The 114,791-nt window shown below is 47.2% G+C and carries 116 protein-coding genes and 3 pseudogenes (1 of these 119 only partly in view); 60 read left to right on the forward strand and 59 right to left on the reverse strand.

Annotated features, from left to right (window positions below):
- Both ACJJI3_RS05010 and ACJJI3_RS05015 read right to left on the reverse strand, forming a co-directional pair.
- On the reverse strand, positions 1-346 hold the 5' portion of the coding sequence (locus ACJJI3_RS05010; protein WP_444941702.1) for a hypothetical protein. The gene continues 83 nt to the left of window position 1, outside the view; 346 of the gene's 429 nt are visible here — the first part of the coding sequence; its start codon is at positions 344-346; the stop codon falls past the left edge of the window.
- Between the two features lie 206 nt (positions 347-552).
- A complete protein-coding gene (locus tag ACJJI3_RS05015; RefSeq protein ID WP_444941703.1) occupies positions 553-1,962 on the reverse strand; it encodes a S41 family peptidase in 1,410 nt (469 codons plus the stop codon).
- Positions 1,963-2,253: 291 nt separating this feature from the next.
- Between ACJJI3_RS05015 and ACJJI3_RS05020 the strand changes: the two genes are divergently transcribed.
- Positions 2,254-3,147 (forward strand): enoyl-CoA hydratase/isomerase family protein, encoded by an 894-nt coding sequence (locus ACJJI3_RS05020; RefSeq protein WP_444941704.1) that lies wholly within the window; start codon positions 2,254-2,256, stop codon positions 3,145-3,147.
- Between the two features lie 237 nt (positions 3,148-3,384).
- Here the strand turns inward: ACJJI3_RS05020 and ACJJI3_RS05025 are convergent, their stop codons facing one another.
- Together ACJJI3_RS05025 and ACJJI3_RS05030 are read right to left on the reverse strand one after the other, a co-directional pair.
- Positions 3,385-3,951 carry a carboxymuconolactone decarboxylase family protein gene (locus ACJJI3_RS05025; protein WP_444913812.1) on the reverse strand — a complete coding sequence of 189 codons (567 nt, stop codon included), beginning with the start codon at positions 3,949-3,951 and terminating at the stop codon, positions 3,385-3,387.
- Between the two features lie 108 nt (positions 3,952-4,059).
- Positions 4,060-4,722, reverse strand: a complete 663-nt coding sequence (locus ACJJI3_RS05030) for a peroxiredoxin-like family protein (protein WP_282932839.1) — start codon at positions 4,720-4,722, stop codon at positions 4,060-4,062.
- A gap of 192 nt (positions 4,723-4,914) precedes the next feature.
- Between ACJJI3_RS05030 and ACJJI3_RS05035 the strand changes: the two genes are divergently transcribed.
- Positions 4,915-5,808 (forward strand): LysR family transcriptional regulator, encoded by an 894-nt coding sequence (locus ACJJI3_RS05035; protein WP_444941705.1) that lies wholly within the window; start codon positions 4,915-4,917, stop codon positions 5,806-5,808.
- 147 nt (positions 5,809-5,955) lie between these two features.
- Here ACJJI3_RS05035 and ACJJI3_RS05040 read toward each other — a convergent pair whose 3' ends face one another.
- The 3 genes from ACJJI3_RS05040 to ACJJI3_RS05050 all read right to left on the reverse strand — a co-directional run bounded on the left by ACJJI3_RS05040 (position 5,956) and on the right by ACJJI3_RS05050 (position 9,101).
- Positions 5,956-6,705, reverse strand: a complete 750-nt coding sequence (locus tag ACJJI3_RS05040; protein ID WP_444941706.1) for an alpha/beta hydrolase family protein — start codon at positions 6,703-6,705, stop codon at positions 5,956-5,958.
- Between the two features lie 302 nt (positions 6,706-7,007).
- Positions 7,008-7,904, reverse strand: a complete 897-nt coding sequence (locus tag ACJJI3_RS05045) for a peroxiredoxin family protein (RefSeq protein WP_444941707.1) — start codon at positions 7,902-7,904, stop codon at positions 7,008-7,010.
- Positions 7,905-8,285: 381 nt separating this feature from the next.
- The gene (locus ACJJI3_RS05050; protein WP_444941708.1) at positions 8,286-9,101 is read right to left on the reverse strand and encodes a hypothetical protein; all 816 of its coding nucleotides are present in this window, start codon (positions 9,099-9,101) and stop codon (positions 8,286-8,288) included.
- Between the two features lie 717 nt (positions 9,102-9,818).
- Between ACJJI3_RS05050 and ACJJI3_RS05055 the strand changes: the two genes are divergently transcribed.
- The 3 genes from ACJJI3_RS05055 (at position 9,819) to ACJJI3_RS05065 (ending at position 13,774) form a co-directional block, all read left to right on the forward strand.
- Complete coding sequence (locus tag ACJJI3_RS05055; RefSeq protein ID WP_444941709.1) at positions 9,819-11,243, forward strand: serine hydrolase domain-containing protein; 1,425 nt, start codon at positions 9,819-9,821, stop codon at positions 11,241-11,243.
- A 610-nt stretch (positions 11,244-11,853) separates the two neighbouring features.
- Positions 11,854-12,843 (forward strand): hypothetical protein, encoded by a 990-nt coding sequence (locus ACJJI3_RS05060; protein WP_444941710.1) that lies wholly within the window; start codon positions 11,854-11,856, stop codon positions 12,841-12,843.
- A 523-nt stretch (positions 12,844-13,366) separates the two neighbouring features.
- Positions 13,367-13,774, forward strand: coding sequence for a DUF427 domain-containing protein (locus ACJJI3_RS05065; protein WP_444941711.1), 408 nt, complete (start codon positions 13,367-13,369; stop codon positions 13,772-13,774).
- Positions 13,775-13,850: 76 nt separating this feature from the next.
- Here the strand turns inward: ACJJI3_RS05065 and ACJJI3_RS05070 are convergent, their stop codons facing one another.
- The 7 genes from ACJJI3_RS05070 to ACJJI3_RS05100 all read right to left on the reverse strand — a co-directional run bounded on the left by ACJJI3_RS05070 (position 13,851) and on the right by ACJJI3_RS05100 (position 17,927).
- Positions 13,851-14,402: a dihydrofolate reductase family protein gene (locus ACJJI3_RS05070; protein ID WP_444941712.1), complete on the reverse strand. Its 552-nt coding sequence runs from the start codon at positions 14,400-14,402 to the stop codon at positions 13,851-13,853.
- Positions 14,403-14,572: 170 nt separating this feature from the next.
- Positions 14,573-15,049 carry a VOC family protein gene (locus tag ACJJI3_RS05075; protein ID WP_444941713.1) on the reverse strand — a complete coding sequence of 159 codons (477 nt, stop codon included), beginning with the start codon at positions 15,047-15,049 and terminating at the stop codon, positions 14,573-14,575.
- A gap of 66 nt (positions 15,050-15,115) precedes the next feature.
- Positions 15,116-15,370 carry a cupin domain-containing protein gene (locus tag ACJJI3_RS05080; RefSeq protein ID WP_444941714.1) on the reverse strand — a complete coding sequence of 85 codons (255 nt, stop codon included), beginning with the start codon at positions 15,368-15,370 and terminating at the stop codon, positions 15,116-15,118.
- A gap of 48 nt (positions 15,371-15,418) precedes the next feature.
- Complete coding sequence (locus tag ACJJI3_RS05085; RefSeq protein ID WP_444941715.1) at positions 15,419-16,045, reverse strand: YdeI/OmpD-associated family protein; 627 nt, start codon at positions 16,043-16,045, stop codon at positions 15,419-15,421.
- An 80-nt stretch (positions 16,046-16,125) separates the two neighbouring features.
- On the reverse strand, positions 16,126-16,782 hold the full coding sequence (locus ACJJI3_RS05090; RefSeq protein ID WP_444941716.1) for a dihydrofolate reductase family protein: 657 nt from the start codon (positions 16,780-16,782) through the stop codon (positions 16,126-16,128).
- A gap of 105 nt (positions 16,783-16,887) precedes the next feature.
- Positions 16,888-17,361 carry an SRPBCC domain-containing protein gene (locus ACJJI3_RS05095; protein ID WP_444941717.1) on the reverse strand — a complete coding sequence of 158 codons (474 nt, stop codon included), beginning with the start codon at positions 17,359-17,361 and terminating at the stop codon, positions 16,888-16,890.
- 206 nt (positions 17,362-17,567) lie between these two features.
- Positions 17,568-17,927, reverse strand: coding sequence for an ArsR/SmtB family transcription factor (locus ACJJI3_RS05100; protein WP_444941718.1), 360 nt, complete (start codon positions 17,925-17,927; stop codon positions 17,568-17,570).
- A 288-nt stretch (positions 17,928-18,215) separates the two neighbouring features.
- Here ACJJI3_RS05100 and ACJJI3_RS05105 point away from each other — a divergent pair, with 288 nt between their 5' ends.
- Positions 18,216-18,701: an SRPBCC family protein gene (locus tag ACJJI3_RS05105; protein WP_444941719.1), complete on the forward strand. Its 486-nt coding sequence runs from the start codon at positions 18,216-18,218 to the stop codon at positions 18,699-18,701.
- A 21-nt stretch (positions 18,702-18,722) separates the two neighbouring features.
- Here ACJJI3_RS05105 and ACJJI3_RS05110 read toward each other — a convergent pair whose 3' ends face one another.
- Positions 18,723-19,580 (reverse strand): urea transporter, encoded by an 858-nt coding sequence (locus tag ACJJI3_RS05110; protein WP_444941720.1) that lies wholly within the window; start codon positions 19,578-19,580, stop codon positions 18,723-18,725.
- A 455-nt stretch (positions 19,581-20,035) separates the two neighbouring features.
- On the opposite strand from ACJJI3_RS05110, the gene ACJJI3_RS05115 reads away from it, so the two are divergent.
- From ACJJI3_RS05115 to ACJJI3_RS05140, 6 genes are all read left to right on the forward strand, one after another.
- The gene (locus tag ACJJI3_RS05115; protein WP_108733199.1) at positions 20,036-20,404 is read left to right on the forward strand and encodes a putative quinol monooxygenase; all 369 of its coding nucleotides are present in this window, start codon (positions 20,036-20,038) and stop codon (positions 20,402-20,404) included.
- A 367-nt stretch (positions 20,405-20,771) separates the two neighbouring features.
- The gene (locus ACJJI3_RS05120; protein ID WP_444941721.1) at positions 20,772-21,260 is read left to right on the forward strand and encodes a hypothetical protein; all 489 of its coding nucleotides are present in this window, start codon (positions 20,772-20,774) and stop codon (positions 21,258-21,260) included.
- Between the two features lie 275 nt (positions 21,261-21,535).
- Positions 21,536-21,946 (forward strand): thioredoxin family protein, encoded by a 411-nt coding sequence (locus tag ACJJI3_RS05125; RefSeq protein ID WP_444927835.1) that lies wholly within the window; start codon positions 21,536-21,538, stop codon positions 21,944-21,946.
- Positions 21,939-22,640: a cytochrome c biogenesis CcdA family protein gene (locus tag ACJJI3_RS05130; protein WP_444941722.1), complete on the forward strand. Its 702-nt coding sequence runs from the start codon at positions 21,939-21,941 to the stop codon at positions 22,638-22,640. Before ACJJI3_RS05125 ends, ACJJI3_RS05130 begins: the two co-directional genes overlap by 8 nt.
- Before the next feature lie 159 nt (positions 22,641-22,799).
- Positions 22,800-23,714 carry an SMP-30/gluconolactonase/LRE family protein gene (locus tag ACJJI3_RS05135; protein WP_444941723.1) on the forward strand — a complete coding sequence of 305 codons (915 nt, stop codon included), beginning with the start codon at positions 22,800-22,802 and terminating at the stop codon, positions 23,712-23,714.
- Between the two features lie 67 nt (positions 23,715-23,781).
- Positions 23,782-24,396 (forward strand): carboxymuconolactone decarboxylase family protein, encoded by a 615-nt coding sequence (locus tag ACJJI3_RS05140; RefSeq protein WP_444941724.1) that lies wholly within the window; start codon positions 23,782-23,784, stop codon positions 24,394-24,396.
- Between the two features lie 252 nt (positions 24,397-24,648).
- On the opposite strand, the gene ACJJI3_RS05145 is transcribed toward ACJJI3_RS05140, so the two are convergent.
- Genes ACJJI3_RS05145 through ACJJI3_RS05155 form a run of 3 tightly spaced genes read right to left on the reverse strand, consistent with a single transcriptional unit; the run spans position 24,649 to position 26,848 of the window.
- Entirely contained in the window at positions 24,649-26,232 is a 1,584-nt protein-coding gene (locus tag ACJJI3_RS05145) for a PepSY-associated TM helix domain-containing protein (RefSeq protein WP_444941725.1), read from the reverse strand.
- Between the two features lie 21 nt (positions 26,233-26,253).
- Positions 26,254-26,526, reverse strand: a complete 273-nt coding sequence (locus tag ACJJI3_RS05150) for a hypothetical protein (protein ID WP_108733205.1) — start codon at positions 26,524-26,526, stop codon at positions 26,254-26,256.
- Between the two features lie 4 nt (positions 26,527-26,530).
- A complete protein-coding gene (locus ACJJI3_RS05155) occupies positions 26,531-26,848 on the reverse strand; it encodes a hypothetical protein (protein ID WP_413661967.1) in 318 nt (105 codons plus the stop codon).
- Between the two features lie 397 nt (positions 26,849-27,245).
- On the opposite strand from ACJJI3_RS05155, the gene ACJJI3_RS05160 reads away from it, so the two are divergent.
- Both ACJJI3_RS05160 and ACJJI3_RS05165 read left to right on the forward strand, forming a co-directional pair.
- Positions 27,246-27,620, forward strand: coding sequence for a hypothetical protein (locus ACJJI3_RS05160; RefSeq protein WP_444941726.1), 375 nt, complete (start codon positions 27,246-27,248; stop codon positions 27,618-27,620).
- A 180-nt stretch (positions 27,621-27,800) separates the two neighbouring features.
- Positions 27,801-27,986: a hypothetical protein gene (locus ACJJI3_RS05165; protein WP_444941727.1), complete on the forward strand. Its 186-nt coding sequence runs from the start codon at positions 27,801-27,803 to the stop codon at positions 27,984-27,986.
- Positions 27,987-27,989: 3 nt separating this feature from the next.
- Here the strand turns inward: ACJJI3_RS05165 and ACJJI3_RS05170 are convergent, their stop codons facing one another.
- The 13 genes from ACJJI3_RS05170 to ACJJI3_RS05230 form a co-directional block, all read right to left on the reverse strand.
- Positions 27,990-28,616 (reverse strand): LysE family translocator, encoded by a 627-nt coding sequence (locus ACJJI3_RS05170; RefSeq protein WP_444941728.1) that lies wholly within the window; start codon positions 28,614-28,616, stop codon positions 27,990-27,992.
- An 86-nt stretch (positions 28,617-28,702) separates the two neighbouring features.
- Positions 28,703-29,740 carry a hydrogenase expression/formation protein HypE gene (gene hypE / locus ACJJI3_RS05175; protein ID WP_444941729.1) on the reverse strand — a complete coding sequence of 346 codons (1,038 nt, stop codon included), beginning with the start codon at positions 29,738-29,740 and terminating at the stop codon, positions 28,703-28,705.
- Positions 29,706-30,833, reverse strand: coding sequence for a hydrogenase formation protein HypD (gene hypD / locus ACJJI3_RS05180; RefSeq protein ID WP_444893907.1), 1,128 nt, complete (start codon positions 30,831-30,833; stop codon positions 29,706-29,708). The genes hypE and hypD overlap by 35 nt, the downstream gene beginning before the upstream one ends.
- An 11-nt stretch (positions 30,834-30,844) precedes the next feature.
- The gene (locus ACJJI3_RS05185) at positions 30,845-31,069 is read right to left on the reverse strand and encodes a HypC/HybG/HupF family hydrogenase formation chaperone (RefSeq protein ID WP_444893906.1); all 225 of its coding nucleotides are present in this window, start codon (positions 31,067-31,069) and stop codon (positions 30,845-30,847) included.
- Positions 31,069-33,384, reverse strand: coding sequence for a carbamoyltransferase HypF (gene hypF / locus ACJJI3_RS05190; protein WP_444941730.1), 2,316 nt, complete (start codon positions 33,382-33,384; stop codon positions 31,069-31,071). The genes ACJJI3_RS05185 and hypF overlap by 1 nt, the downstream gene beginning before the upstream one ends.
- Entirely contained in the window at positions 33,374-33,646 is a 273-nt protein-coding gene (locus tag ACJJI3_RS05195) for a hydrogenase/urease maturation nickel metallochaperone HypA (protein WP_282932830.1), read from the reverse strand. The genes hypF and ACJJI3_RS05195 overlap by 11 nt, the downstream gene beginning before the upstream one ends.
- A complete protein-coding gene (locus tag ACJJI3_RS05200; RefSeq protein WP_444941731.1) occupies positions 33,609-34,130 on the reverse strand; it encodes a hydrogenase maturation protease in 522 nt (173 codons plus the stop codon). Before ACJJI3_RS05200 ends, ACJJI3_RS05195 begins: the two co-directional genes overlap by 38 nt.
- Positions 34,066-35,430, reverse strand: coding sequence for a Ni/Fe hydrogenase subunit alpha (locus ACJJI3_RS05205; RefSeq protein WP_444941732.1), 1,365 nt, complete (start codon positions 35,428-35,430; stop codon positions 34,066-34,068). The genes ACJJI3_RS05200 and ACJJI3_RS05205 overlap by 65 nt, the downstream gene beginning before the upstream one ends.
- Positions 35,431-35,475: 45 nt before the next feature.
- Positions 35,476-36,294, reverse strand: coding sequence for an NADH-quinone oxidoreductase subunit B family protein (locus ACJJI3_RS05210; protein ID WP_444941733.1), 819 nt, complete (start codon positions 36,292-36,294; stop codon positions 35,476-35,478).
- A complete protein-coding gene (locus tag ACJJI3_RS05215; protein WP_444941734.1) occupies positions 36,270-37,079 on the reverse strand; it encodes an FAD/NAD(P)-binding protein in 810 nt (269 codons plus the stop codon). Before ACJJI3_RS05215 ends, ACJJI3_RS05210 begins: the two co-directional genes overlap by 25 nt.
- Positions 37,069-37,557, reverse strand: a complete 489-nt coding sequence (locus ACJJI3_RS05220) for a cyclic nucleotide-binding domain-containing protein (protein ID WP_444941735.1) — start codon at positions 37,555-37,557, stop codon at positions 37,069-37,071. The genes ACJJI3_RS05215 and ACJJI3_RS05220 overlap by 11 nt, the downstream gene beginning before the upstream one ends.
- A complete protein-coding gene (locus ACJJI3_RS05225) occupies positions 37,554-38,675 on the reverse strand; it encodes a 4Fe-4S dicluster domain-containing protein (protein ID WP_444941736.1) in 1,122 nt (373 codons plus the stop codon). Before ACJJI3_RS05225 ends, ACJJI3_RS05220 begins: the two co-directional genes overlap by 4 nt.
- A 160-nt stretch (positions 38,676-38,835) precedes the next feature.
- Entirely contained in the window at positions 38,836-39,312 is a 477-nt protein-coding gene (locus tag ACJJI3_RS05230; RefSeq protein WP_444941737.1) for a hypothetical protein, read from the reverse strand.
- A 381-nt stretch (positions 39,313-39,693) separates the two neighbouring features.
- On the opposite strand from ACJJI3_RS05230, the gene ACJJI3_RS05235 reads away from it, so the two are divergent.
- On the forward strand, positions 39,694-40,125 hold the full coding sequence (locus ACJJI3_RS05235) for a hypothetical protein (RefSeq protein WP_444941738.1): 432 nt from the start codon (positions 39,694-39,696) through the stop codon (positions 40,123-40,125).
- A gap of 36 nt (positions 40,126-40,161) precedes the next feature.
- On the opposite strand, the gene ACJJI3_RS05240 is transcribed toward ACJJI3_RS05235, so the two are convergent.
- Positions 40,162-41,307 carry a hypothetical protein gene (locus tag ACJJI3_RS05240; RefSeq protein WP_444941739.1) on the reverse strand — a complete coding sequence of 382 codons (1,146 nt, stop codon included), beginning with the start codon at positions 41,305-41,307 and terminating at the stop codon, positions 40,162-40,164.
- 283 nt (positions 41,308-41,590) lie between these two features.
- Here ACJJI3_RS05240 and ACJJI3_RS05245 point away from each other — a divergent pair, with 283 nt between their 5' ends.
- Both ACJJI3_RS05245 and ACJJI3_RS05250 read left to right on the forward strand, forming a co-directional pair.
- The gene (locus tag ACJJI3_RS05245; RefSeq protein ID WP_444941740.1) at positions 41,591-43,252 is read left to right on the forward strand and encodes a VRR-NUC domain-containing protein; all 1,662 of its coding nucleotides are present in this window, start codon (positions 41,591-41,593) and stop codon (positions 43,250-43,252) included.
- Positions 43,253-43,254: 2 nt separating this feature from the next.
- A complete protein-coding gene (locus ACJJI3_RS05250) occupies positions 43,255-45,687 on the forward strand; it encodes an ATP-dependent DNA helicase (protein ID WP_444941741.1) in 2,433 nt (810 codons plus the stop codon).
- Between the two features lie 7 nt (positions 45,688-45,694).
- Here ACJJI3_RS05250 and ACJJI3_RS05255 read toward each other — a convergent pair whose 3' ends face one another.
- From ACJJI3_RS05255 to ACJJI3_RS05270, 4 genes are all read right to left on the reverse strand, one after another.
- Positions 45,695-46,066 (reverse strand): VanZ family protein, encoded by a 372-nt coding sequence (locus ACJJI3_RS05255; RefSeq protein ID WP_413665805.1) that lies wholly within the window; start codon positions 46,064-46,066, stop codon positions 45,695-45,697.
- Positions 46,067-46,098: 32 nt separating this feature from the next.
- Entirely contained in the window at positions 46,099-46,887 is a 789-nt protein-coding gene (locus tag ACJJI3_RS05260; protein WP_444941742.1) for a YwqG family protein, read from the reverse strand.
- Between the two features lie 8 nt (positions 46,888-46,895).
- Positions 46,896-47,495, reverse strand: a complete 600-nt coding sequence (locus ACJJI3_RS05265) for an HD domain-containing protein (protein ID WP_444941743.1) — start codon at positions 47,493-47,495, stop codon at positions 46,896-46,898.
- A gap of 564 nt (positions 47,496-48,059) precedes the next feature.
- Positions 48,060-48,752, reverse strand: coding sequence for an FMN-dependent NADH-azoreductase (locus tag ACJJI3_RS05270; protein WP_444941744.1), 693 nt, complete (start codon positions 48,750-48,752; stop codon positions 48,060-48,062).
- Between the two features lie 122 nt (positions 48,753-48,874).
- On the opposite strand from ACJJI3_RS05270, the gene ACJJI3_RS05275 reads away from it, so the two are divergent.
- The 4 genes and pseudogenes from ACJJI3_RS05275 (at position 48,875) to ACJJI3_RS05290 (ending at position 55,717) form a co-directional block, all read left to right on the forward strand.
- Positions 48,875-49,765 carry a LysR substrate-binding domain-containing protein gene (locus ACJJI3_RS05275; RefSeq protein ID WP_444941745.1) on the forward strand — a complete coding sequence of 297 codons (891 nt, stop codon included), beginning with the start codon at positions 48,875-48,877 and terminating at the stop codon, positions 49,763-49,765.
- Positions 49,766-49,953: 188 nt separating this feature from the next.
- A pseudogene (locus ACJJI3_RS05280) lies at positions 49,954-52,227 on the forward strand (ribonucleoside triphosphate reductase).
- Entirely contained in the window at positions 52,220-52,849 is a 630-nt protein-coding gene (locus ACJJI3_RS05285) for an anaerobic ribonucleoside-triphosphate reductase activating protein (protein WP_444941746.1), read from the forward strand. The pseudogene ACJJI3_RS05280 and the gene ACJJI3_RS05285 overlap by 8 nt, the downstream one beginning before the upstream one ends.
- A 414-nt stretch (positions 52,850-53,263) precedes the next feature.
- Positions 53,264-55,717, forward strand: coding sequence for a radical SAM protein (locus ACJJI3_RS05290; RefSeq protein WP_444941747.1), 2,454 nt, complete (start codon positions 53,264-53,266; stop codon positions 55,715-55,717).
- A gap of 396 nt (positions 55,718-56,113) precedes the next feature.
- Here the strand turns inward: ACJJI3_RS05290 and ACJJI3_RS05295 are convergent, their stop codons facing one another.
- Together ACJJI3_RS05295 and ACJJI3_RS05300 are read right to left on the reverse strand one after the other, a co-directional pair.
- A complete protein-coding gene (locus tag ACJJI3_RS05295; RefSeq protein WP_444941748.1) occupies positions 56,114-56,749 on the reverse strand; it encodes an SDR family oxidoreductase in 636 nt (211 codons plus the stop codon).
- Between the two features lie 28 nt (positions 56,750-56,777).
- On the reverse strand, positions 56,778-58,148 hold the full coding sequence (locus ACJJI3_RS05300) for an NAD-dependent succinate-semialdehyde dehydrogenase (RefSeq protein WP_444941749.1): 1,371 nt from the start codon (positions 58,146-58,148) through the stop codon (positions 56,778-56,780).
- Between the two features lie 517 nt (positions 58,149-58,665).
- Here ACJJI3_RS05300 and ACJJI3_RS05305 point away from each other — a divergent pair.
- From ACJJI3_RS05305 to ACJJI3_RS05315, 3 genes are all read left to right on the forward strand, one after another.
- Entirely contained in the window at positions 58,666-59,979 is a 1,314-nt protein-coding gene (locus ACJJI3_RS05305) for an acetyl-CoA hydrolase/transferase family protein (protein ID WP_444941750.1), read from the forward strand.
- Positions 59,976-60,836: an HpcH/HpaI aldolase/citrate lyase family protein gene (locus ACJJI3_RS05310; protein WP_444941751.1), complete on the forward strand. Its 861-nt coding sequence runs from the start codon at positions 59,976-59,978 to the stop codon at positions 60,834-60,836. The genes ACJJI3_RS05305 and ACJJI3_RS05310 overlap by 4 nt, the downstream gene beginning before the upstream one ends.
- 81 nt (positions 60,837-60,917) lie before the next feature.
- A complete protein-coding gene (locus tag ACJJI3_RS05315) occupies positions 60,918-61,439 on the forward strand; it encodes a MaoC/PaaZ C-terminal domain-containing protein (RefSeq protein ID WP_444941752.1) in 522 nt (173 codons plus the stop codon).
- 406 nt (positions 61,440-61,845) lie between these two features.
- Here ACJJI3_RS05315 and ACJJI3_RS05320 read toward each other — a convergent pair whose 3' ends face one another.
- From ACJJI3_RS05320 to ACJJI3_RS05330, 3 genes are read right to left on the reverse strand one after another with little or no spacing between them, the layout of a single operon-like run.
- The gene (locus ACJJI3_RS05320) at positions 61,846-62,145 is read right to left on the reverse strand and encodes a putative quinol monooxygenase (RefSeq protein WP_444941753.1); all 300 of its coding nucleotides are present in this window, start codon (positions 62,143-62,145) and stop codon (positions 61,846-61,848) included.
- Positions 62,146-62,177: 32 nt separating this feature from the next.
- Positions 62,178-62,630 carry a DMT family transporter gene (locus tag ACJJI3_RS05325; protein ID WP_444941754.1) on the reverse strand — a complete coding sequence of 151 codons (453 nt, stop codon included), beginning with the start codon at positions 62,628-62,630 and terminating at the stop codon, positions 62,178-62,180.
- 58 nt (positions 62,631-62,688) lie between these two features.
- A complete protein-coding gene (locus tag ACJJI3_RS05330) occupies positions 62,689-63,363 on the reverse strand; it encodes a type 1 glutamine amidotransferase domain-containing protein (RefSeq protein WP_444941755.1) in 675 nt (224 codons plus the stop codon).
- Between the two features lie 122 nt (positions 63,364-63,485).
- Here ACJJI3_RS05330 and ACJJI3_RS05335 point away from each other — a divergent pair, with 122 nt between their 5' ends.
- From ACJJI3_RS05335 to ACJJI3_RS05365, 7 genes are all read left to right on the forward strand, one after another.
- Positions 63,486-64,367, forward strand: coding sequence for a LysR family transcriptional regulator (locus tag ACJJI3_RS05335; protein WP_444941756.1), 882 nt, complete (start codon positions 63,486-63,488; stop codon positions 64,365-64,367).
- 105 nt (positions 64,368-64,472) lie between these two features.
- A complete protein-coding gene (locus tag ACJJI3_RS05340) occupies positions 64,473-65,276 on the forward strand; it encodes a CLCA_X family protein (RefSeq protein WP_444941757.1) in 804 nt (267 codons plus the stop codon).
- Positions 65,260-65,682, forward strand: a complete 423-nt coding sequence (locus tag ACJJI3_RS05345; RefSeq protein WP_444941758.1) for a hypothetical protein — start codon at positions 65,260-65,262, stop codon at positions 65,680-65,682. The genes ACJJI3_RS05340 and ACJJI3_RS05345 overlap by 17 nt, the downstream gene beginning before the upstream one ends.
- Positions 65,683-65,772: 90 nt before the next feature.
- The gene (locus ACJJI3_RS05350) at positions 65,773-66,471 is read left to right on the forward strand and encodes a response regulator transcription factor (RefSeq protein WP_444908307.1); all 699 of its coding nucleotides are present in this window, start codon (positions 65,773-65,775) and stop codon (positions 66,469-66,471) included.
- Positions 66,468-67,826, forward strand: coding sequence for a sensor histidine kinase (locus tag ACJJI3_RS05355; protein ID WP_444941759.1), 1,359 nt, complete (start codon positions 66,468-66,470; stop codon positions 67,824-67,826). Before ACJJI3_RS05350 ends, ACJJI3_RS05355 begins: the two co-directional genes overlap by 4 nt.
- Before the next feature lie 118 nt (positions 67,827-67,944).
- On the forward strand, positions 67,945-69,960 hold the full coding sequence (locus ACJJI3_RS05360; protein WP_444941760.1) for a TonB-dependent receptor: 2,016 nt from the start codon (positions 67,945-67,947) through the stop codon (positions 69,958-69,960).
- A gap of 63 nt (positions 69,961-70,023) precedes the next feature.
- Complete coding sequence (locus ACJJI3_RS05365) at positions 70,024-70,581, forward strand: PepSY-associated transmembrane domain-containing protein (protein WP_444941761.1); 558 nt, start codon at positions 70,024-70,026, stop codon at positions 70,579-70,581.
- A 130-nt stretch (positions 70,582-70,711) separates the two neighbouring features.
- Here ACJJI3_RS05365 and ACJJI3_RS05370 read toward each other — a convergent pair whose 3' ends face one another.
- Positions 70,712-71,353, reverse strand: coding sequence for a CatA-like O-acetyltransferase (locus ACJJI3_RS05370; protein WP_444941762.1), 642 nt, complete (start codon positions 71,351-71,353; stop codon positions 70,712-70,714).
- A 381-nt stretch (positions 71,354-71,734) separates the two neighbouring features.
- On the opposite strand from ACJJI3_RS05370, the gene ACJJI3_RS05375 reads away from it, so the two are divergent.
- The 4 genes from ACJJI3_RS05375 to ACJJI3_RS05390 are packed head-to-tail and all read left to right on the forward strand — an operon-like array spanning position 71,735 to position 72,615.
- Positions 71,735-72,043: a carboxymuconolactone decarboxylase family protein gene (locus tag ACJJI3_RS05375; protein WP_444933178.1), complete on the forward strand. Its 309-nt coding sequence runs from the start codon at positions 71,735-71,737 to the stop codon at positions 72,041-72,043.
- On the forward strand, positions 72,043-72,327 hold the full coding sequence (locus ACJJI3_RS05380; protein ID WP_444941763.1) for a VOC family protein: 285 nt from the start codon (positions 72,043-72,045) through the stop codon (positions 72,325-72,327). Before ACJJI3_RS05375 ends, ACJJI3_RS05380 begins: the two co-directional genes overlap by 1 nt.
- A 4-nt stretch (positions 72,328-72,331) precedes the next feature.
- Positions 72,332-72,469: a hypothetical protein gene (locus tag ACJJI3_RS05385; RefSeq protein ID WP_444942546.1), complete on the forward strand. Its 138-nt coding sequence runs from the start codon at positions 72,332-72,334 to the stop codon at positions 72,467-72,469.
- Entirely contained in the window at positions 72,466-72,615 is a 150-nt protein-coding gene (locus ACJJI3_RS05390; protein WP_444913760.1) for a hypothetical protein, read from the forward strand. Before ACJJI3_RS05385 ends, ACJJI3_RS05390 begins: the two co-directional genes overlap by 4 nt.
- 160 nt (positions 72,616-72,775) lie before the next feature.
- On the opposite strand, the gene ACJJI3_RS05395 is transcribed toward ACJJI3_RS05390, so the two are convergent.
- The 6 genes from ACJJI3_RS05395 to ACJJI3_RS05420 form a co-directional block, all read right to left on the reverse strand.
- Positions 72,776-73,585, reverse strand: a complete 810-nt coding sequence (locus tag ACJJI3_RS05395; RefSeq protein ID WP_444941764.1) for a MipA/OmpV family protein — start codon at positions 73,583-73,585, stop codon at positions 72,776-72,778.
- An 86-nt stretch (positions 73,586-73,671) separates the two neighbouring features.
- Complete coding sequence (locus tag ACJJI3_RS05400) at positions 73,672-74,925, reverse strand: sensor histidine kinase (RefSeq protein ID WP_444941765.1); 1,254 nt, start codon at positions 74,923-74,925, stop codon at positions 73,672-73,674.
- A complete protein-coding gene (locus ACJJI3_RS05405) occupies positions 74,912-75,625 on the reverse strand; it encodes a response regulator transcription factor (RefSeq protein WP_444913052.1) in 714 nt (237 codons plus the stop codon). The genes ACJJI3_RS05400 and ACJJI3_RS05405 overlap by 14 nt, the downstream gene beginning before the upstream one ends.
- A gap of 452 nt (positions 75,626-76,077) precedes the next feature.
- A complete protein-coding gene (locus ACJJI3_RS05410; RefSeq protein WP_108733254.1) occupies positions 76,078-76,287 on the reverse strand; it encodes a cold-shock protein in 210 nt (69 codons plus the stop codon).
- Between the two features lie 210 nt (positions 76,288-76,497).
- The gene (locus tag ACJJI3_RS05415) at positions 76,498-77,562 is read right to left on the reverse strand and encodes an FAD-dependent oxidoreductase (protein WP_444941766.1); all 1,065 of its coding nucleotides are present in this window, start codon (positions 77,560-77,562) and stop codon (positions 76,498-76,500) included.
- Positions 77,563-77,720: 158 nt separating this feature from the next.
- Positions 77,721-78,281, reverse strand: a complete 561-nt coding sequence (locus tag ACJJI3_RS05420; protein ID WP_444941767.1) for a MarR family winged helix-turn-helix transcriptional regulator — start codon at positions 78,279-78,281, stop codon at positions 77,721-77,723.
- 449 nt (positions 78,282-78,730) lie between these two features.
- Between ACJJI3_RS05420 and ectA the strand changes: the two genes are divergently transcribed.
- The 11 genes from ectA (at position 78,731) to ACJJI3_RS05475 (ending at position 91,684) form a co-directional block, all read left to right on the forward strand.
- Positions 78,731-79,240 carry a diaminobutyrate acetyltransferase gene (ectA, locus tag ACJJI3_RS05425; RefSeq protein ID WP_444941768.1) on the forward strand — a complete coding sequence of 170 codons (510 nt, stop codon included), beginning with the start codon at positions 78,731-78,733 and terminating at the stop codon, positions 79,238-79,240.
- An 11-nt stretch (positions 79,241-79,251) separates the two neighbouring features.
- Positions 79,252-80,547, forward strand: a complete 1,296-nt coding sequence (gene ectB / locus ACJJI3_RS05430; protein ID WP_444941769.1) for a diaminobutyrate--2-oxoglutarate transaminase — start codon at positions 79,252-79,254, stop codon at positions 80,545-80,547.
- Positions 80,548-80,657: 110 nt separating this feature from the next.
- Positions 80,658-81,062 (forward strand): ectoine synthase, encoded by a 405-nt coding sequence (locus ACJJI3_RS05435; RefSeq protein ID WP_444941770.1) that lies wholly within the window; start codon positions 80,658-80,660, stop codon positions 81,060-81,062.
- A 24-nt stretch (positions 81,063-81,086) separates the two neighbouring features.
- On the forward strand, positions 81,087-82,004 hold the full coding sequence (gene thpD, locus ACJJI3_RS05440; protein ID WP_444941771.1) for an ectoine hydroxylase: 918 nt from the start codon (positions 81,087-81,089) through the stop codon (positions 82,002-82,004).
- 62 nt (positions 82,005-82,066) lie between these two features.
- The gene (locus ACJJI3_RS05445; protein WP_444941772.1) at positions 82,067-83,497 is read left to right on the forward strand and encodes an aspartate kinase; all 1,431 of its coding nucleotides are present in this window, start codon (positions 82,067-82,069) and stop codon (positions 83,495-83,497) included.
- The gene (locus ACJJI3_RS05450; RefSeq protein ID WP_444941773.1) at positions 83,482-84,399 is read left to right on the forward strand and encodes a TPR end-of-group domain-containing protein; all 918 of its coding nucleotides are present in this window, start codon (positions 83,482-83,484) and stop codon (positions 84,397-84,399) included. Before ACJJI3_RS05445 ends, ACJJI3_RS05450 begins: the two co-directional genes overlap by 16 nt.
- A 67-nt stretch (positions 84,400-84,466) precedes the next feature.
- Positions 84,467-85,885 carry a sodium/proline symporter gene (locus ACJJI3_RS05455; protein ID WP_444941774.1) on the forward strand — a complete coding sequence of 473 codons (1,419 nt, stop codon included), beginning with the start codon at positions 84,467-84,469 and terminating at the stop codon, positions 85,883-85,885.
- Positions 85,886-86,416: 531 nt separating this feature from the next.
- Positions 86,417-87,880, forward strand: coding sequence for a betaine-aldehyde dehydrogenase (gene betB, locus ACJJI3_RS05460; RefSeq protein ID WP_444941775.1), 1,464 nt, complete (start codon positions 86,417-86,419; stop codon positions 87,878-87,880).
- A gap of 12 nt (positions 87,881-87,892) precedes the next feature.
- A complete protein-coding gene (gene betA / locus ACJJI3_RS05465) occupies positions 87,893-89,566 on the forward strand; it encodes a choline dehydrogenase (RefSeq protein WP_444941776.1) in 1,674 nt (557 codons plus the stop codon).
- A 123-nt stretch (positions 89,567-89,689) separates the two neighbouring features.
- Positions 89,690-90,907 (forward strand): BCCT family transporter, encoded by a 1,218-nt coding sequence (locus ACJJI3_RS05470; RefSeq protein WP_444941777.1) that lies wholly within the window; start codon positions 89,690-89,692, stop codon positions 90,905-90,907.
- A gap of 63 nt (positions 90,908-90,970) precedes the next feature.
- The gene (locus ACJJI3_RS05475; RefSeq protein WP_444908330.1) at positions 90,971-91,684 is read left to right on the forward strand and encodes a TorF family putative porin; all 714 of its coding nucleotides are present in this window, start codon (positions 90,971-90,973) and stop codon (positions 91,682-91,684) included.
- 55 nt (positions 91,685-91,739) lie between these two features.
- On the opposite strand, the gene ACJJI3_RS05480 is transcribed toward ACJJI3_RS05475, so the two are convergent.
- Positions 91,740-93,407, reverse strand: coding sequence for a BCCT family transporter (locus tag ACJJI3_RS05480; RefSeq protein ID WP_444941778.1), 1,668 nt, complete (start codon positions 93,405-93,407; stop codon positions 91,740-91,742).
- 227 nt (positions 93,408-93,634) lie between these two features.
- Here ACJJI3_RS05480 and ACJJI3_RS05485 point away from each other — a divergent pair, with 227 nt between their 5' ends.
- Positions 93,635-94,606, forward strand: coding sequence for a M15 family metallopeptidase (locus tag ACJJI3_RS05485; protein ID WP_413665765.1), 972 nt, complete (start codon positions 93,635-93,637; stop codon positions 94,604-94,606).
- A gap of 27 nt (positions 94,607-94,633) precedes the next feature.
- Here the strand turns inward: ACJJI3_RS05485 and ACJJI3_RS05490 are convergent, their stop codons facing one another.
- Both ACJJI3_RS05490 and ACJJI3_RS05495 read right to left on the reverse strand, forming a co-directional pair.
- On the reverse strand, positions 94,634-96,328 hold the full coding sequence (locus ACJJI3_RS05490) for a BCCT family transporter (protein ID WP_444941779.1): 1,695 nt from the start codon (positions 96,326-96,328) through the stop codon (positions 94,634-94,636).
- Positions 96,329-96,592: 264 nt separating this feature from the next.
- Positions 96,593-97,651 (reverse strand): DNA-binding protein, encoded by a 1,059-nt coding sequence (locus ACJJI3_RS05495; protein WP_444941780.1) that lies wholly within the window; start codon positions 97,649-97,651, stop codon positions 96,593-96,595.
- 207 nt (positions 97,652-97,858) lie between these two features.
- On the opposite strand from ACJJI3_RS05495, the gene ACJJI3_RS05500 reads away from it, so the two are divergent.
- Positions 97,859-98,854, forward strand: a complete 996-nt coding sequence (locus tag ACJJI3_RS05500; protein WP_444941781.1) for a tyrosine-type recombinase/integrase — start codon at positions 97,859-97,861, stop codon at positions 98,852-98,854.
- A 382-nt stretch (positions 98,855-99,236) separates the two neighbouring features.
- The gene (locus tag ACJJI3_RS05505; protein WP_444941782.1) at positions 99,237-99,971 is read left to right on the forward strand and encodes a hypothetical protein; all 735 of its coding nucleotides are present in this window, start codon (positions 99,237-99,239) and stop codon (positions 99,969-99,971) included.
- 237 nt (positions 99,972-100,208) lie between these two features.
- Here ACJJI3_RS05505 and ACJJI3_RS05510 read toward each other — a convergent pair whose 3' ends face one another.
- Positions 100,209-100,799 (reverse strand): hypothetical protein, encoded by a 591-nt coding sequence (locus ACJJI3_RS05510; protein WP_444941783.1) that lies wholly within the window; start codon positions 100,797-100,799, stop codon positions 100,209-100,211.
- A 208-nt stretch (positions 100,800-101,007) separates the two neighbouring features.
- Here ACJJI3_RS05510 and ACJJI3_RS05515 point away from each other — a divergent pair, with 208 nt between their 5' ends.
- Both ACJJI3_RS05515 and ACJJI3_RS05520 read left to right on the forward strand, forming a co-directional pair.
- Positions 101,008-101,757, forward strand: coding sequence for a flavodoxin family protein (locus ACJJI3_RS05515; RefSeq protein WP_444941784.1), 750 nt, complete (start codon positions 101,008-101,010; stop codon positions 101,755-101,757).
- A gap of 240 nt (positions 101,758-101,997) precedes the next feature.
- Positions 101,998-102,843, forward strand: a complete 846-nt coding sequence (locus ACJJI3_RS05520) for a mechanosensitive ion channel family protein (protein ID WP_444917114.1) — start codon at positions 101,998-102,000, stop codon at positions 102,841-102,843.
- A 79-nt stretch (positions 102,844-102,922) separates the two neighbouring features.
- Here ACJJI3_RS05520 and ACJJI3_RS05525 read toward each other — a convergent pair whose 3' ends face one another.
- Together ACJJI3_RS05525 and ACJJI3_RS05530 are read right to left on the reverse strand one after the other, a co-directional pair.
- A complete protein-coding gene (locus ACJJI3_RS05525; RefSeq protein WP_444913031.1) occupies positions 102,923-104,119 on the reverse strand; it encodes a M12 family metallo-peptidase in 1,197 nt (398 codons plus the stop codon).
- Positions 104,120-104,390: 271 nt separating this feature from the next.
- Complete coding sequence (locus tag ACJJI3_RS05530) at positions 104,391-105,281, reverse strand: LysR family transcriptional regulator (RefSeq protein WP_444913030.1); 891 nt, start codon at positions 105,279-105,281, stop codon at positions 104,391-104,393.
- A 58-nt stretch (positions 105,282-105,339) separates the two neighbouring features.
- On the opposite strand from ACJJI3_RS05530, the gene ACJJI3_RS05535 reads away from it, so the two are divergent.
- Entirely contained in the window at positions 105,340-106,149 is an 810-nt protein-coding gene (locus ACJJI3_RS05535) for an SDR family oxidoreductase (protein WP_444913029.1), read from the forward strand.
- A 77-nt stretch (positions 106,150-106,226) separates the two neighbouring features.
- Positions 106,227-106,724: a DUF1097 domain-containing protein gene (locus ACJJI3_RS05540; RefSeq protein WP_444913028.1), complete on the forward strand. Its 498-nt coding sequence runs from the start codon at positions 106,227-106,229 to the stop codon at positions 106,722-106,724.
- 129 nt (positions 106,725-106,853) lie between these two features.
- Here the strand turns inward: ACJJI3_RS05540 and ACJJI3_RS05545 are convergent, their stop codons facing one another.
- Positions 106,854-107,681, reverse strand: coding sequence for an alpha/beta hydrolase (locus ACJJI3_RS05545; protein ID WP_444913027.1), 828 nt, complete (start codon positions 107,679-107,681; stop codon positions 106,854-106,856).
- 369 nt (positions 107,682-108,050) lie between these two features.
- On the opposite strand from ACJJI3_RS05545, the gene ACJJI3_RS05550 reads away from it, so the two are divergent.
- Entirely contained in the window at positions 108,051-108,932 is an 882-nt protein-coding gene (locus ACJJI3_RS05550; RefSeq protein ID WP_444941785.1) for a putative selenate ABC transporter substrate-binding protein, read from the forward strand.
- Between the two features lie 37 nt (positions 108,933-108,969).
- Here ACJJI3_RS05550 and ACJJI3_RS05555 read toward each other — a convergent pair whose 3' ends face one another.
- Positions 108,970-109,902: a LysR family transcriptional regulator gene (locus ACJJI3_RS05555; RefSeq protein WP_444941786.1), complete on the reverse strand. Its 933-nt coding sequence runs from the start codon at positions 109,900-109,902 to the stop codon at positions 108,970-108,972.
- A 101-nt stretch (positions 109,903-110,003) separates the two neighbouring features.
- Here ACJJI3_RS05555 and ACJJI3_RS05560 point away from each other — a divergent pair, with 101 nt between their 5' ends.
- The gene (locus ACJJI3_RS05560; protein ID WP_413665747.1) at positions 110,004-110,597 is read left to right on the forward strand and encodes an FMN-dependent NADH-azoreductase; all 594 of its coding nucleotides are present in this window, start codon (positions 110,004-110,006) and stop codon (positions 110,595-110,597) included.
- Between the two features lie 396 nt (positions 110,598-110,993).
- Positions 110,994-111,182, forward strand: coding sequence for a hypothetical protein (locus ACJJI3_RS05565; protein WP_444941787.1), 189 nt, complete (start codon positions 110,994-110,996; stop codon positions 111,180-111,182).
- Positions 111,183-111,341: 159 nt separating this feature from the next.
- On the opposite strand, the gene ACJJI3_RS05570 is transcribed toward ACJJI3_RS05565, so the two are convergent.
- Both ACJJI3_RS05570 and ACJJI3_RS05575 read right to left on the reverse strand, forming a co-directional pair.
- Entirely contained in the window at positions 111,342-111,539 is a 198-nt protein-coding gene (locus ACJJI3_RS05570) for a transposase family protein (RefSeq protein ID WP_444941788.1), read from the reverse strand.
- Between the two features lie 38 nt (positions 111,540-111,577).
- Positions 111,578-112,138 (reverse strand): putative adhesin, encoded by a 561-nt coding sequence (locus tag ACJJI3_RS05575; protein ID WP_444941789.1) that lies wholly within the window; start codon positions 112,136-112,138, stop codon positions 111,578-111,580.
- A 961-nt stretch (positions 112,139-113,099) separates the two neighbouring features.
- Here ACJJI3_RS05575 and ACJJI3_RS05580 point away from each other — a divergent pair.
- The 4 genes and pseudogenes from ACJJI3_RS05580 to ACJJI3_RS05595 all read left to right on the forward strand — a co-directional run.
- Positions 113,100-113,417, forward strand: coding sequence for a hypothetical protein (locus ACJJI3_RS05580; protein WP_444941790.1), 318 nt, complete (start codon positions 113,100-113,102; stop codon positions 113,415-113,417).
- Positions 113,410-113,724 (forward strand): hypothetical protein, encoded by a 315-nt coding sequence (locus ACJJI3_RS05585; RefSeq protein ID WP_444941791.1) that lies wholly within the window; start codon positions 113,410-113,412, stop codon positions 113,722-113,724. Before ACJJI3_RS05580 ends, ACJJI3_RS05585 begins: the two co-directional genes overlap by 8 nt.
- A 51-nt stretch (positions 113,725-113,775) precedes the next feature.
- Positions 113,776-114,012 (forward strand): annotated as a pseudogene (locus ACJJI3_RS05590) (IS256 family transposase); the annotation flags it as partial.
- A 9-nt stretch (positions 114,013-114,021) separates the two neighbouring features.
- Positions 114,022-114,156 (forward strand): annotated as a pseudogene (locus tag ACJJI3_RS05595) (IS256 family transposase); the annotation flags it as partial.
- Positions 114,157-114,224: 68 nt separating this feature from the next.
- Here ACJJI3_RS05595 and ACJJI3_RS05600 read toward each other — a convergent pair.
- Entirely contained in the window at positions 114,225-114,593 is a 369-nt protein-coding gene (locus ACJJI3_RS05600) for a hypothetical protein (protein ID WP_444941792.1), read from the reverse strand.
- Positions 114,594-114,791: the final 198 nt, after the last annotated feature.

Raw genomic sequence — 114,791 nt, forward strand, 5'->3', positions numbered from 1 at the left:
CGAGCTTTCCCAGCGAGGATTTGGACATCGAATCTAAGTCCTTCAGTACAAAGCCTACCTTCACAGCCCCCTCGATATTAGCTTGGTACTTAGTCAGCACTGCATTCCAGAGGAAGGAAATAGGACGAGCCCATTCTCGCAAATTGCCGCTATAAGATAAAGGTACAAACTTCCCGCTAGACTCAAGTATCCAACCATCTTTTGCTTTTGATCGCCGATTCTCCAGAGTGACAAATGTCTGCTCGTCCAAAAAACGAGCCCCTAATGCTTTGAAGCTACTCTTTGTGTGCACTGTAATTTTTCCATTTAAAAAGCACACTACAGGAAATGTAATAACCGAATCCATTTATTATTCTCGATTACTCGCCCTTTCTAACTTCAAGGCTTGCCCCAACTGGTAACGCATACACCATCAAATTTTCGCTCCTCTCGGTAGATAAGTGGCCCTCTGCAATGCACACTTAAATTCAAATGAGCCACTTTGACCTTGAGTCACATGTGTTTGGGTGGATTGTGCCCACCCTATTTCGTTATGAATTATCTGACACGGGGTTACAGTCGATTGTCCTCTAGGTACTTTAGCGCAACACTTAATGCTTCATCAGGATCTGTATTGATATCGGGTTGAATTTTATATATTAGCTCGCCGCGTATCGAGGTTGTCTGCCCTATTGGCAGTGCAATTGTCGTACCGTTTGCAAATTCAAATGTATGATTCGAAGACATCAATCCGGCTGTCTCTGATCCTATTAGAATACTGTTTTCTCGATCTGAAAAAGCTTGGGCGAGCATCTCTGGCGCACTACCAGTATCATCACTTATCAGCAAAATTACTCTAGCTTTTGAGACAGGATGATGAATAGTAGAATTATCTTTCCGTGCTAGAGATCTTTCCATTGACGCCCTATTACCGGCCTCAACACTACCGTCTTTTAACCAGAAAAATTCTTCCGATCCGTCAACTAGTTGGGTTGAATAGAGCTGCTGATCTGAGAAAAACTGTCTGGTAAGATTAAATAGCGGGACCAGATTGCCTCCTGGTTGATCACGCAAATCAATAATCCAATTCTGTACTCCGTTTTCACTATATTTCTCGATTAGTGCGTCTGTGCGGGCGAATTCCGCCTGCCGAGCTGCTTCAGAACCAAACTTCTTGGGGAGGGAAATTAAGGCAGTTTTATTGCCAACTAAACTTAACACACTCTTCTGCTGTCTTGTCTCTTCATGTGCAGAGGTCTTAGCACGATTAAGAATTATTAGATGTCTATGATTGAGTTTTGAAAATAATGCGGTGAGAGCCGCATCTGCTTGATCATCGTTTTGAACTCCCATAAAAACGTCGTCTGCATATTGTTCGAACTCTGTAATATCGATCGTGTCGCGCAAAATGTAGTGATCTTTGATTAGTGAAAGCGCATATTCTTTGAGTTTGTCGTAAGACTTATTCGATTCAGCCTCAGTTATATCTTGTAATAATTGAACATCTCCCAGCCACACTTCTCCAGATGAAAACATAAGATAACCGACTATTGCATTTGTCGCTTTACTAAGGCGTGGGACGCTCACGGAAACTGTGCGCCAATCGTGAGTTCCACTAACTGGATCATTTCTCATCTCGTACAGATAAAGGGGTGATCCATTGCCTTCAACCTTAACGATAAAGTGACCAGTTTTAGTTACTTCGTTCGCCTTGATTTTGAATTTTAATTCTGTTGGCCCCTTATGGAAAATTGATGGGTCAATATCAAGAGTCATAAATAGTTGGCTGTCAGCTTGAGCTACTATATGCGCCAAAGCCCCTTCTGATGTTGAAATAATATTGCGAGTAGCATTGTTAGTCTGAAATTTCCATTCCTCAGAAATTTGTAAGGTCTTCGAGTCTGATACAGGTGCTGAAAGAGCACTTTGTGATAGAGCCAAAAAAGTCAAAAGTGCAGTATTAATTATTGTTCTAAAGTGCATGGTCGCCGCCTTTCCTGTCGTATCCTCAAGCAAAGTTAAATTGATGCTAAAGTTTTAAGAAATGGATATTAGAATAGGTGTGTAGCCATCTAATCATTGCAGGATGAAAAGTACAAGATTTTATTGCGGTAGCAAATAAAGTTTTATTACCTGAAAAAGGTTCATTCGTACTAACTTATTGCGGTATATATTGATCCATTCTTAATCGGCACCTGGATTAAATTCTCATTTGATGTATCAAGGGTAGGTTTTAAATATTACTTCGACGCCACATGATAAAGGTCTTATGACATGGAATATCATCATATTAAATACGAGCAAATTGGCACTGTAGCCATCGTTACTTTTAACCGCCCAGAGGTTAAGAACTGTATTGGTACTCGCGCTCACCGTGAGCTGGTGGATGCATTCGATCGCTTTCGTACCGATGACGGAGCAAAAGTTGCGGTAATCACCGGTGCTGGCGATTCTGCATTTTGTGCAGGGGGTGATTTGAAAAGCAATCTTGCTGCAACCGAACCCACTAATCACCCCGATCCTGACGTGGCTGTTTTATGTCCTGTAGAGCCCGCTGATATTGCCCGGCATAACCGAGGAGAAGCTCCAGGTATTATAGGTCCATCCCGCTGGACCGATATTTATAAGCCTATCATTGCGGCTGTGAACGGAATTGCTTATGCGGGTGGCTTTGAGTGGGCATGTTTTGCCGACATGCGGATTGTAGAAGAACACGCATCCTTTGGAATGACTTGTCGTCGTTGGAATATCGGCCTAGCCGATGGTGGTACTCAGCGTTTGCCGCGTATTGTTGGTATGGGGCGAGCGCTGGAGTTAATCATCACGGGAAAAGTTATCAATGCTGAAGAAGCTTATCGCATTGGGTTGGCCAACGAAGTGGTGCCAAAGGGAACCGCATTAGACCGTGCCATTGAGTTAGCACAGTATATCTCTACCCTTCCCCAGCCAGCGATTCACTCTGATAAAGAAGCCGCCACCCGTGGTTATGGAAAGGATCTTGATGAAGGTCTACGAATTGAGGCTGAGTGCTTTAACCGATTATTCAGCGACTCTGAATCCAAAGAAGAGCTGTCCGAAGGCTTGAGGCGTTTTAACGAGCGCGATCATCCTGACCGATTGCGAGGACAAGCCAAAACTCCCGGCATTATTCGTAGCGAAATGGAGTAATTGTGATAAGCCAAAAGAAGGCTGTATTCAAGAGGATGTATTGTTTAGGGGCTTAGATACCACGAATATCTCGGACAATATCGTAGAGGCCCATAGTGGCTATATGGGCCTCATTACTTTGGTGAATCAGTGGCGTTCTTATCGTCACTTTTATGATCTGGACAGGCGCCCTCTTCCCAAGGCCCAGTCTTTATTAGACGCATGAATCGGATACATGTTGTTTATTTGCTGTTACGCTCAACCATTCGAATCCATATCCTTACTCCAGGCCATTGGCAAAAACGCATCATCGAGACTGACATTCAGATTGTGGGTAGAGTAATTCGAGAGTACTTTTAGACTGGTTCCAACTATCACCTCTAGAACTGTCTCTTTCGTATAACCTGCTGCAAGAAACGCCTCAACCTCCTCTTCTGTAGCCCATCCACGTTTCTCATTGATAATGACACTGAATGCTCGGAGCGCTTCGAGTTTAGGATCATCGAGTTTTTTGCCACTACGCAGCGCCTTGATGACATTTTCATCTACACCGGCCATTTTGCAAACTGCGGTATGCGCAGCCATGCAGTAGGTGCAACCGTTTAGGCGGCTGTTTGTCATCAGGATTATCTCTCGCTCTGTTTCGCTCAAGCGAGATTTATCGAATAATCCCATAAGTGTTAGGTAGCTCTCCACCATTACAGGTGATTCGGCCATGGTTGCCATTAGATTGGGTACAAATCCCATTTTCTTTTTAGCGGCTTCTAGAGTGGGCTTAGAGGCTTCTGGCGCTGTTTCAATTGTGTAACGTGTAAAATTGACCATGAGTCTTACCATATAAGTTGGGTTTTACGGTGCTCGATATCGATTTACATTGAGTGCTTCCACCTCTTTGGCGCTAGTCAGCGCTAAAGAGGTGGAGGTGTTTACATACTATGCAGTTGTAGACTGACTCAGCTTTTCAAGTACGGGAAATAAGTCGCTGGGTTCGGGGCGACGTGTATAGTCAGGATTCACCTCCGCATATGCGATTGTTCCATCGGTATCTATGACATATCTTGCAGGCATAGGTAAGTTCCACGCGCCGTCACGATGGATGGTCGGGAGTTCGACTTTGAACATCTTGTGGAACTCAATTACATAAGGTTGTAATGTCCAGCGGATACCAAACTCTTCAGCAAGCTTTCCACTTTGATCAGTCAGAATTGGGAAGCTTAGCTTGTTATCCCTCTGAGATTTGCGGCTTTCAGCGGGCCCCTGCATGGAAATAGCAACCAGGGTTGCGCCACGCGCTTTGATCTCTGCAGCAACTTCTTCTAACGCTTGCAGCTCAATATTGCAGTAAGGGCACCACACGCCTCGATAGAACGTTAGAATAACGGGCCCTTTGGCTAGGAGTTCTTCCAGGACAAGGTCGTTACCTTCTGAATCTGGCAATGTAAAGTATGGGACTTTCTCCCCTACTTTAATCGAACGTTCAACTTGGCCACTAGCAGCCAACTCCTTGGATGATCTGGCAAAGGCTTCAAATGCTCCTTCCGGGGCCTGTTGCTTAAATACTTCTTTGAAAGCATCTAGTTTGTCTTGAAGAGACATAACCTATTCCTCTAATGGTTTAAAGTTTGGAAGCGCGAGCTTTGGGTAAGCCTTCGATGTGACCTGGCTAATTCTCCAATTGGTCTCTATGCAGGTACTTACGCCAAACCACTATTGGGAAGATTAGTTGCTTTGATTTGCGCTATAAACATGCTATTTTGATACTCATTGTATCCATTAGGGACACAATCTGTGTTTCAACAAGCCCATTTGAACGAAATAGTTGTATTTATTGCCGTTGCCGAACATGGAAGCTTTACAAAAGCGGCGGCATCATTGAACTCAACCAAATCAGGCGCTGGTAAGGCAGTGAAGAAGCTTGAGGAGGAATTGGGTCTTAAGCTATTCAACAGAACCACACGAAGTATCAGGCTGACAGAAGAAGGCAAAATATTTCTAGATGCCGCAAAACATGCGTTAGAAACAATCAATGAGGCCAGGCTTTTGCTGCATGCCAGGAAGGATGAGCCTGCTGGACGATTGCGTATCAATTTGCCAATAGGCATAGGCCGAAATATTGTCAGTGCGTTAAAGGGGTTCACGCAGTTGCATCCCAAGGTTACGGTCGAGGTCTCCCTTTCAGATAGCCTGGAGGACGCTATTAGAGGTGAATGGGATGTCGTCGTGAGGATTGGTGAACTGGAAGATAGTTCTTTTATCGCAAAAAAAATATGTGAAACCAGACGTATCCTGTGCGCTTCACCTGAATATCTTTCACAAAAGGGTATGCCAAAGACTTTGGAAGGTTTAAAGGAGCATGATTCTCTTGTTTTCCGTGCACCTACAGGAAAATTGAGAGGCTGGTTGTTCCAAGAAGATGGAGGCCCAATTACTGAATTTTCCCCCTCACCGCTAGCAATATTCAGAGATGGACGAACTCTGATTGACGCAGTGGTAGCCGGTATGGGAATAGCTCAGGTTTATGATAAAGCGCTTGGCTTTTCTGTTCAAAATAGTGAAGTTGTTGAGTTATTCCCAGAGAAAGCAGTTCCAGGACCGCCTGTTAGCGCACTGATTCCCAGTGGTCGAGCGATGCCGGCAAAGACCAGAGTCTTTATCGAGTTTCTAAAAAAGGAACTGAGTTAAGCCCCGGATTATTAGGTGGACTAGGAGCAACCTAAATTCCATCTAGTGCTGTTTCTATTGTTCTTTACAGCCCAGCTCTCGATAGTTGACGGTTCTTTACTGTTGCAAGGCTTTAAAGTTCGATATTACTCTCTGTAACATCCGATATTAATTAATGTATCTTTGAACCCAGGCTCCAATAACATTACCGACATATTCAGCATCTGATTTTTTCATAAGCAAATGATCGGCTTTGTCTAAAGAAATAAAACTTTTAGGATGGTTCGCAGCAGCGAATATTTTCGCCGCATGCTCAATTGAAACAGTGCTGTCTAGTGGTGAATGCATTACTAGCAGCGCTTTCCTTAATTCCTTAAGGTTAACCAAGACGTCTGCTTCATTTATATCATCAATGAACTGCTTCTTTAGCGTAAACTCTCGCCCAGCCAGAACCACTCTTGCCTGACCTGTTTTATTGATGCTATCGAGTTCCTCTTTAAACATATGCTGGATGTGTTTAACATCACTTGGAGCAGCTATAGTAACAACAGCTTTAGCTGTCTTTATCATACCAGCGGCTTTCAAAACGGCAGCACCTCCAAAACTATGCCCAATTAACAATTTTGGTGCCTCGAAGCGGTTTTCGATTTCATTGTAAGCACTAAGTAAATCCTCAACATTGGATGAAAAATTAGTATTGGAAAAATCTCCATCACTATTACCCAATCCAGTGAAGTCAAACCTTAATACTGATATCCCTTTACTGGTTAATGACTTACAAATATTGCTTGCTGCAATAATATCTTTTGAGCAGGTAAAACAATGTGCAAAAATTGCATAAGCCTTTGGGGTTCCAACAGATTCCTCTAACTTGCCCTTTAATTCTACGCCATCATGATTTGGGAAGTTAAACTCCATGACGTTCTCCAATTTCAATTACTTATAGAATACTCTAATCTCAACAAGGAAAAACCCCTGTCTATCATAGAAAGGGGTATGTGAATATGTGATAGTCTTTTATATGTCAACTGATATAAGGTAGACCTGTATTTGCTTAGGCATCGATAGAATCTTCAGGCTTTATATAATCCATACTGGTTGTTCTAAGGCATTTAATTAATCCAGGTTCAGGCCTGCGACAATATTGCTAGCTAGACAGTTATCTTTCATTCTTTATGGGCCTATCGATAAGCTCTATGAGAGATTGATATTTTACCTCGCTAGGCGGTACCTTTGAGAATTGTGTTAGCATCTAAAGTCTGCGGCTTTGAGCCTTCAAAAACATGCAGAAACGTTGTCGGGTCTGGGCGTCTCCGATAATTGTCGGTCTCATCACCGAATATAACCGTACCATCTTCATTCAGTGCTATCACTGTGGCCATAACGGTATCCTTAGGGTAACCAGGCATTCCTGCAGGGGAACCGCCAATATCTTCAATGCCTAGGGCTTTAGCACCCATTAAGTTGTCATCTTGAAGAATTTCAAAATGACCAGGTAGGTCAAGCTTGTCGGCTAACTTCCTTGAGTTGTCGTAGCCTTGGTTAGAGATAAACTTTACCTTCACATCATATTGCTTAAGTGTCTCAGCATACTTCTTCACTTCTTTTAACTGGTTCATACAAAATGGGCACCAGTTGGCTCTAAAGAACACTAATAGTGTTTTAGATTCGTCAAAAGAAGTGGAAGACACAGCCGATTTATCTAATCGATTAAAATTCATTTCAGGCAGTTTTTGGCCTTTTGATATGGCCTTGCTCTTTCTGCGGTTGTAAACGGAGAATGACCAGATATACCAGTGAAGGGATACGAAGCCCAGGGCAGCAGCTGCAATAGGAACGTACTGAGACAAGGACATTGGAGCCTGGTTCGAATAAGTTGAATAAGCAACCAGTGCAACTCCTAAAAAGTTAACGGCTTGAATAACTGGCAGCCTTTCTGATGTTCTTGAAATGCTGAACACATTTGTCAGAACCATCAAGAAAAATGGTAAAGGCAAGGTCGCTAAAAGTGCGCCGACCCAAACCGGATCGCCGCCAGACATATAGATCATGATGCCGGACCCTACTCCGCCAAGCATGTTTAATAGAATCATTGGTAAAATAAGTTTTGCTTTCATTTCAAGCTCCTGAAGCGTTGGGTTAATGTCCAAAACTTGCGATCTATCCTAGTACATCACATTGACTCAATAATTAGTTCAAATAGAGAAACAATGTTGCGAAAACGGATACAATCGGATTTATTTTATCGATCTATTAGTAGTGGCTGGCATGAGTAACTTACACTCAGTTCTAGCAGGAATTTAGTATTTCTTAACAAATAAAGGAGCTAGTAAGCTGGAAGAAGGTGTAAAGATGTAGACAAGATCAGACCACGATCTGACAGATCGTCTTGAATAAGAAGGGTTTACCGGTTTTGATGAAAGTGCCTAAACCTAAAAGCAAAACCAAGGATAAACCCCATGATCCATACTAATGATCGCATCATCAAACATTAACTGCTAGGTGATTTCGATTGCAATACCACTCCAAACGTAACTATGCCTTCCAGCGTTTTGATGACGCAACGTTCGCCATCCAATATCAGCCCTCCAAACTGGTTGATCTTCATTCGGGTTATAATATTTGATTGTCGACCCATCCTTGGCAACCAGGATATTATGGAAACCCATTTCATGAGCAGACCCAGGGGAAGGGCCTCGAAACATCATAAAAGCGCAATTGTAATAGGTGTCGGTAAGCAAGTTCCTCGGCATTCCCCCATTACTAGCTGGCTGTATGAGATTTGTAAACAACGCATTATAATCAACTCTATTGCCCGGCTGCGCGAATTGAAGGCACATGTCTTTCTGGGTCGCGTCATATAAAATCCGACCGGTACGCCCAGGGCACTGGGTATTCACATAGTTTCGCACACGCATCGGCGAACTATTGTTGGCCGCCACTAAGGGATGGTCGGCACCGTTTGGCATCAGAGGTAGGTCCCCATTCTGCCATTTGATAGCGCGCCACAGAGTGTCTTCCACAAAACTCTGTGGCCTTGGCGCACGGAGATCAAATCCTGACACTGCGATCTCGGTGCAGTGAGCGGCGCAAGAATTACCGTTCTGACTCGGTAAAGTTTTAAGATTCAACATCAAAATTTCCTTTTTCGTTGTGCTTGACAGTGAGAGTAGTGAGTCCAATGTACCAATTTGATAGGCAGTAATATATAAAATGGAGTGAAAAATAAGATTACGAGTTATTACGTGACCAGCAGTAAAACCGCGTACTTCCCTTTCCTGATTTAAGGGCCATTTTTTCAATGCCACTTTCAAAGGACTTCGAGACTGAAGCAGCTCTGTCTGAGTAACAACACAGAGATATAAATTCTTAAATCAATCGCTATAGCAGTTCTACGGTCGTTAGTAACCATAGAAATTTTTTTAATAAAAAAGGATAATGTCTTTAGTCAGCGTTTTATCCTCCACATCCTTGGCATAATCGTATAAATTTAATAATGCCGTTAGGAAGGGCTATAGATGTTTGATGTGGCCCCATACACTCCAAACTATTTTTTTATTTATAGATAACGCAGAAGACGGGCCCTTAACTTTTCGGGCCATCCTAATCTTCCATCTATGACAGTTACCAGCTGGAGAATAGCCTCATAAGGACGAGGTTTTCAGGAGTGTAAACTCGCTTTCCGTCAGTGCCTTCACTCTACCAATAACCTAATATTTTCTATCAAACTCATTTCAGAGTTTTTATAAACGTGCTTTACTAGTGCAAAAAGCTCGGTTATCCCCTGAGCCTCTTTATTCAGCATCACAGGTTATTGGCAATAGTCCTTTTTGAGAATCTAACTGTTCTAACTTTACTGGTTGCTCCACCAGCTCCATAGTTCTGCTTATCCTCCATTAGGCTCCGTTTGCCCAAAATGCGTTTATCTCTGTTAGTGATCAGCGTATCTATCACAAGAACTTTTATGCCTTTCTGATAGTCAAAGTTTACCAACTAAACTCTGGAAAGTTTTTGAATAGGTGTTGATTGCCATGGAACGACGTGATTTCGCAAAATTATTTCTTGGAGCTACCTCTGTATTTGCTGTCCCTCGACCACTCATCGCTTTAGATGCTTTATCAAGTCATCCAGTGAATGATGATGACGAGTTTCAACGTCTCATTCGCCATCGTATTCTTAAGCAGCACGCGGCACATGCAGCAGTTGCAGGTACCCTAAATTCTTCTGGTCGTCGAATCATTACTGTTCGAGAGCCTGAAGCCAAGGATACTTATCAACTAGGGGACGATACGATTTTTGAAATTGCGTCGTTAACTAAGATATTTACGGCCTTGCTCTTGGCTGTTGAAGTTGTACATAAGAGAGTGAAACTCGATGATCCTCTCCAGGATTACGTACCAGCCGGTGTAAAAGCTCCAACTTTTGAAGGGCAACAAATCACTCTCGCCGACCTGGCTACCCATGCTGCTTCTCTTCCTCTAAGACCAAATAATCTTGCTGCATCGGCGCCCGATGCGCCCAATAAGTACGCTGGTTACTCCTTTGAGCAGCTCTATGGTGGCTTGCCAAGCTATCATCTGAAAGCTAGCCCGGGTACTCAATTCAGCTATTCAAACCTGGCTTTTGGGCTCTTAGGTCAAGGACTTGTTTTGAAGGAAGGCCGCTCTTTTGCAACGATACTGCGAGAGCGTGTGACGGGACCTTTAGGGCTAAATGATACCACTTTAGAGGATGATCCCAAGAAGTCTACTCGGCGAGCTCAAGGCCATGACTTCTATCTCAGCCCGATCGGCCCAACAAGCGATGGGGTGCTCTCGCCGGCTGGCGGTTTACGATCTACAGCCAGAGATCTCCTCACACTTCTCGACTTGTTTATCAACGGTCGAGGCCCTAAGGATTTGATTGCAGCATCGCGGCTAATGCTGTCAATTGATAGGCCGGGAGGCAGTGATATCACTCGTATGGCCCTGGGTTGGCGCAGGACAACCACTAATGGAGAGACTTACTATTGGTCCAATGGTAGCAGTGATGGATCGCGTACATTTATGGGTTTTAACCCAGCGCGGAGAGCGGGTGTTGTTGCCTTGGCAGATACTGCCAGCGGCGAAGGTCTGGATGATATTGGCCATCACTTCTTGAACCCCGAGCAGACGGTATCTACTAAGGTTGTCCCTGTCCCAGATTTCATCACTTTACCAGAGGAGGTGCTTTTGAGAGGTGTCGGGCGCTATGGGCACGGAACAGATGATATTGTCGAAATCAGCCGCGGCTATACAGGTCTTATAGTTTCAGCGGAATATGGAGAATTCGTAATTCGACCGCAATCGTCCACAATCTATGCATCGAAGATGGTTCCAGGGTTGACTATAGAGTTTGAGGAGAGCGATACGAGCCCTGCCCGCTCGTTTACTCTTCGTCAAGGTGGAAAAGCTTATTCCTATAAACGACTGCCCTAGTTTGAATAGTCGGTTAATTATTACTGGGGTTGAAGAAAATAATACACCGCACTCGAGACACGCTGTTAATACATCCTTGTAAGCTCCTAATCGGCACCCATGCTTCATAGGGTCCGAAGCGCGGTGTATTTTTCCTTCTCCCATTTTAGTAATTACAACCTAGGGGAATATTGGGCGAAACAGTTTTAACTTATTGATAAATTGAGATTTTTTATATCAGTCATGTCACTGCTGCAAATTGATTCATCAATACCACATCTTAATTGTGGCTGGATTAGGCAGGGTTTGGTAGTGGCAGGCGCTCAGTAATTACTAGCCCAGTCCAAAATCAGCAAAAATCAGTTAAAGTGACTCGAAATACTGCGAACTGCCTCAATCCCTCCGCAATATTAATCTATGAGTAATTTCCAGAAGAATTATTGCAAGACACATTAGGGAATTTTAATCCGAGGTGGATTGTTAAGAAGTGCTATTCCTGAATGATTTTAAGAATATTAATGTACAGTCGTGCTAAGTAATATTATATATTCTATTTTGCTCTGGTTTGGCATCAGAGCAAAAACAGTGGATTCCATCGCTGAAAGTAGCAGGAAAAGGCAGGAGAATAATTATGACAAAAATAGTGAGCCGCAGTATCAACCGGGAAGTGAGTTTTACCGTGTTGGTAGAGGATAATTCGCCGATACTTTTTCAAACGAAGGTCAAAAAATCACTCGAAAACTGGCTGGATGAAGCACAGACTATCTTAAAACGAGCGATAGATATGTGCACTGTAGCGATTACATACCCTGATAAGGTTCCTGATAAATTTAAAAATTTAGTCTCCTACTACTTCGGCCTTCCTATGGATTGCCCGCCACAAAGATATTCAAATTGCGTAAATGCGATACTTCAAAAACTCAGTAAAACCCAGATAGGCTTGAGTGGTGATGTGGAGTGTGCGGATGTAAAAATGATGCCCACCTTGTGTAAGGTTCAATGCTCTACCATATCGACGATAGGATATCCATTTGGTATTGAGGACCCTTCGAAAAATGCGGCCGGGTTTGTGTTTGTGCCCCTTACGGAAAGTTGGGGCAGATCAATTTCAAACTTCTGTAAGTTGTCATGGGCTGGTGGAGGGCAACTTAAGGGGGGGAGCTTTATGAAGCCCAATCAAAACCCTATCTGCTTGAGTTTTAGTAAAATTTGGGAGAAAGGTGAGGTATTCTGCATTGTTACTCTGATCCATGAAGGAACACATAAATATGCGCAAACCGTGGATCATAAATATTTCAATGATGAAGGCATCGCGGATAAATTGGATAAAGCTATTAGTGAAGGTGGCGCTATATGGATGAAGTTCCATCAGGACAATGGTAAAACCCATGAACAAGCATTCAAGCTTGTTGTACAGCAGGCATTCAATCAGTTACGCGGACAAGATGCAGCGGCAACTCTTATGGCAGAGCTCACTGAGGTGAAAGCGGTGGAAAATGCGGACTCAGTGGCATGGTTTGCGTATGACGTAGCACAATTACCCTCTGAGCAGGAAGTTGGGAGAGTTATAACAGGAATGGTAGGTAAACGAAAAGTACACCCAAGCCTACTTAATCATTAAAGGAAAACCCAGGGGGCCGTCGAATTAATAGAGACGATTACGTTTCATGCAATTTGGGGTCCTATCCCGAAATCAGAGAACTGTCCCCAGGGCCCAAGGATTTCTATATTTGGGGTGTAGATGCTCGGGCCAATGCGTGAGTGGTGAAGGATTGGTTGATACTGGTCACCACTTCCCGTACGCCGAGTACACGGTAACAATTTACACTGTTACTACCTAGGATTTTATCGCTGGAATTGGAGAGGTACTTTAGGGAGTTGGCTAACGCGTGCGATGCAGTTGTTACCATCAAAATCAGTTGTGACCATGCCAACCCTATTGTTTCAACGGGATCTGGAAAGTTCGTAATTCGGCGGCAATCGTCCACAATTTATGCATCGAAGGTCGTATCAGCGCTAACTATTGAGTCCAAGTGAGGGGACATGAAGGCTCGCTGTTCGCTTAGTCTTATAAGTGTGTATCTCTATATGGATAAATGCGGCCCGCTTATAGCTTCAGGCTAATACCTTGAAAGGAAAGATCAATGCCCTATCCAGAAGTTACGATGTCTAGTGACACAATCCACAACCCGAAAGAACCCCGACACCTTATGCGCGCCAAGATTGTGCCTAGGACAGTGCGTGTGCGTCGTGGTGGCAAAGTGATTGCCGAGAGTAGTAATGCTTTGAGAGTTACAGAACTCGCAAAAGATATGTTCGACCCCGTATTCTATTTCCCAAGAGAAGATGTTCTTGCTCCCCTCTTCCTTATAGAGGGAAAGACAAGCTATTGCCCACTGAAAGGCGATGCCAGCTACTTCTCAATCGATGATAGCGGAGAAGCTATTGCATGGGCCTATGAAGCTGCTTTTGACTTTGCCGGGGTGATCAACGGGCGTATTGCCTTCTATCCAGATCAAGTGGCAATCGAAGAGGTTGGAACTTCATCATGACCCTCTTCCCATAGACTCTTTTAGGTTAATGATACAAACCATGCCTAGAAGCTGGCTGCAATAACGCTCCGCCCTTTTATAGACACTTGTAGCGAAGGACTACTCCGCCCGTTTCAAGGGTATCTGCCCGCATCAGCTCAAGATTTTTCTGGATACCGTCAGGTTTGAAGAGAGGTGAGCCAGCTCCTAGTACGATAGGTGCTAGGCATATCCGGTACTCGTCTACTAGACCTTCTCTGAGCAGAGTAGCTACAAGATTCGAACTACCAAATACGAAGATATCCCTCTTCCCGGTCTCTTTTTTCAGCGCGCGAACATGTTCGGCCGCCTCGCCTTTCAGTAGACGAGTATTTGACCAACTGGCGGTTTCCAGCGTGCGAGAGATGACGGCTTTTTCAAGCGAGTTCATCATGTCCGCAATCGCCCCTGTTTCGTTTTGCCAATAATCGGCCATCCCTTTATAGGTGCGACATCCGAATAGCAAGGTGCCGATTTCATCGCCCTGTTGAAGAGAGAAGGCCTCTAACTCGTCGCCCCACACGGTTGCATGATGGTCCAATGACCACGGAGCGGTACCTTCGAAGCAACCATCCAATGACATCAAATTCCATACCACTAAGCGTCTCACAATCTGATCCTCATATATTTGTTTATTACATTGCCCCTTGAAACTGAGCTTTACGAGACCAATGTCGCGCAGCTTGTTGGGGGGTTGAGTCAGTGACTCGGAATTTACGAAGCAGTATGGTCATACCCGGTTTAAGTACCCTTTCGTGATATCTTTTAGCTATTCCTATCCTAATTTGTAGCTGCCTGAATAGTTGCAATATCGATCTTTCTCATGGTCATCATCGCGGTGAAGGCACGTTTCGCCTTGTCACGGTCGGAATTCGTTGTGAGATCTAGCAACAGTTTTGGTGTAATTTGCCATGAGTGACGCCAGCGATCCTTACACCAGCCGCAGGCGCTCTCTTGCCCACCGTTATCAACAATCGCATTCCAGTAGCGGTCAGTTTCCTCCTGGTTTTCGGTAATAACCATAAAACTGACCGATTCATTCGGAGTAAAATTTGGGCCACCGTTCAGACCTATAAACTTGCGCCCGAGGACAGTCAACTCAACGGTTAGCTCACTACCCTCATGACCGCCGGGGTAGTCAGCGGCAGCCGCATTAACACGGTCGACATGACTGTTGGGAAATGTTGCTGCGTAGAATTCCGCCGCTTTCTTTGCTTCGCCATGGTCGAACCACAGACAGGTAACGAGTTCGGTCATATTGATTCTCCTATTGCTTTGGGTTGTTTGATTACTGGCTTTGAAGAAAGTCTCTGGTGTTTTTAGTCAGATAGCGTCCTCCGGCGGGTGCTCAGTGAACCATTCCATGATTTTGGGCATATTTGCCTCAAACGGCCCACCAATGTAAACGTTGAGAACACCGGCGCGCTGATCACTGCGGTTTTCAAAGTCATGGCGCACGCCAGGCGGGATGAAAATGAAAGCGCCTTTTTGGGTATCGAGCCACCGATCACTCACCAGAAACGTTACGGTGCCTTCCAGCACGTAAAACAGTTCTATCTCAATTGCCCTCTTCGGCATTATGAACGTACGCTTCGCATCTTATTGCTGCGTTGCTATGTTCCCCTTCTATCGCTCCATAGCGCCTTTACCGGCGATTATCTTGTCGCGGAATTTCTTTATTCTTGAAACTCGTGTAGACGATTTCTTTGCTGAATTTAGGTTGAAGGCATAGCTACGCTGCCGCCCCGGTGTTAGGGCATGAAACGCTTCTGCAAGCTGAGGGTCGGCATCCATGGCTTCCACCAGTTCATGGGGGATCTCGATATCACGTTTTACTATTGGTGGCTTAATGCCCGCCTCGGCATAACTCTTCGCTTCTTCGATATAGGCTCGTATGACCGCTTCGAGCTTTTTCACCTGTTCATCCGCCTTCAGGAGGATCTCATGAGCGTGCTGCGTATTGGCGCCGCGCTTTTGAAGGAGGCCTTCGGGATCTTTCAAGAGTGCTGCATTCATGAAGCTGATGACGAATGCTTCTCGAAACGCCCCTAAAATAACGATGTTTCGTCCGGCGAATGTGTAACAGGGGTGGCCCCATTTCACCACTTCTTCCAGATCCATACTTATACATATACGGCGTAATTCGATCAGGCCGGACTCCCATTTTTGGACAGAGCACAGGGGTGTTGCGAAACGTTCGCAGCGCCCGCAACCTTTCGCGAAAAAGTCCTCGATATTTGAAATCATGGCCATTCAGGTTTGACTCTAGGGCTGTTAAAAACAGCGTGATTGGCGACGACTGCCTGGTTGAAGCTTCCAGTGGAGTCCAGTGCTTACGAGATATCTCGTTGAAGGGAGAAATCTCCAGTCGTGATACTTCCGCCTCGAATATAGGTCACACAAATTACACCACTATCTGTCGTCATGGCTTGCTGTACATGGAATGCTGTAGGGATCACACCTGAACCGAAAAGACGTTTCCCGTTACCCAGGACCAAAGGAAAAATCAGTAATTTAAACTGATCAATTAAGTCCGCTTTGAGTAGAGTTTGAATAAAGTCAGCACTGCCTGGAACCAACAAGTCAGGGCCATTGCTAGCCTTGATTGCACGAAGCCTCGAGATTGGGTCATCCCCCAGCCACTCGCTGCCTTCCCAGGTAAACTCAGGTTTCGTGCGAGAAGCCACGTATCGTGTTGTACCGTCGATTTTTTTGGCCAGCTGGATTTCACTTTCATCAACACCCTCAGGCGGAGGGTCAGCAGCAACTTTTGGCCAATGCGCAGCGAAAATATTGTGAGTCCGATGGCCAAGTAGTAACTCAAATGGCGCTGCAAACACATTGCCCATGAATTCACCAATACCTTCATCAAAATAGGAAGCTACCCATCCACCAAGCTCAAAGCCCCCTGAAGAGTCCTCTTCCGGGCCACCAGGGGCCTGCATCACACCATCCAGGCTAATAAACGTGTTTACAATTATTTTTCGCACAAGTTCTCCCCTGTTGGTTCTATTGGTCCAAATGATGCTGCGGGTTGTACTTGGACTGTTACTCAATGGCTATTGAAGCCTGAAGAGAAGCAATATTGCCCTTTTCTATTCGGCTTCTACTTTTCTTGCTTCCAAGTATGCAGTCAGATTGGAAAGAGCCCGCTGCCACCCATTGCGAGTTCCGTCGATCATTCCCAAGCCAGCCAGGGACGCGATTTGTATCGTAACCTCAAGCTCTGTCACGCTTCCAATTTTTCTGATCTCCACGCTAACCAAAGAGACACTCAGTGAAGAGCTATCCATAGTTACTCGTTCGGTGAACAACAGCCGCTGCGGTCTTCTGATTTCGTAATAGTGTGTTTCAACCCGGAATCGCAGATCGCTTTTTTGACCGCATAGATGTACGTCTAGGCCTCCTTCGCGAAAGTCGTTTTCGAGAAATTCGATTGATTCATCTTCAGAGGGAGGCCCCCATATCGAGCGGGCTTGCGGGTCTTCCCATGCGGAAAATACCCACTCTCTCGGTGCTTTGATCCTTCTACTGATCGATATGGTGTCGTGGGAGAAATCTTGGCTCATGCGAATCCCTCTGCGATGTCTGGAAAGCGTGAACAGCCGAGTGCAAAAAATAACGATAGTTAGCTTTTTGGATAACTATAGTTAACAGTAATTGTTAGGTCAATGGATAACCCGCGAAAGGCTCCGCGCGGTTAAAGCTTCAGTGCTAGGTGGGGTGGAGGGGGAGAAATTGGTTTACGCCTATAGGATCCGTATTGTTGGGGCATCTACCCCTTTTGTACTAAGTCATCCTGCTCTTCTGCATCGAGCGTTTCGACATAGCTCGCCATCCGAGCCATCCTGCCTTCCCACATGGCCGTTTGTGTATTGATCCATTTTTGTGCCGCTGTCAGTTGCTTGGGTTTTATCTCACAGGTTCGCACGCGACCGGTTTTCTTGGAGCGAATCAAGCCCGCATCCTCCAGAACACCAATATGCTTCATGAACGAAGGGAGTGCCATCTCAAATGGTTCTGCGAGCTCGGTGACCGACGCTGGTCCGCTTATCAAATGCTGAATGACAGCGCGTCGTGTTGGATCAGCCAGAGCTTGGAAAACAGTATTCAGGTTGTCGTGATTTTCTTCCATCTGAATAAGTATATCGGTGAAATATTGTTAGGCAATGGCTGCCGGGTGTAGCTACGTATTAAAAGCAACTTAAGGTTACTCGGAAACCGCTTATTCAGTCATTCGATTAGCCTTGCCACCTCAACGATAATAGATATGCTTCAGATGGTCTCCAAGCGCTAGTTCTGGTCCCTACTTTGATCATAGAAGCCGTTGGGGTTGATTGAATGGTTTTGGACAACAGTAATAAACTGTTTCAGTGTTGACAGACCGCTGGAACCCCCTTACTTAAAAGAATAAGGTGCAACAGTGATCGATTTTACTTATCAAAAGGATGTTCGAATCGAACCGATCTCTTATACAGTCCGGGCAATGCCAGAGACGGTCTTTGATGCCTGGATCATACCCAACATGGTTGAAAAATGGTGGGGGCCTGACGATTTCACGACACGTGTACTCAATCTCACTGCCAAGGTTGGTGGGTGCTTTGCTTTTGAGATGACTGCTCCAAACGGCAGTTCCTGCATTATGTCTGGTGTGTATCGCAGCGTTGACAGGCCAAAGCGATTAGTTTTTGAAGTCCACGAGCATTGCAATCTTAATCTGCCAAACAACACCGAGCCGCAAGAAAATGCATCTTTGGTTGAAGTTGCGTTCAGGGGCAGTGAGCTTGGTACCATCGTTACTCTGACACATACGCTTCTCAACACTGACTATGCAAAACTGGCAAAAGTCAGTTGGACTCAATCAATTCGTCAAATGGAAGCTGTACTTACCGAATCTTTCACGAGCTAGTGTTTTCTCTAATGGGCTGGATTAATGAGTTAATGTAAGTTTTCTTTGGATCAACAATATAATCCAGCTAGCGATAACAAATGGTGCGGTTAATACAATAATATCAGCGCTCATAAAAGCCATTGCGATTGGAACGGTTAATATACTCCCTGCAAGTGGGGCTAGCCATCGCTTACGACCATTTGATAATGCAATAGCGCTCAAAGATGCATTGTAACCGAAGAGCCCGGCAAGAATTAATGTGGGTGATAAGGCCAGGAACATGGCCAGTGATGTGGCCAGCATTCCACCAATAATACTCCAAAACGCATGAGATTTATTCGAGATAAAAATCCCAATTAAAAAACAAATACCTGTAATGGCATTGTTCTGAAAGATGATTTGACCAATACCTTCGAATATCCCCCAGGTTGAGGTATTTTCGTTAATGAATGCTGTAGTTGGCGCTAGATCTAGTGCTGGAGCCAATATCCATATAGCCCATATCACCAGAATGTAGGGCGCAGTATAAGGCGGAAGGACAAAATGAAGCAGCATAAAGCGCATGATTAAGACTGTTAAAGCACTTCCACCGACAATCAATAAAAAAGTCATTAGAGATGGAGCATATAATAAGAATATGACTACACCGATCAAAGCTCCATTGTACCCAAATAGTCCATCTTCAATTTGTTTTACGGGGTAATTAAGAATAGTTGCACAGGCAGTTGCGGTGATAACCCCAATTGCGACCCCTATAGCCATGGTAATAGAGTTAACTGTTACTCCGAGTATGAATAGAAAGCCACTCAAGGCGTTTCTTTGCAGGATGACCTGGCTAATTCCTCTGAAGAGACTGACAAGACAATTTCTGAGTTTTTTAGTTATTGGCTTTGTCATAGTATCTCTATTACAGCCTTAATTCGAATTAGTTAGTGTGGCTGACTGATTTTGAGCCAAGAGAAATTAGAATATATTGTGTATGAGATTAGCAAAGGGGTTATCCATTATCTTTCTTAATCTGAATAGGTTGAAATAGACCCTGCCCGCTCACCTGTTCACGGTCATAAATATACTATTAACTTTAGGTCATCCAGAATAAGCCATGGGCAATACACAGTTGCCAGGTAAGCTGATCTTTTCGATATATTGTAGTGCTACTTAGTTGACTGTCACGTTCTGACCAGAAGCCTGTAGCCTGCTTTAGCTTATTAGATTTTCTTCATACCCGTGATTGAATGTGCTTCCCTAAAAACCATCTACAATTCAACACACCACTTAAGCGCCGTGGGTAGTACTTTAAGCTATTCCGGTGTATATGGTTAAACGATACTTTCGGTAGTGAGGTAGCAAGCATGTTTAACAACGTAGGTTGGATTATCGAGGGAAAGATAAGAAAGGGACATGAAGCGGAGTTCAAAGCTGTTGTGAATGAGATGGTCGCAGCAACTAAGAAAGAAGGTGGAACCCTGAACTACCAGTATTACGTAACCGATGATGGAAACGTGCTTATCTATGAGCATTTCAAGGATTCCAAATCCGCTCACAAGCATATTGACTCGTGGGACAACTTTGCCGATCGTTGGATAGCGGCTGCTGAACCGACTCGCTTAGTCCACCTGGGAGATATGCCACAAGATCTTCGGGAGCGTCACTCAGGCCTGCAATCAACTCTATACCACCCTTACGCTGGATTTGAACGTTCAGGCGGTAAGGCTCACTAACCGTTTAGGGAAGAAAGTAAAGGTGTAAGACTTTCACCAGTTGAGATGATAACTACATGTTTCAAGACAACTGGTGAAGGTTGGGTACCCTTTCATTTATAAAAAGTTACTCCAGCAGTTTCATGGAATCCCATATTTCTCAGCCAATCGATCGATTTCTGCTTGTGATCTGGAATTATCTGGACACTTCGCACCAAACCATGGGTTTAGATCGCTATCTGTATTTGTAGCAGGTAGCTCTTTAACATCAAAACAACGGTCTCCAACTTGAACAAAGGTTCCTGTCGAGGTCTGGTATCTGTTTTCTGTAGGCTGATATCGACGGACTTTGTTGCGTTCCCTGGCTATTTTTCTCTCAAGAGCGGGATTGAATACAGTCGGTTGTCGCCCTGACCTTGGCGCAGTTGGGAAATCCTCGGAATCGGGCCTTGCCTCTAATGCTCCTTCCAATTTGGGTGGTGGCTCTTCTATTTTGGCTGGCTTCACCTTATTCAAACTATCAGGTATTGGCGGGCTAGTAACGGTTACTGCATCTGTCGGAGCGGTATCCAGCTCTGATACTACGCTCGGTTCTTCAGCATTTGGCGGAGACGTAGAAGGCAGAGGAGTAAATGGGGCCAGTAATTTGACTTCTAGCGACGTGTTGGTTCCAGGAGTTGGACCTGGAGCTATTGATACTGGAACAACTATCAGTGCTATATGGGTTCCAATAGCAATCAGTACTGAGACTGCAAAGCGCCAATTTTGGGTGGTTTTGATGTTGGAGAGTGAAGTTGTCGTCGTATTAAAATCCATCTACTTCGTAGACCATATCTCAATAGACCTGGCCAAAATCCTTTTCCGAAAAACTCTGTGATTAGTGCGATAACAGGTAGGACTCCCACAGATCTTATAAGTTCTTTGGAGCCTCCAACTTCACCTGGTTGTTACTTTATGGCAATGAGGCCATCGCCCTCCTCCTGTTAGCCTTCTTCGCTACTGAATACATAGAGAACAGCCCTAAGGTTCCTAATCAAACAAATCCTCTTTGCCTTACTGTAAGAATTTGCACTCCAGTACGACCAAGGTGGGTATCTAAACAGATTGTCTTCAAATTGGGGCTTATACCCTGCCACTAAGGATATGGATTGTATGAAATTTATCCGCTTAGCTCTTCGCACCTTGATCGCCGCTACATTAGTTTTTTCTATGCCATTCGCTCTAGCATCAGAGCCATTTTCCGAAGAACGATTCAAGGAGTTACAAGCCGCCAAACGACCCATTTTGATCGATGTGAGAGCAGATTGGTGCCCAACCTGTAAAAAGCAGGGCGAGATTCTGGCACAGTTTCAGAAGGACAATGCCCAGTGTGGCCTTACGATCCTGAATGTGGATTTCGACTCCCAGAAAAAGTGGGTTAAGCACTTCCGCGCTCCTCGGCAATCAACGCTACTACTGTTTAATGGGGAGCAACAGGTGTGGTTCAGTGTTGCCGAAACTCGTGCCGATGTAATTCAGGAGAATATCTTCGATTCAGTTAAGGCTTGCACTGACAATGCTTGAGCTTAGCGCCATCCCCCTGGCTTTGATCGCGGGTACTCTCAGTATTCTCTCCCCCTGCGTTTGGCCATTGGTGCCAATGGTTGTTGGTGCATCTAATAGCGCCGGGCGCTGGGGGCCGTACGCGTTGGCGGTTGGGCTAAGCTTGTCCTTTGCATTGGCAGGTACTGTGCTGAGCTTTCTATTGGTCTCCTTAGGATTAGACCCAGAACTCTTCCGCTATATTGCCGCGATAATGTTAGTGGCGGTTGCACTAGTCTTGTTGATCAAACCACTTTCCGATTGGCTTACCTTGCGCTTATCAAAAATCACTGTAGGGGCGAGCATTACCGGTGATGGGGCTTGGGCTGGGCAGTTTGGTATTGGCTTCCTTACCGGAATCATCTGGCTGCCATGTGTCGGCCCTACCCTGGGTGCCGCTATAGCACTGGCTTCCATGGGCCAACAATTGGGACAGTCATTTATGGTGATGTTTGCTTTCGGACTAGGTACTGGTGCAGCGCTTTTAGTGGCTGGGGGGCTATCGAGGCAGATTTACACTCGACTGTCACCATCAGTTGGGGCTTTCGCCATTGGAGGCAAAACAGTACTAGGTCTTATACTATTACTGCTCGGGGTACTGGTATTGAGTGGGCTTGATAAGGTAATGGAAGCCTGGGTTTTGAATTGGATTCCCGAGTGGACTTTCAGTTTTTGATGGTCTTTTAGTGGCAAGCCAAGCCATATTGGTTTTTATGGGCCGGGTATTCTTATTCGGCCTTCTTAACTTGGAATCACAAAATTAGCCTTACGACTCAATAGGTACTCGCTCCCTTCATCGGCGTGAATGCGCACTTTTCATATTGGAGGATTTACGGTGGTAGAAATCGAGTGCCTATGGGAGTGCAATGATGGGTTGGGCGAGACACCGATTTGGTTAGCGGAAGACAAGTCTATCTATTGGGCTGATCACGTTAACCCCGAACCTGATCCCACTGATGCCCGGCCTCCATCCATAAGAAGTTTCAATATCGAAACAGGCGAACGCAAGACCTGGGAGATGCCTGAACAAATAGGCTCCTTTGGCTTCCGCCGTGGAGGCGGAATGATCGGAGGTGGATGCTCCGGTTTCTTTGCGATCGACTTGGAAAACAGACGTGTCGATACAATCGTTAATCCTGAACCCGGTAGGCCTCACAGTCGTTTGAATGATGGCAAAGTGGACCGTTATGGGCGTTTCTGGTGCGGCAGTATGGATGTTCGTTTTAAAGACAAATCTTCCTATCTCTATTGTTTGGAGCCCGATCTAACCTACCGAAAGGCCGATAAGGATTTTCGCTTTGTTGTAGCCAACGGCATTGCTTTTGACCCTGAAGATACGCGAATGTACTTCGGGGATACCTTTGGACATATGGTTTACGTATTCGATCTGGATATCAGTGACGGCCGGATTAGCAACCGGCGCCCTTTCTTTTCCATAGAGGACCGACAACCAGGAATTGTCGACGGTGCAACGGTAGATTCGGAGGGGTTTTACTGGTTTGCGTTGAATCTTGGAGGCAAAATCTTGCGAGTAGATCCCAAAGGAAGGCTTGATAGAGAGATCGACCTGCCGATTCGCAGCCCTACCTGCATCGCTTTTGGCGGTAATAATTATGAGACACTGTTTGTCACATCTCAGCAGTCATTCCTCACTAAAGAGGAACTGGCTCGACATCCTCAACCGGGCTGTATCTTAGCCGTTCACGGGCTTGGAGTTCAGGGGCTTCCTGAGCCAAAGTTCGGCAGTTAACCTGCTGTTAAATACAACTCTTCAAACAGGCATCCCGAATCTTGCGTTCTGTCGGGCTAGAATCTTTGTGTGTGATAAATCTGAATCGCCAATTGGACAAGAGAGGTGTCAGTTGCGTATCCCTGCCATCCCACCAGAAGAGCTCAGCGAAGAACAGAAACCTCTTTACGAAGATATGAGTAATGAGATGAAGGGGTATTTCACAGGTTTCATCAAGAAGCGCAAGGATGGCGCTTTACTGGGGCCCTGGGCACCAGCACTGCAATATCCCAGGTTTGGAAAGCCCTGGTGGGACAATATCAAGGCTATTGCAGACAAACCCACGCTTCCTAAGGCTGCTCGGGAGGTTGCGATTCTAATCACCGCAGCTCATTTTAAAGCGGGTTATGAGCTGTACTCCCATACGGTTATTGGTGAGAAAAGTGAGTTGGCAAGGAGCAAAATTGCCACTATCGCAGCGGGCCAGCGTCCGATAGACCTAACTTTTGAGGAAGCCGCTGCTTATGATGTCGCCGCATCACTTGCAGCTGGAGGCCGTCTGCCAAAGGCTACTTGGGAGATGGCCGTGAGTGCTTTCGGTAACGAGGGCGCCGCCGAACTGGTCTTTCTCGTGGCTGGCTATCATCAGGTCTCTGCCATTTTAAATGGTTTTGATATTTCCATACCTGATGATGGGAGTTAAGGAAAATCTCGGTTCGGGAGGGGGCAAGAATGTTCTGGGTTTATCCAGCCCAACGACACATTCATCCCATATGTAAGTTGTTAAAAAAGTAGCGTCCTCTGAATGCTTGAAAGCAAATACCACTTTCTTCGAGAGTAATTGAGTGGAAGGTAAAGTGTGTAGCTGGGATAGGTTGCAGCGCCCTATTCCAGTGCTGTACAGATTCTATTGAGTTTACGAGATGGCATTCGCCATCTCGCAGGAAATAGCCCGTTATTGGGCGGCAACAGCTTGGGGTATATCTGCAGACTGCTTTGACTGGGATACCTGCCTGTAGATATATCTGCTCGAATAGAGGCAAATGACACCCATTACCAGGGCGCCCAGGTCAGTGAAGACCACTGGCAAAGTGACGGACTTCCAGGGGACCAGCAGACCATTCCCAGTTACCAGCGCATTCAGCAGCGGGATGCCGCAAAGTAGCAAGCCTGCACAAAGTGAGAGATCTGCTAATGCAGGTTTTATCTGGCGGCGCAACATCGCCCAGGCTATGGCCACTCCCCATACAGAGAGATACACCATTTCAATCCAGTGAAAGCGCTGATCGCCACCACCACCGGGAGGTAACAGCTTATTGGCATAGAAAGTGGCCGCGGTGGCGACAACCAAACCGGCACAAACCCCTACCGTGAGCAAACTGAGGAACCAGCCGGAACCTCGGGTATTAATATCACCAGAGGGGAGCTTTTGCCTCTGTGCCTTGCGAACCTGCCAGATAACAGTGCCCGTTACCATCATCAAACACAATGTCAATCCCAACACAAAGTACAGGGCTTTTATCAGGAAGCCACCGTAGAGTGCGTAGTGAAGCGGAGTCAGTGAAAAATATACCCGCATAAACGGACCTGAATCCTGCACTGGGTTATTGATATTAACTACTTCGCCATCTTCACTGCGGTATTTGACATCTACAAAGCGCACCAGCGCCTCGTTTGTTTGGCCCGAGACTTGGACAACCTGATTGCGATCCCCGTAGGCCTCCACATAAATGGCTTTGGGTTTCGCATTAGGCACTTGGTCCTGGTAGCGCAGCAGTATTTGGTTATAGCTACTGGACTCCAAAGGCTCGCCAGTTATCTCAGGATGTTCCCCCACTACCGAGGCGACTGCTGCTTCCACATTACCTTCAAAAGCAGAAAATGCAGCAACCTGGATCATAATGCCATTCAGGCCAAGTATTGCGCCGGTAAAAGCAATCACTATATGGAACGGTAGCGGCCAGACCCCTAATACTTTGTGCAGGTCTGTCCATTTGAGCCGCCTGCTGCGATCCACACGGAATTTAAACATCTCTTTAAAAATTTTCTTGTGAATGATGATGCCACTTAATATGGAGAGCAGCATCACCAAGCCCATCAGTCCAACCAGGTAGCGTCCGAAAGGCCTAGGAAACAGTAGGTCAGTGTGCATATACGTCAATAGCTCAGCGAAATCAGAGCCGCTGGGCGGCAGCACTTCACCGGTATTGGGGTTTATATGGCGTACCTCGGTTTCTTCACTTTCAGCATCAGTCCAGAGCACTTCCAGCATAGGATGGTAGTAGTCTGGCATTGAGATCATAAAAAAGCTGTCCTCACCGATATTTGCCTCGGCGAGCACCGGAGCGATCAGTTGATCTACATCCACAGGCGCTTCAGCATCGAAGGCAATACGATGCTCGGGGCGTTCCCATTGGGTCAGCTCGTGGCCAAATAGTGCGACCACGCCGGAAAAGGAAATTACGAATAGCAGAATAGAAAATAACACCCCAATCCAGGAGTGAATTTCGTAAAAAAGGATATTGCTACGCTGTTGCATTTAAGTTGGCTAGACCGAAAATTATAAAAAAGAAAGAGCGCTTAGTCCGAGCATGACCAGCAACAGGGACAGTAGGTATGCCGCTGCGCGCCAAGTGGAGGCGGCGAGTAACCCCATACTCATATACCCGACCCATAAAAGTGTCGATAACATAGATCCCGCTGCCATCCGTTCTGTTGGCTCGGCGGACGGCCAGTAAATCGACAACATCACCGTGCTGGAAAACATCAAGATAATGCTCAGCACAATGGTCAGGGCGACCTGTTGCCAACTGATTTTTATTGAAGCAGCCATAGAGTTATCCGATTGTCAGAAGAGCCTGCTCTAATACCAACAAGCCCACTACTGACAGCGGAAAATGGCGAAGCAGCCAATTAGGTTTGATTGGGGCGAGCAGTGCTTGTAATAAAGCGCAGAACATCGCGACACAAAGCCAAATGGGTATCCCTACCTCCCAACCATATAGGAATCCATAAGGAATTGAACTCACCGGAAGCACCCACCAGGCAATTCTTTGTAAGCGCTTAAAACTACTGAGCTGTAGATCTTTATGTCTGGTTACAAAAATAAGTAGTACAGCCAAATAAGTAAGTAGGAAAGCCACCAGGTTAGACATTGAAGTTTTCCAGCCTTCTTTGCTTAGAGGTCGCGGATTTTTTGAACATTGCGCTTATTCTTTACAGAAATGGAGTTTCGTAGTTGCAAATATTGCCTTCAATACTGGGAAGCTTTGTATTTAGCGATCTACCGGGTTTAAATTTAAGTCACAAATAATAATCATTATCAGTTGTAGTCTATCTTAAGATACATGTTTGTTCAATTGGCTTGAAAATGCAGACAAACTGGAAGCTTGTAAGGAAGAGGTGCTAAGTTCTTTTACCTTTCTTCCATATCTTATCGTTCTTACCATGTGGATTATTGACTTCGAAGCCAGCGGCTTATCCAAGCAGAGTTACCCTATAGAAGTTGGCCTCTGCTCTGAAACAGTGGAATACTAGGCGCTAATAAAACCAGTGCCACACTGGTCTTATTGGTCCGATGATGCTGAATCGATACATAACATTTCCCGATCAAAGCTGGAATCCGAGGGTATAGATTCAACTACAGTGGCTTATAGCCTAAACAGGATTCTTTCAGGTCAGGTTGTCTATTGCGATGCCCTGCACTGGGACAGTTTTTGGTGCAATGCCCTTTTTTCTGATACTGGTATTCATCAGGAGTTTGAACTCAGGGATATTCAGGAGATAATTGGTGGCTCTGAAAATCACTTAAGAGCATTCATTAATGAGCGCGAAAAGCTGGAGGACTCTGACAAATTCACAGTTCATCGAGCACTGGATGATGCAAAAATAATCAGGAAGGCACTAAAAGTAGCATTAGCAGGCTGAAATGAGTGAGTAGTTTTGGAGCTAAGTAAAACGGTCGTCCTCCTTAGACTAACTAACAGAGAGCAGTAATTAGGGAGCCTCTGAGTAACTCCGTGATACCTCTGGCATGCAGAGCGGTTCACAATCAAGGCGCGGCTTCGCAGGAATGTCTAGACCTTTCAAGAAGTCGCAACGCGGAGTGTGAATCGCTCTGCAAGCCCCGAAGGGCGGGCCTTGAAGGCCACAGCTGCTGCGTTGCAGCTCTTGCAAAGGGCTACGGCCATTCGCGGCGAGCTGCGCCTAACATCTGCAGCCTTCAAGACCCGCAGAGGCATTACGGAGTTACTCAGAGGCTCCTTAGGTCTATTACTTCTGCACCTTGAGTAGGCACTAACTTTTTGCCGCAATAAAAACACCACTTCCTATAAGTAAAGCCCCAGAGCCGTATTTTAGAGCCGGGGTCTTTCCTGATTGACTGATTGTTGACCGTGCTTTGCAGGCAAGGTACGCATAACCTGCCATCACACTGCCTACGGCTAGCGTTGCAATTGCAAATATAATTGCAATGTCCAAAGAAGCAACGCGAGTTAGATCGAGGAAGGCTGGAAAGAAGCTTACGTAGAAAAGAATAGCTTTCGGATTACCCAGCGTGGTGACTAAGCCCAGTAGAAAACTTGAAAAGCTGCTATGGGAGTGGCTTGTAGCTATTTGGTTTTGGTCGACTTGTCTTTTCTTTGCTGAGAGAAAGATATTCATTCCCAGCCAGATAAGATAGGCTGCTCCAGCATATTTAATAACGATGAATAAGCTCCCCAAGGTTTCGGCTAGCGTTGCTAAGCCAAGCAGAGCTAACAAAATAAAGAAATAATCACCTACAACAATTCCCATTACTGTAATTAATCCCTGGCGCAAGCCGAGTGTCACTGACCGGGAAACAACAGCTAATACTCCCGGCCCAGGTATCAGTGCTAGAACTAGCATTGAAATGAACAAAGCTAAGGATGTAGAGATTGTCATGAGGCACTCAGTGATAGTTAGGGCTTTTATGCATTGATTTTATATGCTCAAAAACTGTACGTAAATTGTGCTTTTGAGGCTTCTGGCTAGCAAATCCTTGGCAACTGCTCGCCAGGTAAACGCTGCAATAGCCGATCACATCCCAAATTGTTTTTTAAAATAACCTGGGAGCTATTTCCTCCCCCAACAGTACCAATAGTTGCAAAGCTGCTATCTGCAGTTGCTTTTCGAAGAGTGGAAAGTGCCAGCTTAACACCTGCTTCGGGGACAAAAGACACAAAACGCCCCTCATTCGCTACATAGAGTGGGTCTAGCCCCAGTAACTCACAAGCGCCTTGCACAGCATCACAAACAGGTATCTTGCTCTCCTCCAAGACAAAGGTCCGTCCGCAGTTTTCTGCTAGCTCCACCAATGCGGTGGCTAGCCCACCTCGTGTGAGATCTCGCAGACAATGAACTTCAATTCCGGCATTGATCATTTGTGCAACTACGCCATTCAGTGGCGCACAATCGCTGAGGAGATCACTTTCAAACTCGAGTCCTTCGCGGCAAGCCATTACCGCCATTCCGTGGCGGCCAATATCGCCGGATAGAATAATAGAATCACCCTGGCAAATGCGGTTGGGATCAATGGGTTGTTCTCTTATCAGGGTACCGATACCACTGGTATTGATATAGAGCCCATCCCCCTTCCCTTTCTCTACCACTTTGGTATCGCCGGTGACTAAGGTAATTCCTGAGTTCCGGGCAGCCTCAGCCATCGAGATCAGAACCCGTTGGAGAGTTTCCAGGGGCAATCCCTCTTCGAGAATCAAGCCGCAGCTTAGAAACTTGGGTTCCGCGCCTGCCATGGCCAAATCGTTGACGGTGCCATAAACGGCGAGCTCACCGATGTTTCCTCCGGGAAAGAAAAGCGGTGAGATTACAAAGGAGTCGGTGGTAAATACGAGCTGATCCGGTTTCCATGGAAGTGTTGCACTGTCATGGGCCTGGGATAGCCAGGGATTAGAGAAGACAGGTTGAATATATTGATCGATCAAGCGTTGGGTCATCTCCCCACCGCTGCCATGGCCAAGGCGTACGACCTCGTCAGCGGTTGGTGGAATTGGACACTGCAGATTCATTCGATTCCACCTGGTTCTGGTAGCGATAGTAGGCCGCGCAAGCGCCTTCAGTGGAAACCATTGGCGCCCCCAGCGGTTGCTGGGGTTGGCAGGTCTTAGCGAAGTGAGGGCAATCCCCGGGTTTCTTTAGCCCCAGCATAATATCCCCACTGATACATCCCCTGTTTTCAGAAATGCTCAATGCTGGAAGATTGAATGTTTGTTCTGCATTGAATCCTGAGTAGTCGTCGCTCAATACCAGACCGCTAGCGGGAATTTCACCTATACCGCGCCACTGTTGTGTTGCTACTTTAAAAACCTCTTTAATCAAGTCTTGGGCAACGGTATTACCTGTTTTAGTAACCGCGCGCTGATATTGGTTTTCTACTTCACAGCGACCACTTTCTAATTGACGGACACACCGGAGTACGCCTTCAAGAATATCCAGGGGTTCAAATCCTGTAATCACTATTGGAATCTGGTGTTTTTTCACCAAGCTGCGGTACTGACGATATCCGGTTATTGCACAGACGTGACCGGCAGCTAGGAAACCTTGAATCCGGCAGTCTTCACGGGCACATATCGATTGAATCGCCGGTGTAACCAAAAACTGGGATATCAATGCGTAAAAGTTGTCGATTTGCTTTTGCTTGGCGAGGGACAGCGCTAGGGCATTGACGGTAGCAGTCGTTTCAAAACCCACCGCAAAGAATACGACCTGCTTGGTGGGGTTCTGCTCTGCCACATTGAGCGCTTGCAGCGGCGAGTAAACAATACGGACATCGCCTCCGGCTGCTTTGACCTCTAGTAAATCTCGATCTGAACCGGGGACTCGCAACATGTCGCCAAAGGAGCAGAAGATAACATTGGGCATTGCAGCAATCGCAATAGCTCTATCGATGATTTCCTGAGGTGTGACACAAACCGGGCAACCGGGCCCGTGTACTAATTGAATCTCCTCGGGCAGTAATTGCTGCAAGTTGTATTTTGCGATGGCATGGGTTTGCCCTCCACAGATCTCCATTAGAGTCCATGGGCGAGTGGTGACTTTCTGAATCTCTGCCGCAATTAGTTTGATGTTCTCGCCGTTGCGGTATTCCTTGAGGTATTTCATTACAAGCTGACTCAACCCAATGTTTTGAGGTACTCGAAAACCTTATTTGCTTCTTTTGCTCTCAACTTGCTGATCGCGACTCCAGCATGAACGATCACGTAGTCTCCTACTTCAGCCTCGGGTACCAGTGATAAATTTACAGCTTTACTGATACCGCCGAAGGAAACTTTTCCAGTGCGCTCCATGGCTGATTCTTGCTCTATTAATTCGATTCTTCCGGGAACTCCCAGGCACACTAGGAACTCTCCTCTCCCAATGATTGCCCAGCAGCATCCATACACTGTGCGTAGTGGATCTGGCCCAGCGATATTCCTCCATCATTTGGGGGGACCTCGCTGTGGCTGTGAACGGAAAAGCCCTGACTTTCCAGAAGCGCAGTGACGGTTTCGGTAAGCCGCTTATTCTGGAAAACACCGCCAGACAGAAAGATATTCTTTTCACCTTGTTGCGTTGCTACTGCCAGCGCCATCTGCGCGAGTGTGTTATGAAATGCAGCGGCCCTTTGTGGCAGTGATCGGTTTTCATCGTAGATCAAAGCACTAATACAGGGTGTCCAGTCCAATTCCAGCAGGTCCCCTTTTTGAACAATGCTAAAGGGGTAGCTATCTTTAGAGCTGACGCCACGGGCACACTGTTCTAGAGCCATGGCTGCCTGCCCTTCAAAGCTGGTATGCGTAGTCAGTCCCAGGAGTGCGGATACCGCATCGAAAAGGCGGCCGACAGAGCTACACGGTGGACTGTTAATCTCACCTTTTAACATGGTGACCAGGTTTTGACGCTCGCCACGGGTGAAACAGCGCTTTAATTGTCGATTCTCCAGGGCGACAAACCCGGAGATTTCATACAAAAGTCCGGCCGCAGAGCGCCTGGGCTCGCGTACGGCCTTTTCACCGCCCGGCAGTGGGAATGTGCGAAAGCTGGCGATGTGTTTGACTGGAGACCGTCCATTCCAGTGAAAGAATTCTCCACCGCGAACAATGCCACTGCGGTCGTAACCAGTTCCATCCCAGCAGATTCCCAGTGCAGGTCCCGAGTGAGCGTGTTCTGCCATGCAGGAGAATAGATGGGCAATATGGTGCTGAACGCCAATACGCACAGCTCTTTGCTTCATAGCCCAGCGGTGAGAGGTATAGCCTGGATGGAGGTCGTGGATTAATTTTTTCGGGCGGCACTGCTGTAGTTTGGTGAGGTCGCCAATAGTTTGGTTGAAGTGCTTCAGGGTATTGGCACTACCTAAGTCGCCAATATGTTGGCTGGGATATGCCCACCCGGCGTGAGACAGTGCAACTGTGTTTTTCAGGTCCGCCCCCAGGGCCAGGAAGCTCTCTCGTTCACCTTCGCCCTTTGTGCCTGGTACAGGCAAGGTGATGGGAAGTGGCGCGTAGCCCCGGGCTCGACGCAACATCAGCGGACGGTTATTGACCACCCTGAGTACAGAGTCATCCAGCGGGCGCAAAATTCGGCGATTGTGTATCAGAAAGTAGTCAGCGATTTTACCCAGGCGCTCGAACGCCTCATCATTTTCTGTACAGATAGGCTCTTCCGCAAGGTTGCCACTAGTAGCGACAAGGGGGGCTCGATACTTACGCGCAAGCAAGTAATGCAAGGGTGATGCAGGCAACATCACCCCCAAGTCGGCAAGATTTGGAGCGACCAACGGATGTATCCTGGAGTGATTGTCATCCTTCGCTTCCAATAGAACAATCGGTCTTTCTCGGGTCGATAGTAGTTGCGCCTCTTGCTCCGAGACGCAGCAATCCTGGCAAACGCTTTTCAGCTCGTCATATAAAAGTGCGAACGGCTTATGCGGACGTTGTTTACGCTGGCGCAAGTTGGCGAGCGCCTTACCATTGGAGGCGTCGGCTAACAGTTGAAAGCCGCCTACCCCTTTAAGGGCGATAATTTTCCCTTGGGCAAGGGCATCAAGGGCTTTAGATAGTGCCCGACTCTTCTTCGCAATTGTAACGCCGGCAGTATTACAGAAAAGCAATTGAGGGCCGCACTGAGGGCAGGCATTGGGTTCCGCGTGAAAGCGTCGATTGAGGGGGTCCCGATACTCCCCCGAGCATTTTCCGCACAAAGGGAAGTGGTGCATGGAGGTGTTGACACGATCGTAGGGCAGTTTGTAAATGATGCTGTAGCGGGGGCCACAAAGAGTGCAGCTGATAAACGGATAGTCGTAGCGGCGATTGTTGGGGTCTGATAATTCCCTGAGGCAATCATCACAGGGAGCCAGGTCTGGTAAAACGATGGTTGAACTACTGGCATCACGGACACTGGGTAAGATTCGAAAACCGTATTCTGCCTGAAGAGCCACCGGGTAGGATTCAATGTGAGTGATGCGACTGTAGGGTGGCTTCTCTGAAGATAACTTATCGATAAACTTTTCGATTTCCCGGCTTTTGCCCTGGACTTCAATTCTCAGGCCACCGCTGTAGTTGGCCACCCAGCCTTTCAATTGAAAGCTATCGGCCAGGCGATAGATAAAGGGCCGGAATCCTACTCCCTGCACCAATCCGGCGATTTCAATCCGGCGGCGTTCAGTGGCCATCAGTCTCCTCAAACTTTAAGCTCTCCAGGATTACATCCTGGGCTTCCTTGTGATTAATATCCTTAAGCTCATCAATTTCCAGCTTAATCCCCTCGAGAGAAGTCCCGAGTATCTCCCTGTCAAAATGCTCTCTCAGATGCGCTGCAGACATATGCGCCAGGGCACCCAAGCGCAAGCGAACGCCGATCGGCCTGCCTGGTTCATCAGAGGCCAGTTCCTGGATTTTATCGATCAGGTTTTTGATGAGATTCTGTTCGTGCATAGTGGTCTCCGCTGTATAGCGTTAGGTGCGCGATAATCATTTGCTCTGCTCGATGGGCTGCACTGGCCACTTTGGGCGATAACCCCTGTCCTTTTGCCAGACTTTCTGAGTTGATCGCAAAGACATCCAGATGTGCCGGCAGCGAATCAATATGCTTTCCCATGGTCAGCGCTTCGGTCAGCCCAAATCCATGGCTTGATGTATTGCACATCGATGGAGCAAGTGCGTTGCCTAGACCATCAATGGTGACAACCTCCCCGATAGGGTGCTGATCACTTACCATGGCGTCTACAAGGCAAACCCATCGACCTTTCCATTGCGCGAGCAAATGTAAAATATCGCCACCGCTTTCGAGGAATTCCACCGCCCCTCCAAGTTTCTGGCGAAGTCGAGCGATGATATGTGGCCCTACTCCATCATCACCGCGCAGGGGGTTGCCCAGGCTTATCAGTAACCATGGATTGCTTACTTTGCGCTTGCCCATAATTCAAATGTAGCTGTAGGAAGTGAGTGGAGCAGGAAATGCAGGGGTCGTAATTCCTTATCGCCCGTTCACATAGCCCCTGTAATTTATCCTCAGGAAAGTGCATAAAGCTCGGCAACATCAAGCGGAGGTCATCTTCGATGGTCTTCTGGTTTTGTGAGGTGGGAGCGACAATTTTTGCCGTCGTAATCTTGCCTTTCTCATCAATGTCATAGCGATGATACAGAAGCCCACGGGGTGCTTCGGTGGCTGCACAGCCGCTTGCGGTTCTCAGTTCTGTCTTTAAGTGAGGCTCGGCTGGGGGTTGGTATCTATCAATAATATGCAGAGCTTCTTCAAAGGCATGTAGTACCTCCAGGCTCCTAACGAGGATGCTTTGGAAGGGATTTAGACAGGGGGTGGTAAAGTTGATCTCCTCTGCTAATTGCAATGCTCGAGCTGACAGTTTGTCGCGATTAAGGTTGTATCGTGCGATGGGGCCCACCAGATAGGCGCCCCGTTCCCGTAAAGTACATTGCAGCGCGGTGCTGTGAGCGACGTGCTCTTCTTCAAAGTGGTTCTCATAGTCTTGGGCGCTAATATTGAGTCCCGCACTGGAGGTGATCCTGCCCTCGTTCATTGGGTATTCTGACGGGTGCGTTAGAGCGACAAATTCGTAGTGACTATCCCTTCGCCATTCGTAGCTGGGAAAAGGCAAAGCTGCAGACCAGCGCACCAGTTGCTCGGTGAGATCCCTGGCCATTTCCAGCTGCGCTACCAAGGCTGTAAGTTCACGAGCTTCCGGAACCTTGTAGAAGCCCCCTACCCTCACATTAATTGGGTGTACTTCCCTGCCACCAATAAGGCGAACCAGGGCATTGCCCGCCTTTTTAATCTCCAGCGCATTCTTAACAATCTCTGGATGATCCTTAGCCATTGCGACTGCATTGGGGTAGCCGAGGAAATCCGGTGCATGGAGCATGCTGATATGCAGCATATGGCTCTCGATCCATTCACCGCAGTAAAGCAATCGACGAAGCATACGCAAATCGCCGCCGGGCTTCAGGTTCAGGGCATTCTCCATGGCATGCACAGCACTCATCTGGTAGGCCACCGGGCAGATCCCACATATGCGTGCGGTGATATCTGGGGCTTCCAAGTAATCGCGCCCTCTGAGAAGGGCTTCGAAGAACCTTGGGGGCTCAAAAATCTTGAGCTGTACATTTTGTACGCCGCTGTCGTCGTAGTCGATATGGAGGGCTCCCTCCCCTTCGACCCGAGCGAGATAATCTACCTTAATCGTTTTGCTGCGATCCGCCATAAAGCTCACCTGGGGGCAGATTTATCACCAATGTTTGGGGGGGGATTAACGCTCCCCATCTTCTTGCCTATCCTCACTTTGCACTTTAAAGGAAGGCGCTAGTGGATTGAAATTCCTAAGGTTTTCAACAATTAAAGTATTTTCTACATTTAGTTTTTCATCCCACCAATGGCAAAGTGATTCGGTGTTGGGATTTTCCTTGGGACCGTAGCAAGCGTAGCAACCGCGGTTGTAACTGGGGCAAATAGCGCCACATCCCGCGTGTGTAACAGGCCCCATACAGGGGGTGCCATGGGCAACCCAGATGCAAACATTGCCGCGCAATTTACACTCAATACACACCGAGTGATTGGCAACCTGGGGTGCTCGCCGGTGCAGGAATGCACTGATTACTTCGAGCAGTTGATGCTTGTTGATCGGACACCCCTGCAACTCAAAGTCCACCGCTACCCTTCCTGATATTGGTGTGGACTCCTTGAGAGTGGCGATATATTCCGGGTGGGCATAGACCACATCGGTGAACTCCTGCACATCGGCAAAGTTTCTAAGTGCCTGAATCCCTCCAGCCGTTGCACAGGCGCCAATGCTGATTAGAAAGCGGGACTGACGTCTGACCTCTAGGATTCTCTCTTCATCTGCTGGCGTGGTAATGGAGCCTTCAACGAGAGAGATATCAAAAGGACCCTCTTTCACCTCACTGGAAGCCTCCAGGAAATAGGCGATATCTACCTGGGCTGCCAAAGAGAGAAGCTCATCCTCGCAATCCAATAGGCTCAATTGGCAACCATCACAGGAGGTGAACTTCCAGACGGCAAGCTTGGGGGTAGGATTACTACTCGCTATAGGCTGTTGATTTGAAACCATGAGCGAATATCCCGGTAGCAAAAGACAGGGCCATCTTTACATACAAAGTTAGGTCCCCACTGGCAGTGGCCGCAGATTCCAATGGCACACTTCATGTTGCGCTCCATGGATAGATAGATATTGGATCCAGTCACACCTTTATGGAGAAGAACCTGTATGCAAAAGCGCATCATGATCTCGGGTCCACACACAAACACTAAAGCATCATTGCACTCCAAATGAGTGACACGCAGAGGGTCGGTAATCACACCAATATGCCCGTTCCAGTCTGTGCTGGCGTGGTCCACAGATGTCACCAGTTCAAATGAGCTGCGCCAGTGACCAAGCTCTGGCTGGTAAAGCATTTCTTCGGGGCGACGAGCCCCATAGAAAACTTGTAGGCTCCTGGCCGGCAAGTGCCCCTCAAGAAAGCTGTAGATCAGGGGTCGTAAAGGCGCTAGCCCGAGTCCGCCGGCGATAATCACTAAGGGACGATTTGCCGCCAGGTGAGTTGGCCACCCCTGCCCGAATGGTCCCCGGATGCCCAGTTGCGTTCCAACTTCCAGTTTGCAAAGCGCTTGGGTAGCAAGCCCCTGGCCTTTAATCGTATGGGTAAGTGGCTCAGCGGGTGATGCACTGGAACCACTCAAGGAGATAGCAGCTTCCCCGGCACCAAAGGCGTAAAGCATATTGAATTGCCCGGGCTGAATGGGTGATGGTGTCCCAGCTACTTGCGTCAGGGATAGAGTGATAGTGCCAGGAAACTCTTCACGCCGATGGGTAACACGCCATAATTCAGGGATCACAGCGAGGAATTCCCTGTGACGGATGTGGCCCGTAAAGGTCCAACAACTGTATTCGTGCTGCCTGCAGTCGTTCTGTAGCAACTTTGGTAAACCGTTTCATCAGCTCGAAACCGAGTCTCGGTTCTTTTTCACACTTATCTCGGAGGCACTGCCCGCCAAGTTTAAGGCTGCGAACTGAGGTCAGGGCCCGGGCATCGAAAGCACTCAAGTAGGGAGGATACAGCCAGGACCAGCCGAATATATCTCCACCATGCAGTGTCATAAGACAAAGGGGCCCATAGTTGGGGACAAAGGATTCTACGGCGACACGTCCAGATCGAATTAAGAAGAAATGGTTAGCCGGAGTGTTTTCCCTGGCAAGGTATTCGCCTTCTTTATAGTGACTATTGCTTGTACACCCGGAGAGAAATGCCAGGTCCTTGTCTGCCAGCCCGGTAAAGAAAGGGTGCTCCTTGAGTAAGGTGGTGACAACTTTCATTTTTGTTCCTGGGCGCGAATATTCTGTATCTCTTCCGTGATATCGATGCCTACGGGACACCAGGTAATACAGCGTCCACAGCCGACACAGCCAGAGCTGTCAAATTGATCAAACCAAGTGGCCAGTTTGTGAGTCATCCACTGCCGATAGCGGCTGCGGGTATCCGCTCTTACCGGGCCGCCAGACAAATAGCTCAACTCAGCCGTAAAGCAGGAATCCCAACGCTCCCAGCGCTGTGCTTCATTTCCGGTTAAATCTGTTGTGTCCTCAACGGTTGAGCAGAAGCACGTGGGGCAAGCCATAGTGCAATTGGCGCAGGAGAGGCAGCGCTCCGCGACTTTATCCCAGTTTGGGTTGTCATAATTGCGATAAAGCAGTGTCTTCAGGTCAGAGCTGTCAAAGCTGCGGCGACCGTTACTCACTTGATTTTCGGCTTGCTGAACGGCAGCTTGCCCCTCTTGTTTCTCCGCTTCTGATGCGTCAACAGTGGGTAATTGCTTTAACACTCTGTCGCCTTGAGGGCTGCCGCTGCGTATGAGGAAGAAGTGGGCATTGGAAGTCAGAACTTCGGTGATTACCAGATCACTGGGCAGTTGCACCTGCGGGCCTGTGTTCATTGAGGTACAGAAGCAGGTATTTGCTGCTGTTGTGCACTCCACAGCGATAGTGAACAGCTGTGCTCGACGTGCCTTATAGCTGCTGTTGGCGTAATCCCCCTGTGCGAGGACACGGTCCTGGATAGCAATGGCGTGTAGCTCGCAACTGCGAACACCGAGAAACGCTAACTTGACCGGAGGCTCTTTAATTTCCAGAATCTGAACATCCTCTCCAGAGCGGCTAGCGCTCCAGAGCTGGCGCTGGGGCAGCTGAAGAAACTGCTTCCAGGAGTGGGGGCCAACGGCGTAGCCAAAATAAGCCTTGTCATTGCGGCGCTCTACCCGGTATTGCCCCGCCTCTTGCTGATCCGTCCATCCTTGGGGTAGATCTGTGGAAGTTTCAATCTCACCATAGGTAATAGCCCCGTTATGCAGTATCGGGCCAAAGAGCTGGTAACCTTCACTGCGAATTGCCTGAATCAAACAATCCAGGTCATTCGCTGCCAGTTTAAGTATTTCCACGAATAGCCGAGAGCCGGCTCCGAAAGAGCAGTAGTTGGTGATCTACTGATTTTTAGGTCTGTACCGGCGAATTGCACTAAGACAAAAGTGCCAAAATGCTAAGAAGAAAGTTTAGAGGAAAGCTTTTGCTCTGAGTCCTTATTGAGGTGGGGTGCATCCTCTAGGCAAAGTATTTCATAACCTTCTGATACTTATATACGACATACCATCTAAGCAAGATGATCGGCGCAGTACTTGCCATCACAAGGGCTACACCTGCCCCGAGTTGGTTTAAATTGATAGCGAGTAAAGAAAATTCAAAAATATCGATAAGCACAATAACTGGGATAAAAAAGGTCCAAAGTTGTTCGAATCCTATTCTCTTGGCAAACGCTAATCCAAACAGTACGACGTAGAAAAGGGAGGAAACAATCAAGCTGATTACCAGCCACCAAAAGGGGATGCCTGTGGTGCCATCGGTCAAAACCGTATATTGGGAATACAGCTCCAGTGGTAGAAGGATAAAAAAGACAATTTTCCAGCCTACACTAGGGCTATAGACGGGGGGGCGATTGTCGAGTTCGCTCTCAGGTGCTTGATAAGGATTTTGCACGCTCTGCCCTTTAATTGGCCTTTGAAATTTAAAACTGTCGGCCACTTCAATCCTATGGATTAGTGCACTTATAAGCAATTCTTGTCGGCTATTACTGCAGCCAGAATGTAGAAGTAGTTTGCCGTTTATCGCTTGGACATTGGCATTCGATTGACATCATGACTTCACCTTGTTTGAACTGCAAGAAAGCAGGTTATATTGTCACACGTATGCGATGAGCTGCCTCACATTATCGACAAACACTTGAGTCAAGTATTGACTTTGAAGCTGCAGACAATATCCTCGCTGTTCAAATTTTGATAGTCACAGAGCCTAGCTAGTAAGTAATGATCATCTCAATTTAGCTCAGGGAATGGCGAGAGGTAACTTTCGGGTTGGCAATTAGTGCCTATCCGGAATAGTGGTAAATAATAAGGACGTTTCGAGATGCAGGATATGTATCAGACACCAGATAGCCCCCTTACAGACTCTATTCCACACTACAAACCCAGTGCTGGTTGGAAGGTACTCCTTTTTATTCTTGCCCCGCTGGAAGTCTATTCCCAATATCTTGGTTTCACCGCCGATGAGTGGGACCTCCCTATTTGGTGGATGATTTTTAGCCTGCTAGTTTATATTGTATTTTTTGTTGCTTTGTTTGGATTGGCTTTCTCGAAAAGGATTGCCTTCTCAAATGCTTGGCGTATCTATTTGCCCATTTTAATCTGCACTGACGTATTTGAATTTTTCTCCGTCATAGGTGAATTCAATATGTCAGTACTGGAAATCCAAATCATTACTATGATTTGGATTTCAGTGATATTTTTTACTTGGTACGTCGTGTACCGGTATCAAAAGGTGATGCGATATTTTAAATAATATCTACGCTGGCCTTAACCACTTTCAGTTAGTGTTTTATTGGAAGGTATTGCCGATATTACCTGTGCCAGTTTGCGTGGTTAATGCGATTTCACCACTGCCAACCTGAGAGGTTGTTTGAATATTGGAAACGCCATTTTGCGTCACCAGAATGCTGCTACTAATACCGCTATGTTGATTAATCTGGGAAGAATTCGAATCACCGAACTGATTTAGTATCAATGAACTGGTGAGCAAAGATCCGTCCTGCCCCTGATCTATTTGTGCAGTATTGGCTGACCCATCTTGGATTACTAGAGTGGTACAGGAAATAAGTTCAATGGCGGCAATATTTTCGTTCCCCTGATCAAGATTTACCGTATTAGAAGAGCCGGTTTGCATTACCTCACCGCTGCTTGAGGTAATATTCTCCTGATCCACATTTGCAATGTTATTGTCACCAATCTGGGAGACTATCCCAGTAGCAGCTGAAACATCAGTTTCCTGCTCTATTCTTCCAGTATTCGAATCACCTATCTGCGTTATTATTGCAGTGCTCGTCGTCGTGACTTCATCCTGTTCGATATCTAAAAAGTTGGAAGAGCCAGTCTGGCTGGCCATGGCAAAGGTAAAGGTTACATCTCTATCCTGATCTATATTGGCGAAGTTGGAGTCACCAACTTGGGTGAACATGGCGTTAGTGCTATCCACCCTTATACGCTGATCTAAGACCAATGTGTTAGACATTCCTTGTTGAGATGCAACAAGTGTGGTGGAAGTAACATCTTCCTGTTGCAGGACTTGGATGTCGTTTAAGTCTCCAGACTGAGTGCCGGTGAAGGAGCTGAATTGAGCATCATCCTGCAGCAAGGTCGCTGTATTATCACTGCCATTCTGGGTCAGGTAGGACGTAGTAAGCTGCGTTGCATTCTGTTGCACTGCTGAGGCCTGATTTAAGTTTCCCGTCTGCACCAGTTCAATAGTGCTTTCAGAAGTGCCTATAGTTTGGGATGCATCCGAGTCATTGAAATCGCCGATTTGGGTCTGAACAATTAAGTTGTTATGCACAGTATCATCGGACTGATCAGAAGTTGCACTATTGCCAGTACCTTCCTGGAATACCAGGGTGACATTATTATCAGCTAGAGCAGATACGCTGGCGGCAAATAGCGCGGCTGCAGTCACAGAATTTGTCACTTTCATAGAGGTAATCCCTTATTGGTTAAATCTTATTGGTTAAATCTTATGGGGCGACCGCTTATAAGCCTCGACTGCAAGCCTGGATGAGCATCAAGGGAGTTGCCATAGGAAAAAATGACTGAATAACTAAGAAGAAAGCTTGGGATTGTTGTTTGTTCACCGGGCCAACTTGCTGTATAACCATACAGCCCCAGAGTAACCTCTGCCTCGTTGTTTGCATATCACGTCATAAGGAACTGGTGTGCGGTATCGACGATAGATTGATCGAAAAACTAGCGCTTGTGCCATGACCCAACCGATAGAATTACCAACTGGCTACTACCTGGACAACTTCAAAGCGTTGATTGAATTTGTTAGCCAACATTATTCCTGGCTTATCACCACATCTGAGCAAAATTTTTTTAAAACCTTCCAAGAGTTGGATATTTATAGCCAGCGGCTCTATGTGCGTTTGCTGTCCCGTAAAGGAGTACCTTCCTCTAGAGGATCGCTTTTCCGCCTGGAGAAGCTTAGCTATGGTGAGATAGAAAGTATTGAAAGTGCTGCAGCTGTTTTGGATCGCGCTGGACTACTTTGTTTTAATCCGGTGTTAACGGCACAAGAATATCTACCACTATTTACCAAAGCTGAATTGCTTGCGGCAGGACCCTCGGGTATACCAAAGTCTCTCAGCCGCCCTTCCCTCGAGCAACTATTGCTTGAAGACTCCAGTTCGAGTGACTGGTTTGTGAAGTTGCTTTCTCAGCACAGGGTACTAGCCGTCCAGGGTGCCGAACATTTCCAGACTTTCAAACTGTGTTACTTTGGCAACTTGAATCAGGACCTTACTGATTATGTATTACGGGATCTTGGGCTTTATCGGTATGAAGCTTATCCGCTGGACAAGAAAAATCTCCCCTTTCAAAGTCGCGCACAAATTGATCAGCATCTGCTTTACTACCAGTGCCTGGAGTTGTTAGAAGAGCCATTACTGGAAGATGCAGAAGCCATAATAGCCTTATCTGTTCAACTGCCAGAAGGTATCGATGATGACTCAACCCTGGCTCGTCGGCTGGACAGGATACGTCTTAAGTTGGCACGACAGCTTGAGCGGCTCAATGCCCTTGAGCAGGCCGATGCACTATATCAACTTTGTAAAACCCCTCCCGCCCGTGAGCGCCGCGCACGAATTGCCGTAAAGCAAGGGTACGACACTCTAGCATTGGAAATATGCGAGGAAATAATAGCTTCCCCTATGGACCAGGCAGAAAGAGAGTTTGCTCTTGGCTTTGGTTACCGCACAGCCAAACGAAGTGGAGGCCCCAACAATTGGCAGGCACCTCATAAAATCCAAGCCCCCACTGAAGTGATAAGTTTGGCACAGGGGGAAATCTGTGTTGAGCTGCTGGTGGCAGAGCACCTTGAAGGTTCTAGCGGTGGTGAGTGCTTTTATGTAGAGAACACCCTATTCACCGGTGTGTTGGGCCTCTATATTTGGGACATACTGTTTGCACCTGTGCCTGGTGCTTTTTTCAATCCCTTCCAGATAGCCCCAGCTGATTTTCGCACAGCGGATTTTTACTATTCCCGTCAAGCGCTATTCACCCAGCGATTGGCCGAAATAGAGCATGAGTCCTTGAAGTCCCGCGTCCTCTCTACCTTTGCAGAGAAACAAGGTATTGCCAACCCTTTAGTTGCTTGGGAGGCTTTGTCTACAGAACTACTTGAGAAGGCGCTGGATAGAATCCCCCCAAGTCATTGGCGTTCAATTTTTACTCGCATGCTCAGTGATATCACACAGAATAGAAATGGGCTGCCAGACCTTATTTGCTTTACTCCCTCCGGTCACTATGAACTCGTGGAGGTTAAAGGTCCAGGGGATCGCTTACAAAAAAACCAAGAACGCTGGCTGGCGTTTTTTGCTGAAGAGGCGATCCCTCATCGCGTAATTCATGTGGAATGGCACTAGCTTTGGATAGCTTAGAGTCGGCTGAGACTTTGAATCTTTCTGTGGGAGAGCTAGTCGCTTTTTCCTGCCGCAGCGGAGATTTGATTCGGGAACCAACTTCAGGGCCCTCTGCCCAGGAAGGGATTCGGGCTCATCAGAAGCTACAAAATCAGCGGCCCAAAGGCGCTGAGGCAGAATACAAGCTCAAGACCCAAATAGACTGGATGGAACAGCAGGTTACTTTGAGCGGCCGGGTCGATATTTTCCACCCGAAAAGTGATTTGCATAAACCGGCTCAACTGGATGAAATTAAGACCACTTATTTACCTCCATCGAAGTTGCCCGAAGCCGCCAAGAAATTGCATTGGGCTCAGCTAAAAATTTACGGCTATTGCCACTTGGTCAATGAAGGCACTACAGGTGGTACAGATACAGTCGCCTTGCAAGTTGTCTGGTATAACCTCAAGGAGCGCAAGTCCTATCCAGAATGCATAGAGTACCGTTTTAGTGAGCTGGAGACCTTCACTCTTGAGGCTCTCACAAAATATTTGTGTTGGCACAGGGCTTGGCAGGAACATCGGCAGCAGCTTATTGAAACGGCGAAACAGCTCGCTTTTCCTTTCCCACAATACCGCCCCGGCCAGCGCCAACTGGCAGTGGAAGCCTACCGGTGTTTCCGGGACGGTGGTGAGCTGGTGGCTGAAGCACCGACGGGAACCGGCAAGACAATCAGCACCCTATTCCCAGCCATAAAGGCAATTGGCGAGGAAAAGCTGGATCAGCTGGTTTACCTGACAGCAAAGAATTCCGGTCGGCAAATGGTGCGGGAAACCATTGAGGCACTTCAGGCGAGTGGTTTGCAGTTATCTTTACTTGAAATTCAAGCAAGGGAAAAAACCTGTGCCTGTAACCTGGGGCTTTGTACCCGTGATGATGACGGCATCTGTCCGAGAACAAAAGGGTTTTATGATCGACTTCCAGTTGCAATGGATGCCCTGCTCGGCCGGCCCCAGTTAACTCCCAAAGAGATTGCTGATGTGGCGGATCAGCAGCAAATCTGTCCCTTTGAACTCTCCCTTCAAATATTGCCTTGGGTAGACTTGGTGGTATGTGATTTCAATTACGTGTTTGACCCTTTGGTACGCCTGGTCAGTTTTCAGGACCAGCGCAATCGCCGCGCACTATTAGTTGATGAAGCTCACAATTTGATCGACCGCGCCCAGGAAATGTACAGTGCAAAGTTATCCCGCCGTGATAGTCGCCGCGCAGCTAATGCTTGCAAAGGGCACTCTCCGACATTGCAGAGAAGTATTCAGTCTCTGGTTCGGGCAATTGAAAATTGGATCAAAAAATTGCGAGAAGTTGGTGTAGCTCAAAGCCGCAGTACTTTTGAAGGGGGTGAAGTTTGGGTCACTGCAGCAACAGGTGAAGCAGAGCATCCAGAACCGGTTTCCCGAGCCGTGCAAAAAGTGCTCTCCACGGTCAGCCAACTTATGGAAAGCTCTCAGTCGCCCCCGGAAGAAATAGCGGAGTGGTTAAGGTCTGTCTATCGTTACGCAGTTATTGAGCAGGAGCTTTGCGGTCAGCATAAAGTCGTCACACGGGTGATTGACCGGGATGCTCCCTGGCAGGAGCAGGAAATTAAGCTACTTTGTTTAAATGCTGCACAGTTTTTACAGCGATCCTACCAGCAAAACCAAGCCGCTATACTCTTCTCTGCGACTTTGCGCCCAGCCAGCTATATATATAGTCAGCTGGGTGTAGAGCATGAGTCGCCCTACCTAAGACTGCCCTCGCCTTTTCAGCCGCAGCAACAGGGCGTTTTCCTGTGCCCATATATAGATACGCGCTACCAAGCCCGCGACCGCTCAATAGAGAACCTCGTCGACATTATTTCCCGTACCTTTTACAGCCGCGCAGGAAATTACCTGGTATTTTTTCCCTCTTATCGTTACCTGGAGCAAGTTGCTGAGAGTTTTAAGGCGAGATTCCCGGAAGTGTCCTTGTTACAACAGCTGCCGGGACAGGGAGAGACAGAGCGCGCTGAGTTTTTGTCTGGATTCAACGAAGGTAACAAGAGCCTTGGGTTTGCCATTATGGGGGGCATCTTTGGTGAAGGCATTGACTATGTTGGGGAGAAGCTGGTTGGCACTATTATCGTCGGTACTGGGCTCCCGCAAGTTAATGTTGAGCGGGAGCTACAGCGCGATGCTGCGGAAACCACTGGCATCCATGGATTTGACATCGCCTACCGCTATCCAGGGATGACTCGCGTACTGCAAACTGCCGGTCGGGTTATACGTTCCGAATCTGATAAAGGTGTGATCATTCTGGTAGATAGCCGCTTTTCAGAACCTTTTTATTGGCAGCTTTTCCCCGAGCACTGGCAACCGGCGGTTTGTCGCAACACCGATCAATTAACGGGCAACTTGGAGCAGTTCTGGAGTTTAAGCTAAATCTGGTTTAGGAATTTCTCTCCCTCAACCCGAACTTTCCCAACACCCAAGCGATAAGCGTGCCGCTCAATATCCCCGCCGTATTGGCCGCGAAATCCAACCACTCACCTGTACGATTCACGTAAGGTTGGAGCAACTCTATGCCACCGCTCCACAGTACAAAAAATAACCCTATTAGCCACCAGTAACTAGGCCTGCGCAGGGCGACGGGGAACATCAGTGCACTATAGGCAATTAAGTGATTGGTTTTGTCGGTGCCGGGTATATTGGGTACTTCGGGAAGCGGAAACAGGGATAGGCTCGTAATAATGCACAAAAACACCACTGTTAGCAGAATCCAGTAGTTGTAGACGAGCCTTAAGGGAAGTTGAATTATCATTAGTTCCTACTAATTAGGGTTACATTATTAGCCTAGTGGCACTGCATCTGCATCCAAACATCTGAGAACTTCAGCTGCGCAAGGTCTTCATTGTGTATGGAGAAATACAATCTTCCTGCATCTCCCCACATAAAACCACCAAGACTATTGAGTTCCAATAGCAACTGCCAATCTTCAGCTTTGCCTTTACTCATAACCCTTGCCGCATCTTCAGTTATACCATCGTACTGTACTGGATTGGGGTAACCAGAAATTTGGAGTAATTTTGATCCTGTAAGGTTTTCCTTCAGGGTGCAATATGCATCAAGCAAGTAATCATCTTCTTCAAATATCTTTAACTCCTCATAAGGATACTCGCCTAAATCTGGAAGGGAAAAAGAGCGATTGAACGATATTTTACTTTCAGGATAAATCGAAGGTAGTCTCTTTGGCTTTAACAGTCCCCCAAAGCGCTTTTTATGGATACAGGGGGCCTGATGATTCGAGAGTGCTACATCAACCGGGATATAGATTATCCGTATAAAATCTTTCTCACCTCGCACATCCGCCCAAACTCCATCACAGTAAAAAAAGAGCAAGTAGCCTGCCGATGGCAGGATAGGTGAATTGACTTCTGCGCAATTGAGCTGAAGGAGAAACTCCAAAGGCAAACCTCGATAGAATGGCCACTCAAAGTCAGCAGGGACATCAGGGTGCCCCCCAATCTTAGATGAGCCCTGCTCAATAATATCAGAAGACAATTCAGCGGTAGTACATTCAACACACAGCGATTCTATTTCATTCAAAAAAGCTTCAAGACCGACCGCTTTAAGTTCTTTCAATAACAACGCTATATACATCCTTCAATATTCGTCCTGGCACGCTTTTCATATCTCTTATAGAAGTAATCAGTGTGATAAAGCCTCTCTTGAGACAAAAATTCCCTTAATAGTTCCCTGCGTTTCTTTTTGTAAATCATAATCGGTACCAGCCGATACTCTTTACGGACTTGTTTTTCATATGCTTCGAAAACGCTTGTGCTGGCACCCAGGATCGTTAGGTCAATGTCGATAATTAGCTTTTCATCAATACTAACTGGCGTGTAATTGTGGCAGGTTGCCATAATCAATTGGTACACCCTACCCACTCCTGCGGGACAATACCCGGAATCGATCAGGAACTTTTTTGCCCATAGAGCACTGTTTTCTTCATTCTTAGAGGAAAAAGGCTTGTAAATCGCATCGTGAAACCAGATAGCCAGCTCGACCTCATGGGGGTGCTCGGCAAGCTCTGCAACTTTATCAAAGTGCTTCAGCATCGCATCAATGTGATGCCCTGTATGATAATGCCTGTGATTCTCTGCATACGAAGAAACTAACTTTTCGAAGCACTGAAGGGATTCAGGAAGATTGAGTGCCCCCATTAGGTTGAACCATCTATTTTGGTTCATTGGCTAATCCTCGGAGCGTCATCTTTCCGAAAACCCGTAGCTTGTAAAATGTTTTTCCCTGCCAATACCAAATAAAGCCATGCCTTTCTCCATCGACTCCCCAATAATACGATATGAATATGCCAGCCTTTTTCCCGTCGAGCACTATAACCATTGTAAAGGAGAGTATAGGCTTCTGGGTCACCGACTATTGATTCGGCAATGCTTCTTGCATGCTCAATGCCAAGTGAAACCATCTCACTAACCTCCTCCTTACTTGGTTCTCCTTGGGATTTTGGAAAATCCAAGAGGTGGTAATTCGGTATTAGGTCTCTACGAACCCTGATCAACCGGCAATTGTTTCCAGAGGCTAAAGTAATATTCGCGTTGTCGTCCGATGAATTGCCAAATACCCGCTGCTTCATGAATCCTCAGATACTTATTTACTTTTTTGTACCAGAGTACAAATTGAGAACTGGTAAAGACGCTATTTTCGCCTATTCCGCATAGTAAGTATCGGGAGGCCACTCTGACAAGCCGCTGGCCACTTCATTGGGGAGGCAAGCCAGCTTTGGCAGGCAAACTTTAAAGGCAGTTGGCCAACGCTGCGGTTAACTCCTGAGTTTTGAGGAAAGCTCGTTTAATCGAATCCCGGTGCCTTTCATCAGCAAATTCCTGGTACTCCGCATTGATTTCATGAAACTCCTCAACCCCCAAATAGTGGCTTAAGGTTCGGATATGTGGCCCCAGGTGATTCATTTGCTCCCGGATTCCTCCTTGTCCAAAGCCAAACTCCCCGGCAGAGGTGATTAGCACCAGCTTTTTGCCAGACATAATAGGCTCTAAGGGGAAGTCACCACGGTCTAAATCAAAGGTGAACGTCTTGTTGATACGAACAACTTGATCGAACCAGGCCTTGAGCGCGGCAGGCATGCCGTAGTTATACATCGAAGTGGACATAACAATGATATCCGCCTGGGATATCTCATCAATCAAGATGTCAGAAAGCGCGACCAAGGACTGCTGCTCCTTGGTGCGATCCGCTTCAGGCGTAAAAACCGAGGCAATCCAATCTTGATTAATAAAGCCTGGTGGGTTTAAACCGACATCTCTATGGATAACTTTATCTTTAGGCCTCTTTTCTAGCCAGCTGCTTACAAAACTTGCAGCAACTGCTTTGGAGATTGAGGTATGCCTGGGGATATTCGCACTTTCATGTGGTGCTGCTAAGCCGCTCCACTTCTGGGCACTAGCGTCAATATGTAATAGTGTTTTCATAGTCTGGAACCTTTACTAAACCGCCTGAAGGTTCATCTATGGTGATGCTGGGGAGTATCCTTGACAAACGAGTTATTTCTTCTTATAGATGAGGAAAACTCATCTATAAGAGATTCTGATCGGTGTACCCAAACCTACCCTCCCTCAACGCCCTCAAAGTATTCGATGCCGCCGCCAGACTGGGCAGTTTCAAGAGAGCTGCGGAAGAACTCTTTATAACGCCGACAGCCGTATCACATCAGATAAAGGGTTTGGAGGAATCCCTGGGTACAACATTATTCGAGCGCAAAACCCGTGCCGTGCAGTTGACCAGTGAAGGGCAGATGCTCGCTCAAACTACCTCTCAAATTTTTCAGCAGCTCACTGAAACGGTGAGTGAAATAACGTGTTCAAAGAAAACACTGACCGTTAGTACGACTTCAAGCTTTGCTGCTATGTGGCTTGTGCCCCATCTGGAGAATTTTTATCAGAAATTTCCAGATATCATTGTTTCAGTAGTGACCGGGGAAGAAGTGAGTGATATCGAGCGAGATAGACGCATCGACATCGCTATTCGGTACGGGAAATATGATGAAAGTACAAAAAATGCTCTCCACTTGGCCACCGAAACAATCGGTGTCTACGCTGCACCAAGCTACCTGACTCAGATTAGGGATATTTCTGAAGCTCAACTTCTGGAAACAAAATGGGTCAACTCATCACTTCCACCGCTGAACTGGCAAACTCTCCTCAAAAGAAAACTTGATGGCATTCGCGTGCGGCAGTTTGACCAGGAGCATCATGTAATCCAGGCCGCCTTGGCTGGCCAGGGTATTGCGCTAGTAAGTTCGCTTCTTGTCCAAAACCCTTTGCGCAATCAATGGCTGGTCCCCTACAGAGGAGACTCCAAGCTTTCAGGGATTGAGGGATTTACCTATTCCGCATTAATACCTGGCCGCCATTCAAGAAATGGAAATGTGTTGGCTTTTGTAACCTGGCTGAAGGAAACACTACGCAATGCTCCCTATAGTTAGGTACATCCGACTGGCACTGAACTCACCTTCGGGCTTGCCGAGAGTAGGTATGCCCCTAACCTAAGCCCACAGCAAGAGCACAACATATTGTGCTCATCTATTAATCAGCGCGCCATATATAGTGATCTGGATCAATTGGTGTTCCTGCCTCTTCGATATGCTCTCCCCACAAATTGTGAGGAAGGCCGATGACCAGTACCGCTATACCCGACAGCGAAGCCGCACCAGCTTCAGAACAGATTTCGCAGGTAAGTTCAGATCAATTGTTGGTGCGTAAGCGAGATGGCAGGACACTGGCTTTTGATGCTCGCAGGATCACCTTGGCTCTTCTCAGTGCTGGCCAGGCAACGGAGTCTTTTGATCAACAGGAAGCGGAACAACTTACCGAATCTGTCCTTAAAGTGATCAGACACCGCTTTGATAGTGGCGAGCCCATTGATATTGAAGAGATTCAGAATATTGCTGAACAGGTATTGATCAATAACGATTACATTGATACTGCCCGCGCCTATATCGCTTATCGGGGGCGGCATGCGCAAATGCGCACTGATCGGCAAACACTGGTGGATGTTGGTGCCTCTATTGAAGAGTATTTAGAGCAAGCGGATTGGCGGGTTGCAGCCAATGCGAACCAGGGATATTCCCTCGGGGGATTGATCCTGAACAGCGCAGGTAAAATGATTGCCAACTATTGGTTAAATCATGTTTATTCCCCTGAGATCGGCGCAGCACATCGGGATGGCGATTTACACATCCACGACCTGGATATGTTGGCTGGATATTGTGCAGGTTGGTCGCTGCGCACTCTATTACATGAAGGATTGAATGGTGTTCCGGGAAAAGTCGAATCGGCACCGCCGGCCCACTTGACCAGCGCGGTCGGACAGATTGTTAACTTTCTTGGAACACTGCAAAACGAATGGGCGGGCGCGCAGGCATTTAGCTCTTTCGATACCTATCTTGCGCCTTTTGTGCGCAAGGACCAGCTGGACTACGCGACCGTACGCCAGTGCATTCAGGAGCTGATCTTCAATCTGAATGTGCCATCCCGCTGGGGTACCCAGACCCCTTTTACTAATCTCACTTTCGACTGGGTTTGCCCCCAGGATTTGCGCGAGCAGGTGCCTGTGATTGCCGGTCAGGAAATGCCCTTCACCTATGGCGACCTGCAAGAAGAAATGGATCTAATCAACCGCGCCTATATCGAAGTCATGAGCGAGGGGGATGCACGCGGTAGGGTATTCACCTTCCCTATTCCCACATACAACATCAGTGAGGATTTTCCTTGGGAAAGCGAAAATGCTGAGCGGCTGTTTGCCATGACCGCTCGCTACGGTCTGCCCTATTTCCAAAACTTTATAAATTCAGACCTGAGCCCAAACATGGTCCGTTCCATGTGCTGTCGCTTACAGCTTGATCTGCGCGAATTGTTAAAGCGTGGCAACGGCCTCTTTGGCTCCGCCGAACAGACAGGTTCGCTCGGCGTGGTAACTATCAACTGTGCCCGCCTTGGATATCTCTATAAAGGAAACTGGCAGCTTCTGCTCTCCCAGCTGGACAAACTGCTGATACTTGCCCGTGATTCACTTGAAGTGAAACGGAAAGTCATCCAACGGCATATGGATGCAGGTCTATTTCCCTACACTCGCCGCTACCTGGGGACTCTGCGCAACCACTTCTCCACGATCGGGGTGAACGGCATCAATGAGATGCTGAGAAACTTCAGTGGGGATAACGAAAGTGTAGTTACGGAAGATGGGAAAGCACTGGCCGAGCAATTACTCGATCATATCCGTATGCGCATGACTGAATTTCAGGAACAAACCGGACATCTCTACAACCTGGAGGCAACCCCGGCAGAGGGCACTACTTATCGGTTTGCCCGCGAAGATCGCAAACGTTACCCAGATATTATGCAGGCAGGTAGTAGTGAAGCACCCTACTACACCAATTCATCCCAGCTGCCGGTGGGCTTTACCGATGATCCCTTCGAGGCCCTGGCCCGACAGGAATCCCTCCAATCCCGTTACACCGGTGGCACTGTGCTTCATCTTTATTTGGGCGAACAGTTGCCTGATGCCGATAGTTGCCGCCGCTTATTGCGGCGTGCTCTGGAAAACTACCGCCTGCCCTATATCACCGTGACCCCGAGCTTTTCTATTTGCCCGGTCCATGGATATCTGAGTGGCGAACACGAATTCTGCCCTCGCTGTGATGAAGCTCTCCTGGCCCGAGAGCAATCCTGTTGTAGCGACTAAACCAAACTTTCAAGGAGAAAGACCATGAGCCAACAAGATACTATATTGAGAGAAGAAGATCGCACCCGCTGCGAGGTATGGAGCCGGGTAATGGGGTACCACCGCCCAGTTTCATTTTGGAATCCGGGAAAACAATCAGAGCACCGGGAGCGCCAGTTCTTTGTGGCGGACAACAGCAGGAATGCACTAAAAACTTATGAGTAATAAGTTACGTGTCGGTGGATTCACGTCGTTTACGGCAATCGACTTCCCCGGCGAGTTGGCAGCGGTGGTTTTTTGCCAGGGATGTCCCTGGCGCTGCCGCTACTGCCATAACGGCGATCTACTGCCTGCGCGAGCACTCAGTGCCTATGACTGGGATCAGATCCTCACATTTTTAGACAGTCGCCGGGGCTTGCTGGATGCCGTTGTGTTTTCCGGTGGAGAGCCCACCGCCCAGAATGCCCTGGAACCTGCGATTGCCCAAGTTAAGGATCTGGGATTCAAGGTCGGGCTTCATACTGCGGGAATCTACCCCCGCAGGCTGGAACGCCTGATCCAAAGTCTTGATTGGGTGGGGTTGGATATCAAAGCAATGCCGGAAAACTACCCTTCCATTACGGGTGTTGATGGCAGTGGTGCGGCTCCTTGGCAATGTGCGGAGCTTCTCGCTCAGTCCAAGATACCTCTGCAAGTGCGCCTTACCAGGCATCCGAGCCTCACAACTGATGCTGAACTGAATCAAATACAGGAGAAGCTTTATGGTATTGGCATTGAAAAGTTGGAGATCCAGCGCTGCAATAGTGAGCAAGCGATTGATCAGACACTTAAATTTATGTCCCATTAAAACAGTAATCTCGTATTAGTCACTAATAGTTCACTAATATAGCCAGGAGAATCGCCGTAGCTCTAACTTAAAGGCCCTCCCTACGGGGTTTTAAGGGACTCCCTAGATCGTGAATTCCTCTGAAATCCAGACATATCACAGAAATATTCATAGGATTCATATCTGATTTAAATATACTCAATGCACTTGCAAAATTTGAATCTAAAACCCTATCTTCAATCTGACCCCGCTGAATATAAGTAAAAATAACTCCCCTTTACTTTGAAATTTATAGCTATCATTCGGGTTGGAAATAAGTACTTATTATCTAAGTTACAAAGAGCGACAATGGACTCTCTCATATAAGTTTACTCCTTAGATAAAGGGTATTATCAGGGATTGACTAACTCACATATAGAAAGAGGCTCAATACTAATGAAAGGGGTATATTCTAGACCTGAATTTAGTAGTCTCGGTGATTCTGGTTCATCTGATCCATTTGTTAAACGCTTTTATGATATTGATAAGGATATACGACATATGAATTACGGTAATTTCCCCCCTCTAAGGGGGAATTACGAGGACTGGAAAAATTTTATTGAAGATGCTGTTTCTGAAGATGCTTGTGCAAGTGCCGAGTTGATTGAAGCTAATGAAATGCTAGCAGCTTGGGAGACATCTCTAGGCATTGGAAAAGTAGCATCCTTTCCAGTCAGCGTTAGTGCAAATATTACAGATGTATGTAATGCCAGATGCAATTTTTGCGCATACTTACCTGAGCGAGTTTCAAACCAAAAGTTGTCATATGAACAGTTGCAAAGAGCTGACTGGTTGAAATTTTGTCGCTCTTTTACACCCAATGGCGGCGGTTTGGGTGAGCCTTTTGCTCACCCCAAAATTTTGGAGATTTTAGAACAGTTAAGGTCGACTGCGCCCTATTTGTCCTTGGGCTCAGTTACTAATGGTTCAATCATGCGTCCTGAAGTGACGGATATCGTGGCTCAGTACTTTTCATATCTTTATGTTTCAGTAAATGCAGCTCGTAAGGAAACCTATGAATGGACAATGACTCCATTAAAATGGGAGCGGTTTATAGCTAATATGGATCGATTAAATGATTCAAAGAAGCGTTATGGTAGAGAGCGTCCATGGCTTAGAGCTGGATACGTTGTACACAGTGGAAATCTTGATGAATTACCAGAATTACCCTCATTATTACACCGATTTGGTTTTAGGGACCTAAATGTTAACCCGATGGTGCCACCACCCCAGTATGGTCGTAATCACTTGCTGACAGAAAAAGCTAGTATTTTTAGGACACCTCATAGGGCGAACACTATCTTCCGTCAATTAGAACAAGAATGTGCGCGGAATAATATTTCAATTACAAAACCTCTGCCGAGCCTGGAAAAACTACTGGGTGCATCCGTAGATAAAGGCGTTCCAACTCAAGACGATTCTGTAATCATTGCAAGCGATAAACCCATCTATACCGCCTCAGGCGGTAGCACAGAGCTGGAAAAACCAGTTGCCCCTCGTAAGCTACACAATTCAGATCAAAATCTAAGTGATATAGTTGCAGCTGCTAAAGCGGAATTTGCACGAAAGGAATCGAGGAAAAAATACCCACCGGTCTCTTTACCTCAGGCCACAGGTTTAAATATAGCCAAAATTGCTGCCAGTTACTCTGATATAGAGTCCACGCTTAGCAGCGGAGATGATGTGTCCCTTAGTTACGAATGGTCCATTTTTGATAGGCAAAACCTGGTGCCCGTCTGCTGGGCTCCTTGGAGAGCGCTGAAAATTAATATTTTTTCGCAAACTCAAGTCTGTTGTAACTTCTTTAGGAAACTGCCGAGTTTCAAGTGGACAAATGCCAAGAGTTTCCACAACGAAGAAAACATGTGGAATCACCCTTATATGCAGCATTTAAGGGCAACAATGGGAACTCCCGAAGAGGTCCCCTATTGTACCTTGTGCAAAGCAACGGACAAAAGGCATCTAAAAAACGATGATGAGAAACGTTCCGCGATGCAAACAAGCCAAAAGACCTATTATGAGATTATTTCTGGCTTATCTGGTATCAAGCCCCAAGGAAGGTTCGATGAGATAGAGTCGCCGCTATATAGGTGGGAGATTACCAGCTCACTGCCCGACAAGAGAACTGTCTCACCTTACAGTAAGGAGCTGTCATATTATCGATACGCCATCTTCCAACATGGATTTCATAATGTTGGTCGAGTGCTGATTTTTGCACGTGTTCCAGCAATCTGGGCGCCATTCCTAGCAGAAGTAAACGAATTTGTACATATATTGACACCGCTACATGGGCAATCCCTTATTGTCCAAGATATTTTACAAACTTTGGATTTTGATAACTACAAGTTAACACTTTTTGAACATCAATCGCTGGAGGACAATCCTACTCACCCCGATTTATATGATGCGATCTGGTTGGATGGAATGATTTTTGAAAGCTATAACCGTGATGACATATTATTTGGCTTGCGTAAACAACTAAAAAAGGGTGGAAAACTCAGAGTAGTCCAAGCTCCCGGAATTGGTAAGCTCGCAGATATAATCCTCTCTAACGGGAAGGACTCGCAGCAACACCTGGAAACACTTAGGAATGGAGTCCAGTTTTCTGGTAAAGGCAGCTTCTTCACCCAAAGTGGCGTTCTTTCCATGTTAAAAAAGTATGACCTTTCACTGAATAAAATGATGCCTCCATCTGGTAGTCGGATGACAGTATCGGAGAATACTGAAAAAATTAGTGAAGCAGAGTTCATTGAGAAACTTGAACACTTTATCTGTGGGAGTGGAGCTAATCCGGAAAAGTATCTTGCAGGGATGGATCGAACAGTATCTTTTGCAGCACTTGCCGTTTAGTTTCTAGAGTTCTTGTGGCATTGCAATCAGGATAGGTCTCGAGTAATAACCACTTGCATTCTGTTAAAAGTACTTTTCTGGACAGTCACTGGAGCTTGCTGGATGCCGTTGTACTTTCCGATGTAGAGCCCATCGCCCAGAAGGCTCTGTAACCTGCTATTTCCCTAGTTAGGGAACTGGGGTTTCATATGATGGGAATGTACCCCTCAGGCTGGAATATCTAATTCGAAGTCTTCATCGTGTGGGGTAAGCACCCAAACCTCACGACTGAGACTAAATTGAATCAAATGCAGGAGAAGCTTTATGGTATTGGCATTGAAAAGTTGGAGATCCAGCGCTGCAATAGTGAGCAAGCGATAGATCAGACGTTGAGGTTCTTAACGTGAATGATAAAAGCTAGTTTAGCTGTGCTAATGCGTCAGGAATCGGGGTTTCGCCCCCAATGAATTCAAAAACCGCACCGACCGTTTTGGGCTCATCCAGCGCAGTGGTAATTACCTCTGCAACATCGGCTCGGCTGATCTCTATGTCTGGCCCAGCAAATAAATCGCTTATGCTGATTAACCCCGTTCCCAAGGTGTCAGTTAGGGCACCAGGCCTCAATATCGTATAATCGAGGCCACTTTTTTTTACATATTCATCCGCTATATGTTTGGCTTTTAGATAGGGTTGGAGCTTTTCAGGTCCCTGCTCTGGTCGCCCGGCAAAAATGGAACTCAATAGAATAAAGCGCGATATACCCGCGCTTTTCGTTGCATCACAAAGATGGATAGCACCATCCCGATCCACAGACTCCAATGCTTTCCCCTTAGAGCCCGCAACAAATATGACTGCATCTTGCCCCTTTACCGCATTGATCAGGGACTCCTTATTTGTCAGATCTCCAAGAATGGGGCGCGCACCTGTACTATGCAAATTATCTTGTTGTGACTCCTTGCGAACCATAGCGGTTACCTCGTGCCCCTTGCCGACAAGTTTACCCACAAGGATTCGACCGATTGCACCGTTAGCACCCGCCACAAGTACTTTCATTGCTGTGCCCACGTCTATATTTCTCTACTTAGAAGTACCGTATCAGCTTTTGATTGACAAACTCTTTAATACCTAGCTCTCCCAGCTCCCGGCCATAGCCGGATTTCTTCACTCCTCCCATAGGCATACTGGCGTAGCTTGAAGCGGCATGATTCACGAAGGCAGTACCACATTCCAACTGTTCCGCGACACGGCGCCCCCTTTCATGGTTCTGGGTATAGACAGAACCACCCAGGCCAAAGGGGCTGTCATTAGCCAGCTTAACCGCTGCCTCCTCATCGGGAACCACCCAAACACAAGCGATGGGGCCGAACAACTCCTCTACTGCTGCCGGGGAACCAGCAGGTATTTCAGTTAATATACCCGGCTCAATAAATGCGCCATTGCGCTTACCTCCCACTAGCAATTGAGCGCCAGCCTTAACGGACTTGCTGACTTGATCCTCCAGTTGCTCAGCAGCCTTTTCGGTACATAACGGACCGTAATCTGTGCTTTCTAAAAGAGGATCACCGGGTTTCAGTGCTTGGAACAACTTGGTAGCTCGGTCTAGGAATTCTTCAGCAATGGGCTCAGTTAGAATAATTCTCTTCGCAGCCAAACATATCTGCCCGCAATTGCCCAGCTTTCCCTCTGCAAATCTCTGTATCGTTAAATCCATATCCGCATCTTCGAGCACGATAAATGGATCAACACCACCCAGCTCCATAACAGTTTTCTTTACATTGCGGCCAGCTTGCTCTGCAACCATTGCCCCGGCGGCATTGCTGCCAGTAAAGGAGATTCCTTTGACCCTATCGTCATCAATAATGGAGGCTGCTCCACCGGATGTAATCGGTAGATTGGTATAGACCCCTTCCGGTACCCCTGCGTCAAACAACAGCTGTGCGAAGGCTTCGGCACACTGGGGAACATTAGAGGCATGTTTAGTAAGTACAACATTGCCGGAGATTAAGTTGGCGGCGGTAAAGCGAGCCGGTTGGTAGAAGGGAAAGTTCCATGGTTGGATGCCGTAGATCACTCCTAAGGGCTGGAAGACTAACGTGCCCTCCCCTTCGCGGGTGGAAAGTTGCTGTGGAGCTAAGATTTTTTCGCCCTCTTCGGCGTAGTAGTCAAAAATTTCAGCACAAAGTGCCAATTCACCTTGACCATCACTGAGCTTCTTACCCATCTCTAACGCCATCAGGCGGGCAAGTTCTTCGGATCGCTCCTCAAATAGATTACTTGCACGCTTTAGTATCACTGCTCGATCACTAAAACTTCGGTTTCTCCAGCTTACAAAGGCTTTGTCTGCGCGACCGATCGCCTTGTCGAGATCCTCTTGTGACATTTCGTGATAAGTCTTCAGAGTTTTACCGTTCAAGGGGTTGACGGAAATCAGTGGACGTTTTGATTTTGTCATGAATAGACTTCCAACGGTTGCTTTGGGAACCGCTAAAGAACTATTTGGAATAGTACCAGTGCGGTATCTACGAGTGTTTGCAAAAGTGTAGTTGCTGAGGTTTGGCATACCACTGCTTGATGAATCAGCTAAAGTCACATCATTCTTTCTTATAGACAGCTGATAGGCCGTAATCGCTGGTTAACGGCACTATAAAGCTAATGGAACGCCATTAAGAGATTTAGGTGCTTTACGAATACCACAGTGGCATAAAGATCAATTGAAGAACTTTTACAACATACCAACTGCATAAAATCGAATTTGCTCAAACAAGCTGCATGATATTCATCGTTAAGTCACTGGCCCTTTTGAAACAAGTTTTGATTCACAAACTATAATCGCAGGGCTTAGTAGTTCTTACTTCCTTATTAGTGCTTGATTGCAATTTCTGCTTACTAGCGCCTTTGCAACAGGATCGTAAGAGCGACAGCAGCCGCTTCTAGGATTACAGTGTGGCCAAATAATCGGTTAATCTGCTATGGACAACAACACCCTGTATAAAAAGAAACAGCTAACACCTGAAGAGGCAGTTAATTTAATCCCAGACGATAGCATCATTTCTATCGGCATGCGCACCGCTAGCCCACCAGCCCTACTTTCAGCACTAGAGAAGCATATTCGAAATGGATTTATTACACACTTAAAAGTCTATTATATGCGTTGTGGAAAGGTCGCAACAGAAACCATTTTTCAAGAAGATCTAATGGACCGGGTTAGGCCTTACTCTTCAATGCTAACTAAAGACGAAGTTAAATTAGCAAATGCTGGATTTTCAAAAGGGGAAAAATATATTAACTATGTCCCTATATCTTTTAGTCGATATCCTCAAATAATCAGAGAGCAAGTTAAAATAGATGCTTTCCTGGTAACTGTGGCGCCGATGGATAAGCATGGTTATTTCAACTTTGGTACTAATGGTGATTATGCTATTGAGTTGTCGCGCCACGCAAATCGATTAATTGTGGAAGTGAATGAAAATATGCCACGTACAGCGGGGGCCACCTTGTTGCACATTAGTGAAGTGGATGCCATTGTTGAAAACAATATGGAATTAGCGGAGGAATCTCCAAAAGAAATTACCGATTTAGATAGAAAAATTGGTGACTACATTGTTCCGTTAATACCTGATGGCGCAACTATCCAAATGGGTATTGGCGCTATTCCGAATGCAGTGTGTGAACAACTAACTAAAAAGAAAGATTTGGGCATTCATACCGAGGTAATAACACCGGGTATGATTAAGCTTATTAAGTCTGGAGCAGTAACTAATGCCCGAAAGACAATTAACCCTCATGTGAGCGTATTCACTTTTGCAGCTGGAGACAAAGAACTATTTGACTTTATAGATGGCAATCCATCTATGTTCTGCCTGCCTGTGTCATATGTGAATGAACCCCAAATAATAGCCCAGATCGATAATATGATCTCAGTTAACTCATTTATTGAGGTTGATTTCAGCGGACAGGTCAATGCGGAATTCATTGGACATCAATTCTCCGGTGTTGGTGGGCAACTGGATTTCGTGAGGGGAGTTTACTACTCAAAAAATGGGAAGACTATTCTGGCCAGTAGCTCAACGGCACAGCGTGGTAAAACCTCCAGGATAGTTCCACGTTTGAATTCTATAACCACAGACTCTCGGTTAGATATCGATTACGTGGTAACCGAGTACGGAGCTTGCAGACTTATGGGAAAATCAACCACAGAGCGGACCCTCGCCTTGATTGAAATCGCACACCCTAAATTCCGTAAGAGCTTATTGGAGCAGGCCAAAGAGCAGAACTTTATTTGAGCGATAAAATGAACTATTTAAAGCTTTTCCCCGCATTGTTATTCACCCCTGGAAACCAACCGGAACGATTTGCTAAGGCGTCTGAAGTTGGGGCAAATGGAATAATCGTTGATCTTGAAGATAGCGTACCAGTGGAGGACAAAGATAGAGCGAGGGATATCGCGATCGATTTTTATTCAAGGCCAAGCTCGAATGGTGTTATAAGTGCAATCCGGATAAATAGTTTGTCAACGATCAATGGAATAAAAGATTTGGTCGAAATTATTGATAAAAAGCCATTTATAGATGTGGTGCTTTATCCGAAAACAGAGTCTCAGCATGATATTAACCTTATCAGTAAGCTCTTGAGCGAAGCCTATAAGGATATTTCGATTATAGCCTTAATTGAAACCGCTCAAGGAACATCCAATTTATATGATATCGTTAACTGTAGTTCTGAAAATTTGCAAGGTTTGATGTTTGGGGCCGCCGATTATGCAGCCGATCTGAATTGTGAATGCACCCCACAAGCGCTCATATGGGCGCGTATGAAAATGGTCGAAGCCGCTGCACTAAAGCAGATTGCTTGCTATGACTCGCCCTATTTTAAGTTCAATGATGAAAGTGGACTAATAGAAGAACTTAATGAGGTTCAATCGCTTGGCTTTAGCGGCAAAGCTGCTATTCATCCTAAACAAGTAAAAACCATCAAGTTATCTTTTAGGCCCACACTGGACCAGTATAAAGAAGCAAAGGAAATCGTTCGTATCTACAATGAATCCTCAGGTAAAGCCTGCCAATATGAAGGCCGAATGATAGATATCCCGATCTACTCTAAGGCCCAGCAAATAATCTCAAACTTTAATAATCTTAGCTAAAGGCTACTCCAGCGCAAATCTACAAGTGCTCTGGGTATATCCAGGCGAACTTAGAGCCACTCAATCAAGGAGGCAATATTGATGGAATTTAACCCCTATAAACAAATTGACAACAATCGATATCGCGAAGATTTTGGCTTCTACTTCGAGGACTTTATAGAAGGTATCATAATCGAGCACCGCCCAGGTAGGACACTGACTCGAACAGACAATACTTGGATGACTTTGTTAACTATGAATACGGCGCAACTCCATTTTGATGCCCATTACGCAGAGAGCACTGAATGGAACCTTCCATTAGTAGATAGTACTCTGACATTGGCTATTGTCACGGGTATGACTGTAAATACTATTAGCAAGAAAGTTGTTGCCAATCTTGAGTGGGACAAAGTTAAATTGCTCAAACCTGTTTTTGAAGGTGACACGGTTTATGCAGAAAGTGAAGTCATTTCTAAACGTGAATCCAAGTCTAGACCAACACAGGGTATTGTTAATGTAGAAACCCGTGGTATTAATCAGCGAGGAGATACTTTTATGAGCTTTCAGCGAACAGTTCTGGTTTATAAGAAAGGCCACGCTTCTAATTATGAGATCAAAAAGTAGACTAGCGAAAAGGTTATTTCATTGGTGTATATACGCTCCTTTAACCCGATGTCCGTTTAGACTCACTTCAAGGAAAATGAAGGTATTGATGTTATAAAAGTAAGATTACAAAAAGTTGCAATATAAAATAACGGTTGTGCTAAGGAGCCTCTGAATAACTCCGTAATGCCTCTGCGGGTCTTGAAGGCTGCAGATGTTAGGCGCAGTTCGCCGCGAATGGCCGTAGCCCTTGGCAAGAGCTGCAACGCAGCAGCTGTGGCCTTCAAGGCCCGCCCTTCGGGGCTTGCAGAGCGATTCACACTCCGCGTTGCGACTTCTTGAAAGGTCTAGACATTCCTGCGAAGCCGCGCCTTGATTGTGAACCGCTCTGCATGCCAGAGGTATCACGGAGTTATTCAGAGTCTCCCTAGATAGTTTTTACCTCCGTATATTTTTCGATTCTTGCCTCCGCAGCAAGAAGTGGATTCAACTTTGCAATGATGGTATTTAAGTGGTCTGTATTCCAATGCTGCATTTCAGCTTCAGAAGACTCCCAAACTTCTAGCGTAGTGAAAACATTGCCTTCATCCTGTGAGGGTAAAATTTTATAGGATAAACAGCCAGACTCTTGTTCTGACTTACATGCCAGCTCGATTAACAACGCTGATGCCTGAGAAGTATATTGTGGGCGGATTGTGACTTTTGCCATAACGATTAAATTAGCCATATGCTCTCTTTACATAACCATTTTTTCTGAAATTAAGAAGCGCGTTTCACTACCAACAGTACGCCGACAACCATCATGGCGAGACCAATAAGGCGCTTGGTATCCAAGCTGGTTTGCTGCGTACCTAGTAGCCCAAAATGGTCGATAACGCTGATGGCGAGCAGTTGCCCTAGAAGAACGAAAGATATCGCATTACCCACACCATACCTTGGCGACACCCAAGTCACACTCAATATATAGAAAGCTACTAGAATCCCATCCAAGTAAAAGTACCAGGCAATATCTTTGCTAAAAACAGCACTGGGTAACCCCTCCGTTTTCAAGAGATAGGCCGCGGAGATTACAAGTCCAACGAGAAATAGCAGTGTAGTTGCCAGGGCTGAACTACCAAGCTTGATACCCAGTCCGCTATTTAGTGTTGCCATTACCGGTATGCCGATGCCTGCAATAAGCATTAGAGATGGGTAGATAATCGCATTTTGCACTTGGGGTACCTCTACTCAGAATCGCAGCCGACCCAGGAGGGTCGGCTGCGAAGGTCACTTAGCTAGCCAGTTGCTTGACAATGGCAACGCCAACACCGTGGGCACTCGCTGGGTTCTGGCCACTAATCACCCGCCCATCTTCAATAACAAATTCCTGCCATGGCTGTACTTTGCTATAACGTGCAGCTCCCCTTGCCAGAGACTCTTCCAGCAAAAATGGAATATCATTAATAGTGCCGAAGTCGATCTCTTCCTCACGGGTGAAACCAGTTACGGATTTGCTGGCCAGAAGCTTCTCACCATTACTGAGAGTGATAGGCAGGAAACCGGCAGGGCCATGGCATACTGCTGCTAAGATACCGCCCTCTTCGTAGTGCTTGGCACTCAACTTTGCGAAATCTTCATTAGTTACCAAGTCAGAAAGCAGACCAAATCCGCCCGGATAAAAGACCGCATCATAGTCAGAAATATTCAATTGACTCACAGGAATAGTGTTATTGATACGATTTTGGAATTCAGAATCATTTAGTACTTTTTGATTGACATCGTCACCCTCGATATCGGTGCCATAGATTGGTGCTTTACCCCCTTCAATGGAGGCGATGTCATAGTCGACTCCACTCTCACTAAATACATGAATCGCGTGAGTCAACTCAGGTGAGTAGGTGCCATTTGCCTGGTCAGTTTCACCAAGGGTGGCGTGGTTTGTCACTGGAATAAGTACTTTCTTCATGTTTCTTTCCTCTGTTGGTCAGTATTCATTGGGGAGGGATTGTAGATTGTCCCTCTTCTGCTGATAATGTGTGAAATCAGTTAAATACCTTTGCAGAATGGCAATAATAGAGATTGAGAAACATGGAAAATTTTGACGGCATAGTCGAGTTTGTAGCGGTGGCAGAAAGCCAAGGTTTCTCAGCGGCTGCCAAGCAACTTGGCTGCAGCACTAGCCATGTGAGTAGGCAGGTCTCCCGTCTGGAGGAGCGCTTGGGATCATCTCTTTTGGCCCGCTCAACACGTCAGGTAAGTCTGACCCAGGCCGGGACTGCCTATTACCAGCGGTGTAAAGAATTAGTGATTGGCCTGCAACAAGCGAATGAGCAGGTTAGCCAGCAACAGTTTCAGCTCAATGGAACACTAAGAGTTAGCGGTGCTGGTATCTTTGCTGAGCAATATGTTGCCCCTGCCCTGATAGAGTTTGGCTTGAAACACCCGGGGTTGAAAATCAACATGGACTTTAATAGCAAGATGGTCAATTTTGTCGAGGATGGGATTGATTTTGCCATACGCTATGGTCGCCTTGAGGATTCCGGCTTAGTTGCTCGTAAACTGGCCGACCGCCAAATGATGGCCGTCGCAAGCCCGAGTTACCTGAAAGAAAATGGTATTCCCAATCACCCCGATCAACTAAAAACGCAGAGTTGCTTGGTAGCTAACAATGATGAATGGGTTTTTGACCTGAATGGGGAGCCTGTAAGCGTAAAGGTTAGTGGGCGCTGGAGAACGAATAATGCCCATGCGATCGTTAAAGCTTGCGAACAAGGCCTGGGTATAGCTTATATGCCCAAAAGCAGTTTCAGTGGTTCAATTCAACAGGGCTTACTGGAGCCCATCTTGGAATCTTTTTGTGGGCGCGGCGCCAGTAGCTGGATCGTGTATCAGAATCGTCGCTTTTTACCCATGCGAGCGCGAATGGCGATTGACTATTTGGCTGATTACTTTTCTGATTGGGTGGAATAGAAACCAGTTGGGTTCGTTGACAGGAATAGAAGCACTCCCCGTTTCTTGCAAGCCTTCAATCCAGAGGATTAATATCCACCCTCCTCCAATCAACTGGCATTGATTATGGTCCTGACCAGGGCATTTTATCGCAGTGGTCACACTGCAACCCAGCAACGACAACCCGTTTCGTTTGTGGATGTCAGAAAGCGATTCGGCTTTCGCTCAATTGCTGTTGGCCGATGGGTCACTCGCGAGGAGCGCGATCGGGCCGCTGGGCTTTTTTATGATGCACTTGTTGATTTAATGACCATTCTTAAAGGACCGGAAGCGTTGGTATCCCTCCGAGGTACATTGTCTTTTCAATATGGAATCGGCGGGCGCCCAGGGATGGCTGCCTTTTATGACCCTACTGCCCGGAGCTTTTCTCTTGCCAAGAATGCGGGGCCTGGCTCCATTGCCCATGAATGGTTTCATGCATTTGATCATTACTTGGCCCAAAAAGCGTTCAGTGACACGTCCAGTACCATGTATGCCTCAGAGGCCTGGTTGCGGAATGCAACTCCAGTGCCCCACCCGCTCAATGACTTACTTTTTGCGTGCTTTAAAACTGTGATGCTGGATGAGAGTGGTAATAACCCCAGTGACTTGGTGACTGCTTCCATCAGTGCCGATAAAGCAAATGGTTCTGTCTACTACAGTGAGCCTGTAGAGCTGAGTGCTCGGGCTTTCGAAGCATTTATTCAGGATGCCAGTATCAACAATAATTTTTTGGTTGCTGGCTCAAAGGCTAGCCAAGAGGCGAAGTTGGGACTGTATCCACAGGGGCAGCAACGTAGGAAAATTAACCAGGCTTTCACAGCCTATTTTTCCTATTTAGGACGAAGCCTTAGGACTTCCACAGGTGGAGACAATGACGTCAACTCTTAGAAATATCTTTCTTCTGGGTACGGCCCTTCTCGCTGGTGTAGTCGCTTGGGTATGGGCTGAACTTTCAAAAAGCTATGAATTGATTGCAATAGCCAGCGATCCCGTGCTGTCAGCGGAGCGTGGATTCATTGATGCGGAAGATGATTTCATTCATAACCGGGCTAAGTTCGTGGATGTTTATTCTCCAGGGGTTGGCCATGTAACGCCCGGGATACTAGAAGAAGACTTGCAAGGTAAGTATGCTGAGTTCAGACCTGAGGAAACTTTTTTCTTATGTGGAACCGGCTTCCATATTGAAGATTACGCTCTGGATAGCGGGCAGCACGAACACAATAAATTTTACGCTCAAGCATACAATGCCAAGTTATTGGAACTCATCAGCAGTTCAGCCCAGCGTTATGACTGAACGAATACACATCTCTTCAACTAACTATATTAGGCATTGCTCATTGTGGTAATTTGCTCCACAACCAGTTTGCATACAGCTAATGTCTTCATGAGCCAAAAACCTCCCACTCAATCCAACATCTTGATCGTTGAAGATGATCGCGGTCTCAACGACCAGCTCTGCGAAATGATCCAAAGCGCAGGATACCAAGTCAACGCCTGCTTTGATGGCAATACCGCATTGCTGGAGGCTGCCAAGCAACAACCTCAATTAATCTTGCTCGATTTGATGCTGCCGGAAATGGACGGTATTTCTCTACTCAAAATTTTACGCAAAACCAGTCAGGTTCCAGTCATCATCCTAACTGCCAAGGGCGCTGAAGAGGAGAGGATCGCAGGCTTTCGCCATGGAGCAGATGATTATGTGGCGAAGCCATTTAACAAGACCGAACTGTTACTGAGAGTTGAGGCGCTATTGCGCCGCAGTCAACCAGTGATGATGGAAGCCGTCCACCATACAGAAATCGACAACCTGCAACTCGATTTGAATGCTCAGCAAGCATTCACCGGCGGTCTGGCAATTGATTTTACCGCTACCCAGTTTAAATTGTTGTGGGAGTTAGCGGTTCACCGGGGAGAGGTATTGAGCAAAGCCTATCTCTCACAGCAAGTTCTCAACCGTACTCTGGGTGCCTATGACCGCAGTTTGGACATGCACTTGAGTCGAATCAGGCGCAAGCTGACTGGAGCAGGATGGCGTGGAGACCGGCTACAAACAGTACATGGCAGAGGGTACTGTTTGAAATGAACCGCAAACTTTTTTGGAAACTATGCCTTCTGATTACTGCGGGCATTGTCTCTCTCTTTTACCTGATCAACTCCCTGACTATTCGCACCGAGGAGCAGATGAGTATGCTGGAGGCATCTCATCGAGAGGAATTGAAACAGTGGGGAAAGGAGGCGGAAGCGCGGTTTCTCTCCGGCAACGAGGGGGAGTTGGAACAGTGGTTAAAAGAATTACAGGAGAAGGAAAACACCTGGGCCACAGTTACCCAATATGAGTTAACCCATGTAGCTGGTGCGACGGGAAATGAACATCGTTACATCGGCTATAACCTCGGCCGGGATGTGGATTGGAAGGTCCACCTGTATTTTGAAGAAAACCCGGTGATGGAAATTCCTTTTGCAACCGAGCAAACCAGCCTCTTGGTGCTTCTTCCCGATAGGATGCGCCCTGGCAGCTACTGGAAAACAACACGACTCTTGCTGCAAATACTCCTGCCAATGGGAATCTTAGCTTTAGTTTCCGTGATGCTCTATCGCCATATTATGCACCCGCTGCGCAAACTTGAGCAGGCAACACGGGAGTTTAGTCGGGGAAACTTTGATGTTCGAGTGCACCGCCAATTGGGAAATCGTGACGATGAGATTTCTGAATTAGCCAAAACTTTTGATCAAATGGCGACTCGGATAGGAGAGCAAATCGTCAACCAGCGCCAGCTAATTGCGGATCTATCTCATGAACTGAGAACTCCACTCACCCGACTGGATATTGCCATAGAGGGAGCTGGCACCAGTCACGCTGATGATAAAAATATCCAGAGGATTCAGCGGGAGTCTGCTCATATCAGGCGCTTGGTAGATGATACCCTCACCCTTGCCTGGCTGGATAACGAACAGCCTTCAATAGGTATCGAAGACTTGGATCTGGTCGACCTTATCGATGTGATTGTCGAGGATGCCCGTTTCGAATTTCCCGATCGTACAATCTGTACCCATTTGCCCGACTCGGCTGAAATAAGACAGTCTAATCACAAGGCGGTAGGACAAGCCTTGGAAAATATCTTGCGTAACGCCATGCGCTATACCCCGAAGGGACAAGCCGTTCATGTCCTTCTGGAGGGAAATAAGAAAAACAGATTTGTTATTGATATTGAAGACTCTGGCCCTGGAGTTCCCGAAGAACTACTGGACAGTATCTTTAAACCTTTTTTCCGAGCTGATCAGTCTCGCACATCAAAATCAAAAAATTTTGGGCTGGGCTTGGCGTTGGCGCGACGCCAGCTACATAGCGTGGGCGGAACCATAGAAGCCTCCAACCGCTCTGTAGGAGGATTGTGTATGAGAGTAACTCTCCCCACTCAATCTTTGGAGCCTGCATAAGGTAACTCTCCAACACACTGATGCAACCAAATGTAACAAATGCAACACTGCTGTACTTCACAGTTGCCAATAGGAATAATTCGCATTAGCAAATAGGTAACTCTGTGAAGGACAGCCAATGGCCCGCAATATTTCCCACAATAAATACGCGTTACTCCCCTTGATGGTATCCAGTGCCCTGGCCTCTGGCATCAGCCAAGCACAGGAAGTACAAAAGCAAGAAGATAACGCTGAAGCCGCGATGGAAACTGTAGTAGTTGTCGGCGTGGCGACTGATACTGAGATTACGCCTGAAGAACTCGATAAGCAGCAGGCAAATGATCTTAGTGATGTCTTCCGCCAGATTCCGTCCGTATCTGTTGGTGGATCGGTGGGTATTGCGCAGAAAGTCTATATCCGTGGCATGGAAGACACCCTTCTCAACGTTACCGTTGATGGTGCTCCTCAAACCAGTACCCTCTTCCACCATATTGGCCGGGTATCCATAGAGCCGGAGTTGCTGCAGAAAGTTGAAGTGCAAGCTGGCGCAGGCGAAGCTACCAGCGGTGCTGGCGCCATTGGCGGTGCTATCCGCTTTGAGACCAAAGATGCGGACGACTTACTCGATGAGGGTGAGCAGTTTGGCGCAATAGTGAAAGGCGCTTTCTTTAGTAATGATGGTGAGAAAGCCAGTGCTTCAGTTTATGGAAAAATCACTGACAACTGGGGACTGCTCGGATCATTTGTGACCGTTGATCGCGATGAGATGGAGGATGGCGACGGTGACACTATCTATGGCACTGCTGCCGAGCAGGATTTCGCCTTTATAAAATTAAGTGGCGATTTATCTGAAAATCAAAAGTTGAGCCTCAGCTTCGAACAACGGGATGAATCTGGAGAGTACGGCCAACGCCCCAACTGGCCTGCCCTTGAGGGAGATACTCTCTACCCAATGGATGCTGACCGCCAGACTTTTGTCGTGAATCACCAATTTGCTCCCAGCGCGTTGATCAATCTTGAGACTACCGTATATCACACAAAGTCAGAAGTGGAGCAGAATGTATTCGATAGATGGGGTAAGTACGGTGCCTCAGTAGAAACCCTTGGCTTTGATTTGCGTAATACCAGCAATATCGGCCAGCACACCCTCACATACGGCATCGAAGCCCGTGAGGATGAAGTGGAAAGCCGCTACCTCTCGGAGCCTTATACCGGTATCTCTTTCCGCGAAGAAGGCCAGGTTCGCAGTGCCTACATTCAGGACCATTGGCAGGCAACAGACGAACTATTACTGAGTTTTGGTCTCCGCTACGACGAATACGAGTTGGAGCAAGTAACCCATGGCGATGAGACTGATAGCCAAGGTTTCAGCCCCAATATCGGTATGAGTTACTCTTTGACCGATGCGATCACCCTCACCCTGGGCCACGCAACAGCGATGCGCGGCAAGGAAGTTGGAGATGGGTTTACGCTGGAATCGGCAGAACTTGCACCTGACCTAGATGCAGAAACCGTCGACAATACTGAGCTGGGATTGGAATACAGCCAGGATGGACTTGAGTTAAAAGCCGCTGTCTACCGCAGTACGATCGATGACGTTATTCTCGATCAGCTCGGAGGTGGTACATACTACGAAAATGTTGGTGAGCTAGAAACCGACGGCTTTGAACTCAGTGCTTCTTACGCATGGGATAATTTAACGCTGAGCGCGGCTTTCAGTCACAATGATTCAGAGCTTAATGGGAATACCGTAGAAGCCTATGAACACAATGGCTTGGCGAATGCCCGTGGCGACACCTATAACCTGAACGCTAACTATGCAATTACGCCTAAGTTAGAACTGGGCTGGAACTACACTCGTGTTGATGAGCTGAGTAATATTGAGGTTTTACACCGTGCAGTAGAACTTGGTTGGATCGATAGCACCCAAACCGTAGATAAGTCTGGTTACGATGTGCATGATCTATACTTGCACTGGGAGCCTTTGGCAGATGATCGCCTGAATGTGAATTTAGCCGTTCAAAACCTGTTTAATGAGCAGTACCGGGACCACTCCAGCGTGGCCGATTATACCAATATTCCTGGCTGGGATATTGTATCTGGAGTTTATGAGGCGGGCCGGGACGTTCGACTGTCAATAGACTACCGCTTCTAATCTCCTTTATTTGTTTATTTACTATCAGGGCGCAATGCACTTGCATTGCGCCCTTTGTTGCCTATGAAATCCAGATACCGTTTACTGTGGATCAAGCTCCACACCTATTTTTCCTGCTTTTTTCTACCCATTGCCATTTTGTATATCGCCACGGGCGTGCTCTACCTATTTGATATAGAGGGGGGCGTCGATGAACAATTTGAGTACACAGTTTCTCTACCCAAGGGCTTACCCAGCAATGAGCAAGAGACCCTAGATACTATATCTCCGTTTGTTCAGCCCACAGAAGTATCATTGCCGGCAGATTTCTATTTGGAGGATGAGTGGATTGGCTGGTATGGCTACAAACGCCAAGTCTATTTGGAGCCTAGCCAGGATAAGCAATCAGCGATACTTCATGTAAAAGAACATGATCTATGGCATCAATTTCTGCTGATTCATAAAGGTCATGCTGGCCCCCTCTTCTGGTTCTCATCCATTATGCTTGGTGCGAGCCTGCTATTTAGCTTGATTAGTGGATTAGTGGTTGCTTTTGCGGTGCCAAAATTCAGGAAGACTTCGATACAATTTACTTCTCTCGGGCTTATTGCACTGGTAGTTGCCTTTTTTATTGGGGGCTGAAGAGGGAGTTCTAGCTAGGAAGCCTCTGAGCAGCTATATGTATCTCTATAGCTCTTAGAGGTCCGCGTTATGCGACTTTAAGAGCGGGTTCACGAAATTACTCAGAGCTCCCTAGCTCCAGCTTAAAACTTTAAGCCAGTTTACAAATCTTGTCCTCCAACTGCTGTTTAAATTGATAAAGATGAATACCATCCAGAAAGCAGTGATTAACTTCAATATACATTGAGGTGACAAGGCGGCCCTCTTGGCGATGGTATTTACCCCAAAAAATAAAAGGTATTCCTGGATCACAACCTTCTTTTTGTACAGGCTTTACCTGTAGACCAGAGAAGTCACCCCAGGGGTAGCAGCTGATATTCAAGATATCATGGCGACTGATGAAATTTTCTACGGGGAGGTACTCAGATTGCGCCTGTGAAAGTTCCCTTGCCTTGTGGACGAACTCTGTCAGATTCGTTTCCATTCCTGCCATAACGAGCTTGAATAACTCATTATCCCCTAAATCAGAAAATAAAGGGTGCAGCATGTCGTGCTCAATGGGCTGGCCATTGACGATACGATGCCTAAAACCCGCTATTTCATTTCCCACCTGCGTGACCAGAAAAATAAGGCTGTAATAAAAAGGGAGTGTATTTTTTTTACAGAAAGATACCAGATTTGTCACATCGATCGGCTGGGTTAAGCCTATCCGAGTTGACCCTGAACTGCTCATAAAAAATTCAAAGTGGGCCTTTCTATTCCAGCGTTCGATATCAATAGGAGTCATGGACATATGAATATCGAGCCTTCAATGGATATTCATAGTTTAGGGTAGATTATAAGCAGCATCGGTGTTGCTAGTAGCTTTTATCTAGTTAGGACACCTGGAATATATTTAGAGGCATTAGCTACCATGCTGTAATCGCCATATCAAAACGCTCTTCCCTTCAGGCTAATACCATTTTAGCAACGCTACCATATACCTCTTTCGCCCCTGCTAGGGCACTAAAATAGGTCCCAACAACAGACTGTGCCACCCCATAAACAGCGATCATCTGTGCATAATTTGCAAAAGTGATGTTCCTGCTTATAAGTTTTAAGAAGGATACGACTCCCTATAATAACTTCCAGTTTCTACAGCGAAATATCATCTAGATAACCAAGACTATTAACTATGACTACCAAATACGAAAATGCCGTTTTGGATGATCAAGCATTGATCGAGGGACTTAAGTCTATCAACCCGGTATGGGGAGATCTAGCTGTACGAGTCGCGGGTGAAGTATGGGGAAAGCCACTTCTAGATCAAAAAACCAAAGCACTAATCACTATCGCTATTGACCAAATGGCGCTCAAACAAGGGGCAACGTATGAAGAGATTGAGGAATTGATTGTTTTTGCCTCAATGTATACGGGCTTCAATAAAGGGGCTACCACCATGGGCGGACTGAATAAGCTTCGCCATGATCGAGGAGATATCTAATGGGGATCCCCGGACTTAAAAAAGTAGATCATATAGGATTAACCGTCCCCGATGTTGAATTGGCCGTTGAGCTCTTTAGTACACACTTTGGCTTTGAGTTGGCTTATACGTTTGGGCCATTTGCCTCAGGCGATACCTGGATGACGAATCACCTTAATGTAAACCCTCGTGCAGAGATCAAGCAAATTGCTGTTATGAATGCTAACAGCATCAATCTAGAAATATTCGAGTATGCCGACAACATAGATCGAAATAAGGGGGCATCATTTAGCATTCTATGTTGAAGATATTGATGCTGCGGTTGAATACCTCAAGAAACAGAATATAGAGGTACTCGGTGCTCCTACGGTGATGACTGAAGGGCCAACTGAAGGAGAGACCTGGGTATATTTCATGGCCCTTGGGGCAAGCTGGTTCCTATTTTGACTGACTACCGCGCATCTTCATCGGCAGAAAACCAGACTATCAATGCACTCTACTTACCTACGGATAACCTGGCTCCCAAAGTGCGTGTTGTTATTGATTTCCTTAAGGAGAAATACGGTAGTCCCTGCTATTGGGATGCTAAATAGAGAGGCCTTCTTGCTATGACTCGGTGGGTATCGTGTACATTGTACTGCAAACAGGTTTTGGTTACAGGCAGGGGCTCTTGCCTCGGCCTGTAACTTCTACTTGGTATTGATAAGCCGGCTAGTCTAAATAATCTACACTCATCAAATATCGTAAGAAGAGTTAAAATTTATAACTCACCATTAATGACGTACGTCTAGAGCTATCAGTGTCCACGATTGGGCTATTACTAATCTCATCGCCATACCAGGTTTGATATACGCCCCCCATAAGAATAAGGTTTGGGCTAATGTTGTATCCCACTTGTACACCTAACCGAGTAATGATATCTGCATCTGCTTCATACGCTGCCCTATCTTGAGTTACTTCATTTAGGTCCACGCCATAGTAGTAATCCAACGCACTATCACTTTGCCAGCTAATAGTGAAGTCGGGTTTGATGATCCACTTTTGGTGCTTGTAAGGCAGACTATATCCAGCCGATAGACTGTATCCGTCGTGGGTATCACTGATATCTTGTGAGATGCCAACCTTCCAAAGGCCTACAGGGCTTTTATAGTTCATAGATAAGTTGGCAAGAATCGCCAGGTCAAGCTCTTCCATATCGCTGAGCTTATCACTGTCCCCTCTATCTCTATCGCCCGCCAAGTCACCGCCTATGCCAAACTTCACTCGAAGTTTATCGTCGTGGTACAGATCAGCCCCCAACTCAAAACCCTGAAAGTAAAAGCGCTTGTAGCGGGCTGAGATCAATGGAAATATGTTGTTTTGGTCCTCACCATCAACGTAGATTGACTCAACGCTAAAGGTTCCAATACCTACAGAAAGTGCTGTCTCATCCTGCTTTGGCGGCTTCTGGGTAACTTCATCTGCAAAAGCCAGGCTGGATAATGCCGAACCCACCAGCGCGGTGCACATACTCAAAGTTAATGGCAGAGAACTCTTATGGTTTTGATCTCGCAAACTAGACATATTGAATCCCAATTTGAACTGGTTGAAGTTCCGTTATTTCTGGAGTGGATTCTATGCCGGTAAAGGTAAACGCCAGGTAAATAAACTCATGCCCAGGCCAGGTTAACGGTTAAGTATTGTTCATTTTTGTTGTAAGAAAAGATCCATTGCTGCTGATCGGCCACTTGCTTCAGGATATGAAGGCCTAAACCAAAACCCTGCCCTTCCCCCCTGTCAAAATGCACCTGCTGCTCCGGCAGTATGGGGTTCTGAACCCGGATTCCATTTGCATCAAAATCAATATCGATACTTCCCTCAAGGGTATGCTCAAAGGCATTTCTGAGCAAATTGGTTATAGCGATATCCAATAGCACTTGTACTTGCTTCAAGTTGACCGAACTATCCGAATTGAGATGAACCTGTACATCTCGCTGACCCAAGAGGTATTTGAGCTGCTCAACTCGAGTTTGAATCATATTGCTGAAATCAAATTCTGTTGATTCCAAATTTACCTTGCTTTGAGATAGCAGCAGAAGTGCCTGTGTCAGCTGGGTCATCTGCTCATAGGAGCGCTCAATCTGCTCCAGTTGAGTATCGATTGGCTTACCTTTTTTTTGCCTTACCTTCACCACATGCAAGGCGCTGCCAATGGTTGCCAAGGGGGTTCTCAATTCATGGCTCGCATTCTGTAGAAATTGCCTTTCCTGCTCTTGATGATTCCATACCTGCTGTAGCGACTCTTGCAGTACTCGTCCTACACGACCAAATTCATCCTTCCTTTGCTTTAAAGATTCCGGGATCGGAGTCAACTTATGCCGGCTCTTTTGCGCAAATTTCTCCAGGTCTTTTAATGGCGATATCACTTGTCTTGCAAGAATAAGAGGCACACTTAATGCTAAAGTAAGGGCTAGTAAGATACCGATAAGAACTTCAATTTCTACCTTTTTGTACTTGCTGGGTATTGCAGCTTCTTCTATTTCTAGCACGTAGTAAGTTGTCTTAAGTGCGCTTTCAGCATAAGGCATAATTGCTAAATAGTAGCGATCATCAATTAAGTCTTTGCTAAAGTGCACCCTTTTTTCTTCGCCGTCAGCTTCCTCTAACACGCGCTTTGCCGTATTTGGCAGTGAACTGTACTCATCATATGTTTGTAACTGGGCAAAAAAAGGGTCATCAATAACCCCTCCGGCCTCAATGATACGTTTTTCAGCTACAGATATCAGTGTCGCACCTAAAGCGTGCTTAACCATTTTCACTTTGGATCTCTCGACGACAACTGCACTGCACGCCACAATTGCGGCAAGAATCCAAATATAGTGAAAGAAAAATTTTCTGCGAATGGAGCGATCAAAGGCTTTCATCACGCTTCCCCAGGATAACGCCCTTCCCTCTGATCGTGTGCAGTAGTGGAAAACTGAACCCCTTATCAATTCCCTGCCGCAACCGATACAGATGTACTTTGATTACGTCGGATTCGGGGGAAAGAAACTGCCATAAATGCTGTTCAATTTTTTCTTTAGTAACCAGCTTTGGACTCTGTTGCATCAAAAACACGAGCAATTCCCAACAGATTGGGGGCAGATTTATAGATTTCCCCTGCCTGGTGACTTCATGGGTCTCTAAATTAACTTCCAGGTCCTCAACTTTATACCGGGTTTGGGTAACGCGTCGTTTTATTGATAGAGACCGAATCCGTGCGACCAGCTCAAGCATTTCGAAGGGTTTAACCAGGTAGTCATCCCCTCCAGATTGGAAACCGGCAAGTTTATCGTCCAATTGGTCCAGCGCGGTCAGCATCAATATTGGTGTCGAGCTTCCTGCATTGCGCAACTTAGAGCTCACTTCGAAACCACTTCTACCCGGCATCATGACATCAAGTACGATCACATCGAAGTCATGCTTTAAGGCCAGCTCAGTGGCCATTATCCCATTATCGGCGTAGTCACATCGAATATTGTACTCTTCGAGGCTCTCGATAATATTGGCCGCCAGTGCGTGATTGTCTTCAGCTAAGAGTACCAATAATGGCGTTTTGCAGTCAGGCCCCATTGATCTAGTCACTTAAAAGTTCTCGATAGACCTAGAATAATAAAAGTTATTGGGTAAACGGAAAGTAAATAAGCATAAGATTGCCTACTTACTGATCACCTACGCGAATCCTGCCTGCGAATTAACCAGAAAGCTACTGCAACACCCAAAAATATCGGAGTCACCACGCTTGACAGGAAGTGGGCCTATCAAACCTTCAGAAGCTCTTCCAAAAAATTACTCTATAGTGCCCTCTGTCGGTACTACGCCCTTCATTTGGATTGGGGTTCACTGAGTTGATCCAGGTAACCTGTCGTCGAGTTAAGAGAGCTGGAGGGAGAAATCGACAGTGGGTGATAGACCTAAAGAGTTGGCTGTCGCTACAGAAAAGAGAGGGGGCATATAACAGGAGAGGTACCTCCCCAGCACTTGTGTGGCTGGGGAAGTGAACGGTCTCGCCCCTTATTGGGGGCGAAGCCTAAAGTTTACAGGCAGACAATGTTTTCTGCTTGTGGGCCTTTAGCGCCCTGAGTCACGGTAAACTCTACCTTCTGGCCTTCGGCCAAGGTTTTAAAACCGCCACCGGAAATTGCGCTGAAGTGAGCAAAAACGTCGGGACCGGATTCCTGGGCGATGAAGCCAAAACCTTTCCCTTCGTCAAACCACTTAACGGTACCAGTAACTGTATTAGACATAATAGATATCCTTGATTGAACAATTGCGCTCCAATTGAATGGAGTTGTGCGGGCAAAAAGTATTATTTTAAACGAGACCGAACGAAGGATTATGACTAAAACTACGAGGTAAACTGCAATAAAAAATGGCTTTTAAACCGGCGGACGAATAGTAGCACTAGCCTGTCACCTATGTCCACTTTTGCCTAAACCTACCCTCGACATTGGTACTCAGACCGCCGTCCACTGCCGCATGAAGGCGCGATGAACCGGAGGCACTGAGGCGATGCAGTGGGCCGATAGCCACAATGCCGATTTTGCCAAAGGATTGCTCGAGGAGATCAGCTTTCTCGCCAGCTCTGTTTTCTTAACCACGGACTCCCCTGCCTCATGCCGGGAGGTAGAGTAGCTATCGACCGCACCGTTAGCGATAGCAGATGCTGCGGCTATGGCATCAGCCATACCCAGATTCATCCCCTTCCCTCCCACTGGAGAGTGGCAATGGGCTGCGTCACCAGCCAATAACACCCGGTGCTTTCGGTAAGTTTCTGCCTGTCGGATGGAGATTTTAAAGGCCGCTGTCCTTCGGATGTTGGCGATTTCTATCGGCAGCCTGAGGGTTGCCAGGGCATCTTCGGTTGATGATGCGATGCGAGCGCGTCGCTGCTCGATAGGGAGTACCAAGGTGAACTCACCTTCCCCGCCGTACAAGTCCAGGGTAATCTCTTCCGGATCGAAGTTTCCTCTCAAATCCACATCCGCAATTGACCACTTATTGGGCAGATCAATGCCGGGGTACTGTATTTTCAGCTGCTGTCGCACGGCGGACTGTATACCGTCTGCGGCAATCACCCAGTCAAAAGAGGCGCTGGTATTGTCTGAGAAATTGACGGCCGCCTTGTCTGGGGTGGTTGTGATGTTAGTGACTGAGACCCCATACTCAACTTCGACGCCCCTCTCGGCAAGAGTGTCCCTGAGGATTCCTTCGGTCCGGTTTTGCGGCAGCCCCAGAGGCACCCTATCGCGAAACTCATTTCCGCTGTTGTCGATATAAACTAGGGTTCTCTCATCGCGCAATATATGCATTTTCCTCAGGGGCATTGCCTCTGCAAGAAAGGGGGCTGCGGCGCCCAGCTCCTGAAGGGCATCAATGGTGGCTGGCATAATGCCGACAGCGCGGGAGAGTTCAGAGGGGCTGTCTTTGTGCTCAACAATACGACACTTCAGCCCCAGGGATGTGAGGGCGACTGCAGCAGTCAATCCGGTCGGACCGGCACCAATTACAAGGATGTCCATCGATACAACTTGTAGCCTGAAAGCTCAACCGGTCGACACAGAATGCCTCGATCGCTACAGGGAGCTTGCTGCTGCAAGCTTAGACAAATTTCTACTGCTGTAGAGGGGCGTAATGGCCACTAAATGCGTGCACAACCGCTCTTCTCCGGTGTCGCTACTTAAGTACTTTTATCTCTGTTATCTCTGTCGGAGGAGTCGGGGATGTCACTGTAGCCCAGTGCCGTTGCGGGCTTATCCATTGAGGCACCCTGGCGATCCAGAACACCGATATCCAGTACTGGGGAAGCATCGATATGTTGAGCATCCATCATTTGGGCAACGCGCTGTAGAGAAGCAATTATCATGCTTTGCTCCCAGTCTTTTAGATCGCCAAACTGACGAGCAAATTGGTCCTGAAGCGGGATGGGGGCATCGCGCAAAGTCTCCGCGGCCTCCTCGGTAAGGTAAGCATGCACTTTGCGCTTATCCGCCTGGGAGCGCTGGCGATAAACTAAGCCTCTCTTCTCCAGGCGGTCAAGAATATTGGTCACGGTTGCCTGGCTCAGGCTGACCTCGTTGGCCAGCTCGCCGATCGTCACTTCACCCTTATTGCGAATAGCTTGTAGCAACAACACCTGCGGGGCGGTTAGGCCGGTGGTTTTAGCCAGGTGTTTGGAGTGCAGGTCCGTGGCTCTTATTACCCGCCGCAGGGCCACTAGCACTTGTTCGATACTGTTCAAAGTTACCTCTCAATCATGGAGTCAGGGTGATTGCCGGAATTATATCGCCGTACCCCTCAATCACTAAACGCTTATAACCCGACTGCGAAACATCACCCCCACAAAAGCCTCAGGCTCCATCACAAAACTGTCCATTTTATGGTCAGGCGATCTCTCAGCCGGTATGTCCAATAGAAAATTTTATCGACCTCAAAATATTATTTTTACCTACCTATAGGCTGTATATCCCACATATCTAGGCATTTCTAGGTCAAATATTGTGACTTGATTCGCCTCAAGCATCCTGGACTTTGAATTTAATTTGTGTACGATATTTAGCGTTCAAAGCATTTTTACTAGTAACCCGGCATAAAAATGTCTCTAGAAAGCTATATTTACGCCATTTGCTCAACACTTGTGCAGGTAAATATTTAGAGGTGAAAAAATATTTAGTCGGTTGGGAAGGTTTTTTGTCTAGCTCAGAAAATATTTTGTTGCGCAGTCCATTGATTGAAGATGGGATGGCCACTTACCGATTGATCAAACGTTGCCCTCCCCTGGATACAAACTCCAGCTACTGCAACCTCCTCCACTGCAGCCATTTCGCCAACACCTCAGTCGCCGCAGAGGTTGATGGAGAGCTGCTGGGCTTTATTTCCGGGTATATCATCCCCGACCGTACAGATACCCTCTTTGTCTGGCAGGTGGCCGTCGACGAGAAAGCCCGGGGGCTTGGACTGGCCTCCCGGATGATAAGTCACATCCTTGAGCGCCCTCACTGTGGTTCGGTCAGATATATCGAGACCACGATTACAGAACACAACCTGCCGTCTTGGGCGCTCTTCCACAGTGTCGCCGATAAATTATCGGTTGATCTTCACTCCTCACCCTGGATGGACTCTCAAGCCCACTTTGATGGGCTGCACGACTCCGAAACCCTTGTCCGCATCGGGCCTTTCGCCCTCGAAGAAACACCATAAAAGAGAAAATCATGAAGATCTTTGATGAGATTGAATCAGAAGTGCAAAGCTATGCCCGCTCCTTTCCGCGAGTCTTCAATCGCGCAAAAGGCGAGCTGATGTGGGATGAGGAGGGAAATCAGTATCTGGATTTCCTGGCGGGTGCTGGCACGCTCAACTACGGGCACAACAACCCGCTGTTCAAGCAGGCACTGCAAGATTACATCGAGGCCGATGGTATTACTCACGGCCTAGACATGCACACCAGGGCCAAGGGTGAATTCCTACAGGCACTGAATGAGAAAATTCTCAAGCCACGGAATATGGAGTACGTGGTGCAGTTTACCGGTCCGACAGGGACGAATGCGGTAGAGGCTGCGATGAAAATTGCCCGCAATGTAACCGGGCAGCAGAACATCGTCACCTTTACCAACGGTTTCCATGGCGTAAGCCTTGGCTCGCTGGCCGCCACCGGCAACTCGCATCACAGGGATGCTGCCGGTGTCAGCCTCAATGGTACGCACCGCATGCCCTTTGACGACTACCTGGGCAAAAATATCGATACTACCGAATACCTCGATAAAGTCCTCTCAGATTCCAGCAGCGGTATTAATTCTCCTGCAGCAGTGATTGTTGAGACAGTTCAAGGGGAAGGCGGTATCAATGCGGCCAGTATCGAGTGGCTAAAAAACCTTCAGTCCGTCTGCAAAAAACACGGCTTACTTTTTATTGTCGATGATATCCAGGCTGGCTGCGGCCGCACGGGCAACTTTTTCAGCTTTGAAGAGGCCGGTATCGAACCCGATATCATTACGCTATCCAAATCCCTCAGCGGCTATGGGCTGCCATTTGCGCTGGTGCTAATGAAACCAGAACTGGACCAGTGGAAGCCCGGTGAGCACAACGGCACTTTCCGTGGCAACAATCTGGCTTTTGTAACTGCGAAAGCCGCTATCGATCATTACTGGTCTGACGAAAACTTCTCACGGGAGATTAAACGCAAGGGCAAATACACTTCCGAGCGTTTGAATGAAATTGTCAGCCGATATGGTGAGGGCAATTTCACCACTAAAGGCCGGGGTATGTTTCAGGGTATCGACTGCATCAGCGGCGAACTTGCAGGAAAAATCACCAAACTCGCATTCAAGCAGGGGCTGATTATTGAAACCAGCGGAGCCGATGACCAGATCGTTAAGCTCCTTTGCCCACTGATTATCACCGATCAAAACCTTAAAAAAGGGATCGACATTATTGAATCCGCTATCCGGGAAGTCTGTGCCGGAGAGCGGGATATGCCTGAGGAAAGAGTCTTTTTTGAAGCCTGCTAGACTTTAAGGGCCTCTGAAAGGCTCACGCAAAAGATCCAACTGCGCAGGCTGCAAATTAAGAATATTGCTGACCAGCCAGACTCGAACACACACGAAACAGCGAAATACCAATGATTGTCAGAAGTTTACAGGAAGCTAAAAAATCCGGCCGCCGGGTTGTTTCACCGGATAGCAACTGGGAGAGCACCCGACTCCTGCTTAAAGATGATGGAATGGGTTTTTCTTTCCATATCACCACTATTTATGCAGATGCTGATTTCCAAATGCACTATCAAAACCATTTGGAAGCGGTTTACTGCATTTCCGGCAGAGGCGAGGTAGAAACTCTTGAGGATGGCAAGAAGCACCTTATCGAACCTGGAACTATCTATATTCTCGATAGGCATGACCGGCACATTTTAAGAGCCTTTGAAGAAATGACTATGGCCTGTGTATTTAATCCGCCTTTGAATGGCAAGGAAGTACACAATGCTGAGGGAGCCTACGAACTTGAGGCTGACAAGATTGATGAATAATTAGTCAGTCATAGGGCAGTATCCATGAAGTACCTTCCAGATAGCTCAAGTGTTACCAGGGAAGATTGCTACCCCTCCCGAAAACCGGGCCTTCTGGGTGGTACCAGGGTGCGCAAAGATCCAATTGTGTATGGGGACTGCCAGTCCCTCTCCCCACTGGCACCATCGCAACTCAAGCGCTATGCAGAACAGGGCTTTGTTGTACTGGAGAATATGTTTTCCCAGGCGGAGATTAACCTTTTTACGCAAGAGCTGGCGGAGATTAAACAGCGCAGACACACTGAAAAATCGGAAGAAATTATCACCGAGCCTGAAAGTAACGAAGTGCGCTCAGTCTTTCGTATCCACAAAAGCAGCCAAATTTTTAACCGGCTTTCCAGGGATCAGCGGCTATCAAGTATTGCGAAATGTATTTTGGGTGATGAGGTTTATATTCATCAGTCTCGCGCGAACTACAAACCTGGTTTTCGCGGGAAAGATTTTTATTGGCACTCCGATTTTGAAACCTGGCATGTCGAGGATGGCATGCCCCGTATGCGGGCACTCAGCATCTCCATTACCTTAACAGAGAATCATCATTTTAATGGCCCATTGATGCTGATTCCCAAGTCCCACCACCATTACATTGCTTGCGATGGGGAAACGCCAAAACGGAACTACCTCAGCTCACTGAAAAAGCAAGAACTTGGTATTCCCTCAGATAGCCATTTGAGATCCCTGGTATCCAATGGCGGAATATCAGCTATTACAGGCAAGCCCGGCAGCATTGTTGTGTTTGACTGTAACTTAATGCATGGCTCCAGCAGCAATATCAGCCCCGACCCGAGGTCTAATTTGTTTTTTGTTTTTAATGCCCTGAGCAACAAGGTGGAGGCTCCGTTTTGCGGCTTGCCTCCCAGGCCGGAATACATCTGTGCGAGGAAATCAATTTCTACTATCTGAAGCAAATCTCAATTCAAAGCACTCACCCAGTTTTTAAGAGAAAGAAGGACCAGTAAGAGACGATGCATACGATAGAAAAGATTGGCGGCACCTCTATGACGGACTACGAAGCGGTCCGGGATAATATTATCAAAGGTGACTCCAAGGGGATCTACAATCGTGTTTTTGTAGTCTCTGCCTACGGCGGTATTACTGACTTGCTTCTAGAGCACAAGAAAAGTGGTCAACCAGGTATTTATGCCCTCTTCTCCAGCAGCATTGAGGACGATAGCTGGCTGGTTAAGTTTAATGAGCTTCGGGCAGCACTGCGGCAAATCAACGAACGCCTTTTCGGGCATGGCGATCTTCTCGCGGAAGCGAACCTGTTTTTGGATGAAAGGCTGGAGAGCGCGAAAAAATGCCTGAGAGACCTGCAAAGCCTCTGTCAGCACGGCCACTTCTCCCTCGACGCCCACTTGGGCACGGTAAGGGAGATGTTAGCCAGCCTCGGTGAGGCCCACAGCGCATGGAACACTTCAAAACTGTTGCAGCGGGATGGTGTAAATGCCTGCTTTGTCGACCTGACTGGCTGGCGCACCAACAAGCACATTCCCCTGGATGAGCGTATCCGGGATGCCTTTGCCACTATCGACTTAAGCAAACAGCTGCCTATTGTTACCGGCTATGCCCATAGCGATAAGGGCCTGCTGATCTCGTTTGATCGGGGCTATAGCGAGATGACTTTCAGTCGTCTCGCCGTCCTCACCGGGGCAAAGGAGGCGGTGATTCACAAAGAGTTCCACCTGAGCAGTGCAGATCCCCGTCTGGTGGGAGAGGGAAATGCAGTGCCCATCGGCCGCACCAACTACGATGTGGCCGACCAACTGGCAAACCTGGGGATGGAAGCGATTCACCCCAAAGCCGCCAAGGGGCTGCGCCAACAAAATATCCCTCTCAGGGTGAAAAATACCTTCGAGCCCGAGCACGCCGGCACCCTGATTACTGGTGACTACATCAGCGACTCTCCACGAGTGGAAATTATTGCAGGCTGTAAAGGGGTTTACGCCCTGGAGTTGTTTGACCAGGATATGGCGGGCAGCATCCACGATTATGATCGCGAAGTGCTACTGGTGATCAAGCGCTTCAAAGCCCATATTATTTCCAAAAACACTAATGCCAATACCCTTACCCACTTCCTCTCCACCAACTTGAAAACAATCAAGCGGATTCAGGTTGCATTGGAAGAGCATTTTCCCGAAGCCGAACTAAACCAGCGCAAAGTCGCCATAGTTTCAGCCATTGGTAGCGATATGCAAATCCCCGGCGTGTTGGCCAAAGCGGTGCAGTCGATGTCCAAAAGCAATATCCGCGTGCTCGCCATGCACCAGTCCCTGCGTCATGTGGATATGCAGTTCATCGTTAACGAGCCAGACTATGACGCAGCCGTTCGGACACTACACGAGGCACTGGTAGAAATTTACAATCACGGGACGGCGATATGCCTCGCATCCTGAGCCTTTGTGCCCTGCTCTTTTTATTTACTTCCGCCACCTCTATTTCCCAGGAAACGGAAGAAAAGAAAAAAGACAGTGCGCAAAGCGAGGTCGACACCCTTGAGAAGCCCTTATACACACCCTTCGTCGAGCGCTATATGCTCGACGAAATTAAGCAGCTGCGAATCGATCAGGCTAATGCCAAGCAGGAATTGATTCAGCAAATTGTCGATCGTGAACACAACTCTGTCGATCGAGCCGTAGCCTACGCAACTGATACGGTTACCTACTTTTTCTACTTGATAGCCGCCGCCACTTCAATTTTGGTTTTAGTTGGCTGGCGGTCATTCCAGGACATTAAAGAGCGGGTACACTCCCTGGCCGATGAGGAGATCTCAAAGCTGGTCCAGGAATACGAAAAACGCTTGGAAGTTATAGAGAAGCAGCTTCAACAGAAAACACAACATATTGAAGAAAACCGCGAGGAAATCGAGCTAACCCAGGAAGTACAGTCCCTGTGGCTGCGCGCCCAACAGGAATCCTCAGTGGCCAATAAAATTGCCATTTACGACGAGATTCTGCGCCTCCGTCACGAAGATGTAGAAGCCCTTACCTATAAGGCTGATGCAGTGCTGGAGCTTAATGAACCCCAGTGGGCCGCCAATCTTTGTCACCAGGCCCTGGGTATTGACCCGGATAACAGCCATGCCTTTTACCAACTGGCTTGCGCCCATACTGCCATGGGCCAATTTGATGAAGCGCTGCGTTATCTGGCGGAAGCCATTAAAAGGCGGGAAAGCTACCGCGATGAAATCCTGGTTGATAGTGCCTTACAGCCTCTAGCGGAAAGTGAAGTATTTGAGGAGCTCGACCAGGTTATTGCCAATACTCCCTCGCCGCAAAGTGGTGGCAAGGGGAGCTAGAAATATTCGGATAACCTCTGAAGACCAACCCATAAAATAATACGGGATAAAAATAATAGGATTGCCGATGATCTATTCATTTCTTGGTTTTTTACTTTTGTTCACTCTGATCGGCCTCTCTTCTGCGATGTTCAGCCGTCAAACCAAAGCTGACTATTACCTTGCCAGCAGTGGCATCTCCCCTTGGCTGGTGGGGTTGTCTGCCGTGGCAACGAACAATAGCGGTTATATGTTTATCGGGGTTATCGGCTATACCTACACCACTGGGTTGGCCTCCATCTGGTTGATGGTGGGGTGGATTGCCGGTGATTTTCTGGCCTCCCTCTATGTACACAAGCGATTGAGGACCGCTACCAGTTCAAGTGGTGAAGTCAGCTACGCAGGTGTTCTCAGTAACTGGCACGGACAGAAGTACTCAGTCCTGCAGCGCCTGATCGGCATCATTTCCCTGCTGTTTTTACTAACTTATGCCTCTGCCCAAATGGTTGCCGGCAGCAAAGCCCTGCACGTACTGCTGGATTGGCCCCTGTGGTCCGGTGCTGTAGTTGGAGCTGTGCTTGTATGCCTCTACTGTTTAGCTGGCGGCATCCGCGCGTCCATTTGGACTGATGCAGCCCAATCCATCGTTATGATGGGGGCTATGGCAGCACTTCTAGCCGTCGCCCTTGCCAACTTGGGTGGCATCACCAGTGCGGCGATACAAATGCAGGCTATTGAAGGTTTTACCCATTGGTTTCCCGAAGGGCTCGCCTTTGCGGGCTGGGGCGGGGTGATACTCTTTGTGATCAGTTGGGGGTTTGCTGGATTGTCTGTGATTGGACAACCCCACGTTATGGTTCGATTTATGACCCTGAAGGATTCCAGCAAGATGAACCGGGCAAGGGCCTGGTACTATCTGTGGTTCATCCTTTTCTATTGTATGGCCACCGGGGTCGGCCTGCTATCCAGAGTCTTTATTGCTGACACAGGGAGCTTTGATGCGGAGCTTGCTCTTCCCACCATGGCTATGGATTTGTTGCCCCCTGTTTTTGTTGGGCTGATCCTGGCTGGTATCTTTGCCGCAACCATGTCCACCGCAGACTCCCTGCTTCTCAGCTGCTCCGCAGCCATTACCCACGATATTCTTCCGCACAAGATTGAAAAAACCTGGTTTCTCAAGCTTGTCACAGTTGCGATAACCGGCGGCGCATTGCTGTTGGCGCTCGCCAACAGCCAAAGTGTGTTCAGCCTGGTTATTTTCGCTTGGTCGGGACTTGCCAGCGCATTTGGCCCCCTACTCCTGGTATTGTGTTTTGGGGGTAAGCCATCCCAGGCAACCGCTATCGCAGCAGTGATTATCGGCTTTACAGCAGCGATTACCTGGCGGCTACTGGGGTATCACGGCGTGATCTATGAGGGATTGCCGGGTATTGCAGCTGGGTTAGCAGTGCTATATCTGGCCAGCCTGAACCGCCAAACCTCCACTTTACGCGAGGCAAACAGTTAAATTCACTCAACGTAATTCTGGGGAGGTAGAGCCTCCCCACCTGCCAGACCTTCACCAGCTAAAGCCTCCTCCCCCAAAAAAGCGACAAATCCTATCTCCTGCCGCCCGAAGCCCCTGCCTTTCGGGCACCTGACTTGACCCCAAGATAGTCGGATTGGACAAAATTCATACAGTGCTTTTTATAGAGTTCAAATGAGATTTTTGGCCCAACCCAGCCCACTTTTAACCCTTGAAAATACGGATTAACTCTGTAGTCGCTGAAAAATAAATCCTCCTACGAATCCGCCAGCTTTGTTGCATTGAGTGCTAACAATTAGAGTTCAAATTAAAAATATGTTACATTTTGTGTCATATCGCTCGATAAACGATTATCGAGCCCGGGCTGGAATCTGACGATTAGGGGCAAATGTCTTCGTCAGACCGGCCCTTTTTTATGATGACTGGACCTTCTCGATCGGCCCATTGCGCCCTTCAAGTCCATCGCCAACGAACAACCGACTGACCCTCTGTTAAAGCAGTATGGAGAGACAGATGTCACTGGACAAACAACGGAATTTTGTAGACGGCCGCTACCTGTCGAATGAGAGCGGCGAGTGCTTTGATGTATATAACCCGGCGACCAACGAAGTCAGCTATCAGGTTGAGGCTGCCGACGAAAAGGTATTGGCAGAAACCATCGAGAGCGCCAAGCGCGGTTTTGCCCAGTGGTCAGCGATGATGCCGATCGAGCGCAGTCGCATCCTGCTGAAAGCAGTAGCACTGCTGCGCGAGCGCAACGACGAACTGGCAGCTATCGAAGTGGCTGATACCGGAAAGCCCTGGCAGGAAGCCAGTGTTGTGGACGTAGTGACTGGGGCCGACTCCATCGAATTCTTTGCCGGCCTGGCTGCAGGCATTGAAGGCAATCAGCAGCAAGTCGGTGAGGACTTCTACTACACCCGCCGCGAGCCCCTGGGCATCTGCGCCGGAATCGGTGCCTGGAACTACCCCTTACAAATCGCTTGCTGGAAAGCCGCCCCGGCCCTGGCCTGCGGTAACGCCATGATCTTCAAGCCTTCCGAAGAAACCCCCAAAGGTGCTTTGAAGCTGGCCGAAATTTTTATTGAAGCAGGCATGCCTCCTGGTGTGTTCAACGTAATCCAGGGTGACGGCAAGGTCGGCGCCTGGCTGACCAACCACCCGGATATAGCTAAGGTATCTTTTACTGGCGAAGTAGGTACCGGCAAGAAAGTGATGGCCGCAGCGGCTTCCAACCTGAAAGAAGTCACCATGGAGCTGGGTGGCAAATCTCCGCTGGTGATCTTTGATGATGCCGACCTGGAGCAAGCCGTTTCTGCTGCCATGCTGGGCAACTTCTACACCCAGGGCGAAATCTGCACCAACGGTACCCGGGTATTTGTACACCGTAGCATCCACGATCAGTTCCTCGCTCGCCTTAAAGAGCGTGTTGAGCAAAATATTATTGCCGGTGATCCGATGAATCCAGACACCAACTTCGGCGCCCTGATTTCTGCCAAGCACCAGCAACTGGTAATGGACTACATCAGCAAGGGTAAAGAGGAAGGCGCGACCCTGTTCTGCGGCGGTCACACCCTTTCACCAGAAAATTCACCTAACGGTTACTTCGTTGCTCCCACCGTATTCACCGACTGTCATGACGATATGACCATCTGCCGCGAAGAGATCTTCGGCCCGGTAATGTCGGTACTGGTCTTTGATGACGAGGACGAGGTGATCCGCCGCGCCAACGATACCCGTTTGGGTCTCGCCGCCGGCGTATTTACCCGCGACATCACCCGCGCCCACCGTGTGATTCACCAGATGCAAGCAGGCATCTGCTGGATGAACGCCTATGGCGCTTCCCCGGCAGAAATGCCGGTGGGCGGCTACAAGTTATCCGGAATCGGACGCGAAAATGGACTTGCGACCCTGAACCACTACACCCAGCTAAAAGCGGTATATGTGGGCCTGGCACCACTGGAAAGTCCATTTTAAGCGGTACCCTGTATGAGTGAGTTTGATTACATCATTGTCGGCGCCGGCTCTGCCGGTTGCGTTCTGGCCAACCGCCTGTCTGCCCAGGAAGATAAAAAAGTCCTCCTGGTAGAGACTGGTGGCAGCGATCGCAGCATCTTTATCCAGATGCCCACCGCGCTGTCCATCCCCATGAATACCGACAAGTACGCCTGGCAGTTTATGACTGAGCCAGAGCCGTACCTGGATAACCGCAGCATGCATTGCCCCAGAGGCAAGGTGCTCGGGGGTTCATCCTCGATTAACGGGATGGTTTACGTGCGCGGGCACGCTAAAGACTTTGATGAGTGGGCACAGCACGGCGCCGAAGGTTGGGACTACGCCCACTGCCTGCCCTACTTTAAACGCTCTGAGACCTGGGCTTTCGGCGGTGACGATTACCGTGGCGACGAAGGTCCACTAGGGGTCAACAACGGCAACGAAATGGCCAACCCCCTTTATGGAGCCTTTATCGAAGCTGGCAAAGAAGCTGGCTACGACTACACCGCAGATTACAACGGTGAGCAGCAAGAGGGCTTTGGCCCCATGCATATGACGGTAAAAGATGGAAAGCGTTGGTCTACCGCCAACGCCTACCTGAAACCGGCAATGCAACGCCCCAATTTGACGGTATTGACCCACGCCACTGTGCATAAGGTGATTCTGGAAGGTAAACGGGCAGTCGGAATCAAACTTGAACGCAAGGGAAAGATCCTGGAATTCAAGGCGCGGCAGGAAGTCATCCTCAGCGCAGGTCCCATCGGCTCCCCTCACCTTCTTCAGCTCTCCGGAATCGGAGATCCCGACACACTGGCAGAAGCCGGTATCGAACTCCAACACGAACTTCCCGGCGTCGGCCAAAATTTGCAGGATCATCTGGAGTTCTATTTCCAGTTCCGCTGCAACCAGCCGATTTCCCTGAATGGCAAGCTCGACCCCTGGAATAAATTTCTGATCGGCGCCCGTTGGATACTGAAGAAGGATGGTCTCGGAGCCACCAACCATTTCGAGTCCTGCGGTTTTATTCGCTCCAAAGAAAACGTGGAGTGGCCGGACCTGCAATACCATTTCCTGCCGGCAGCCATGCGCTATGACGGCCGCGAAGCTTTCGATGGCCACGGCTTCCAGGTACATATCGGGCACAACAAGCCCAAGAGTCGCGGCAGAGTCAAAGTGGTGAGCAGTGATCCCAAGCAATCCCCTTCCATCCTGTTTAATTATTTACAGGAGAAAGAGGATATTGAGGGTTTTCGCGCTTGCGTGCGACTGACTCGCGAGATTATCAATCAGCCAGCTTTCGACGAATACCGAGGCGATGAAATCCAGCCCGGCACCGATATCCAGACTGATGAACAAATTGACGCTTTCGTACGGGAATCCGTCGAGAGTGCTTACCACCCATCCTGCTCCTGCAAGATGGGCACTGATGCAATGGCAGTGGTAGACCCGGAAACCCGTGTACACGGATTGCAGGGCTTGAGAGTTGTAGATTCCTCCATCTTTCCGACCATTCCCAACGGCAACCTGAATGCGCCCACCATTATGGTGGCGGAGCGGGCTGCTGACCTGATTTTAGGGCGCGCTGTATTAGCGCCCTCCGAGGCACCGGTAGCGACCAAAGCTACCAGCACTCAGCGACCTGGCCGCCCTGCGCGCTCAGTGAGCTGATTTTTCGTCGGCGCTCTGGCAGAGATTTGACTGCCCCCTTCAACCGCGACGGGGATACTCAAATCTCGCACAGCAACGCCCTTGAGGGGCGCCGGCATACCAATAACTAGCTGGAGACTCAGCATGACAGCTTGGCTTTCTGCGGGATTATTATTTACCTTCACGGCAATAATTTTCTCGCTGATTAAATGGGGAAATGTGAAGATGGTCGGGGTGACCCCGGTTAAAACCTTCACTTTTATAGCGATCCTTTTCACCTCCGGCCTCGATGTAGGCCTTATCATGTTCCCCCTCACCGAGTTCGGTGGCTACGCAGACCTAACCGCAAACCCAGAATACGGCTTCACCAACGCACTCGCGATTGAGTTTGGTTTTTGGGCCTTCCTGATCTGGGGTTTCTACTTCCTCACCTGTTTTTACTTCTGCATTATCGAGCCCAAAGTTAAATTCTTTGAGATCGGCCTGGTAAAGCTGATCAACAACGTGGTGATTATCGGTACCTGCGCGTTTACCGCCTACCTGCTGCTTAGCAACCTGCCCTGGTATCTGCCACAGGTTGGCGATGGTGAAACCATTGTTGGCACCTTCTACCTGATCGTCTTTGCCGTGATCGCCGCTGCGGTCTACTCATCCACCAGCCTGCGCTATGTGCGCTTCCTCAGCCTGGCGACTACCTGGATGTTTATTGGCCTGATCGCGGTAATGTGGGTAGGCGCCTTTACCGGTGAGAACGGTAGCGTTGGCGACTTCGCTTCCACCTTTGCGCTGCTCGGCGGTTACTTCGGCAATATCCACCAGTTCGTGCTGCCGCTGAATGACTACCACGAGTTCTACCTGTTCTGGTGGTTTGCCTGGAGCATTATGATTGGCCAGTTTACCTCCCGCTTTGTGGGCGGTCTGCGCACTTACCAAGTGCTGGCGGCGATGCTGATCTTCCCATCCATCCCCATCGCACTGTGGTTCACCGTGCTTTACTACTACTCCAGCCAGGGCCTGGATACTACTGGCTTCTATAACCTGGCCATGATCATTGTGGGTGTTACTTTCGTGATCAACTCACTGGACTCCCTGATTCGCCTGTACACCGACAACCTGGGTATGACCGTTGCGCGTCTGGGCAAGTGGAAATACTTCGTACTGAACCTGGCAGCAATGAGCCTGCTCACCCTACTGTTCAAGCTCGACTTCCTGCAAATCCAGTGGATCGGTGCCCTGGTAATTGGCATTTTCTTCTGCTGCCTGGGTTACATCCTGGTGAAACGCTTCGGGGCGGTAGCAGCTATCGACTCCTCGCCTAAAGAAAACAAGATCGACTTTAGCAAGATCGAACTGGCGAGCTAACTGTTGAAATCCCCCGCCTGGTTTGGCGGGGGCTACAAAATATAAATAAGTGGTATTTGAACAATGAAATCAACTTTGAAACTTTCTGCACTGACCTGTGCTTCCCTGCTGGTGCTTGCCCAACAATCCCAAGCGGAGCTGTCTTCTACTGTTAATCTGACTACTGACTACACCTTTAACGGCGTCAGTCAGACTCAAAACGACCCAGCACTGCAAGCCAGTCTGGACTACGGGTTCGATAACGGCTGGTATATCGGCACCTGGGCTTCCAACGTAGACTTCGGTGAAGATGACGATACCAACCTGGAGTGGGATTTCTATGCAGGTAAGTTCATGCAGCTTACCGATAAAGTAAGCCTGGACACTGGACTCGCTTATTACACCTATCACGGTGATAGTGACCTTTCTGAAGAGTACGCTTACCCGGAAGCTTATGCCAAGCTTGGCTACAGCTCTGCTCTAGGCGAATCAGAAGTCAATGGCTGGTACAGCTGGGATTACTTTGGCCAGGGTGGCGGCCACTACATTATGATGCTGGCCCATACCTTTGAGTTTGCAGAAGGACACAACGTTCGCTTCAGTGCTGACCGCTCTACAACCGTCAATAAAGACAACTGGACCTGGGAAGGTAAAAAATCTTACAACCACTACCGAGTGGAGTATATGACTTCCCTGGAGGGTTTTGATTTCAATATTGCCGCCGAGAATACCACTCTCGACTCAGGCACTGCTGACGAGCGTATCGTCTTCTCTGTTGCCCGCACTTTTAGCCTTTAAACTATAAGTGCAGCCGGGGCTTTAGATAGCCCCGGCATATCTTACTAGTCTGCTCTTAGGGTGTTTCTTCTTTTCCGTCCTGGCCAGACTTCTCTGCAGATTTCATCACAACTTGCCCTGATTCAGTATTCCCACTCCAGGCACCTTCCTCAGTCACCCCTTCCAAAACGATTTCCCTTTCAAGGATAACAGGGTGCAAATTCAAGTCATGCCGTGCAACTTTAACCATTGAGATACACAGCAAGAGGGCAATCAGCAGCAAAGGGACACCGGCGATAATGCTTGCCGCCTGCAACGCTTCCAGCCCCCCAATGAGCAACAAGGCAATAGGCATTACTGCCAGCGCGAAGGCCCAGAAAATTCGATTCCACCGAAGCGGCTCGCCATGGACTTCTTTCTGCACAACGGCGGCAAGAATATGAGATATGGAATCAAAAGTAATGATCGTAAAAACCAGTGCGATCAGCGTATACAGCAACACAACTAACTGGCTCGCCGGCAACTTATCCAAAACGGCAAAGATCACGGTATTGGCCCCCTGCTGATTTAGTATTTGCACCAAGTCCAGCTCGCCCGAAAAATGCAAGTAAACGCCGTAGTTGCCTAGCACCATAAAAAACAAGAAGCAGCCAAAAGTTCCAAAAAATAGTGATCCAAGAATCATCTCCTTGATAGTCCGACCTCCAGAGATACGCGCTATAAACAAACCAATACTCGGTGCAAACACCAACCACCAAGCCCAATAGAAGATGGTCCAATCTTGAGGAAAACGAGTGTTGGGGAATTGTTGAAAATGAGAGAAGGACTCAGTCCAAGTGGCCATTTGCAAGAAGTTCTGCAGCGCTCTACCCAGGGAATCCAACCCACTATTGAGCATAAATAGTGTCGGCCCTGCGATAAACACGAAGAGCAGCAAGGCAAGCGAGAGAAAAATTGTAAAGTTTGATAGAACGCTAAGGCCCTGCTTTACCCTGACAAGAGCACAATAACCAAACAATAGCGCACAAAATATCAGCACCCCGACCTGAAATCCCACCCCAGTAGGAATTCCAAATAGCTTGTGCAATCCCAAAGTAATCAGCGGCGCTGCGATACCAAGCCGTGTAGCCGCACCTCCTAGCATGCCAAATACCAGAGAAGTATCGATAAGCTTACCAATGTGCCCACTCACTCTACGATCACCCAATACTGGCGCGAGCGCTTGGCTTAACTTTAGAACCTTGCGTTTACGCACATAGTAGTAATAGGCAATTGGCAGTGCGGGGATTAGATAGATAGACCAAGCCAGTGGCCCCCAGTGAAAGATACCGTAGGAAACTGCCCATCGCGCAGCTTCAGCTGAGCTTGCTTGAACCTGGAACGGCGGCTGTTGGTAATAGTAGATCCATTCAACCATCGACCAATACAAAATAGAGGCGCCAATACCGGAAGAAAACAACATGGCAGCCCAGGATAGAGTTGAGAATTCGGGGCCCTCTTTCCCCCCTCCCAACTTTATCCTGCCAATATCACTAAAGGCGATATACAGCACAAATAACATCGCACCTAGGCCTAGCAGGAGATAAAAGACCCCCAACTTCTCTGTCACCAGATCTTTAGCTGCCAATAACCATAAAGAACCCGCCTCGGGAAAGAGGATTAAGGGCACTGTCACCACTAGTAGCAATGCAAAAGAGCCCCAAAAGGTGGGCTTGTCTATGAGATCCTTTGTTCCCTTATTCAACAAGGGTTCCTTCTGAAAAGATGTTCTTACAAAACGGGAAGGAGTTGGGAGCTAAATTAACTACAGTCTGGCTATTTTTTGACCAGCCGGAACAAAGTTGCTGAAACTAAAGACGCCAATCTTTAAGGCGAGCACTGCACTGCCATTTACCAACCGCTGGCATGACGTGATTAGCATCCTTTTGAGTACTGATTTAACAGGCCAAATGCAATTCAAGTGTGAACAGGATGTGCATACTCAAATACTATTTGAAACGGGGCTTTCCCAAAGGAATACAGAGAAGCGATATATATAAGAAGGCTTTCGCCGCCATTGCGGGCCTGGCGCTATTTGCATGCACCAAGGACCAGGATAGGAATATCGATGTTAATGATTTTGAACCTGAAGCAAAGACAGGGATTTACGACATTTCCCAAGAAGACTGTGAGCTGATGAAGCTCCGGCAGGTTCTTCGGAACAACTCCCCTATTGGCTGTGAAAGGCTGAAGAGAGTCGTCTTCAACTATACGCCTCTCTTAGATCCGCCTGCTCAGGATAATGTTGGCATCGAAGCTGATCTATACCGCAGAGGCGCTGTTGTTGTACTTGATATCGTTGCCGAGAACGTCCTGTCTCTATTTGGCGAGATCTACCGATCTCGCTTTCCAATACAGTCAGCCATTCCTGTTGAATATTTTACTCTGCAAGAGCGAATGGCAGATGATCGAAACAACACACTGGCTTTTGATTCCCGGCCTATTACTGGCGGAAGCAGATGGTCTGAGCATGCTTATGGTGTTGCTATTGATATTAACCCCCTACAAAATCCCTACCTGTATATTGATAAACACACCCGAGCCAAAGTAATCCCTAAGGATGCAACAGAAGGATATTTAAACCGGGCAAAGTTTCGCCCGGGAAAGCCAACCCGCATGGGGATGTCTGAAGATGTAACCACAATCTTTGCCAGGCATGGCTTCGTTGTCTGGGGTGGAGACTGGAATGTCCCGATTGACTATATGCACTTCCAGGTTGGTTCCCGTCAATTCATTAACCGCCTTGTAACTTTGCCAAAGGAGAGTGCAAAACAACTATTTAACCGATATACACAGCAATTGAATCTCTGTTTTGAGGAGAGCAACTCGATAAAAAGCGCTACTCACCTCAGAAAACATTGTGTCGATAAAGTGGTATCAGAATTTGATGGAGAGCAGGAGTGAAAACGGCCTCCTCCTGCTGCCCAACTATTAAAGTCGAGACGGATGGCTTCCCGGATCGCCCTCTATATGGGGTTTGTCATCGTGGGATACGCCGTGCTCCGTCTGGGCCGGAACCTCCCAATTCCCCTCTTCTGTCCACGGATCATCCTCTGGAAACTCTTCAATATAGATTTCCTTCTCTTCATAGCTCGGCTGGTAGCGCAGGTCATAGTGAGCGGCTTTCACAATCGATATGCACAGCAGCAAAGCAACAACTAAAAGCGGCACGCCACCGATCACGCTGGCAGTTTGCAGCGTATCCAGGCCGCCCAAAAACAGCAGCGTTATCGGCATCAGTGAAAGCGCAAATGCCCAGAACAGGCGGTTCCATCTAGCTGGCTCTTCATCGACCTCTTTCTGCACAACAGCGGCAAGAATGTATGAGATGGAATCGAATGTAGTTGCAGTAAAGATGAGGGCGAGCACCGTATATACCAGAATCACCAGTTTACTGCCGGGAAGTGTCTTGAGTGTGGCAAAAATTGCAGCGGTTGCGCCCTGCTCATTTAGCATCCCCACCACATCCAGCTCACCGGAAAACTGTAAGTAGACGCCGTAATTCCCCAGCACCATAAAAAACAGGAAACAGCCTAAGGTGCCATAAAAAATGGAGCCAACCACCATGGTCTTAATGGTCCTCCCCCGTGAGATACGCGCAATAAACAAGCCGACACTGGGAGCGAAAACCAACCACCACGCCCAATAGAAGATGGTCCAGTCTTGGGGAAAATGGGTATCCGGGAACTGCTCAAACTCTGCAAATGGCTCAGTCCAGGCGGCCATATGGAAGATGTTATCCAAGACACGACCCAGGGCATCCAAGCCGGTGTTCAACATAAATAAGGTGGGGCCAACCAGGAAAACAAACAGAAGCAGTACAATAGACAGCCACATATTCAGGTTGGAAAGTGCGCGGATACCCTTCTTAAGCCCAACAAAAGCGCTATAGCCGAAGATTGCCGTGCATATCATCAGCACTACAACCTGGGTTCCCAGCCCGGTGGGCACGCCCAAGAGTTCATGAGCCCCCTGAGTGATCAGCGGCGCAGCAATTCCCAAGGTCGTAGCACCGCCGCCCAACATACCAAAGATAAACAGCACGTTGATCAGCTTGCCGAGTCCGCCCTGGGCGCGCTGCTCCCCCAAAACGGGCATCAGTGCCTCGCTAATTTTCAGCACGCTGTGATTTCTAACGTAGTAGAAGTAGGCAATTGGCAGAGCGGGAATCAGGTAGATGGACCACGCCAGCGGGCCCCAGTGAAAAATACCGTAGGCAACTGCCCAGCGCGCAGCTTCGGGGGTGCCTCCTTCAACCTGGAAAGGTGGGGTTTGGTAATAGTAGATCCACTCGACCATAGACCAATAGAGAATCGATGCACCGATGCCGGCACAAAACAGCATTGATGCCCAGGATATGGTGGAGAACTCAGGGTTTTCTTCAGGTGTTCCCAGCTTGATCTGGCCGATATCACTAAACACGATATAGACCATAAAGAGAATTGCCCCGACACCCAGTGCCAGATAGAAAACCCCCAGCTTGTCAGTGACGAAACCTTTAGCGGCTAAAACCCAGGCGGCACCAACTTCGGGGAACAGCACCAGTGGGATTGTCACTGCCAACAACAGCGCCAGCGAACCAAAAAACGTGGGTTTATCGATGATTTCTCTGAAATGATTGGACAACACTTGCCTCCCAAATGCCTTATGAACCGCGGCAAATAAAAGCAAGGGGGACTTTATATAAGGAACTTTATTATGCGGTGTTAGTGAGTAGGACTTATATAAGGATAGGTAGATCAACTACAGCTAAATTTGCTCTTACTTATCTTTAATAGTACCAGCTAGTCAAAGTATTTCAATTTGACAGTTGTCACATCTGTTTAGATGCGACAACCAATTGAACTGGGGCTATCAACTGACGACGACCCCAACCTGCCGGGTTCTGAACTACTGCTTACCCAAAGATTTTTCCAGTTGGGCAAACTGCCCTTGCAGCATTGCCTTCTCCTGTAGAAGGATACGATTCTCGTCTGACAAGGTCTCTATCTGGTCTTTTGTAGCACCCAGTTCAGCATCCAGCCTTTCCAAAGATACTTGCTGAAGCTGAATCTCCTTAGCTTGCCCTACACCGCTGCTCTGGAGGCGGGTAACCTCATCCTGTAATCGTGTAATTTCAGAAGATTGGAGCTCAGCGCTTGCCGCCTGCTCTTCAGCCTGCCGCTTGTAGTTTGCCGCTTCGGCTTGAGCGGCGCCTATATTTTCACGCAACTCCTGCTTTTCCCGATTGAGTTCAGTAATTAATGCCTGCCCCTGTTTATACAGGAGATCCTGCTCAGAAATCCTCTGTTCCGCCAACCCAAATTGCTCCGTCAGTGAGGTCACCTGCCCCTTAAGTTGCTCACTGGAAGATCGAAACTGATCTCGCTCGTGCTGCCGGTCTGTAGCTGTTCGTTGCTGGAAGTGCTCAAAGTGTTCGCGCACATCGCGATTCTCCTGCTTCATCTCTTCAATTGAGGCCTTCTGCTCCTCAGCTCGAACCGAGGCCTGCTCCAATTGAAACTCACTTTTTTCCAGTTCTGACTGAGTTTCACCCAGGGTAACTTTGAGGCGGCGCTTCTCACCTTCAGAAGCTGAAAGCTTCTGCTCCAGCTCGCGAATCAATGCGGTTTGCTTGCTACTGGTCTCTTGAGCTTCATTTAGTCTCTCTGTTATCTCCAGCTCTTTAGCTTCAAATTCCTGCTGAACCTGCTCCACTCTTTGGTACGCATCGCCCTGGATACGCTGATGAAGCCCTTTCAGTGCCTCCACCAGATCTTTAGGCAAGCCGCTGACATCAGTGCTGCTGGAACTCTCGCTTTTCCACCGTTTTAGAAGCGGCGCAATTGTACTTTTACTCCCAGTCCCCAGATGAGCGCGCACCCTATCAACTGTCGGTTCCTCCCCCCGGGCCTTAATCGCCTTTGCTGCTTCAAAAATGTCCAGATAGGTGACCCCTGTGCGCGCCATTAGCCTTTCCTCAGATTATTTTGTACCAAATTACGTATTACGTAATAATACATAATATATAAAAATAAACCAATTCTTGAATTAACCCATCTAACCTTCGATAATGATTATTATCGAAGGTTATAAAAGTAAGGGAATCCCCCTTTAACGTACCCTCAGTACAAATAGTGGTTTCCGGGTGACGCAGAATTCATGAGAAAACAGCCTATGGCTTCAATCAAAATCCAAGCTCAATCCCCGCTCGGTAGTACATCTAGCGGGGCTGGAGCACTTCTGACTGAGGGTGACATTCAGAAGTACCTGCGAGCAGCGACTTCAGACAGCACTCGCAAAGCCTATCGGTCTGCCATTCGCCAGTTCGAGAAATGGGGAGGCCGACTCCCCACCGATAGCCATTCACTGGTTAGCTATTTATTGAGTCGGGCCGAGCAATTGAACCCACGCACCCTGGATTTGCACTTAACCGCTATAGGCCAGTGGCACCTTTATCAAGGCATTTCCAACCCAGTCGCTGAGCCGCTAGTACAGAAAACCATGCGCGGTATTCGCCGCACCCACGGAAAGCCCAAGCAAAAAGCCAAGGCGCTGAGCCTCGAACACATTGCGGCCCTTACCCGACAGTTGCGCTCTCAACCAGACTCCAAGAAGAAGGCCCGTGACTTAGCATTGGTGCTGGTAGGTTTCTTCGGTGCCTTCCGGCGCAGTGAGCTGGTGTCGATCCAGGTAGAAGACTTGATATGGGAGGAGGAAGGCTTGATCATTCGCCTGCCCAAATCAAAAACAGATCAAAGTGGTCAGGGAATGATGCGCGCCCTTCCCTACGGCACCCCTGAAATCTGTCCCGCACGAGCACTTAAGTCCTGGCTAGACGTTAGTGGCATTAGAGCTGGGCCAGTATTTCGGTCAGTCAATCGCTGGGATACGGTGCAAAGTCGACAGCTAAACCCCACAGCTATCAACGATCTACTGAAAAATCTCGGGGAAGCCTGCGGTTTTGACTTTGTTGCCGAACTCAGCAGCCACAGCTTTCGCCGAGGCCTGTCTACTTCTGCTGCGCGAGAAAAAGTTGGCTTTGAGCTGATCAAGAAGCAAGGTGGGTGGAAGAGTGATGCCACTGTCTGGGAGTATATTGAGGAGGGGCAACAGTTTACCGACAACGCCTCAGCTATCTTGATGAAGAAGATGTCGGAACTGATCGATTAGTAATGACTTATGCACTATTAGCAATAGGTCTTTACCCTAAAATAAATGCAACAGTTAAAGCACTTGAAGGTTACAAATACTCAAACCTCTACTTCTTGGCATGAGTATTACATCGCCACCTAGACTGGATTCAAATTCCATTGGCGGCTCTTATATATCGCCAAGGCGGTGCCAAGAGGCTTGAAAAGCGAGCAAATTAAAAGATACGGGGCCCTATGCATGGTTAATTGATTCAACTGGACAGGCGAAAAGTCAAGCTCAAGCGTTATCCAACACTTAATTTAATAATTATTTACAATTATATACATATCAAGCGTTGCCTGAGCTAGTAGGGATTGATATTAATCGATCTATCAGTTGTCTGATTATGGAATAAAAATAGATGAAGCTAAAAAAACTAAGGTTCAACAGTAATGACTTAGCGAAAGTTTCAGGCTATCTATTTTTTATTCAGTTCATATTGTTTGTTGGGTTCATTATTTTACTGCCAAACAATATACAGTTCTTTAAGCCCAGCTCTACAATTCAAATGGGCGATTTTTTGATCGCGCTTGGCCAAACCCCAAATGAATTTCTTATCCTGAAACTGATTTTACTCGCATTAAGGACCTGTTATGCCCTTTCGTTTGTATTTATTGCAGTCCTATTTTGGGAGAATAGTAAAGTTGCTTCAGCGGCATTGATTTCATTCACCCTGGTCTCCGTAGCTATTATCAATATTGCCCAGCTCTTGGGATTAGCACTTATACCAATAGCTAATGATTATACAAGCTCCTTGGCACTAGGCGATAATATCAGGACGATCTCATTAGAAACGTCAGCTTTTGGAATTTATGTAGCTCAAGAATTATTGGATACGTTCGTAAATACGGTGACTTTTAACGGTATATTTGTATGTCTATTCGCAATCTCCTGTTACAAATTAGAGTTAAGATATACAAAATGGCTTATCCCTATTATGATGATCCTCCCATATAACAGGTTCTTTGATTTACCTGCTGTATTGAGCTTAATCTCAGGGTTGCTCAATGTCATTGTTACAGCAATTTACTTTCTATTGATGGGGTTTTTCTTATTAAAAATGAGCTCACCAGAAACCTCCAGATCAACTGTTTAAGTAAAATAGAGTTTAACCTGCTCAGATTGTTTGAATTGCGAGTAGCCAAAAGTACATTTTCTGTCAGTTTAGCCTGAATAGAGCACATGATACTGCCCCTCTACCTGTGTAATGGTCAAATTGAGTGCCGTACAATCATTGTTGTCAGGTTGTTAGGCAGAGTCGAACTCACAAAAACTTGAGCCTCAAGGAGTACATGAGAGATCTATCACGATGGATGATCTAATGCCTGTATCCCTACTGCTTGGTATGGGTTTCATTGAAAATTGATTCCCAATCCTGATCAAAGGTCTCGGGTATCGATGAGGATGACCTCCGAAAGAACAGAACCCCAACATGAGCTTCATGACCCTGCCCGGCAGAATGATCAGCTGTAACCTCTTCAATAAAGCCGCGCATAGTGCCACTGCCATCTAAGGTCAAATTTGTAACGCTCTCATCGGAAACATCAACAGCTACCAACTGGATTCTATTGCCACTCTTCATGTAGGCAAAGATACCGATATCCTTGGCAATAGTGGCCTCATTCACCGTCTCTTCAACCGCAGTCAGCTGGTGTTTAACATTCGGTTTCTTCGTTACCTCAAGATAACGGCCACCACCGCCTACACCTGTTTGCTTGAGAACCTTAAAGGTCCGGCAAATTTGCCCCTTCTCCAAAGTAAAGGCGTCCGGGCTGTGCTCATAGAAAATAAACGACTCTCCTTCAACCGCACACCACACCCCCTCCAGGGAATCTTTGGCTTCCGACTGAGCATTGGCAGGCATGTTCACAAGAGTCATAAGTCCTGATACGAGCAAAAGTAATATGTGATTTTTTATTTTCATGGAGACTTCCAAGATGGTTGTCAGTCAAATATAGGTGCAGCTTTATGGTTAGATAATCTCTGAGCAAGCTGATTCACGCCAAAAGTAACGAGCTCTAAGGGTCTATAGTCCTCAAGTTGACCTCGGGCGAATAAGTCAAAACGATCCTCTTTGAAATCACGGGATTAGAACTCAGGCTATTATCTAAATTGTGGCAAGGAGGCCTTAAATGACGAAGCTAAATCAAAAACAAATTGAAGACTGCAAGTCTAGCAAGTCGGACTTCTCCGACCTCAAGGCGCTATTTCTCAACTGCACACTAAAGCCAACACCTGAACTCTCTCATACAGACGGCCTAATTCGCATATCCAGAGAAATCATGGAGCGAAACAAAGTCTCAGTTGAGGTATTACGCCCCGTTGATCATGATATAGCTTTTGGCGTTTACCCGGATATGACCCAACACGACTGGGATAGTGATGAGTGGCCGTTGATCTACCGTCGAGTTGAAGAGGCGGACATTCTGGTTATAACCACGCCAATCTGGCTGGGGGAGAAATCCTCTATTTGTACCCAGACCATAGAAAGGCTTTATGCGAATTCAGCAGATCTCAACTCAAAAGGCCAGTACGCCTATTATGGTCGCGTGGGCGGCTGTCTTATTACTGGCAATGAAGATGGTGCTAAGCACTGCGCCATGAATATCCTCTACTCTTTGCAGCACCTCGGCTATGTAATCCCACCTCAGGCCGATGCGGCATGGGTGGGAGAAGCGGGCCCCGGCCCCTCGTATCTTGACCCTGGTTCCGGTGGTCCGCAAAACGACTTTACCAATCGCAACACCACTTTTATGACCTGGAACCTGATGCATATGGCGCGAATGATAAAAGATGCTGGGGGCATTCCCGCCCACGGTAATCAGCGCTCTGCCTGGGATGCCGGCTGTAAGCCCGACTTTCCTAACCCTGATTATCGATAGAAACATCCTGCATTTTTAACTTTATAGAGCTAAGCAGCCTAAAGTTGTTGCTGTTTGGCCAAGTCTATCCGTATTTACAAAATCCTATTTACAAGATGTAGCACCAGGGATAAATTCCCGCCTTCTTTGCTCCCATTAACACCCACCTGCCCGGCATAGCACTCCTTTCTCCATAAAGGGATGCTAGGCGTTGCCATATGAATTGGTGGTCCAGTAATTCCTGTGAGGTCCCTGTCCCGAATGAAACCAGAGTTCTTAGCGCATATCCTGGATAGCAAATTATTTATCACCATATGCCTGATCTCAGTAGTGATGTTATTACGTGGCCTGCTCACGCTAGTAATAGCACGAAGTAGTTGGCAAAAAGCGGATAAGCGCCGCCGTATCAATACCATACATAACCTTGGCAACTTGTTATTGGTAGTTGGCCTGATAGCAATTTGGGTAAGCGAACTCCGGGACTTTGCCCTATCCATTGCCGCTTTCTCTGTGGCAATTGTGCTGGCATTGAGAGAGGGTGTGCAGTGCCTCGTTGGTGGCTTGTACCAGGCAAACATGCGCTCGTTTACTGTGGGAGACTGGATCAAAGTCGGCAATCAATTTGGTGAAGTCACCGATAGTGACTGGCTAAGCACCACCCTTTTAGAAATCGATCCGCACGGTTTGGGCAATGGCTATACAGGAACAACTCTGTACATCCCTAACAATGCCTTCTTTACCCAACCGGTAAAGAACCTGAACTTTATGCGCCGGTATATCGAGCACACCTTTTCGATTACCCGAGAAAGCAAAGGAATGAATCCATTTGAAGCCAAGAAGTTTATCTCTGAGCGACTTAAAGAACACTGCGAGTCCTTCCGTGAAGTTGCCGAACGCTACTGCAACCTGATTGAGAACCGCATGGGCGTTGAGCTCTCGGGACCGGATGCCAAAGTCTGTATCACGACCAATGAGCTCGGCCACGATGTAACCACGGTAACCGTATTTTGCCCCCGAGAGGAAGCCACCAATATCGAACAGTTGGTGACTGAAGACTTCTATAACTTTTGGTTCGAGAAGACCAAGGACGTGGGGTCTAAAGCTTAACGCAGTCGTATTAAAAGGTATCGCCGATTGAAGCCGCTAGCAGTTCTGCCTAACTAGCGGCTCTTGTATGAATTTGCCGTTAACTTTCCCCATCGACCCGGAAGTTCGCAACCTCCCAGGCGCGCTCACGGATAACCCGCGCATTATCCTCTAGGTTGGAGGTGCCTGTAGGGTCTCCATCTATTGTGATATCCGGGTTGGACCACTGCTGAATTCTGGGGCCGCCTCGATCCGACGGGCAATTGTAGGCCATCACACTCCTCCAAGTTGAAGGGGTGGTATTGCAGTAGCCGTGGCCATATTCAAACGGCTCCATATTCGAATCACTGTAGATAATATGTCGGGCTCCCATTAGGTGGCCAATTTCATGGGCAAAGCTGAAGTACCCCGTTGCGCACCCTTCCCTTGCGAAAGCAAAGGCTGTTGATTCCGATGCGTAGATCGTCTTAGCTAATCCACATGATCCGCTGTACAAATCATTGCCGGTTAAAACAATCATTACATCTGCACTATACAAGTCTCTAAGTTCGTATAGTTCTTTAGTTTCTGGATATGCGTCATTCGAAAAGTACTCGCGGTCCACATAGAAGCTACCGCTTTCTGCATAGCTGGTTCTATAAGAGTGAACAATTTCTACCGAGGTATTGACTTCACTATTGGCAAATGAAACATTGGTTTCCTCTTCCAATAAATCCATGTAGGCGGGTACATCACCGGCGTCTGCCTCAAAGGCATCGGTATAAGCAACTATAACGGTTATTTTTCCACCAGAGTCAGTAGTCGCAATTCCTGAGGTTGTGTTTAGCGCGCCAACCTTGGAAGTAAAATCCATCTCTTCGAAGTAGTTACTATCATGGTCGACAAGTGAATTGTCTGGAACCTCAGCGATTGTAACCGCGCCTTTTCCGGCAGGTCTCACTTTGTAGAGCCTACCTTCAGATTGTATTGAGCCAACAATTCTACCGTTGTTCTCGGCTAAGGTGATAAACCCTTTTCCATCCTCAGAAAATGCAGATAGTGAAGCCCTATTTTTTGTTGAGCGAATATTTTGCAAGGTAAACCGTTGCTTGCCGAGCTCACTGGGAACCTCAAGGGTACTACCGGGCTTCAAGCTAAAAATCTTATTATTTAAACTTTTTTTAGTTTTATGTGAGATTATATTTGATCTACTTTCACTCATGGAAGATTCAAAAACAACATTCACATTTTCTTCTGAATAAGCGCCAAATGTAGAAAATAGCAACACGAAAGGCGCAAGAATTTTAAAGCTTTTCACAGACATACTCCCTGTATCCGCTTCTCGGAAAATCAATTTAGAAAGATCCGCACTAAAGATAAAAATAAATCTATTAATGCAGCCTTTAAAATACTGAATAGAAATATTTATTGAAATCCACAGTGCGCGGCTACTCTATATGATTCTTAACTAAAAAAATATTCTTACGGCTACCAATAATTTAACTTCGCAAATTTTTGACAAGTTACTATCTGAAGAGCAGATAACTTTTTGGAAAATTAAATTCAAATGAAAGCTTAATCACAATCCTTTAAATGGAAACTGAAAATATTTTACTTAACCACTCAATAAATGCTCTAACCCTGGGAGATAAAAAGCGATTCTGGGTGAACACAACCGATACCGGCTCGCTGGGCGGGCGAAAATTGGGCAATATTTCAACTAAATTTCCAGCATCCAATTCTTTTTCTACATGAAACTTTGGAAATTGAGCTAATCCGAGCCCCCGCTTAACGCCATCCAAGTAACTCTCTGTCCCAGTTACCGTCAATTGCGCCGGAACTTGCAACGTCTCTACCCTATCGCCAAGACAAAAAGAGAGCGGCGTAGACTTCCCAGTCGTTATAGAGCGCAGCGCTACAACACGGTGACCATTCAGTTGTTCCAAAGAGCTTGGGTGGCCGTAGTGTTCCAGGTATTGCGGCGATGCGCATGTAAGCCGTTCCAGCATGATTAAACGCCTGGCAATCAGCTCACTATCCGCCAAGTGTCCATAGCGAATAGCACAGTCGACCCCTTCTTGGACTAAGTCCACCCATCGATCCCCCTCACTCATTACCAAAGAAATGTCAGGATACTGGGCAAAAAATTGGGGGAGTTGCGGCATAACAAAATGACGGGCAATAGTCCCTTGTACGTCTACCCGCACCTCACCGCCTGGCAATAAACCTGTAAATGCCCCTTCTGCTTCCTCTACGTCCGCAAGTATTGAAATACAGCGCTGATAATACAGTTCCCCATCCAGTGTTGCCCTTACCTTGCGAGTCGATCGCTGCAACAACCTGACTCCCAGCCGCTTCTCTAGCCGGTTGATCACCTGAGTCGATGTCGACCTCGGAATCCCAAGATCAGTAGAAGCGGCTGTAAAACTGCCCCGCTCCACAATCCGCACGTACAAGCGCATCGCATCCAGCTTATCCATATCGCCCTATTGTTTGTTTATTTGGAACAATAGGTTCTATTTTAGCCGGATTATCTACATGAATAACACGAATAGTATGGGAATACAGCCAAATCAGGGAGCTGCAAGGGCGGCTCCAGTAATCACTACGGAGATCATTATGGAGAAAGTGGCACTGGTAACAGGAGCTTCCCGTGGCATAGGCGCGGCGATCGCCTCTCGCCTGGCAAAGGATGGCTTTACCATTCTGGTGAACTTTGAAAGTAATATTTCAGCTGCCGAAAAGTTGGTAAACCGCATTGAAACAGAGGGTGGCAAGGCGGTTACTGCCCAAGCCGATATCAGTGATCAACAGGCGGTTTCACGCCTATTCAACTCGGCAGAAGTCACCTTTGGCGGAATCAATACTGTCATTAATAATGCGGGCATTATGAAACTAGCCCCTCTGGCAGAATGTGAAGAAGATGATTTCGATCGTCAGGTAGCTGTAAATCTTAAGGGCACCTTCAATGTCATGCGTGAAGCCACCGCAAGGCTTCAAGAAGGTGGCCGAATCATCAACTTATCCTCGAGTGTCGTCGACTTGTGTATGCCGAATTACAGCGTATATGCGGCGACCAAGGCAGCTGTTGAAGCTCTGACCCAGGTAGTCGCCAAGGAAATGCGGGGGAGAGATATCACTGTGAATGCCGTTGCCCCAGGGCCTACGGCTACCGAGCTCTTCCTATCCGGAAAGACTGATGAAATGGTGGGAAATCTTGCCAAAATGTCGCCACTTGAGCGATTGGGAAGGCCTGAAGATATTGCGAATACCGTTGCCTTTTTAGTCAGTGAGCAAGGTGGCTGGATCAACGGCCAAGTTATACGAGCCAACGGTGGAATTATCTAGCTTCACAGCCAATGCCCGCTTCAACTTAACAATCTCCAACTGATCGTTATACCAGTTGGAAAGAGGACTAAAAACCAATGGTCGATCAAGCCCAAGTACCGTCGGCTAAATACATCAGGGACACCCTTATCGCTGCAACTATTGCCGGTGCAGCAGCATTCACTTGCTCTATGTTAGAACTACCACCCTGGGCTATGTTTGTTGGCTGGGTTGCTTTCTTTTCACAGCCAGGCTCTGCCTTCAGCGCAATCTCCAGTGGGATTTGTGTTGCTCTGGGAATATTGATGGGGATGACAGCAGCTATAGTTAATGCCCTATTGCTACCAATGATGGGCAATATTGCCTTCGCAGTTATAGTGTTTTCCGTTGCATTTGTGGTGGTATCACTAAGAGGACTGCCACTTGTAGGTAATATCATTGCCTGGTTTTTAGGGTTAATCACTTTCTTTGCAGCCCATCCAGCCAACGTTCTATCTGGAGTGATTGGGCTGACAATAGTGACCGCTCTAGGCATCCTCGCTGGCTATTGCTGCTCCTACCTACAATCTCTTACTGGAGAAAGTAAAGCTAATTGATAGTCAGGGAGTCTCGGCATAATTCAGTAATGTCCTACAGGCCTTAAGAGGCTCCCTGATTTTAAGCTGGTAATCCCAATTTATGTTCAAAACTATATAAATTGAGCGTTAAATCGTATCCCCCCTCTCTCAATTCACACCGCAAATATCCAGTATCCTATTCATTAGATCATTATTTCTACTACTTAACATACGCGATACGGTATAGTGGTTTTTATTTTTCAAAAGTATATATTCGCACGGGCTTTTCGTTTGCTGTAGCTTCCCACAGTACCTTTTTGACTGGTCAATAAATTCCGCAGTCTCATCATCGCCTACTGCAACAATCGCTTTGGTGAAACATCTAATATCGCCAAAAATGGGACTCAAATTAGTAACGTCATCTTCTGATAAACGCAGAGATTCATTGAGATAAGATTGCCTCATCTTTGTTAAATCATAGAGCCCGCTTAACATAATAGCGCCGCTAATTGAGCTACGGACTTCAGGTGTCCACTCAAATTCTAAAATTTTAGCAACAAGAAAGGCCCCAACAGAGTGACCACAGACCACTATATTACTGGGGTTGCCATTCCAGCGATCAATATTCTTATATATCCATAAGAATGCCTTTATATTTTGCTCAATAATTTCTTTAACACTGACGGCGGGTGCCAAATCATAGTTGACCAAGGCAACTGTACACCCGGCCTCTACAAAGGGCTTGGCAATGTACCTGTATTGCTTTTTATCTAGCGCCCGGAAATACCCGCCGTGGATGAACACAAAAACCGGTGCAGTAGGAGATTTAGCAGGGAATATATCAATCTTTTCACCGGGGCTATCTCCGTAGCTGATATCCAGTGAGTTTCTCAGGGTTTGCGTGGCCAAATAGCTTTGTAGCTCATTGATTAGCAGATGCACTCTACCAAATGGGTGCCGCTTGCGCAGATTAAACTGATCATCATACTCACTCATTCTATGTTTCGACTCCGCAAGTGCTGGCATAAACTGCCTATTTTATACTAAAGGTTCTTTCTAGAGTCTAAGGAGCCTCCAAACAACTCCGTAACTCCCCTGGCTTGTGTGGCGGGCATATTTATCACAGAAAGCATCCTTCAGAGGAAGAAACCCTATAATAAACACCTGTACAGGCCTAAATATGTGTCAACTATCTCAACAACTCAGATATTGCGGATAAATGGTAGAAAGCCATCTCACTTTTGCTAGCCCAAATAGAGAAATACAATTTCTTCCAAACATTCTGATCTATATATAACGCCTATAGTTAAACTTTTAGTTTTATCCTACAAATTTTGAACTACAGATCCGCAGAGGACCAAAAGAATGTTAAAGCGTTTAACCGTGTCTATTCTAAGCCTCATAATTCTGTGCGGCGTACCCTTCGTATTATCTCAAGAAAACCCAAAACCTTTTGTTTTCACTGCCATTCCAGACCAGGACCCGGAGCGCTTACAAAAACGCTTTGGCAAAGTTGCACAGTATTTGTCCGACACGCTTAGGGTTGAAGTTAAGTACTTATCGGTGAAGTCCTACAGCGATACGGTTGAAGCCTTTAAAAATAACAAAGTTCAATTGGCCTGGTTTGGCGGATTTACTGGAGTACAGGCCCGTGTTGCGGAGCCTGGCGCCAAAGCCATTGCCCAGGGAGAAGGAGATCAAAATTTCACCTCCTATTTTATTGCGAATAAAAGTACTGGGCTCACTCCCTCAAAAGAGTTCCCCCGTGGTATTGAGGGTATGACCTTTGCTTTTGGTTCAGAGCACTCCACTTCTGGGCGGCTAATGCCGGAGTATTTTATTAGAAAAGCACTGGGCAAGCCCCCGGCCGAGGTGTTCAGCCGTGTAGGCTTTGCCGGCGACCACTCCAATACCCTCGATCTAGTGCAGTCTGGGAAATATCAGGTGGGCGCCCTGAATCACAAAGTGTGGGAGAACGAAAAGAAAGCCGGCAAAGTGGATGAGAGCAAGGTGCAAGTAATCTGGAAAACCCCAGGATATCCAGATTACAACTGGACAATTCGTGGGGATGTCGATGAAACCTGGGGCAACGGTTTCTTAGACAAGGTCCAGCAGGCGATTTTGAATATGCGGGACCCTAAACTACTTGCCGCATTTCCCCGCAAAGGGTTTATCAAAGCCGACAACTCAATGTACCAGCCAATCGTCGAGACCGCTCACGAAATTGGCTTGTTGAATAATGAGTAAGCGAGCTGTTGGCCCTGCCGACCTACCTGGTTCTTACTTAAGAACTCTCCGGGGAAGACAGATCCTGCAAACGCTCCCTGATAATAGTTGCCAATCTCAGTGCGCCGGGGCCGATATCATCCCGGTTAGGAAAGATCAGATACATAGGGACCTCTCTTTTACCTCCTCCTTCAAGGGGCAACAGTTTTAGACTTCCCTCAATAAGCTCATTAAGAATTTTATCTTCCGGTAACCAAGAAAAACCGTACCCCTGACAGGCGGCTCTGATCAAAGAAGACATGCTGCTTAGCGTCCATCGCTTAGCGACGTCAACCGTAAGCGTTTTATTTCCGCGCTGGGGGTTAGTATCCCGAACCACCAAATGCCGGTGATTACGGAGATCTTTCATTGTCAACGGGCGATCCAACTTATGTAGGGGATGGCTGGGGTGCGCCACGGGAACAAGCCGGGCAGGAACCGGTAGTAACTCACCGTTGTAGCCCTGGGGGATTCTAGGACTGATCGCAAAATCGACCCGCCCTTCATTTAAAGCCTCCAAAGCACCACTGATCACCATTTCATGGACTTCAATACGGGTCTGGGGGCTCTCTTCACCAAATAGCGCAAGGCAGTCCAGTAGCAACCATATTGGGAATAGCACCTCCACAGAAATCGCAATCTGGGACTCCCACCCAGCAGACGCCCGGCCAGCGGCCTGCTCTATTGCAGAGGCATCCTCCAGCAATTGCTTTGCATGCCGGTAAAGCATCTCACCAGCGGCAGTCAGAATCGCCTTGCGTCCACTAATCGTGAAAACCGCTACTGCCAGTAATGATTCCAACTTCTGCACTGAATAGCTTACCGACGACTGACTCTTGTGCAGAAGCTCGGCGGCCTTTGCATACCCTCCCCCTTCAACTACCGCTATCAAGCAACGCCACTGCTCAAGAGTGATCTTTGGGTTTGCTAATTGTGTCAATTGTTGGCTCATGATCGAATTTTTAGATAGAAATAAGCAAATAATTCTAATTTTTAATCAATTTAATGAATGTTTCAATAGCTTCATACAAAGTTAGTTACGAGGAAGCAGTCATGGCAAAGGTACTCAACATTAAGTCCAGCCTCTTTCAAGAGAACGGCCAGTCATCTCAACTTACGGACAATTTCATAGCGAGCTGGAAGGCTAATAACCCGGATGATGAAATCATCCATCGTGACTTGGTATCCGAGCCTGTACCTCATCTGAGCCTGGAGCACTTTCAAGCCCACAACACGCCAGCTGATAGCCGTTCAAACAAGCAAAGTGAAATTGCAGAACTTTCGGACAAGCTGATAGAGGAGATATCATCGGCAGATCTGCTGGTGCTAGGTATCCCGATGTATAACTTCAACGTCCCGTCTAATTTGCACACCTACTTCGACTTTATTGCACGTGCCGGGGTAACATTCCGATATACCGAAAACGGCCCTGAGGGCTTATTAAGGAACAAAAAAGCCGTCGTTTTAATTTCACGAGGTGGTGTTTATGGTGATGATCATCCCCAAAGTAATTATCTTCGACAGTTCCTTGGGTTTATTGGCATTACTGATGTGGAGTTTGTCTATGCTGAAGGCTTGGCAATGGGAGATGAAGCAAAGGAGAAGGCGTTGGCCACGGCAAAAGAGCGTATTGCTGAGCTAGTGTGAAACGTGACTTGGGGGGAGTAGATTCTCTCCCCTCAAATTCAGTGTGCCATAACACTGAGGCGGAAGTGAAGCTAATACCGGGACGCATCGATATTGACGGACCTCTAGCGATTGTTGATGACAACACCAAGCTCGGACACTGGGATGGCGACACAGTTTATGGTCAAGATGGCTATCTGGTGACCCTAGTTGAACGAGCCTCCACATTGTTGCTCACTCGCAGAATATCAAATAAGAGTAAGAAGACAGTGGGCCGTGCTATCAAACAGATGCTGAAGTCTTATCAGGCCGTGTGTAAAACCATAACTTACAACAACCGAAATGAATTCGTGGGGCATCAGTCGACCGTGCGGAAACTTATATTTTGCCAAACCGTATCACTCGTGGGAGCGTGGTATGAGCGAAATTACCAATGGACTGCTGAGGCGTTTTTTTTCGAAAGGGATAGAGATTAGCAAGTTACCGAACAGGCAAATTGACGGTGCAGTGTATCGTATTAATGCCCGACCTAGAGTGATGTTAAATTATTGGAGCCCGCTGGAATTTCTAGTGGATAAGCGTCTGCCACTTATGTTGGCAATCTAGCTAGCGCTCTGGGTGCTCATTGAGAATTCCTGATCGTTAAAAAACAGGAGAGTAGAGATAAGTTGGTGGGTATTAGGTGGGCTTGCTTAATCGCTTACGAAACCTCCCGGTTAAAAGTGTTTTTTGAGGATGTTCCGTTATTTAGAGGTGTGAATCTTTTTAGGTAATCCTTCTTCGACTCTGCGAAATCAACAAATCTCTACGGCTTTTCGCACCACAAATGACACCGCAAAACATGATAAGTAAAATATCGGGTCGGGCGTACTGCTTGCGTCGACTAACCCTAGGATCTTCCATATCGCCAAAGTAGTGTAAAAGGCTTGGGACAGCCCTCGGTAAAGCGCCATTAAGGCTCATACCCCATAGAATTAGAGTATGAGCGGAAATTCTATAAGTTAGTACGGGTACGGCTTCTGCTGGTCAAAATCATTCCCTCGGCTAGGTGACCGACAAGCAGTGAAATGTACCTTATTGTATTCTAAGTTATTTTCAGTGATAACCTTGAAAACATCAGCCAATTTAATGCTGGCACCCTCTTTCACTAAAATCAGATCGTGGTTATGAAGTCCACTTTCCCAAGCGGTTTTGATACTATCCAGATGTGGAAGGCTTTTTTCGTTATACGAAAGATTATAGTTGCGCACCTCTGCACCGCAGCCAGCAATAGAGATCACTTTTCCAGATCCCATTCTCAGAAATGTTTTAGCTTCGCTAAATTCGACTAAACCATTCTCGTTATCCGTGTCGGCAGGCTTACCCGTTTTAGTCAAACTTTTAACTGCATGATCAGTAGAAGCAGAGCCATGAAAGGAGTAAAAGTACATTGCTACTTTTCCTGGCAGCGCCACAACTTTGGAGCCTTTATCAAATGAACCATGCGCATAAAGAATGGCCTCTCCCCCAGTCGAGTTATCTTTCCTATGTATTATTACGTTTCCGAATTCACGAGTATCCATAACAATCTCTATCAATTAAAAGGTTAGTTAAAATTCCCTACCCGGGTCTAGCTGTATTCAATATTTACAGATTAATAAATTCAGATCAACGGTAAAATCCGTAAGGGCATCACCCCGCCCGCTATTAATAGCCGCAAACCTGCTTTCTGAACAACAACATAATCATGCACACCTGACACAACAAACACATTAGGATAAACATCTCATAATATGGGTTAGAGCATTAAATTTATCAATTAAGGAATTTTCCGTGCACATTTCAAAACCGAAAAAAAGGAGCGATACTAAAGTCATACTGTAGATTTCTCTCTACAAAATATACCTATTAAAACTCAAAAAATAAGTATGGATATTATGGTTATTCATTGAAATAGTGGCCATACCGCCATCAAGAATTGCTAAAGTCTCCACCAACATACGAAACTTCACCACTTGGAATTGATTTCTTTCCTGTATTCACAGAATGTAAAAAATTAAATGTGAACAGGCTTACGCTCAAATTAACTAAGAACTATAAGTTGCCTCATAAATTGATTGAGCCTTGCCTTCCCCAGCTACAATGTAGAAAAGTAGGTCTGAAACCTATTGATAACTGAGTATGTTTTGAGGCTATTTTATGGATTTTGCTATCAGGTTACGATAGAAAGACCATCCTTCACCTTACCCTCCACTGAGCACTTGCTGGAAAGACCTTAGTTTTGGAAGGGCTAAAGCGCATGCTTGTTTCGAGGTATGGAGGATGTTTCTCAGGTAGTTTGATCAGAGGTCTCTACTTAACTAGTAGTGGTGTAACGAACAAACTATTTAAATATAATTTGGCTGCTCTTGGTATACAGACAGTGCCCGCCCCCGTAACAATAGCCCTCACAGACGAGGAACGTAAAGAGTTTCAACGTCTCTGTCGCAGTGGTAAGACTCCAGCGAGAATCAAAGAGCGCCTGTCAATTGTATTGGCTTGGCGATGAAGATATATCGAACAGAGAAATTGCTGAACGCTTGCCCTTTAGAGCCCATAAAATTGCTAGATGGCGAAACAGGTTCGCAGAATCTGGCTTTAAAGGTAATGAGAAAGATCTACCACGGGGTTCAAACCATGGCGGCCAAACTCCGTACAAACCATATGATGGTGGCACGTGTGTGGCAGGAATATGGATTTAAACCGCACCTGATACGTCAATTTAAGATCAGCAATGTCCCAAACTTCGAAGAAAAGTTTAAAGACATGATGGGACTGTACTTAAACCCACCCGAAAATGCGGTGGTTTTTTTCGGTGGCTGAAAAGAGTTCGATTCAGGCCTTGGATCGAACCCAGCCAGAGCTGCCTTTGAAACAAGGACGAGCTGGCTTCCTGACTCATGTATATAAACGCCATGGCACAAGTACTTTGTTTGCAGCGTTAAATGTATTCATGGGAGAGGTCATTGGGGAGTGCAAGAAACGCCATCGTCATCTGGAATTTCTGTCATTCGTGAAGATAGTAGAGGCTCGAACGGAGAAAGATAAAGCTCTACATGTGATTGTAGATAGTTACACCACACACAAATATGAAAAAGTCCGTAATTGGTTGAAGAAAAATCCGTGGTAATGTTCAGACTTCTATGTCATTTCTTTACTATAAGCAAAAAAGAGATGCCCCATTACCAAGCCTACTTTCGATATGAACGCTGCCGTTAAGGCGCTGCGTGAGGGCAAGGATCTCCGTGGCAAAGGTGGCATCCTGACCCCACTGATAAAACAACTCACTGAAGCGGCCATGCAGGCGGAATTGGAGGAGCAACTCGCCAGCAGGGACAAACCCAACAGCAAGAATGGTACCACCTCAAAAACCATGAAAAGTCCCGCCGGCAGCTTCGAACTGCAGACGCCACGGGAGGCTTCGCCAGTACTGAAGCTTCTGTACGCCGGTATACTAAAAGCCTCCGGGCGCCGGACGCACCCAATTCAAAACTGGAATCTGACGCTGTCACAGCTAACGATCCACTTCCCCGATCGTTTGGAGAAATACATCAGCCTCTGAGGCTATGGCTGACACAGAGTTTTGAATACCCTCCATTTGTCGCTGAAATGTGGTAGCAAATCTATTATTTAGCTGTTCACCGCATCATCCATATACTTCACAGCCTCTCCTATAGAAATAGTGAACACACCCGCTTTACCGTTATCATATTCTCGCTTCCACGAATCATAGCCCTCCTCAAAATCAGGTATCTCAGACTCCCCCATCAGCTCATTTAAACTCGTCCCTAGTGCCTCAATTGAAAACGGCATATGAGTAATTTCCTCAATGACCTCTCCACTATTAGGGTTATAAATTTTAATACCTGAAATCTGAGCATGTACCACCATTGAATCGTCCTTAGACTCTTCAATTTTTAATATGATAACCCGCGAATTCTCCTCGCCCTCTCGATTATCATATTTCCACACTTGACCTTCTTTAACTTTTAAATCCATCCCGACTCTTCACTTTAAATTATCTGCTAATAACATTTATGCAATATCGGTGGCCCCATAGAAGTAATAATCTATGAACGTCAATATCAGGCTTCTATACTGCACTATCTAGCTTGGAAGTGAGGCTCAATCATGTATGGATAGCTACTCACCTTGCCTGGGATTAGCATTTTGACTCCAAACACTATTCGGCTTCTT

It is taken from the genome of Microbulbifer maximicatervae (SeqCode), from assembly GCF_052466985.1.

Excerpts from the sequence above, each read along its gene's own strand:
- ACJJI3_RS05015 (WP_444941703.1), bottom strand. The coding sequence starts at position 1,962 with ATGCACTTTAGAACAATAATTAATACTGCACTTTTGACTTTTTTGGCT.
- ACJJI3_RS05020 (WP_444941704.1), top strand. The coding sequence starts at position 2,254 with ATGGAATATCATCATATTAAATACGAGCAAATTGGCACTGTAGCCATC.
- ACJJI3_RS05025 (WP_444913812.1), bottom strand. The coding sequence starts at position 3,951 with ATGGTCAATTTTACACGTTACACAATTGAAACAGCGCCAGAAGCCTCT.
- ACJJI3_RS05030 (WP_282932839.1), bottom strand. The coding sequence starts at position 4,722 with ATGTCTCTTCAAGACAAACTAGATGCTTTCAAAGAAGTATTTAAGCAA.
- ACJJI3_RS05040 (WP_444941706.1), bottom strand. The coding sequence starts at position 6,705 with ATGGAGTTTAACTTCCCAAATCATGATGGCGTAGAATTAAAGGGCAAG.
- ACJJI3_RS05045 (WP_444941707.1), bottom strand. The coding sequence starts at position 7,904 with ATGAAAGCAAAACTTATTTTACCAATGATTCTATTAAACATGCTTGGC.
- ACJJI3_RS05055 (WP_444941709.1), top strand. The coding sequence starts at position 9,819 with ATGGAACGACGTGATTTCGCAAAATTATTTCTTGGAGCTACCTCTGTA.
- ACJJI3_RS05060 (WP_444941710.1), top strand. The coding sequence starts at position 11,854 with ATGACAAAAATAGTGAGCCGCAGTATCAACCGGGAAGTGAGTTTTACC.
- ACJJI3_RS05065 (WP_444941711.1), top strand. The coding sequence starts at position 13,367 with ATGCCCTATCCAGAAGTTACGATGTCTAGTGACACAATCCACAACCCG.
- ACJJI3_RS05075 (WP_444941713.1), bottom strand. The coding sequence starts at position 15,049 with ATGACCGAACTCGTTACCTGTCTGTGGTTCGACCATGGCGAAGCAAAG.
- ACJJI3_RS05080 (WP_444941714.1), bottom strand. The coding sequence starts at position 15,370 with ATGCCGAAGAGGGCAATTGAGATAGAACTGTTTTACGTGCTGGAAGGC.
- ACJJI3_RS05085 (WP_444941715.1), bottom strand. The coding sequence starts at position 16,045 with ATGGCCATGATTTCAAATATCGAGGACTTTTTCGCGAAAGGTTGCGGG.
- ACJJI3_RS05095 (WP_444941717.1), bottom strand. The coding sequence starts at position 17,361 with ATGAGCCAAGATTTCTCCCACGACACCATATCGATCAGTAGAAGGATC.
- ACJJI3_RS05100 (WP_444941718.1), bottom strand. The coding sequence starts at position 17,927 with ATGGAAGAAAATCACGACAACCTGAATACTGTTTTCCAAGCTCTGGCT.
- ACJJI3_RS05110 (WP_444941720.1), bottom strand. The coding sequence starts at position 19,580 with ATGACAAAGCCAATAACTAAAAAACTCAGAAATTGTCTTGTCAGTCTC.
- ACJJI3_RS05115 (WP_108733199.1), top strand. The coding sequence starts at position 20,036 with ATGTTTAACAACGTAGGTTGGATTATCGAGGGAAAGATAAGAAAGGGA.
- ACJJI3_RS05125 (WP_444927835.1), top strand. The coding sequence starts at position 21,536 with ATGAAATTTATCCGCTTAGCTCTTCGCACCTTGATCGCCGCTACATTA.
- ACJJI3_RS05130 (WP_444941722.1), top strand. The coding sequence starts at position 21,939 with ATGCTTGAGCTTAGCGCCATCCCCCTGGCTTTGATCGCGGGTACTCTC.
- ACJJI3_RS05145 (WP_444941725.1), bottom strand. The coding sequence starts at position 26,232 with ATGCAACAGCGTAGCAATATCCTTTTTTACGAAATTCACTCCTGGATT.
- ACJJI3_RS05150 (WP_108733205.1), bottom strand. The coding sequence starts at position 26,526 with ATGGCTGCTTCAATAAAAATCAGTTGGCAACAGGTCGCCCTGACCATT.
- ACJJI3_RS05155 (WP_413661967.1), bottom strand. The coding sequence starts at position 26,848 with ATGTCTAACCTGGTGGCTTTCCTACTTACTTATTTGGCTGTACTACTT.
- ACJJI3_RS05170 (WP_444941728.1), bottom strand. The coding sequence starts at position 28,616 with ATGACAATCTCTACATCCTTAGCTTTGTTCATTTCAATGCTAGTTCTA.
- hypE (WP_444941729.1), bottom strand. The coding sequence starts at position 29,740 with ATGAATCTGCAGTGTCCAATTCCACCAACCGCTGACGAGGTCGTACGC.
- hypD (WP_444893907.1), bottom strand. The coding sequence starts at position 30,833 with ATGAAATACCTCAAGGAATACCGCAACGGCGAGAACATCAAACTAATT.
- hypF (WP_444941730.1), bottom strand. The coding sequence starts at position 33,384 with ATGGCCACTGAACGCCGCCGGATTGAAATCGCCGGATTGGTGCAGGGA.
- ACJJI3_RS05195 (WP_282932830.1), bottom strand. The coding sequence starts at position 33,646 with ATGCACGAACAGAATCTCATCAAAAACCTGATCGATAAAATCCAGGAA.
- ACJJI3_RS05200 (WP_444941731.1), bottom strand. The coding sequence starts at position 34,130 with ATGGGCAAGCGCAAAGTAAGCAATCCATGGTTACTGATAAGCCTGGGC.
- ACJJI3_RS05205 (WP_444941732.1), bottom strand. The coding sequence starts at position 35,430 with ATGGCGGATCGCAGCAAAACGATTAAGGTAGATTATCTCGCTCGGGTC.
- ACJJI3_RS05210 (WP_444941733.1), bottom strand. The coding sequence starts at position 36,294 with ATGGTTTCAAATCAACAGCCTATAGCGAGTAGTAATCCTACCCCCAAG.
- ACJJI3_RS05220 (WP_444941735.1), bottom strand. The coding sequence starts at position 37,557 with ATGAAAGTTGTCACCACCTTACTCAAGGAGCACCCTTTCTTTACCGGG.
- ACJJI3_RS05235 (WP_444941738.1), top strand. The coding sequence starts at position 39,694 with ATGCAGGATATGTATCAGACACCAGATAGCCCCCTTACAGACTCTATT.
- ACJJI3_RS05240 (WP_444941739.1), bottom strand. The coding sequence starts at position 41,307 with ATGAAAGTGACAAATTCTGTGACTGCAGCCGCGCTATTTGCCGCCAGC.
- ACJJI3_RS05245 (WP_444941740.1), top strand. The coding sequence starts at position 41,591 with ATGACCCAACCGATAGAATTACCAACTGGCTACTACCTGGACAACTTC.
- ACJJI3_RS05255 (WP_413665805.1), bottom strand. The coding sequence starts at position 46,066 with ATGATAATTCAACTTCCCTTAAGGCTCGTCTACAACTACTGGATTCTG.
- ACJJI3_RS05265 (WP_444941743.1), bottom strand. The coding sequence starts at position 47,495 with ATGAACCAAAATAGATGGTTCAACCTAATGGGGGCACTCAATCTTCCT.
- ACJJI3_RS05270 (WP_444941744.1), bottom strand. The coding sequence starts at position 48,752 with ATGAAAACACTATTACATATTGACGCTAGTGCCCAGAAGTGGAGCGGC.
- ACJJI3_RS05285 (WP_444941746.1), top strand. The coding sequence starts at position 52,220 with ATGAGTAATAAGTTACGTGTCGGTGGATTCACGTCGTTTACGGCAATC.
- ACJJI3_RS05290 (WP_444941747.1), top strand. The coding sequence starts at position 53,264 with ATGAAAGGGGTATATTCTAGACCTGAATTTAGTAGTCTCGGTGATTCT.
- ACJJI3_RS05295 (WP_444941748.1), bottom strand. The coding sequence starts at position 56,749 with ATGAAAGTACTTGTGGCGGGTGCTAACGGTGCAATCGGTCGAATCCTT.
- ACJJI3_RS05300 (WP_444941749.1), bottom strand. The coding sequence starts at position 58,148 with ATGACAAAATCAAAACGTCCACTGATTTCCGTCAACCCCTTGAACGGT.
- ACJJI3_RS05305 (WP_444941750.1), top strand. The coding sequence starts at position 58,666 with ATGGACAACAACACCCTGTATAAAAAGAAACAGCTAACACCTGAAGAG.
- ACJJI3_RS05315 (WP_444941752.1), top strand. The coding sequence starts at position 60,918 with ATGGAATTTAACCCCTATAAACAAATTGACAACAATCGATATCGCGAA.
- ACJJI3_RS05320 (WP_444941753.1), bottom strand. The coding sequence starts at position 62,145 with ATGGCTAATTTAATCGTTATGGCAAAAGTCACAATCCGCCCACAATAT.
- ACJJI3_RS05330 (WP_444941755.1), bottom strand. The coding sequence starts at position 63,363 with ATGAAGAAAGTACTTATTCCAGTGACAAACCACGCCACCCTTGGTGAA.
- ACJJI3_RS05335 (WP_444941756.1), top strand. The coding sequence starts at position 63,486 with ATGGAAAATTTTGACGGCATAGTCGAGTTTGTAGCGGTGGCAGAAAGC.
- ACJJI3_RS05340 (WP_444941757.1), top strand. The coding sequence starts at position 64,473 with ATGGTCCTGACCAGGGCATTTTATCGCAGTGGTCACACTGCAACCCAG.
- ACJJI3_RS05345 (WP_444941758.1), top strand. The coding sequence starts at position 65,260 with ATGACGTCAACTCTTAGAAATATCTTTCTTCTGGGTACGGCCCTTCTC.
- ACJJI3_RS05350 (WP_444908307.1), top strand. The coding sequence starts at position 65,773 with ATGAGCCAAAAACCTCCCACTCAATCCAACATCTTGATCGTTGAAGAT.
- ACJJI3_RS05355 (WP_444941759.1), top strand. The coding sequence starts at position 66,468 with ATGAACCGCAAACTTTTTTGGAAACTATGCCTTCTGATTACTGCGGGC.
- ACJJI3_RS05360 (WP_444941760.1), top strand. The coding sequence starts at position 67,945 with ATGGCCCGCAATATTTCCCACAATAAATACGCGTTACTCCCCTTGATG.
- ACJJI3_RS05365 (WP_444941761.1), top strand. The coding sequence starts at position 70,024 with ATGAAATCCAGATACCGTTTACTGTGGATCAAGCTCCACACCTATTTT.
- ACJJI3_RS05370 (WP_444941762.1), bottom strand. The coding sequence starts at position 71,353 with ATGTCCATGACTCCTATTGATATCGAACGCTGGAATAGAAAGGCCCAC.
- ACJJI3_RS05375 (WP_444933178.1), top strand. The coding sequence starts at position 71,735 with ATGACTACCAAATACGAAAATGCCGTTTTGGATGATCAAGCATTGATC.
- ACJJI3_RS05380 (WP_444941763.1), top strand. The coding sequence starts at position 72,043 with ATGGGGATCCCCGGACTTAAAAAAGTAGATCATATAGGATTAACCGTC.
- ACJJI3_RS05395 (WP_444941764.1), bottom strand. The coding sequence starts at position 73,585 with ATGTCTAGTTTGCGAGATCAAAACCATAAGAGTTCTCTGCCATTAACT.
- ACJJI3_RS05400 (WP_444941765.1), bottom strand. The coding sequence starts at position 74,925 with ATGAAAGCCTTTGATCGCTCCATTCGCAGAAAATTTTTCTTTCACTAT.
- ACJJI3_RS05410 (WP_108733254.1), bottom strand. The coding sequence starts at position 76,287 with ATGTCTAATACAGTTACTGGTACCGTTAAGTGGTTTGACGAAGGGAAA.
- ACJJI3_RS05415 (WP_444941766.1), bottom strand. The coding sequence starts at position 77,562 with ATGGACATCCTTGTAATTGGTGCCGGTCCGACCGGATTGACTGCTGCA.
- ectB (WP_444941769.1), top strand. The coding sequence starts at position 79,252 with ATGAAGATCTTTGATGAGATTGAATCAGAAGTGCAAAGCTATGCCCGC.
- ACJJI3_RS05435 (WP_444941770.1), top strand. The coding sequence starts at position 80,658 with ATGATTGTCAGAAGTTTACAGGAAGCTAAAAAATCCGGCCGCCGGGTT.
- thpD (WP_444941771.1), top strand. The coding sequence starts at position 81,087 with ATGAAGTACCTTCCAGATAGCTCAAGTGTTACCAGGGAAGATTGCTAC.
- ACJJI3_RS05445 (WP_444941772.1), top strand. The coding sequence starts at position 82,067 with ATGCATACGATAGAAAAGATTGGCGGCACCTCTATGACGGACTACGAA.
- ACJJI3_RS05450 (WP_444941773.1), top strand. The coding sequence starts at position 83,482 with ATGCCTCGCATCCTGAGCCTTTGTGCCCTGCTCTTTTTATTTACTTCC.
- ACJJI3_RS05455 (WP_444941774.1), top strand. The coding sequence starts at position 84,467 with ATGATCTATTCATTTCTTGGTTTTTTACTTTTGTTCACTCTGATCGGC.
- betB (WP_444941775.1), top strand. The coding sequence starts at position 86,417 with ATGTCACTGGACAAACAACGGAATTTTGTAGACGGCCGCTACCTGTCG.
- betA (WP_444941776.1), top strand. The coding sequence starts at position 87,893 with ATGAGTGAGTTTGATTACATCATTGTCGGCGCCGGCTCTGCCGGTTGC.
- ACJJI3_RS05470 (WP_444941777.1), top strand. The coding sequence starts at position 89,690 with ATGACAGCTTGGCTTTCTGCGGGATTATTATTTACCTTCACGGCAATA.
- ACJJI3_RS05475 (WP_444908330.1), top strand. The coding sequence starts at position 90,971 with ATGAAATCAACTTTGAAACTTTCTGCACTGACCTGTGCTTCCCTGCTG.
- ACJJI3_RS05485 (WP_413665765.1), top strand. The coding sequence starts at position 93,635 with ATGTGCATACTCAAATACTATTTGAAACGGGGCTTTCCCAAAGGAATA.
- ACJJI3_RS05495 (WP_444941780.1), bottom strand. The coding sequence starts at position 97,651 with ATGGCGCGCACAGGGGTCACCTATCTGGACATTTTTGAAGCAGCAAAG.
- ACJJI3_RS05500 (WP_444941781.1), top strand. The coding sequence starts at position 97,859 with ATGGCTTCAATCAAAATCCAAGCTCAATCCCCGCTCGGTAGTACATCT.
- ACJJI3_RS05505 (WP_444941782.1), top strand. The coding sequence starts at position 99,237 with ATGAAGCTAAAAAAACTAAGGTTCAACAGTAATGACTTAGCGAAAGTT.
- ACJJI3_RS05510 (WP_444941783.1), bottom strand. The coding sequence starts at position 100,799 with ATGAAAATAAAAAATCACATATTACTTTTGCTCGTATCAGGACTTATG.
- ACJJI3_RS05515 (WP_444941784.1), top strand. The coding sequence starts at position 101,008 with ATGACGAAGCTAAATCAAAAACAAATTGAAGACTGCAAGTCTAGCAAG.
- ACJJI3_RS05520 (WP_444917114.1), top strand. The coding sequence starts at position 101,998 with ATGAAACCAGAGTTCTTAGCGCATATCCTGGATAGCAAATTATTTATC.
- ACJJI3_RS05530 (WP_444913030.1), bottom strand. The coding sequence starts at position 105,281 with ATGGATAAGCTGGATGCGATGCGCTTGTACGTGCGGATTGTGGAGCGG.
- ACJJI3_RS05535 (WP_444913029.1), top strand. The coding sequence starts at position 105,340 with ATGAATAACACGAATAGTATGGGAATACAGCCAAATCAGGGAGCTGCA.
- ACJJI3_RS05540 (WP_444913028.1), top strand. The coding sequence starts at position 106,227 with ATGGTCGATCAAGCCCAAGTACCGTCGGCTAAATACATCAGGGACACC.
- ACJJI3_RS05545 (WP_444913027.1), bottom strand. The coding sequence starts at position 107,681 with ATGAGTGAGTATGATGATCAGTTTAATCTGCGCAAGCGGCACCCATTT.
- ACJJI3_RS05550 (WP_444941785.1), top strand. The coding sequence starts at position 108,051 with ATGTTAAAGCGTTTAACCGTGTCTATTCTAAGCCTCATAATTCTGTGC.
- ACJJI3_RS05555 (WP_444941786.1), bottom strand. The coding sequence starts at position 109,902 with ATGAGCCAACAATTGACACAATTAGCAAACCCAAAGATCACTCTTGAG.
- ACJJI3_RS05560 (WP_413665747.1), top strand. The coding sequence starts at position 110,004 with ATGGCAAAGGTACTCAACATTAAGTCCAGCCTCTTTCAAGAGAACGGC.
- ACJJI3_RS05565 (WP_444941787.1), top strand. The coding sequence starts at position 110,994 with ATGAGCGAAATTACCAATGGACTGCTGAGGCGTTTTTTTTCGAAAGGG.
- ACJJI3_RS05570 (WP_444941788.1), bottom strand. The coding sequence starts at position 111,539 with ATGAGCCTTAATGGCGCTTTACCGAGGGCTGTCCCAAGCCTTTTACAC.
- ACJJI3_RS05575 (WP_444941789.1), bottom strand. The coding sequence starts at position 112,138 with ATGGATACTCGTGAATTCGGAAACGTAATAATACATAGGAAAGATAAC.
- ACJJI3_RS05580 (WP_444941790.1), top strand. The coding sequence starts at position 113,100 with ATGAAGATATATCGAACAGAGAAATTGCTGAACGCTTGCCCTTTAGAG.
- ACJJI3_RS05600 (WP_444941792.1), bottom strand. The coding sequence starts at position 114,593 with ATGGATTTAAAAGTTAAAGAAGGTCAAGTGTGGAAATATGATAATCGA.